Consider the following 115,343-nt stretch of genomic DNA (forward strand, 5'->3'; position numbering starts at 1 on the left):
TGAGTGCAGGTCTGCGTATTTCCTGCCGCATCTTTTGCTGTCCAAGTTACTGTCGTGTTTCCGATTGGGAAACTTGGCGGAGCATCATTCGTCACCGTTACAGTTCCCGTGCAGTTGTCCGATACCGTTGGAGTCCCCAAAGCAACTCCGGTAGCAGTACATGAATTCGCGTCTGCAGAAACTGAAACTGCCGATGGGCATGTGATTGAAGGTTTTTGGGTGTCACTAACTTTTACTGTTGAAACAGCCGAAGTCTGTTCGCAACCTGTTGATGTATTTGTAATTTTTACCTTATATCCGCCATCTTGAGTAACAGTCAATGTTTTATTCACTTGGCCAGATATTATAACGTCATCTCTATACCAAACGTAAGTTGCAGAGCTTGCGTTTGAATTTGCTGTTAATGTTGTTGTTAAACATGCTGTTAAATTTCCTGATATAGTTGCTGTTGGTAATGCTTTTACAGTAACTGTATGCGTTGTAGTGGCAGGGCCATTACATCCTGCAGCACTCGCTGTAATTATAGTTGTTCCAGACCATTCAGCAGCATAAGTTACCGCGCCAGTAGTCGAATTTATTGTATTACCACCCGCAATACTTGCAGAATCAAGATTATACGTGATCCCTGTAGAATTAGTTGCTGTTGTAGTTCTTGTTATTGTTTCAACTCCTTGGCAACGAGAAGACGATGCAGGTGAAAATGGTGCAATTGTTACATTTGGAGTTAAAGTAACCTTTCCTTGAATTGTAGCTTCTAGACAAGGCGAAGTATGACCAACTGTAGTAATGATATAAGTACCTGCTGTTGTAGGGTTTCCAGAAATTGTAACTGTTTTTGCATTAGTGTCAACCGCAGCAGATAATCCTGTAGGCAAGCTAGATACTGTAGCATTTGTAGCACTTCCACCAAAAGTATATACTGCACTAGGAACTGATGCTCCAGAACAAACTGTTGGATTTTGAGTACCACTTGTAAATACAATAGTAGAAGCATTATTTACAACAGCTGCAACAGCAATTCTAGACGTTGACGTACAACCTAACGATGTTACTGCTCCAACATAGTAAGTTGTAGTAGCTGTTAAATTTGGAGTATTAAAAGTGGTTCCTGTTTCTAATACTTTCGAACTTGTAGGATCTGCATACCAATTAATAGTCGCTCCATTTGACGCAGCTGCAGTTAATTTCACTGATCCAGAGCCACATATTGAACCTTCTGTTGTTGAATTTATTGTTGGTACTGTATTTATTGTTGCAACAACTTCTGTTCTTGTTGGTGTAGAACAACCATTTTCTGTTGCTTCAACATAATAAGACGTTGATGTTGATAAACTTGGCGTCGTAAAACTTTCTCCTGTTCCCAATGATGAACCTCCTGTAGAAGCTGCATACCAGTTAATAGTTCCTGCTGATGCTGTAGCGCCTAAAGTTACTTCTCCTGTACCACATCGTGAAGCTGGAGTGCTTCCCGTTATTGTTGGTTTTGCATTAATAACAAAATTAACTGCAGCTCTACAGTTTGAATTACCAGAACAAGCGGCATAATACGTTTTCGATCCTGCTGTGGCAGTATTTGTCAATCCAGAATCTGTAACTCCCACCGGATTAAAAGAAGATCCCGTATAAATGGATGTTCCTCCAGTTGCTGTAGTATACCATTCTATTCCTCCGATAGTATAGGTTACCGTAATTTGAATGTAGTCAACAGAGGCTGTTATATCATTGCCCTTTGTTCTTGTAATATTTGCAGATAAAACCACTCCAAAATTTGATGCAATAATATCTGCAGGAGTCCAAGAGGTTCCCCACAAATCTGCTGTTCCACCATAATTGGTCAATGCAGTAGCGCTAGTATTCCAATTAGCTGTTTTACTTTTATTTACGTCTGTAATTACTCCTCCTTTTACTAAACTAACAACATTATCCTTCACATACACAGAGCTACTGTTTCCAACACTGCTAAAACTATTAATTCCTACTTGAATTCCTGTAATTGTAGCGTTTGAAGGAATATCAAATTTAAAATTTGTTCCTTGAAGATATTTAGTTGCGACTGTAGTATCTCCTCCACTATTTACCGTTACAGTCGCATTGACAGAATTATTAGAAATAATATTGCCTGGATTTGTCCAATCAATACCCGAACCTGCATTAACACCTGTACTTGCAATTTTTGCCCCTGTACTGCTTATAGATCCACATGGAGAAGTAGCTGTTAAAAACCCTGAGCCATTTTGACAAATTGCTACTCCAGTAACTGTTGGTGCACCAGCAACTGCATTAATGACAATACCTGCATTTGCAGCAGAAGTACATCCCTGTGCATTTGTTGTGGTTATAGAATAAGTGCCTGGTACTAATCCGGAAAAAATACCAGTTGTGCTACTAACTGAAGCAGAAACAGGATTTGTTCCCGTTAAAGTATAACTTATCCCAGAGCCATTTGCAGGCGTATTAACTGTTATTTTACCGGTTGGAGATTCGCAAGTTGTTTGAGTTACACTCACCGTTGGAGCTGCAGGCAAAGCTAAAATTGAAATATCATCAACGTCAGTGCTTGTTCCATTAAAATTTACACCTGGAACATTTGATTGGCCTGTACCTTCATACGTTTTATTTGCACTACCATAAGCATTTGCAAATGCCGTTATTCTTCTATTGGAATTGGCTGTTGTACGTGTTGGGTCAAGATATAATGCTTGTGCATTTGCACTATAAATTCCTTCCGCTATAGAAGCTGCCACTTTTCCAACTAAAGTTATGGTAACAATACCATTTTGTGCAATGTTAAATCCTCCAAAAACAGGATTATTAGCCGTAGCTGTAGCCGAATTAGCTAAAGTTCCAGCTGGACCCGAAGTTCCAGTAGAATAAATTGCCGTAGCTGAATCAAATTCGATACCTGGTGGAAAACTAAAATCCAACATCACCCCAGCAGCATTTCCTGCTCCAGTATTTTTTATTTCAATTTCATAAGAAACTTTTTCATCAATAGCATTACAAACGGCAATAGTAGATAATGTTTTTGCTTTTGTCTCAAGAACTGGGAAACAATTTGCATTAACTTGAAGATTTGGCGGTACATCTGCAACTGTGAAAGTTGATACATAGCCAACTGTTCCAGCTACAGCACCATGATTGATTCCTTTTCCCGCATTAGATTTACCTGCCGCGCCACCAAGTACACTAGTCGTAATGGTTACTGTACTTGAAACATTATGGCAGATAATTCCACCACCTCCACCTCCACCTGGTCCATGTTCATTGTTATCGTCATTTTCAGTATTTCCTCCAGCACCACCATTTGCTTCTATTTTTATATTCGCTGTACTATTATTAGATACATTCAATAAAACTGTTCCACCAGCTCCTCCTCCTCCTGCACCATCTGGTGAATTAGCATAAGTTCCTGGTGCTCCTTTTCCTCCATTGGCATAAATAGTACCGTTTCCTAAAACGTTCCCGGCATTAATAAGAATAATTGCCCCTCCAACACCACCTTTTACTCCAGTAGAGGCATCATTAGCATCTCCTGCACCTCCACCTCCGCCCATAATAAGCCTAGGAAATTTTTCAATTGTAGAATACGATTTTGATCCTGGTCTTCCTGCTCCTGTAAGATTATTAGAAATGAGATCTCCTCCTCCTCCTTGCCAGCCAGCTCCTCCCAGACCACCAAATCCGCCATTACCACCGCCACCGCCACCAGTGTTGTGATCATTACCTCCTCCTCCTGCATTGGCAGGAGCACCCCTTCCCGAAGAACCTCCTGGCATTCCTTCCACTGTATTTGCTACCTGATTAAAGCCATCCCACATATATTTAGGAGTACCAGCTATTCCTTCTCCTTTTCCAGAAACATTACTTTTTGAAGAATCATCAACATAAGTTTTAGAATCGTTAATACCCGAATTTGCTTTTGGACTATATCCTCCTCGAAACCCTCTAGCACTACCATCAATACTAAAACCATTAAAATTGAATGTTCCAGAAACATTAAAAGCAATAATACCACCGGCAACTCCATTAAACGGTGGTGTAGTAATATTGGCTGTAAGGGTTAAATTAGAGTATTGAGGTACTCTCACTACTTGAAATGTTCTCTTTCCTCGTGTTGTCGTAGCATTGGCATTATAAAAACTATTCAAAACACCATTATTGCTACCAGTACCTTTAAACGTTAAATTTCCTCCCGTCAAGGGTACATTATTTGTTGCAATTACATATTCAAAAACCCCAGTGTTGCCAAGAGATGTAAATCCAGTTCCTCCAATATAATCTGGGCCACTATTTGTCGCACCAGAACCATAACTAGTTGTATTTGTATAATTTATCGTTGCATCTTGCATTTGAATAATTAAAATCAAGTCTCCAGCAGAAATTGGAGTTATACCAAAATTATTCGAATATTGATCTGTTGCAGGCACTCCTGCCAACAGAATAGATTGTGCTCCTGCATTTAAAGTAATATTCCCTGTAATCGGATAGTAAGTATTCACAGAACTTGATACTGCAACGGGGCCATCAACTCCAGGAGTTCCACATACTTGTGCAAATGAAACTATTGGTAATGTGGCAAATAAAATAAAAAGAATTAGCCTGAAAAATCCAGACTTACAAAAAGTAAAGTTACGCATAGACGACTTGTGTTTGTGGAACAGAAATTTTGGATGCTAAAAAACGGATGATCATTTTTAGCATATTGGTGAGATACGTGAAAAAATATAAAATGGATTTAAAAAAACTTAAAACAGTTTTTTCAAGACTAAGACATAAAAAAGACATTATGCAGACCATTGCCATATAGTAAAATAAAGACTATAAAAGTCTCTCTGGTTTTAAATTAAGTAGATTTGGAAAGCGCGAAAGTATATCGCGGAATGAAATCGAGCATCATTATACCGACAAAATGCATATAAAGTCGTTAAACAACAATTTTTAACAAATGTTCAACTCGCTAAATATGCTAAAATTGTAACAATTTGATTATGAAGTAGTAAAAAAATCTTAAAATTTTACGAATAAATCTAATTCTTACAAAAAATACTGATAAAATTGTAAGAAACCATAACTATTAAAAATAAGTTTTTATTTACATACAAAATTATAACCATCTAAAAACAAGATAATTACATTAAATACTCCAGACACAATATTTCTATTTTAAAAAATTAATATTACGTTTTAAGCCGTCGAATTTTGTTCTTTTGATTGGGGAATTTTTAAAAACTGTACGGAAAGTTTCCTCTGTAATCTCTAACCAGTCTTTTTTGGTAAAGGAAAGTAAGTTTGGATTAGGATTAAACAAAGGCTCTGAGTGTGGTTTAGAAAATCGATTCCATGGACAAACATCTTGGCAGGTATCACAGCCAAACATCCATTCATCAAATTTTCCTTTCATTTCTTCTGGAAGATTTTCTTTTAGTTCGATAGTGTAATAAGAAATGCATTTACTCCCATCAACAATATAGGGAGCTACAATTGCCTGTGTGGGACAGGCATCAATACAGGCAGTACAAGAACCGCAATGATCTGTAACAGCATGATCATATTCTAGTTCTAAATCAATGATAAGTTCGGCAATAAAGTAAAAAGAGCCAACTTTTTGAGTAATCAAATTACTATTTTTTCCAATCCAGCCCAACCCGCTTTTCGCTGCCCAGGCTTTATCTAAAACAGGCGCTGAATCGACAAAAGCACGTCCAGAAACTTCACCGATATTTTCTTGAATAGAATGGAGAAACTCTTTTAATTTATCTTTAATTACAAAATGATAATCTTGCCCATATGCGTATTTAGAAATTTTAAAACTTTCGCTGTTTTGCGTAGAATCTGGATAATAATTTAATAAAAGCGATACAACACTTTTACCATCATCTACTAATAAAGTTGGATCTAGTCGTTTATCAAAATGGTTTTCCATATAAGCCATCTGACCATTATGATTGTTCTTTAACCAATTTTCAAGACGAGGTGCTTCTTGTTCTAAAAAACCTGCTTTAGAAATACCGCAAGAAAGAAAACCAAGTCTTTTGGCTTCCTCTTTTATAAATTTCGAATATTTTTCTTTAGCATTAATCATCATCTTTCAGAAAAAACAATTTCAATACCAACAGGTTTCAAAGTAATTAACGGATTAAAATTGACCGTATTTCCTACTGAAACAACTTTAAATTTTTTAACAATATAAGAAATCGCCAAACACATTTCATATATGGCAAAACCAGCACCAATACACATTCTTGGTCCTGCTCCAAATGGGTAAAAATATTGCATGGAATGCTTTTTTTGCTCTCCTAAAAAACGATCTGGATTGAACTGATCAGGCTCTTCCCAATATTTCGGATTTCGATGCAACTCATAAAAAGAAACACCAATTAAAGTATCTTTTTTTATATTAAACCTGCCTAAAGAATCGTCTTCTACATTTTGCCTATCTGTAATCCAAGCCGGCGGATATAAACGCATCGATTCGTTCAAAACCGCATTTATATAAGTCATCTTCTGAAGCTGTTCTACGACATCATCGCTTTCTGATTCAACTTTAAGAATTTCTTCAAAAACTTTTTGCTGTACATCGGCATGATTCCCTAATAATTGTAATGTAAAAGTCAAAGCATTGGCGGTTGTCTCATGTCCCGCAATAAATAGAATTTTTATTTCGTCGATTAACTGCTCGATTGACATTCCTTCGCCAGTATCTTCGTAACGAGTTTCTAATAGCATGTTAAGCAAATCGTTTACTTCATTCTTCGAAGCAACTCTTTCTTCAATAATTCCTCTAATGATTCTATTATTTTCTTCAGCCAATTGAAGATGTTTTTTTACTTGGCCACTAATAGAAAACCACCATCCTTTATGTGGCAATCTAATTTCTTTAATTAGAAAATTCTGAACTGCTTCAATAATATATTTTATCCTATCTAACTTTTCCTCTTCAATAGAAAATTGAAATAATGATTTTGCGACAACATTAAAAGCTAATTCGCTCATTACTGGAAAAAGATCGACTTTCTTATTCAGTACTATACCTTCCAGCTCAGAAACAATCGTAATCTTCATATTTTCAACTAGCTGATTCATTTTTTGCTTATGAAATGCGGGCTGAATAAGTCTTCTTTGTTTTAGCCAAAATTCGCCATCAACAGTTAGCAGGCCTTTGCCCAAATATTTAGATAAATAAACAGACTGAAACTTCGATTTATGATAGTTCTTATGGTTCTTCTGTAGTATATATTGAGCAACATCATTATCTCTAGATAAAATAATGTGTCTACTTTTTCCAATTCTTATAGAAAAAGAATCTCCTAACCTTTCAAAATACTTTCTATGATACGGAATCGGGTTTCTACGAACACCTTCGGCATCAACAAAAAATCTAAAAATAGAGAGTTTTAGCGGATAATTATATTTTTTACCTATAGACATTTCTATCAGTATTAAAACAACTCTCCTTGATTATTTATGTTTACTTTGCCAAGATGTTTATAAGCCTTATCGGTAACTTCTCTACCTCGAGGTGTTCTCATAATAAATCCTTCCTGAATCAAAAATGGTTCATATACTTCTTCTATAGTTTCACTACTTTCACTTACAGCTGTCGCCAAAGTTGAAAGTCCAACTGGACCTCCCTTAAATTTATTGATAATGGTCAGTAATATTTTATTATCCATTTCATCCAAACCATGAGCATCTACATTAAGTGCTTTTAAGGCATATTTTGAAATTTCTATATCAATTCTTCCATTACCTTTAATTTGGGCAAAATCACGAACACGTCTTAATAATGCATTTGCAATACGAGGAGTTCCACGGCTTCTGCCAGCAATTTCAATCGCTGCTTCCAGATCAATTGGTGTTTTTAATATGGAAGCACTTCTCTCAACAATTGTAGTTAAAAGTTCAGTGGTATAATATTGTAAACGCGAAGATATTCCGAAACGGGCACGCATTGGGGCGGTCAGTAATCCTGATCGTGTTGTTGCTCCGATCAAAGTAAAAGGATTTAAATTGATTTGAACTGTTCTAGCATTTGGCCCCGATTCAATCATAATATCAATCTTGAAATCTTCCATCGCTGAATACAAATACTCTTCAACAACTGGACTCAAACGATGAATCTCATCAATAAACAAAACATCTCTCTCGTCTAAGTTTGTTAGCAAACCAGCCAAATCACCCGGCTTATCTAATACTGGACCAGAAGTAATTTTAATACCTACCTCCAATTCATTTGCTAAGATATTTGCTAAAGTAGTTTTCCCTAGACCTGGAGGACCATGGAAAAGTGCATGATCAAGTGCTTCGCCACGCTGATTGGCTGCGGCAACAAAGACTTTTAAATTTTCCAAAACTTGATCTTGCCCAGCAAAATCATCAAATGACAGCGGACGCAATCTTTTCTCAAGATCTAACTCTTCTGAGTTATATCCTTTAGTAGTAGGATCTAGATTTTCATTCATCCTACAAAGATATGGAAACTAATCAGTTTGTAAAATAGCAAAACTGAACGATTAAAACTTTAACTATACAAAAAAGGCTGTCATTTCTGACAGCCTTTGATTATTTTTTAGTGGTGTAAAACTTCTTCACCTTCTTTCATTGGTACATTTTGAGGAACAAAATCTACATCGTGATTTGGGTTACTATAGTCATACGGCCAACGATATACGTGAGGAATTTCTCCTGGCCAGTTTCCGTGGATATGCTCAACTGGAGTTGTCCACTCTAAAGTTGTAGATTTCCAAGGATTTTGAACTGCTTTTTTACCGTAGAAAATACTGCTAAAGAAGTTATATAAGAATACTAACTGGAATGCACCTCCTACAAGAGCAAATGTTGTAATTAAAACATTCACATTTTGCAAATCATCAAATAATGGGAAGTTAGTATTTGTATAGTAACGTCTTGGTAAACCAGCTAATCCGATAAAGTGCATTGGGAAGAAAACCCCATAAGCACAAACCGCAGTTACCCAGAAGTGGATATAACCTAAGTTTTTATTTAACATTCTTCCGTACATTTTAGGGAACCAGTGGTAAATACCAGCAAACATTCCGTAAAGTGCAGAGATACCCATTACTAAGTGAAAGTGAGCAATTACAAAGTATGTATCGTGAACGTTAATATCTAGAGTACTATCTCCTAAAATGATCCCTGTTAAACCTCCAGTGATGAAAGTAGAAACCATTCCGATAGAGAATAACATTGCAGGGTTAAATTGTAAGTTACCTTTCCATAAAGTTGTAATCCAGTTGAATGCTTTTACAGCAGACGGAATTGCAATCAATAAAGTTGTAAAAGTAAATACAGATCCTAAGAAAGGATTCATACCTGAAATAAACATGTGGTGACCCCAAACAATTGTAGATAAAAATGCAATTGCAAGAACTGACATAATCATCGCTCTATAACCAAAAATTGGTTTACGAGCATTTGTAGCCATAATTTCTGAAACAAGACCCATCGCTGGTAAGATTACGATGTAAACCTCAGGGTGACCTAAGAACCAGAATAAGTGCTCAAACAATACTGGAGAACCTCCTTGGTAGTGTAAAACCTCTCCTGCAATATAGATATCAGATAAGAAGAATGAAGTACCAAAACTTCTATCAAAAATCAATAGTAACGCTGCAGATAATAAAACTGGAAACGAAATAACACCAATGATAGCTGTTACAAAAAATGTCCAGATTGTAAGAGGAAGTCTAGTCATAGACATTCCTTTAGTTCTTAAGTTAAGTACAGTAACAATGTAATTTAAAGATCCCATCAAAGAAGATGCGATAAAAATCGCCATAGACACTAACCATAATGTCATACCTGTTCCTGATCCTGGAATTGCTTGCGGCAATGCACTTAAAGGAGGGTAAATCGTCCATCCTGCAGATGCTGGTCCAGCCTCAACAAATAATGAACATAACATTACAACTGCAGATAAGAAAAACAACCAGTATGAAATCATATTCATAAATCCAGATGCCATATCTCGTGCTCCAATTTGAAGCGGAATCAATAAGTTACTAAACGTTCCACTTAAACCTGCCGTCAGTACAAAGAATACCATGATGGTACCGTGAATTGTAACTAAAGCCAGATAAATATCATTTGCCATTACACCATCAGGTGCAAATTTATCTCCTAATAAAACATTAAATATTTTGAAAGACTCTTCTGGCCACGCTAATTGCATTCTAAAAAGCAAGGACATTGCAATCCCAATTACTCCCATAACAATACCAGTAATCAAGTATTGTTTAGCAATCATTTTGTGATCAATACTAAAAATATATTTAGTAATGAACGTGTCTTTATGATGATGTTCGTGCTCGTGATCGTGTCCGTGATCGTGACCGTGCGCTTCTGCTGACATATATTTGTACTTTAAATTTTCTTAATAATATTATTTCATCGCAACTTTAGCTACAGCCGCTTTAACAGTATCAACAACAGTTTTAACAGTGTCAATTACTTTTGCAGCAGTATCTGTAGTTGGTGCAGCTCCTTCAGCTGGTTTTTCAGCAGCTTTTGCAGCTTTAATATCCTGAGCTAAAGTAGTTTTTTCACTTAACCATTTTTTGTAATCCTCTGGTGTATCAACTACAACTTTCATCTGCATGTTATAGTGAGAAGCTCCACAGATTTTATTACATAATAATAAATAATCAAATGTATAAGGATCTAAAGCTGTACCTCCTTTTGCAACTAACTCAGCACTTTTTTCAGCTCTAAGTTTATTGATGTGCGCTACTTTCTCTACCATAAATGGTAACTCTCTGTACTCTGAAGTTGTATAAGTTGGAACGAAAGCAAATTCAGTAACCATACCAGGAACACAGTTCATTTGTGCTCTAAAGTGAGGAAAGTAAGCAGAGTGCAATACATCCTGAGAACGCATTTTAAAGTGAACTTTTTTACCTTTAGGAATATGCAATTCTGAAACAACGATATCATCTTGAGCATTTGGATCTGACATATCAACTCCTAATGTATTTACTCCTTCAATTAAACGTACGTTTGCTTTTCCTAATACATTATCTTGCCCAGCGTATCTTGCTGTCCATTTAAACTGTTGAGCATATAATTCAATTTCGATTACATCTTCATCTTTATCAACGAACATAATGTTATTCCAAGCATATAATCCATAAAGAATTAAACAAGCTAAAACAACAGACGGAATGATACTCCAGATTGCTTCTAATTTATTACTATCTGCAAAAAACAATGCTTTTTTATCTTTATTCCCTCTATTTTTAAAAGAAAACCAATAAAGCAAACCTTGTGTAATAACTTGAACTATAAAGATTAAAACCCAAGTAATATTCATTAAATTATCTACTAAAAGTCCGTGCTCAGAAGCAGGAGTATGAAGTGCCAAATTACCCCATTTTAGTAAACCATAAATAGTAAATATATAAATGAAAGCCAAAAAGCCAAACATAATATATCCCTGAATATTATTATCATTATCAGATGCAACTTGTGAATCATCCGAAGAAGTTCCTACCTGAGTAAGATCAAATATCTTCGTCAATTGCCATAGTGCAACTGCTAATAAAACTAAAACTATAATTACCAACAAACTTGTCATCTGTTTACTTCTTTAAATATTAATAATGAAAATGTTTACTTTCTTCAATGAAAGGATTTCTTTTTGCAAGCAAAGGAGATTTAGTTAATGCAGTAAATACAACAAATATAAATAGACCTAAGAAGAAAAGAATCGATGCAATTTCAGGAACTCCAATAAACCATTTGTCTCCTACAGTACCAGGCATAATCATATTAAAGAAATCAACATAATGACCTAATAATATTACAATACCAGCCATAACAACAACCCAGTTAAGACGTTTGAAGTCAGTATTGATTAATATTAATAATGGGAAAACAAAGTTCATAACAACCGCTCCAAAGAAAGGAAGGTTATATAATTGAATTCTTGTCACAAAATAAGTTACCTCTTCTGGAATGTTAGCGTACCAAATCAACATAAATTGAGAGAACCATAAATAAGTCCAGAATACACTAATACCAAACATGAACTTAGCCAAATCATGGATATGACTTGTATTTACATACTCTAAATATCCTTTTGATTTTAAATAAATTGTTACTAATGCAATAGATGTAATACCGCTTACAAAGAAAGAAGCAAATACATACCATCCAAATAAAGTACTGAACCAGTGTGGATCAAAAGACATAATCCAATCCCAAGACATAATAGACTCAGAAACGATAAAGAATACTAAGAATCCTGCAGATGCTTTGAAGTTCTTTTTGTAGTAAAGATCGTCATTAGCTTCATCTTGTGCCAAACAGTTTTTTCTAGAAAAATGACGGTAGATATTCCATCCTAATAAAAAGATAAAAGCTCTAGCAATCCAGAAAGGAAAGTTTAAATATCCAGATTTCCCAGCAATGATGGCATCATAATTCGGGCTTTTAGGATCAGTTACGCCTTCTCCTAACCATACGAAGATGTGATTAAAATGTAATCCACATAATACTAAAAGTATAAAGAAGATTACAGAACCAGCTGGTAAATAAGCAGTTATACCTTGCATAACTCTAAACAAAACTGGAGACCAACCTGCTTGCGCAACTTGTTGAATAGCATAGAAAGCTAAAACTCCCATTGAAAGCAGTAAAAAGAAAATACAAGCTACATATACAGCAGACCAAGGCTTATTTTGCAATTGGTGCAATACGTGTTCTAAATGTTTTTCGTGCTCATTTGCACCAGAAACTTCTGCATGCTCAGCTCCTTTGTGAGAGTCATGTGCAACTTCAGCAGCCTCATGATGACCAGCCTCTTTATGAGATGCCTCCGCTTTTTCTTCATGCGCAGCGCCATGAGAACCATGTTCATCTGCCGCAAGTATTTTTTCAACTTCTTGAATATCTTTTGGTGCACTTAAAAAACCATACCCAATTCCTAATAGACCAACAGCCATTAAGATGATAGAAAAAGTTTTTAATTTACTTGAAAATGTATACATATCTATTACGATCAGTTTGTTCAACAATTATAATTGGCTTTTTAGTTTCAGAACATAGTCAGCAACTAACCAACGTTCGTGAGCACTTAATTGATTTGCATGTGAACCCATTGCATTTAAACCATAAGTCTCAACATGAAAGATACTTCCTTCAGTGATCTCTCTGTCTTTATAGCTAGGTACTCCAAGAAATTTCTCTCTTTCAACCAATTTACCTTTACCGTTACCAGCAGCACCATGGCAGCTAATACAATAAATTTCGAAAAGTTCTTTCCCTTTTCCAGAGTTTCTCTCTTCTTCTGTCAAAGGTGATTTTAAATTAGCTTTTGCTAATTCATAACCAGCAGTTGAATTTTCATATTCATAAGGTTCAAAACCTCTATTGATAGTTCCTGCAACAGGAAGCTGTCCTTCTTTTCCTCCCTTAAATATTTTTGCTTCTGAATATGGCTCGTAAGCAACAGACTCATACATATTTGGGAAATACTGATAGTTCGGTGCCGAATTATTGTGGCAAGATGAAACTAAAATAGTTATACCAACTAAAAGTGTTATTTTATATATCCTTTTCATAGCTACAATTAATTCTTTTCTATTACTTTAACTTCCACAGCTCCAGTTCCTTCAAAGAAAGAAACCAATTCAGCTTCGTTATCATTTACAGCAACCTCCATTAAAAAGTGGTCATCAGTTGTTCTTACATCTGGATTTTCAGCTTCTTTAAAAGGCCATAATCTACTTCTCATATAAAAAGTAATTACCATTAAGTGAGCTGCAAAGAACACAGTCATCTCAAACATAATTGGCACAAAAGAAGGCATATTTTGGATGAAGCTAAAACTTGGCTTACCTCCAATATCCTGTGGCCAGTCATGAATCATGATGTACCCCATCATAGTTGTTGCAACAGAAATACCAACACATCCATATAAAAAAGCACATATTGCTAATCTTGTTGGTGCTAATCCCATGGCTTTATCCAATCCGTGAACCGGGAATGGAGTAAAAACCTCTTCAATATGATGATGAGCAGCTCTAGTTTTCTTTACTGCACTCATCAAAACGTCATCGTCATTATAAATGGCGTATATAACTTTATTACTCATGATGTGAATCTTTACTGTTTGCTCTTTCTCTAATGTAATTATCTCCTGTTCCTTTCAAAATTGTTTTAACCTCTGCCTGAGCAATTACAGGGAATGTTCTAGAGTATAATAAAAACAATACGAAGAAGAAACCAATTGTTCCAATGAAAATTCCAATATCAACAAATGTTGGTGAAAACATTGTCCAAGAAGATGGAAGGTAATCTCTATGTAAAGAAGTAACAATAATTACGAATCTTTCAAACCACATACCAATGTTTACTACAATCGAAATAATGAATGAGAACATGATACTAGTTCTTAATTTTTTGAACCACATAAACTGAGGAGAGAACACGTTACATGTCATCATTGACCAATATGCCCACCAGTAAGGTCCAGTAGCTCTGTTTAAGAATGCATATTGTTCATATTCTACACCTGAATACCAAGCTACGAATAACTCAGTGATGTAAGCTACACCTACAATAGATCCAGTAATCATGATAATGATGTTCATTAACTCGATATGCTGTAATGTGATGTATGCCTCAAGGTTAGATACTTTTCTCATAACAATCAACAATGTGTTTACCATCGCGAATCCAGAGAAAACCGCTCCAGCAACGAAGTATGGAGGGAAAATTGTTGTATGCCATCCAGGAATTACAGAAGTAGCAAAGTCCATAGATACAATCGTGTGTACAGAAAGTACAAGTGGAGTAGCTAAACCAGCTAATACTAAAGATACTTCTTCAAAACGCTGCCAGTCTTTTGCTCTACCGCTCCATCCAAAACTTAAGATAGAATAAACTCTTTTGTTAAAAGGAGTAATAGCTCTATCACGAAGCATTGCAAAGTCAGGTAACAAACCAGTCCACCAGAAAACTAATGATACTGAAAGATACGTTGAAATCGCGAATACGTCCCAAAGTAAAGGTGAGTTAAAGTTTACCCATAAAGATCCAAATTGGTTTGGAATAGGTAATACCCAGTATGCTAACCATGGACGTCCCATGTGAATAATTGGGAAAAGACCCGCTTGTACTACTGAGAAAATAGTCATTGCTTCAGCAGAACGGTTGATGGCCATTCTCCAACGTTGACGGAAAAGTAATAATACCGCAGAAATTAATGTTCCGGCGTGACCAATACCAACCCACCAAACGAAGTTAGTAATATCCCAAGCCCAGCCAACTGTTTTATTTAATCCCCATGTTCCGATACCGGTAGATACGGTGTAAATTATACAACCTAACCCCCAAAGGAAGGCTATTAATGCGATTGAAAATACAATCCACCATTGCTTGTTTGCAGGTCCCTCAACAGGTGCTGCTACATCTACAGTTACATCGTGATAAGATTTATCACCTATAACTAAAGGTTTTCTAATGGGTGCTTCGTAGTGAGACGACATAATCCTTTATATTGTTTCTTAATTAATAATTTTACTAAGTATTTCTAACTTTAACATGGTAAACCACATTAGGTTTTGTACCTACATGCTCTAATAAGTGGTATGATCTTTCGTCAGCCGCTAATTTAGCAACTTTACTTTCTTTATCATTTACATCACCAAATATCATCGCTCCTGAAGAACAAGCACTAGAACAAGCTGTTTGGAATTCACCATCTCTAACTGGACGGCCTTCGTTTTTAGCTTTCAATTTAGTTGCTTGTGTCATTTGGATACACATAGAACATTTCTCCATAACACCACGAGAACGTACGTTAACGTCAGGATTTAACACCATACGGCCTAAATCATCGTTCATATGATAATCGAACTCGCTGTTTTTGTTGTATAAGAACCAGTTAAAACGACGTACTTTATATGGACAGTTGTTTGCACAGTAACGAGTACCAACACATCTGTTGTAAGCCATATGGTTTTGACCTTCACGACCGTGAGAAGTTGCAGCAACAGGACAAACTGTTTCACAAGGTGCGTGGTTACAGTGTTGACACATTACAGGTTGGAATGCAACTTGTGGATTATCTCCAGCTTTTTCCATTTCATTAAATGTAGATAATGAACTAGATAAACCAGCGATTCCCTCTTTTCTTTCGTTATCACCTTCAAAAGTGCTTTCAGAAGAATAATATCTATCGATACGCAACCAGTGCATATCACGGCTTCTTCTTACCTCTGCTTTACCAACAACTGGAACGTTGTTTTCTGCGTGACAAGCAATAACACAAGCCCCACATCCAGTACAAGCATTTAAGTCAATTGAAAGATTGAAGTGGTGCCCTGTTGTACGATCGAATGATTCCCAAAGATCTACAGTAGTAGCCTCAACTTCTTGGTGATCTAAAGATACCATTGGTTTTTCATTCCAATGTTCAGCATCTTTAGTATTGAATATTTCTAAAGTAGTTTCTTTAATAATATCTCCTCTACCCATTAAAGTTTTCTGACCTTGAACACAAGCAAACTCATGAACACCACCAGCTTTAGCAATAGATACTGATTGAACATTATTGAAACCTTTATATAAAGCGTAAGCATTTAAACCTACTTGCATTTCTTCTTTTAGAGCCGCTTTACGTCCATAACCAAGAGCAAGACCGATAGTTCCAACTGCTTGACCTGGCTGAACGATAACTGGAACATTCTCCAATTTAGCTCCATCAACAGTAATTGTAGCATAACTACCGTTCAAACCTCCATTTGCAACAATTTCGTTTGATAAACCAAGTTTTTTAGCATCTGCATTAGAAACTGTAACGTAGTTATCCCATGAAACTCTTGTAATTGGATCTGGAAACTCTTGTAACCAAGGGTTGTTAGCGTGTTGTCCATCTCCTAGTCCTGTTTTAGTATATAATACCAATTCAAACTCACCAGCAGATTTAGATTTTGCAACAGCATTTGCAGCTGTAGCAGCATCAATAGCGCCTCCAGATAATGCTGTAGATCCAAGAACAGCTACACCATCATGTAATACTTTATTCCAAGAAGCACCTGCAGTATAAGCTCCAGAATTTGCTTTTAAGTAGTCATAATAAGTACCAGCAGCACCGTTTACTGACAATAAAACATCTTGAAATTGTTTTGTATTGAAAATAGGACGGATTGTAGGCTGAGTTAAGCTATATGTTCCGCTTGTAAGTTCAAGATCTCCCCATGATTCTAAGTAGTGAGGAGCTGGCGCAGCAATTGAAACAATTGATGCAGTTTCGTCTTCTTTTAATGAAAAAGCAACAGACGTTTTAACTTTTTTCAATCCAGATACAAAAGAAGCTGAATCAGCTAAAGTGTAAACAGGATTAACTCCACTCATAATTAAAGTATGAACACTGCCTGCATTCAAATCTTTAATTAACTGTGCAACTACAGCATTAGAACCTTTTCTAATTTGTCTAGCTCCAGCAGTACTAAAAGCTTCACTAGCCAATACTTGATTGATAGCCAAAACTAATAATTGAGCATTTTTATCTTCAATTCCAGATACTAAAACTCCTTTTGAACCAGCAGCTTTAAGCTGTTGTGCAGCTTTTACTACTTCAGCTTTAAAGTTTCCTTCTAAAGCTACAGGAACAGAAGCACCTACAACAATATTATAAATTTGAACTAAAGCTTGCTTTTGAGCAGCTACAGTCATTGGAACACGCTTATCAGCAGCAGCTCCAGATAATGTCATGTTTGACTCAAACTGAAAGTGACGAGACATTTTTCCGTTTTGAGGAATACGTCCTTGTGCATATCCAGTATCATATCCTCCACCTTGCCAATCTCCTAAGAAATCAGCTCCAACAGATACAATTAAAGAAGCTTTTGAAAAATCGTAATCAACTAAAGCTCTTTGACCATAAACAGATTCAAAAGCATCTAAAGCCTCAGATGATGAAACTGCATCATATACAACGTGCTTAGCGTTTGGATTTTTTGCAATAAACTCAGCAATTAATTTTTCTGTAGATGGACTTGCTAAAGTATTAGTTAATAACACTACTTGTCCGCCTTTAGCTTTTGCATCTGCTAAACTAGATTTGATTTTCAAATCAACAGCTGTCCAAGAAGAATTTTGACCATCTACTTTTGGCTCTTTTAAACGAGTACTATCATACAAACCTAAGATAGAGGCATGAATTCTAGCATTTGCAGAAAACTTAGCTCCTGCAATTGTATTGTTTTCAATTTTAATTGGACGACCCTCACGAGTTTTCACCAAAAGATTAGCAAAATCAAATCCATCAAAAACTGTAGTTGCATAATAATCTGCAACACCAGGAATGATTTGTTCTGGTTGTAATACATAAGGGATAGACTTGTGAACAGGACCTTCGCAAGCAGCTAATGTTACAGCCGCTGTACTAAACCCTACGTACTTTAAAAAGTCACGACGTGAAGTTCCTGATGTAGCTAAAGCTTCTGCATTACCTAAAAACTCATCAGTAGGAATCTCTTCAACAAATTCGTTATTTCTAAGCGCCTCAACAATAGAGCTATTTTCTAGCTCTTCAACACTTTTCCAGTATTTTTTGTTTGATGACATTGTATATATATATTAAAATCTTAATAAATCGATTAATAGTGGCATTTACCACACTCTAAACCTCCCATTTGCGCTGCAGTTAATTTTTCTACACCGTATTTTTTAGAAAGTTCAGCATGAATTTTGTCATAGTAAGCGTTACCTTCCATCTTAACATCAGTTTTTCTATGGCAATCAACACACCATCCCATTGTTAATTTAGAGTACTGCTTCATGATTTCAAATTCTTGCACTGGTCCGTGACAAGTTTGACATTCAATACCTGCAACAGAAACGTGTTGAGAGTGGTTGAAGTAAACAAAGTCAGGCAAGTTGTGAATACGAACCCATTTTACAGGCTGTGTTTTTCCAGTATAAGCTTGTTTCGTCTTATCCCATCCAACAGCATCATATAATTTTTGAATCTGAGCATCGTAGAAAGCTTTGCTGTACTCTGGAGTAGCAGTTGATTCTGCAACCTCTGAAATGTTTTTATGACAGTTCATACAAACATTTAAAGAAGGAATACCAGCTGTTTTACTTACACGAGCAGCAGAATGGCAATACTTACAATTGATTTCATTATCACCAGCGTGAATTTTGTGAGAGTAGTGAATTGGCTGAATTGGCTCATAATTTTGATCTACACCTACTTGCATTAAGTACCCATAAACAAAATAACCACTAGCTAAAAGCAAGAAAATTGCAGTTACTAAAACCAAGAATTGATTTTTAGCGAAAACTTTCCAGATTGGAAGTCTTGCTTCTTTTGGAGCAACCTCAATACCATTTTTATTTGCAACTTTAGTTAAAACCTTGTTTACCATAAACAACATCACAACTAAAATAGCCATTACAAGAGCAAGAGCTCCTAAAATAATGTTATTTGAAATAGCACCGTCCTGAACACTTGTACCAGGAGGAGTTGCAGCACCTCCCGCAGCCGCAGCTGGTTCAGCCTTAGGCTCAGAAGTGTAAGCTATAATATTATCAATATCTCCTTCAGACAATTGAGGAAACGAAGTCATAACAGCTTTGTTATTTTCCTCAAAAAGTTTAACAGCAACAGCATCACCTGACTTAATCATGTCAGAACTGTTATGCACCCACTTGTAAATCCAAGCCATATCATGCTTAGAAGCAACTCCCCTTAAAGCAGGACCAGTTGATTTAGCATCTAATTTGTGACATGCAGCGCAATTTGCATTAAAAAGTTCCTTCCCTTTTACTGGATCACCTCCTCCTGCAGCTGGAGCAGCCGCAGCAGCCTCAGGCGCCGCCGGAGCAGCAGCATCTTGAGCAAATGAAGTTAGGGAGAAAATTAACGTTAGCGATAAGCCAAACAGCAATTTTCTTGAGATCGAATTATGGTTACCCACCTTTTTCATATAGTATAAATAATTGTCTACTAATTTTTGGTATGATTTTTTCTGTACTAAATCCAGTAAAAACCTATACCCTCTTTTAAAACTTGCACAAAAATACGACTTATGAACTATTCTCAAAACCTTAAAATAGTCTTAATTATCAATTTATATCAATTCTAAATAATATTAAAATTTCACACTCAAACTTTAAATAGTATTTTTGCATAAAAACCATCACATTATGAGAATTTTAAGTCCTTCAAAAAACCTTTTATTAACAATTACAACGATTGCTTTCGCACACAATATTAATGCTCAAGACCAAAATTTAACATTGAACCAAGACCCTAAATTTGAGCAGTTACTTAATGAGAAACGCAAAATTAACACGTCAATAAATACAAACGACACTTATAGGATTCAAATATTTAGCGGTAAAAGCGACGAGGCAAAAAAAACGTTATCTGATTTTAAAAGAGAAAATTCAAATATTGACGGAACGATTATTTTCAGCACACCTAATTACAAAGTAATTGTTGGAAATTTTAAAACCAGAATAGAAGCCGAGAGAAATTTGGCAGAAATTAAAAAAAGATACAAAAGCGTTTTCCTACTTAAGCCCGGAAAGTAAAACGTAGAAAAACAAAAAAAGCGAGATTTACTTCTCGCTTTTTTATTGCCTTTAAAATACCACATCTCCACATATCAAACAAAGATCAATCTGCTATAGATTTCAAGAATTCCAAAAACTTTACACTACAACCTCCTAACCTAATCTATAACTTTAATTCCGCTTGCCAAAAAACGATTTTCTTCTCTAGGGGTTTTAACAGCATTTATTCCTGCTTTATTTTTTAGCATCTTTTGCATAACGCTTCAACTCTTCAACAGATGTTATTTTTCGTTCTGTACCAGCCCCTAAAACAAAATTTCTAACCTTTAATGCTATAGGAACAAAAAACGAATAACCCTTCATTTAACAAAGAAAGACGCTCCGTCTGCCGCCTTTATATTTACCCAGTATCCTTTTTTAGGACAAACACCTATTACCTCTCCCCTAACAACAACTTTTTCCATTTTATTTGTAGCTTTTAAATCTTTTCTGATCCGTTACAGCAATCACACCATTAATAAAAGCACCTAAAACCTCTTCTCCGCAATAATCCTTTGTTAAGGTATTACCAGCAGGCGAAACTGCTTTTTTCTATAACTTCTTGAGCAAAAAACAAAGCAGAAAAGCAAATAAACACAATTATCCAGTAGAGTCTATTTTTCATATTACGTTAATTTTTATTCAACTTACCAAAATTCATACAAACTAAAAATACACACTTGCCTCAAAACATTCTAAAGCATCACAACTCAAATTTATAAACACAAAAAAAAGTCCCAATTCACATTGAGACTTTTAAATATATTAATTGAATCTTATTTCAATTTCTTTTTGATTGCTACTTCATGGTAAGACTCAATAACATCATTAATTTCAATATCATTAAATCCTTTTATCTGTATACCACAATCATAACCTTTAGTTACTTCTTTCACGTCGTCTTTAAAACGTTTTAAAGCAACTAGCTCACCTGTATGAACTACAACTCCATCTCTAATAACTCTAATTTTAGCAGCTCTCAAGATTTTACCATCAGTCACCATACAGCCGGCAATTGATCCAACTTTAGAAATTTTGAAAATCTCACGAATTTCAGCTGTTCCTAAAACTTCTTCTTTCATTTCTGGTGCCAACATTCCTTCCATCGCATCTTTCAAGTCATCGATAGCAGCATAAATGATAGAATAGTAACGAATGTCGATTTCTTCTTTATCAGCAAGCTGTCTAGCATTTCCAGCAGGACGAACATTAAATCCGATAATGATTGCATCTGATGCAGAAGCCAAGTTAACATCGGTTTCTGTAATTGCTCCAACACCTTTATGAATGATATTGATTTGAACTTCTTCTGTTGAAAGTTTAGAGAACGAATCTGATAATGCTTCAACAGATCCATCAACGTCTCCTTTAAGAATAACATTCAATTCTTTAAACTGGCCAAGAGCGATACGACGTCCAATTTCATCAAGCGTAATATGTCTTTGAGTACGTACAGATTGTTCGCGCATTAATTGAGAACGTTTAGATGCAATTTGTTTTGCTTCTTTCTCATCTTCAAAAACGTTAAACTTATCACCTGCAGTTGCTGCTCCATCCAAACCTAAAACAGACACAGGAGTTGAAGGACCAGCACTTAATACCGTATGCCCTCTTTCATCATGCATTGCTTTAACTTTACCATGATGCTTACCAGCAAGCATATAATCTCCAATTTTCAAAGTACCTTGTTGTACTAAGATAGTAGACACATATCCTTTTCCTTTATCTAAATAAGCCTCAACAACAGTTCCTTGAGCCGCTTTATTTGGATTTGCTTTTAGATCTAAAATTTCAGCTTCCAATAAAACTTTCTCCAATAATTCTTTTACTCCTGTTCCAACTTTTGCAGAAATATCATGTGACTGAATTTTTCCACCCCAATCTTCAACAAGTAAATTCATACCAGCCAAACGCTCTTTAATTTTATCAACATTCGCGTTTGGTTTATCAATTTTATTGATTGCAAATATAATTGGCACTCCCGCAGCTTGTGCATGAGAAATCGCCTCCTTTGTTTGTGGCATGATATCATCATCTGCCGCCACTACGATGATAGCTATATCGGTAACCTGAGCTCCACGTGCACGCATCGCAGTAAACGCCTCGTGACCTGGAGTATCTAAGAATGCGATTTTTTGACCATTATCTAAAGTAACTCCATACGCTCCAATGTGCTGTGTAATACCTCCTGACTCACCAGCAATTACATTTTCTTTACGGATATAATCCAGTAAAGATGTTTTACCGTGGTCAACGTGACCCATTACTGTCACAATCGGCGCTCTTGTTACTAAATCTTCTTCTCTATCTTCTACAACTTCTATTGCTTCTTCAATATCAACTGTAATAAATTCAACATCGTAACCAAATTCATCTGCTACAATAGTTAATGTTTCAGCATCTAGACGCTGGTTCATGGTAACCATGATTCCAAGAGACATACAAGTTCCAATTACTTTAGTAATCGGCACATCCATCATAATTGCAATTTCACCTACAGTAACAAACTCAGTAACTTTGATTGTTTTACTTCCTTCATCAAGCGCTCTTTGCTCATCATCAGATTTCTGACGGTGCGTTTCTCTTTTATCTCTTCTATATTTTGCCGCTTTAGATTTTCCTCCTTTACCTTGAAGTTTTTCAAGAGTTTCTCTAATTTGGTTTTTTACTTCTTCTTCTGTAGGCTCAACTTTAGCTACAATTGCAGGACGGTTTCCTTTTACAAAACCTGGTCTTTGGCTTCTATTAGCATTAAAACCTCCACCATTGTTATTTTGACCCGGCTTATTTTGATTTGGAGTACCAGGCGCATTACCTGTAGCAGGCTTTGGCGCACCAGATGTACCCGGCTTTGGACCAATTCTTTTACGCTTATTTTTATTTGCGTTGTTATTATTCCCAACTCCAGGAGTCCCAGGTTTATTCTGAGCCGCTTTAGGATCTTCTTTCTTTTTCTTAGGCTTATTAAATTGAGATAAATCAATTGTCTGCCCTGTAAGAGTTGTTCCTGTAAGCTTTTGATATTGAGTAGTAATAGTTTCCTCTGAAGTTGTCGGATCAGTAGACACGATTGGCTCCTGAGCAACTTTAGATTCTGCTTTAACTTCTTTTTTCTCAGTAATAATAGGTTCTTCTTTTTTTGTTTCAGAAACAGGAGTTGAAACAACTGGTTCAGATTTCACTGTTTCATTCTGAACAAGTTTTTCTGGCTGCACAGGCGCAGCAACAACTTTTGGCTCTTCAACCTTAGCTGTTTCCTCAGAAGGAGTAATCGCAGGTTTTTTTGGATTCAAGTCAATTTTACCAACTTGTACAGGACCAGAAACAACTGCTCTTGCTTTAATTATTTCTTGCTGTTTTTGACGCTCTTCTTCTTGTCTGCGTTTGTCTTCAATTTCTTTTTCACGCTCTACACGCAATGCTTCTTTTTCCTTTCTTTTTTCTTCTCCAACCTCTTTAGAAGCCTCCTTGTTCCCCTTATCGCCCGCAAATTGGCTTTGAAGGATATTAAATTCACTGTCAGAAATTTTTGCATTTGGATTTGCATCAATAGCAATTCCCTTATCTTTCAGATAATCTACAGCTCTTTCTAACGAAATATTTAATTCCCTTAAAACCTTGTTTATTCTTATTACTCTCTCTTCAGACATATAACCTTTTTATTATTACCTTTTTCGTTGTGTTGTTAGAGCAGATGTAAGCTATTGCTTAATTATCAAACTCTTCTTTTAGTATCTTCATAACATCTAGAATAGTTTCCTCTTCTAAGTCTGTTCTTCTTACTAAATCTTCTACGTCGTGTTTCAAGATACTTTTTGCAGTATCCAAACCTATTTTTGAAAACTCTTCAATTACCCACTCTTCGATCTCATCAGAGAACTCTGTTAATTCAACATCGTCTTCATCTGCAACAGTACCGGCAACATCTCCTTCACGAATAACATCTAGCTCATAACCTGTCAATTGACCTGCTAATTTGATATTGTGACCACCTCTACCAATTGCTTTAGAAACCTCTTCTAATTTCAAGAACACTTCAGCTCTTTTGTTATCTTCATCAATTTTGATAGACGAAACTTTAGCAGGGCTTAAAGCTCTTGTTATAAATAATTGAATATTGTTTGTATAATTGATTACATCAATATTTTCATTTCCTAATTCGCGAACAATTCCGTGAATACGAGAACCTTTCATTCCCACACAAGCTCCAACTGGATCAATTCTATCATCATAAGAATCAACAGCTACTTTTGCTTTTTCACCTGGAATACGAACTACGTTTTTCACAGTAATTAATCCGTCAAAAACTTCTGGAATTTCTTGCTCAAATAATTTCTCTAAGAACTTTTCTGAAGTTCTAGACATAATAATTTGAGGTTTATTTCCTTTTAATTCAACGCTTTCAATGATTCCACGAACATTATCCCCTTTACGGAAAAAGTCAGATGGAATTTGTTTTTCTTTTGGAAGCACAATTTCATTTCCTTCATCATCAACCAAGATAACTACTCTTGGACGCACATGATGTACTTCTGCTGTATAAATATCCCCGATAATATCTTTAAACTGTTTGTATAAATTTGTATTATCGTGTTCGTGAATTTTAGATATAAGATTCTGACGAAGCGCTAAGATAGCTCTTCTTCCTAAATCAATCAACTTTACTTCTTCAGAAACCTCTTCACCAATTTCAAAATCCGCTTCAATCTTTCTTGCTTCAGTCAATGTAATTTCCTCATTTTCAAAATCAAGATCCTCATCGGCAACAATTACTCTTCTTCTCCAAATTTCCATATCCCCTTTATCAGGATTAATAATGATATCGAAATTTTCATCTGAACCGTATTTTTTCTTTAATGCATTTCTAAATACGTCCTCTAAAATTGCCATAAGCGTTACACGATCAATAAGTTTATTATCTTTAAACTCTGAGAATGAATCGATTAATGCTAAATTTTCCATGCGAATTTTTTAATTAAAATTAAAATGTTACCGTAACAACTGCCTCTTTAATTTCTGTATAAGGTATTTGTTGCTCTTTTTGAACTGTTTCTTTTCCTTTTCCTACTTTTTTCGGTTCTCTTGCTTTCCAAGACAAAATTATAAAAACATCATTAGCTTCTACTAATTCTGCTTCAATTTTTTCTGTATTTGTGGTAACAATCAACGTTCTACCAACATTTTTTTTGTATTGTCTTATCATTTTCAAAGGAGTTCCTACTCCAACCGATGCTACTTCAAGCGAAAAATCCTGCTCTTCACGATCCAGATTATTCTCGATTGCACGACTAACGTCAATACAGTCTTGTAGCGCCACTCCATTATCTCCGTCTAAACCAACACTAATTTTAAAAGAATCCGAAACTGCCAAATCAACCAAAAAGACTGATGGTTTTTCCAGAAGAGCTTCTGTAATTAATCCGTTTACTTTTTCTTTAAATGTCATAATTTTATAAAAAGAGGGGACACTTAGTCCCCTCATTATTTAGATTTTAATAAATAACAGTGCAAATATAGTGTTTTTTTTATAAATCAAATAAATTGATTGCTCTAAAATAATTCCATATCTTTATAAGAGTATTAAAAACACAGAATTATTCCCATTTTAACCCTCAAAATCATGAAACGAATTTTAGTACCTACCGACTTCTCCGAACACGCAGAAGACGCCTTAAGAGTTGCCTCTCAAATCGCAAAAAAGAACAATTCCGAAATCATTCTTCTTCACATGCTTGAATTGCCACAGCAATCAAACGATGCGATAGTAGGCGGAGCAAGCATTCCCGAAACGATGCTTTTTATGAAGAAAGCCAACGAAACTCTCGATGAAGTTGCCTCTAGAGAATACCTAAAAGGAATCCCTGTAACCGAGATTGTAAAAATGGACAAACCAATACACGGCATTACACAAATAAGCAAAGATTACAATATTGATCTAATTATCATGGGATCTCATGGCTCTTCTGGAGTCGAAGAATTATTAATAGGTTCTAATACCGAAAAAGTAGTAAGAAATTCCGAAATACCCGTTTTAGTCATCAAGAAAAATATTCCAAATTTTAATGCTTCTAATATTGTTTTTGCCTCTGATTTCTCTGAAGAAGCAAAAAAACCATTTGAAAAACTTTTAAATTTTACCAAGCTATTTGATTCAAAATTACACTTAGTTACCATTTGCACACCCAACAGCTTCAAGCCAACTCACGTAAGCGAAAAAGCAATGAGTGATTTTGTCGCAGAATTTGACATCACTAATTACACCACTCAAATCTACAACGACACCAATATTGAAAAAGGAATTATAAATTTCTCCAATAGAATAAATGCCGATGTTATCGGAATGTGCACACATGGAAGAACTGGTTTCGCACACTTCTTCAACGGAAGCATAAGCGAAGGCTTAGTTAATCATGCCATCAAACCTGTTATAACATTAAAAATCTAATCTAACATAATTCACCTTACTTTTCAAAGCTTCTCAAACGGGAAGCTTTTTTTTTATAAAAATGCAAAAAAATGAGCTTTTCAACAAAGCTCATCTGAGCCTCACAACAAAACCATAAGTACATTTAATACAGAACTTTGTCAAATAAAAATTCATTAAAAAAAGAACAAAATGAAAACAATAGACAAAATTTACATTAATGGCGAATTTGTTACTCCAAAAGGAACAGAATATTTTGACCTTATCAGCCCGACAACAAACGAAAAATTAGGAAAGGTCCTTTTAGGCAACATAGAAGACACCCAAAAAGCAATCGAAGCAGCAAAAAACACCTTCAAAACTTTCTCAAAAACAACAGTTTCAGAAAGAATTCAATACCTCAAAAACATTAAATCTTCTATCGAAAAAAGAAAAGACGATTTTATTAATGTAATGGTAGAGGAATACGGAGGCACATTTCAATTTGCAAGTACAAGCTACGACTACATGTTAAAAGGTTTTGACTCATCAATAAATCTCCTTAATTCATACGATTTTATTAAAACAATGGGAGAATCTGAAGTTCAAATGGCACCTATCGGCGTTGTGGGAATTATTATTCCATGGAACTCAAGCAATGGCTTTATCAGCAGCAAATTATCTACAGCAATTGTAGCGGGATGCACAACCGTAATTAAACCAAGCGAAATGAGCGCACAACAAACGCAATTAATTACTGAATGTCTTCATGAAGCAAATCTTCCGAAAGGTGTATTTAATATCGTAAATGGATTGGGCGAAGTTGTTGGTGCCGAAATAAGCAGAAATCCAGACATTGCTAAAATATCTTTTACAGGATCAACCAATATTGGAAAAACAATTGCAAAAGAAGCTGTCAACACCATGAAAAGAGTCACTCTTGAACTTGGCGGAAAATCTCCAAACATTATTCTAGACGATGCCGATTTCTCAAAAGCCATTCCGCTTGCACTTGGAGCAGCATTTATGAATAGCGGACAGGCCTGTATTGCTGGAACTAGATTATTAATTCCAGAAGACAAATTAGACGAAGTAAAATCTCTTATAAAAGAAACAATCCCAAACTTCATTGTTGGCAATCCTAAAAATCCAAATACCGCAGTCGGACCAATGGTTAGCGAAAAACAGTTTAACCGCGTTCAAGACTATATTCAAATTGGAATCAACGAAGGCGCAGAAATACTAATTGGTGGATTAGGAAAACCAGAAGGGTTAGAAAACGGAAATTTCGTAAAACCAACTATTTTTACCAACGTAAACAACCAGATGCGTATTGCAAAAGAAGAAATATTTGGTCCTGTTTTATCCATCATCACTTACAAAACAGAAGAAGAAGCAATTGAAATCGCCAATGACACTACTTACGGATTACAAGCATACGTAAGTTCATCAGATCTAAAAAGAGCTTACAACGTCGCCTCACAAATTAATGCTGGTCGTGTACAAGTTAATGGAATCGGTCACGATCCAATGGCTCCTTTTGGCGGATTTAAGCAATCAGGAATCGGACGTGAATTTGGAACACTTGGCCTAGATGCCTACTTAGAACCAAGAGCACTAATTCAGCCAAAATAACCCTCATCAATCTGGAAGTCTTTACATCTAAAGATTTCCAGATTTTAGTATTTTTACAATATGAGCACAAAACAATATACAAAGCCAAAAATACTCTACTCCTGCTATTACTCTCGCAGTCGAGAGGGCGAACATTTTATACCCGAACATGTTTTTAGCTATCAGATTTCTGGCGAAATGATTGTTATAGACAATCAAAACACTTTTCATTCAAAACCTGGAGACTTCCGTTTCAGCAGACGAAACCATTTAGCTAAGTTTACTAAAATTCCACCAGCAGGAGGAGAATTCAAAACGATTTCCCTTTTTCTCGATCAAGAAATTTTAAGAGAAATCAGCAAAGAATACAATTTAAAATCAGATAAAAAATCCGATTCAGAAGCTATGTTTTCATTAGCTCCTCACCCACTTTACAAATCTTTCATGGAATCGTTGATTTCTTACCTTGAAGTAGAACAAGAAAACAACGAGGCTTTATTCAATTTAAAAATTAAAGAAGCCATTCATCTTTTACTAAAAATAAATCCAGAACTAAAAGACCTATTATTTGATTTTAACGAGCCAGGAAAAATTGACCTAGAAGCCTTTATGAATAAAAACTTCCACTTTAATGTTCAAATGCAGCGGTTTGCTTATCTCACAGGAAGAAGTTTAGCCACATTTAAAAGAGATTTCGAAAAAGTATTTCAGCAAACGCCTGGAAAATGGCTTTTAAACAAAAGACTTCAAGAAGCTTATTATTTAATTAGCCAAGGAAATCCGCCATCTGAAGTATATATTGGAGTTGGCTTTGAAGATCTTTCACATTTTTCATTTTCATTTAAAAAGAAATTCGGAATCGTTCCTTCTTCTTTAAATCATAAATAGAACCTTCCACAATAGACCTCCCAGAATACATTTTTCGCAATAAATCTCCCGTGGTTAAAACCACGGACTATATTTAAAACAAAAGAAGGCTTTACAAATTATAACACTTTACGGATTTTACATACCCTAAAAACATCTTTGCGTACTTTGTGTATATCTTAGCGCACTTTGCGGTTAAAAAACAGCCAGAATTTAAAGCATAAAAAAAGCCTCTCATTTCTGAGAGGCTTTTCTGTTGGTCTACTAGGACTCGAACCTAGAAAGACGGCACCAAAAACCGTAGTGTTACCATTACACCATAGACCAGCAGTGCGGTTAAGCGGGTGCAAAATTAAAACTTTATTTAATTTATGCAAATTTTAAACGAAACTTTTTTAAATAAAAAAAAGTCTCTCATTTCTGAGAGACTTTTCTGTTGGTCTACTAGGACTCGAACCTAGAAAGACGGCACCAAAAACCGTAGTGTTACCATTACACCATAGACCAGCAGTGCGGTTAAGCGAGTGCAAATTTAAGTCTTTATTTAGTTTGTGCAAACTTTTTGAACAAAAAAAATCATTTTTTTTGATTTTTTTCACATTAAAAAACGCTTCAACTTCAAAAACACCTCACTGCCAACATATTACTTTACACTTATAGAATTATAGAATTTTTTGTTAATGCTCGTTTCTTTAAGTAAAAAAACATTTTCTTTGTAGGATAGAAAAACATTCAAATTTTTAACACCTAAATATGGCACAATTCAATTTCAATAAATGGAATACAATTATTGGTTGGTTTGCATTTGCAATCGCTTTAATAACTTATACATTAACAGTAGAACCTACAATGAGCTTTTGGGATTGCGGAGAATATATTGCTACCGCAGCTAAACTTGAAGTAGGTCACCCGCCGGGAGCTCCGCTTTTCCAGATGATGGGTGCATTTTTTGCCATGTTTGCAATAGATGCTCAGCATGTGGCTCTAATGGTTAACATGATGTCTGTTTTCTCTAGTGCATTTACCATATTATTTATGTTCTGGTCATCGTCTATGATCTTGAAAAAGATTGTAGCTCGTTTTGCTGAGATTGACCAAAACAATTCGATTGTTATTTTAGGAAGTTCTTTTGTAGGCGCCTTAGCATATACCTTTTCTGATAGTTTTTGGTTTAATGCTGTAGAAGCCGAAGTTTACGCAATGGCTTCTTTATTAATTGCATTGCTTTTCTGGCTTGGTTTACGTTGGGAGCAAGACATGGACAAACCAAAAGGAAACAAATGGCTTTTAATTATTTCGTTGGTTATTGGTCTTTCATTTGGAGTTCACTTTATGGCTCTTTTAACTATTCCTTCTATTGGATTCTTATACTATTTCAAACACTACGAAAAAGTTACGATCAAAAACTTTCTAATTGCCAATGTAGTCGTTATTGGAATTTTATTATTCATCTTCAAGTTATTGCTTCCTCTTACTATGGCGTTTTTCGGAAAAACCGAAATTTTCATGGTAAACAGCATGGGACTCCCATTTAATTCAGGAACTATTTTTGTAGCATTATTATTTATTGCTTTCTTCTATTTTGGATTAAAATATACAAGACAAAAAGGCTTAATATTCTACAACACTATTATATTGTGTATTTTATTCATCCTAATTGGTTTCTCAACTTGGTTAATGCTACCTGTTCGTGCAAACGCTAACACAGTTATTAACGAAAACAAACCATCTGATGCTACTGAGGTTTTAGCTTATTATAATCGTGAGCAATATGGAGTAAATCCTTTGTTTTATGGCCCTCAATACACTGAACTTTTCGCTGGTCTTGATGCTAAAACACCTTATTTAGACAAAAAACCAAACTACGAAAGAGATTATAAAACAGGTAAATACATTATTACCAATAATTATAAAAATGCAGAACAAAATTCTGACGACAATCAGAAAGCAATTCTGCCAAGAATGTGGAGTACAGAAACAGGTCACATTCAAAACTATATCAACTTTACAAATCCTCCGAAATTCAGAATCGATCCAAATCATAATTATGATGAAGATTTGGCAAAATACGGAATCGATGCTAGCCAATTAAGCGAAGATGAGTACAACAAAGCTACTGCTCAATTGCGTAATGAGGTTGAAAAAACAGTTTCTGAGTTTAGAAAAGCTTACGCTCAAAAACAAATTGATAACGAAGGTTACGTAAAATTCTTAAGAAGCTACGGCGAATATTTACTTATCGAAAAACCATCTACAGCAGACAACTTCAGTTTTATGTTTGAGTATCAATTTGGATACATGTATTGGAGGTATTTAATGTGGAATTTCGTTGGACGCCAAAATGATCAGCAAGGTAAATATGATAATTTGGATGGAAACTGGATCAGCGGAATCAAAGCTTTAGACTCTGTTCATTTAGGTTCTCAAGACAATCTGCCAACAGATGTTTTAAACAACAAAGGACGTAATGCTTATTATTTCCTTCCTTTTATCTTAGGTTTAATTGGTATCATGTACCATGCGAACAAAGATTTAAAGAGCTTCTATGTTCTTTTGGCTTTGTTTTTATTCACAGGAATTGCACTAAAAATATATTTAAATGAAAGACCTTTTGAGCCTCGAGAAAGAGATTATGCTTTAGTAGGCTCCTTCTATGTCTTTGCCATCTGGATCGGATTTGGTGTTTACTCGCTTTATGAAAGCTTATACAAATATCTGGCTCCAAAAATTGCTGGACCAGTAGTTATTGCTGGAAGTTTATTGGCTGCACCAATTTTGATGGCTTCTCAAAACTGGGATGATCACGATAGATCTGGAAGATATACAGCAGTTGCAATGGCAAAAGCATATTTAAGTTCTTGCGATAAAGATGCTATTTTATTCACGATTGGAGATAACGACACTTTCCCTCTTTGGTATGCTCAAGAAATCGAGCATTTTAGAACAGATGTTAAGATTGTAAATACGAGTTTATTTATGACAGACTGGTACATTGATCAAATGAAAGCGAAGTCTTACGAATCAAATCCGTTGCCAATTTCTTTCGTACATAGTCAATATGTCGGGGATAATTTAGATTACACGGCGTACATTCAGAAAATTGATACACGTTGGAACATTAAAGATTTTATTGATTTCATCAAAAACCCTAAATCGACTGTTGGCTTACAAAATGGACAAACCATCCATTTCTATCCAACAAATAAGATTAGAGTTAATGTGGATAAAAACACTATTATTCAGAACAAGGTAGTTAATCCTAAATATTACGATTCTATTGTTCCTTACTTAGATATTGACATCAAAGGAAGCGCATTATACAAAAACCGTTTAATGATGCTTGATATTTTAGCAAATAACAACTGGAAGAGACCAATTTACTTTAGCGGTGGTGCTTTTGATGATGAAGATTATTTATGGTTAAAAGATTATCTGCAATTGGATGGAATGGTATACAAATTAGTTCCAGTAAAAAACACTCCTTCTAAAGATGGCGGACCATTAGACATGGGACAAATTGATGCAGATAAAATGTACGACATTGTAATGAAATGGGATTGGGGAAATAGCAATGGAAATATTTATCATGATCCTGAAACTAGAAGAAACAGTATTACTTACCGTACTAATCTTTCTAGATTAATGAATCAGCTTATTGAAGAAGGCAAAATTGACAAGGCTAAAAACGTAATCAATTTAGCAATGACCAAAATGCCTTTGGACAAATATGGGTATTATTCATTAGTTGAAGCTTTTGCTGATGGCTATTACAAAGTTGGAGAGAAAGCCAAAGCGCAAGATCTTTTAAATAAACTAGTTCAGAAATACAAAGAGAATCTAAACTATTACAGCACATTGACTCCTTCTGACCAAACTGATTTAGCTGTAGATATTATTACAGATATTGAGCGTTACAGAAGCTTGCTACATGTAATGGATGATAATAAAGACACTGCTTTTTACAACCAACACAAAACTACATTTAACACTTACGTAAATGTTTTTGAGCGTTTTGGACGTGAAAAAGAATAAATAATATACGAAAATCTTACTTATTAAAAAAATGCAGCGCTGTTTGATAAATAGCGCTGCATTTTTTAATTTTATACGTATTAATACAATTTTAATTCAAAATGAGCTTCTATTGGGTAAAAACTAACGCATTTATTAAAAAGGTGTTTTCTAAATATTGCTGGGACATTCCTAACAATGAAAAGAAAATATACCTCACTTTTGATGATGGCCCAACTCCAGAAATTACAGACTGGGTTTTATCTGAATTAAAAAAATTTGATGCAAAAGCTACTTTTTTCTGCATCGGAAAAAATATTAAAGCGAATCTGGCTTTATTTGAAAAGTTAATTACTGACGGACATTCTATTGGCAATCATACCATGAATCATGTGAATGGATGGAAAATCCACACAAATGATTATATTGAAAATGTAAAAAACTGTGCTGCTGTTTTAGATGAGCAAGAAAAAGCTCCTCATCGCTTATTATTCCGTCCTCCTTATGGAAAAATCAAAAAAGCACAATCTAAAATCCTAAGAAGTTTAGGCTACAAAATAGTTATGTGGGATGTTTTAAGCGCAGATTTTGATCAAAGCATTACTCCAGAAAAATGCCTTGAAAATGTAACCAAAAATGTAAAATCTGGCAGCGTAATTGTTTTTCATGACAGTATTAAAGCTTCTCCAAATCTAAGATTTGCTTTGCCTCGAACACTTCATTTTTTAAAAGAAAATGGATATAAGTTTGACATTATTCACTAAATAACATCAAAAAGAGAAGTTATTTAGACGTTAAATTGTTCCTGAACAATTCCAATTATAGTATTGGCATCAAGTTCTCCAGATTGCCTCCAGATCATTTGCCCTTCTTTGTAAATCATTAAAGTTGGAAGCCCTTTAATACGAAGTGCTTCTGCTAGTTCCTGATTTTTATCTACATCAATTTTGATTACTTTGGCCTTATCGCCAAGCGCAGCGGCTACGTCCTTAATAACAGGATGCATAGAAACTGAAGATTCATTCCAATCTGTGTAAAAATCAATTAACACTGGAACTTGAGCATTTATTAGTTCTCCAAATTTTGACATAAAACCAAAAAATTAAGTTTTTTAAATCTCTTAAAAGAAATAAATATTATACAAATGTAGCATTTTTAACGAATTAACCGACATTACGGCCTTTTTTTAGTTCAATTACTGTTATTTCAGGCATAATTCCAACTCGTCCTGGATAGGCATGAAAACCAAATCCACGGTTAACATAAACGTATCTTCCGACGTTTTCGTACAATCCCGCCCATTGTTTATAAATGTATTGCGCTAGACTCCATTTAAAATAGCCTGGAATCTCAATTCCAAATTGCATACCGTGCGTGTGGCCTGCGAAAGTCAGATGAAAGTTCTTTGGGTGATCTTTAATTTCGGCATCCCAATGGCTTGGATCATGGCTCATTAAAACTTTAAAATCGTCCTGATCCACATCTTTTGAAGCTTTATTCAAATCACCTGCTTTCTTAAAATTCACTCCCCAATTCTCTACTCCAATCAAAGCGATTTTATCATCACCTTTTTGAATATAAGTATGTTCGTTCAGCATTAATTTAAAACCAATTTGGCCATATAAATTTTTAATTGCCTTAAAATTTTCGTCTTTTTCTTTTTCAGAAGGCCAAGTCACATATTCGCCGTAATCGTGATTTCCTAAAACCGCAAATTTTCCATATTTATAATCTTTAATACGGCTAAAAGTTTCCAGCCAAGGATGCATTTCTTTAGCATGCGTATTTACAATGTCTCCCGTAAACAAAATCAAATCTGCTTCTTGTGCATTGATCAAATCAATTGCATAATTTATTTTCTCTGGATTATCAAAACTTCCGCTGTGAACATCAGAAATCTGTGTGATTTTAAAACCGTCAAAAGCATCTGGAAGATCAGGAAAAAATACAGTTTGTTTGATTACTTTGAAATTATACTTCCCTTCAAAAATTCCGTAAATAATAGAAAGGAACGGAATTGCAGCCAACCCTAAAGCAATCTGGCTAACAAACTTTCGCCTGTCAGGCATCATTTCTTTTCGAGGAGTATTATAAACAAAATAATTTAAGATGCTTGCTCCTATCCTAAAAATATCCTCACCAAACATTATTAATGTAAGCAAAATTTTAGGCACATATACCGTTAGCATCAAACCTGTGGTAAACATAAATTGCCTAGTCTGACCAACAGAGCGATCAACTTGTGAAAAAGAATAGATAATAAAGACTAAGACCAGTAAACTTATAACTTGATAGCTTATCAAAACCCAGCGTGTTTTGATTAAAGTTCGAAAAGCCTGATATGAATAGAACTCAATAAATAATAAAAGAGCGCATAGAATTATAAAACGAAAGATCATTTAATATATAGTTTTAAACAAAGTAACAAAGAATGAAAATTCTATTTCTTTTTATTATAAAAAATTTAACGCTGTAAAACATAAAAAAGCCGAAAGATGTCTCTTCCAGCTTTAACCTACCAACCTTTAAAACTATTTAATCTTAAGACTTAAAAATCTTATATTATTTTGCTTTTGGAGTTTCTGTTTTTGCAGCTTCTGCTTTTTTCTCTCCTTTAGCTTTTTTGTTTGCTTTTTTATCTTGTTTTTCAGTTTTCACCTCTTTTGTTTTTGCTGGTGCTGGAGTTGTTTGTGCACTTGCCATTGCAACTGTTCCTAAAACTGCTACTGCTAAAATTGCTAATTTTTTCATGACTTTAAATTTTTTGATTGTTATTTTCATTATTTATAAGTCAAAGGTATAACCACAAAATGAAGACAAAATGAAGAATAAGTCTTATAGAGAATTTTAACTTTTAATTGTGTTTTTGAAACCATAATTTAAAAGAAGTACCTTGCTCCAATTGAGATTCTACAGTAACTTCTATATGATGAAAAGAGGCAATACTCTTAGCAATTGCAAGACCTAAGCCCTGCCCTTCCTGATCATAACTTATTCTGGTAAAACGGCTGAATATTTTTTCTAGTTGCGATTCATCCATTCCAATGCCAGAATCTTTTACCAAAATAAAATAATGATTATCATCATAACCGTCTTCAATGACAATCTTTCCTTGTGGTTTATTATATTTTATGGCATTGGTTACTAAATTATAAATCAGAATATGAATTAAAGTTTTGTTTCCAATGAAAACAAAAGCGTTTTGCATCCTATTTTGAAACTGAATTTCTTTATCATCAATACGATCTTGAAGGTCTTCCTGTAAATCAGAAACGATTTCGCGAAGATTAATCTCTTCATTCAACTCATATTGATTATTATCTATTCTGGAAATCAGCAATAAATTATTGATAATTTTTTTCAGCATATCCAGCGTCTTTAGAGATCCTGCAATTTTATCAACTGCATTATCATCTAAAGATTCGTTCTGTAGCAAGTTTTCAAGTTTATTTTTAAGCAATGCGATCGGAGTTAAAAGCTCGTGCGAAACATTCGAAATAAACTGCTTTTCTTTTTTAAAAACTTCGGCAATACGATCCATCATTTGATTCAAAACAAAATCCAATTCCCTAAAGTCTCTAGAAGCCGCTTTTATCGGAGTATGATCAAACATTTCAGGTTCGTTTACCCGCCTAATCTTCGTATCAATAATTTTATAAAATGGTTTTAAAAGATATTCAATGTAAAAAGTATCAGCCAAAAAAGTAATAAATAGAATGATAACAAAAACAATGATAATAAAAAGCTTTATTACAAAAGTCAAATCGTTTACCTCGCTTAAACTGCTTCCGATTTCAAGCTGATAATCTTGCCCTTCGTAAGTAAAATGATGCTGCAATATTCTGTATTCACTTTCTTCATTTTCAATCTTGCGATATTCATTTGTAAAAGTTGTTTTCTTCTGATGCTGTTTTATCGGCATTCTGGAAAGCACTAAAAACTCGCTGTGAAGTGTCGAAAACTCAGAAAACGTCTCTGTTGTATCATCTGGATTCTCTATAAAATCATTGATTTCCTCTTGATTAAGATGCTCAATAAACTTTTTCTTTTTCTCCAGCAGACTATTATTAATATGATGATACACCACATTTTCTACCAAAATAGGAAGCATCAGCCATAAAATCAAAATGACCAGCAGTCTGGTCATGGCATTAAAAATGGCTAATTGATGTTTTATTTTCACAAGAATAATTTTATTCGTTTATACGATAACCCACATTACGAACGGTCTCAAACCAATCTATAGTCGTATGTTTATCTAATTTCTTTCTCAGATTTCGAACATGAACATCTATAAAATTAGAATCTGAATTCACTTCCAGAATATCGCCCCAAATATGTTCGGTCAATTGTAACCTTGTAATCACTCGATTTTTATTGAGAACTAGATACTGAAAAATATCAAATTCTTTTTTGGTAAGACTTAACGGAGTTTCATTAAAGCTCACTTTATAATCCTGAAGCTGCAGCAGAAAACCATGAATGCTTAAATTGTTTAAAGTAAAACCATGAATCCTACGAATTACAGCAAACAGCCTTGCTGCCAATTCTGTCAAAGCAAAAGGTTTTGTCAAATAATCGTCGGCTCCAAGATGAAGTCCGTTAATCCTGTCATCCAATTCTCCGCGCGCTGTAAGTACAATTACAGCAATCTTTGATTTTGTTTTTCGAATCGTCTGCAAAACTTCAAAACCGTCTCCATCAGGCAAACCTAAATCCAATAGCATGGCATCGTAATCATTGCTTCCAAACTCTTCCAAAGCTTCAGCACAGTTATTTGCAATTTTACAGATATAACCTGCATTGCACAAAAAATCGTAAACTTCTACAGCAAGTTCTTTATTATCTTCAACAATTAAAATATTCATACACATGGCATTTAAGCATTACTAAAATTAATCAATTCTCAAAAGTTCAGCTACACATTATTAAAAAATTAACTAATGAAAAAAGCTGATAAATTTCTTCATCAGCTTCTTCAATCGCATTCTCATAATCATTATTCCTGTTTTGCCTTCGTTCATTACAATGCTTCGAAAACAAAACGAGAGCAATTCTTATTTTGCAGGCGTTACTTCTTCTTTTGGAGCTTCAGCTTTTGCTTTTTTATTTCCTTTGTGATGATGTTTTGTAGCTTTTACCTCTTTCGTTGGTGCTGCTTGAGCTGGAGTTGTTTGAGCGCTTACCATTACACTTGTTCCTAAAACTGCTGCCAATACAATAAATAAATTTTTCATGATTTCTATTTTTTTAATTATTTGTTATTTTTTCATTTTTGCAGTTTCTGGTTTAGCTGCCTCTGTTTTTGGCGCTTCACTTTTCACTGATTTTGTTTTTTGATCTGATTTGCTTTTTTTAGGATGTTTTGTTGCTTTTACTTCTTTCGCCGGAGCTTCTTTTCCATCTTTTGCAGGAAATGCGTGAACCATTGCACTTGTTCCTAAAACTGCTACTAGTAACATTAATAAATTTCTCATGATTTCTAAGATTTAAGAATTAATAACCTTTTATTTTACAGATCAAAATTACTTTCGGAACATGAAGAGAAAATGAAGAAATCACTGAATAAAAAAATTTAACTTGATATTAACGCTTGGACTTTTTTTTATTCCATGAGCCATATGAGGTCATTTAAATAATCGTTTTTCAGCTTTATTCAAGTCACCGAGGAGACGCACTGCGGTGCGTCTCTACTAAAATAGACTTATATTACTTATATGGTGAAACAAAATTAATTTTCAAGAACTGAATCGTTTTTTAAAACCCAATTGTTTATTTTTACAGACTAATATTTTTAATATGTCAACTCAAAAACGCCTTTTTCTTCTAGATGCTTATGCACTAATTTTTCGTGGTTATTATGCTTTTATCAAAAACCCGAGAATCAACTCAAAAGGAATGGATACATCTGCAATTATGGGTTTTATGAACTCACTTTTGGATGTTATTAAAAGAGAAAAACCAGATCACTTGGCTGTTGCCTTTGATAAAGGCGGAAGTCATGTAAGAACTGAAATGTTTGTTGATTACAAAGCCAATCGAGATGCAACTCCAGAAGCAATTAAAATTGCTGTTCCATATATTCAGGAATTATTAAAAGCGATGCACATTCCAATTATCGAACTTGAAGGTTGTGAAGCCGATGATTTAATTGGAACAATTGCGAAACAGGCAGAAAAACAAAACTACAAAGTCTACATGGTGACTCCAGATAAGGATTTTGCCCAATTAGTTTCTGAAAACATTTTTATGTATAAACCTGCCCGTATGGGTAACGGAATCGAAATTTGGGGAGTTCCTGAAGTTTTGGCAAAATTTGAAATCGAAAGACCTGAACAGGTAATCGATTTTCTTGGAATGATGGGTGATGCAATTGATAATATTCCAGGATTACCAGGTGTTGGAGAAGTGACCGCTAAAAAGTTCCTAAAAGAATTTGGAACAATGGAAAACCTTTTAGAAAATACGCATTTACTAAAAGGTAAAATGAAAGAAAATATTGAAGCGAATAAAGAAAAAGGTATTCTTTCTAAAAAACTGGCCGCAATTATCACAGATTGCGATGTGGCTTTTAATGAAGAAGATTACGAACTTTCTCGCCCAGATATCGAAAAAACAGATGCTATTTTTCAAGAATTAGAGTTTAGAAGAATGGCAGAGCAGTTTGATAATTTGTTTAAAACTGATGGCGCTCAAACTGCTGCTCCAGATCCTGATGCCAAATTGTATAAAAAAGCACAACCTAAAAACGAAGACCAATTTGATCTTTTTGGAGGTGGAAATACGAATGGAGAAAATGCTGAAATCGAAAGAACTTCGTTTTATAACACTTTAGAAAACACAGAGCATTTTTACCAAACCATTCAAGGCGATTTAGGCATTAAAATGCTTTTACAGAATTTACAAAAACAGACTTCAGTTTGTTTTGATACTGAAACCACAGGAATCGATGCTTTACATGCAGAATTGGTTGGAATGTCTTTCTCTTACGAAAAAGGAAAAGCATTTTATGTTCCGTTTCCAGAAAGTCAGGAAGAAGCAAAAGCTTTAGTAGACAAATTTGTTCCGTTTTTTGAAAATGAAAACATTGAGAAAATCGGACAGAATTTAAAATACGATTTAAAAATCCTCTCTAATTATGGTGTTACTGTAAAAGGAAAACTTTTTGATACCATGATTGCGCATTATTTGATTAATCCAGATATGCGTCATAATATGGATATTTTAGCAGAAACGTATTTGAAATATTCTCCAAAATCTATTGAAACTTTAATTGGTAAAAAAGGGAAAAATCAGCTTAACATGCGTGATGTTCCTTTAGAAGACATTAAAGAATATGCTGCAGAAGATGCCGATATTACATTACAATTAAAAGAAATCTTTACAACAGAATTAGATAAAACAGAAACTAAAAAATTATTTGACGAAATCGAAATTCCATTAGTAAGCGTATTGGCCGATATGGAAACGGAAGGAATTCGTTTGGATGTAGATTTCTTAAAAGCAATGTCTTCTGAAATGGAAGTTGAAATCAAAGCTTTAGAAGAAAAAATATATGAAACCGCTGGTGAAAAATTCAACTTGGCTTCTCCAAAACAATTAGGAGATATTTTGTTTGACAAACTAAAAATTGGCGGCGCTAAGCAAAAGAAAACCAAAACGGGACAGTATGCAACTGGCGAAGAAGTTTTGACTTATTTGGCCAATGACAACCCAATTGTAAAACAAATTTTGGATTGGCGTCAAATGGTAAAATTACAGAGTACATACATTCTAGCTTTACCAGAACAGGTAGACAAAAAAACTTTACGCGTTCATACCGATTATATGCAGACGGTTGCCGCAACCGGACGTTTAAGTTCTAACAATCCGAACTTGCAGAACATCCCGATTCGTACCGAAAGAGGGCGCCAGATTCGTAAAGCTTTTGTTGCTCGAGATGAAAACCATACTTTAATCTCTGCCGATTACTCGCAGATCGAATTGAGAATTATTGCTGCTTTGAGTGGTGAAGAAAATATGATTGCAGCTTTCCAAAACGGAGAAGACATTCACAGAGCTACCGCTGCAAAAGTTTTTGATGTTGCCTTAGAAGAGGTTTCTCGCGAACAAAGAAGCAACGCTAAAACAGTAAACTTCGGAATTATTTATGGTGTTTCTGCTTTTGGTTTGAGTAATCAAACTTCGCTATCAAGAAGTGAAAGTGCCGCATTGATTGATGCTTATTATAAAACATATCCTCGTCTTAAATCTTATATCTCAGAACAAGTCGAATTTGCACGTGAAAAAGGTTATGTACAAACCATTTTAGGTCGTCGCCGTTATTTAAAAGATATTAATTCTGCCAACGCCGTTGTAAGAAGCGCTGCAGAACGAAATGCTGTAAATGCACCAATTCAAGGAAGCGCAGCCGATGTGATTAAAATTGCAATGATTAATATTCACAAAAAACTTCGTGACGAAAACTGGAAATCAAAAATGTTGCTACAAGTACATGATGAGCTTGTGTTCGATGTTCACAACGATGAACTCGAAAAAATCCAGCCTATGATTAAACACGAAATGGAAAATGCTTTCAAATTGTCAGTTCCTTTAGAAGTTGAACTCGGAATGGGTAAAGATTGGTTAGAAGCGCACTAAAAAATTATTCTTCATACTTAAAAAAACCGTTCAAAATTGAACGGTTTTTTTATTCATCAAAAACAACATTGTAAGAATTTTACTTTTACTACATTTACAACTTTTATAACAACCTTTAAAGATTTAAAAGAAAGTAAAATGAAGAAATATTTCTTATACCTATTTCTGCTTTATTCAACAATTGCAATTTGTCAGAGCAAAATTTATTATCTAGAAGGAACTTTAGGCAAAAGCACTATTTTCATGACTGTTCAAGTCTACAACTCAGATAACGAGAATAATCTCAATGCTGTATATTTCTATAAAAGTTCATTAAAAGATATTAAGCTGGAAGGAAAATTAAAGGACAATAATAATTTTACGTTCTATTTTAAGCCTGGTGATAATATTACTGAAAAGTTCTATCTGAAAAAATCGGGCAATAATTTTGATGGATTATGGTATGATGCTAAAGAAAAACAATTGGCTGTTCATCTTGAACCAGTAAATTTTGATAATTACAAATCAAATCTCAAAATTAGGTTTGACGACGAACGTCTTAATCTCGTAAAATACAAATTCCTTGAATTCAAAAAACAGAAAACCACACTTTACAACAATAAAGAATTTGTTTGGTATTCTGAAAAACATTGCGATTCTGATTTTTTTAGATTAGGAAACGATTTTACAGCAAAAAACAAGGCTTTGATTAATCCGATCTTAGAAAGCATACATATTGAAAATACATTATCTCAGCTTAATTGCGCTTCTAGTTTTGAATACAGCCAAGGAAAAGGCATTGAAGGAAATACGACAATCAACTTTCTGAATAATGATTTATTAGGTTTCCAAGTTTCGATGTTTTGGGACTGCGGAGGCGCTCATCCCGATTTTGGAAGTAGCGGTTATCTTATTGATTTAAACAACGGAAAACAATATGGAATTGATGATATTCTAGCTTTTGACAAAAGTGTAACTGGCGACAAAGAGAATAATTTTGATGCTTTTTCAAAATACAGAAGCACTTATTTTGCACCAAAATTACTGGCTGTACTTAACTCTCAGGAACATTTTGAAAAACCAAAAAATGAAGATGATTATTGTGATTACACCAATGAAGAATATTGGGATTTTCCGTCTTGGAGTTATACCGAAAAGGGAATCGAATTTACTCCTATTTTTTATAGAGCAGCAAGATCTTGCGAAGAACCTTTTTTAGTTCCTTTTGAGAAATTAAGAAAGTACAAAAATCCTAAATTCCCGTATTCATTATAACAAAGAAGCCATCCGTTACAGATGGCTTCTTTTATTTTATACTTTTCTAGTAGATTCTCTTTCTTTCAATTTTGTCTTGATGACAATCGTTTCATATTCAGAAACCGTTCCTTCCGGCTCTTCCAATCTTTCAATTAATCTTTTTGCGGCAACTTCTCCAATTTCAACACCATGCTGACTTACCGTAGTCAAACTTGGCGATAAACGTCTTGAAGCCAAAATACCATCTGCAAAACCAATAATCGAAATATCTTCCGGAACTCTATATCCTTTTTTCAAACTTACTCGCAAAGCTGCAACCGAATCATTTTCATCCAAGGCAAAAATTCCGTCAATTTTATTGTCAAAAATTGCATCAATTTTACTTTTCATATCATCTTCAGAATCGGTACGAAGAATGATTTTTTCATTAACCGGAATATTATTGTCTTTTAAAGCTTTCAAATATCCGTCCGCTCTTAATTTTCCAACACTCAAATTATCTACAGAAGATATTAAAGCGATATTTTTACATCCAAGATTAATTAAATGCTGTGTTGAATTTAATGCTGAATCGAAATCATCTACAACAACCTTATCACAGTCTACTTCATCAGCAATACGGTCAAACATCACAATTGGCGTTCCGTCATTAATAATTTCCGAAAAGTGATTGTAATCTTGAAGCTTTTGAGCTTCTTCAGAAACCGAAAGAATAAATCCGTCAATAGTTCCGTTGCTCAACATTTCAAGCGTGTGAATTTCTTTTTCTAAAGATTCGTTAGAGATACAGGTAATTACATTATATCCTTTTTTATCGGCAACTTTCTCAATACCGCTAAAAACTTTCGCAAAGAAAGAATTTAGAATATTTGGAATAATTACTCCAATCGTTTTTGTTTTACGATTCTTTAGATTCAAACCAATGACATTCGGCTTATAGTTTTTGAGTTTGGCATACTCCTTAATCTTCACCTTCGTTTGTTCACTAATTTCTGGACTGTCATTCAACGCTTTAGATACAGTCGAAACAGAAACACCAAGTTCTTTCGCAATTTGTTTTAGAGTTGCTTTAGCTTTCATCCAATTGAATTTTATGTAATTAATACAAATATAGTAGAATTACCTAAAATAAAACAAAAACAAGCTATTAGTATTTAAAAATATAAGTCATTTCGAAATAATATTTAATTAAACAGAGATTTTAAAACCGCTCTTACTAAAATTTCGTTAATAACTAAATACCAGTTAACTAAAAAACCAATGTTGTTAACCTAATAAAAAACTTGATTATGAAAAACGAAGTTAAAATTCATGAAGTTAACCCTTCACTGGATAGCAGAAGGAGCTTTCTTAAGCTCAGCGGATTAACATTAATGACCACAGGTCTGGTTTTGGCTGGCTGTAGCGATAATGATAACGACAATGATATGCCAGACACTTCTTTGCCAGGAGTAAGAAATGGTGTTTTTGATTTAGGCTCCGGAGATTTTGGAGTATTAACCTATGCTTATGCTCTAGAACAATTAGAAGCCGACTTTTATACTAAAGTAGTAAATTCTAGCAGTTTCAACACTGTCTTTAGTAGTCTTGAACGCGAAGTTTTGACTGATTTATACCATCACGAAGTTGTTCACAGAGATTTCTTCAAAGCTGCATTAAATGGAGCACTTCCCGATCCAAGTTCGCAATTACTTCCTTCTTTAGCCTTTAATTATGGTTCTTTAAATTTTAACAGCCGCACCGAAGTTCTAGCTACTGCAAAAGCACTAGAAGATACTGGCGTTGCCGCTTATAACGGAGCAGGAAGATTAATTAAAACAGCAGACTACTTATTATTAGCCGGAAAAATTGTTTCAGTTGAAGCCAGACATGCGGCCGCAATAAGAAGTTTAATCAATCCGAATTCGAAAGATTTTGCCGGAGACGATATTGTAAATATGTCAACAGGTTTAGATGACGCAAAAGATCCATCTAAAATCCTACCGATTGCTGCTGGTTTTATTACCACAAAATTTACAGCTAAATACTTGCCTTAATCTTAACCGCTAAAACTTAGAAATTATGAACATTTTAAAATTTATAGAATCCTTTACTGATGATAATTTAATGAATAGCATTGGTTCTCGAAGAGACAGTTTTTCACAGTTTGGGAATATTGGAAAAAATTTAGCTTTAGCATCAATTCCGTTCGGATTGTCAGCTCTCACCAATAAAGCTTTCGCAAAAGACATTACAGCAACACCGGCAACACCTATTGGAGCTTTGCAATTTGCGCTGACCTTAGAATATCTTGAAAACGAATTTTACGCCATGGCTTTAGATTCTGGCGTAATTCCGGCTTCTGAAAATGGCGGGCGTGATTTAAAAGTATTTCAGCAAATAGCGGCGCACGAATCTGATCATGTTAAATTTTTAATTGCAGGTTTAGGCGGTACAGCAAGTGCCAATTTCGTTCCTAAACCAACTTTTGACTTTACTGTTGGAGGCGCTTTTGATCCTTTTCATGATTATCCGACATTTTTAGCTTTGGCACAAGCTTTTGAAGATACCGGAGTTCGAGCATATAAAGGACAAGCTGCAAACTTAATAACCGCACCCGATTTATTGACTGCAGCACTTCAGATTCATTCTGTTGAAGCACGCCATGCCTCTGAAGTTAGACGACTAAGAGGTTTAAAAGGATGGATTTCTAATGCCGAACGAGGCGCTGGCATGCCTGCAGCTACACAAGCAGTTTATGATGGCGAAGGGGTAACCATGCAGGCTGGATTTAATACAGCAACTGCTTTTGGGCCTGCAGCAGGCTCAGAAGCTTATGATGAGCCACTTACGACTCAGCAGGTTGTAGACATCGCCAATATCTTTATTGTATAATTACTTTTTTCTTTAAATATTTAACCGTCTTGACATTATTGTGGAGGCGGTTTTTTATTCATTAATTAATTAAAAAACTGAACCCCTGATTTTCAGGATATAAAATATTCTTTTCAGGTATTTGGTTTTAAAATAATTAATTGTACTTTTGCATCCCCTTTATTGGGGATGGAATGTTTAATTAAAATAATATTATGGACGCATTAAGCTACAAAACAGTTTCAGCTAGCAAAGCCACTGTAACTAAAGAGTGGATTGTTGTTGACGCTGAAGGTCATAACTTAGGACGTCTTGCTTCTAAAGTTGCAATGATCTTAAGAGGTAAGTACAAGCCTAGTTACACACCGCACGTTGACTGTGGAGATAACGTAATTGTTATCAACTCAGAAAAAATTAACCTTACAGGTACAAAAATGAATGACAAAATTTACATGCGTCATACAGGTTACCCAGGAGGACAAAGAACTTTAACCGCTAAAGTATTGCAAGCTAAAAATCCAGCTGCATTAGTAGAAAAAGCTGTAAAAGGTATGTTACCTAAGAACAAATTAGGAGCAGAACTTTTTAGAAATCTAAATGTTGTTGTAGGAGCTGAGCACAAACACGGAGCTCAAAAACCTAGAACTGTTAACCTAAATGATCTTAAGTAATGGGAGTTATTCACAAAATCGGTAGAAGAAAAACCGCTGTTGCACGTGTATACGTTTCTGAAGGAACTGGAAACATCACTGTAAACAAAAAAGAATTCGCAACTTACTTTCCAACTGCAACTTTACAATACAAAGTTTTACAACCACTTTCTATGACAGAAAACGCTGGTAACTTTGATGTAAAAGTAAATGTTTACGGAGGTGGTACAACTGGTCAAGCAGAAGCTGTAAGAATGGCATTAGCACGCGTAATGTGTGAAGTTAACGCTGAAAACAGAGGAATCCTTAAACCAGAAGGTTTATTAACAAGAGACCCAAGAATGGTTGAACGTAAGAAATTCGGTCAGAAGAAAGCTCGTAAGAGATTCCAATTCTCTAAACGTTAATATTACCTGTCTTGTTCAGATGGGACAAGACATTATCAATTATTTATTGAAATTAAAAAACACAGTTATTGTTGCTCTCCTATCGAGGTAGGATATAGTTTAGCATCTAAATGAAACTGGGATTGAAAGATTAAAAGATTGAATAATTAAAAGATTACAACTGAAATTTTTTAAATCTTTAAATTTTTAAATCATTAAATCCATAACGGGACATTGCTAATCAACAGAACGTAAACTAGTACAAAAATGGCAAACAAAATAGAAGTAAAAGAATTACTAGAAGCAGGTGTTCACTTCGGACACATGACTAGAAAATGGGATCCAAATATGGCTCCTTACATTTATATGGAGCGTAATGGTATTCACATTATCAATCTATATAAAACTGCAGCTAAAATTGAAGAGGCTAACGAAGCTTTGAAAAAAATCGCTGCATCAGGTAGAAAAATCTTATTCGTAGCTACCAAAAAACAAGCAAAAGACATCGTTGCTGATAAAGCAAAAGCTGCAAACATGCCTTACATCACTGAAAGATGGCCAGGTGGAATGTTGACTAACTTCGTAACTATCAGAAAGGCAGTTAAAAAAATGTCTTCTATTGATAAAATGAAGAAAGATGGTACTTTCAACACTTTATCTAAAAAAGAGCGTTTACAAGTTGATCGTCTACGTGCTAAATTAGAGAAAAACTTAGGTTCAATTGCTGATATGTCTAGATTACCTGCAGCATTGTTCGTAGTAGATATCAAAGCTGAACACATCGCAATAAAAGAAGCTCAAAAATTAAACATTCCAGTTTTCGCAATGGTTGATACGAATTCTGACCCAAGAGAGGTTGATTACGTGATTCCTGCAAATGATGATGCTTCTAAATCAATTGACAAAATTTTATCTTTAGTGACTACTGCAGTAATCGAAGGTCTTTCTGACAGAGGTGCTGAAAAAGAAGTTGAAGCTGCTGAAGAAGCTCCTGCTGTTGAGGCTGAAGCTGCTGCTCCTGCAACTGAAGAATAAATCAAAATTTAAATTCCAAATTTTAAATTCCAAAATCCAACCAGAATTAAAAACATTATGTTGATAATTTATTAAAATTGGAGTTTGGGATTTAAAAGCTGGAATTTTTTACTTTTAAAAACATATTAAAACTTAAAATATTATGGCAACAATTACTGCTGCAGACGTAAATAAATTAAGACAATCTACAGGTGCCGGAATGATGGACTGTAAAAAGGCTTTAGTTGAAGCTGAAGGAGATTTCGATAAAGCTATCCAAATCCTTAGAGAAAAAGGACAAAAAGTTGCTGCTAACCGTTCTGACCGTGAGTCTTCTGAAGGAGCTGCTGTTTCTTTTATCAATGCTGACCATACTAAAGGAGCTATCATCACTTTAAACTGCGAAACTGACTTCGTAGGTAAAAATGAAGCTTTTGTAACTTTAGCTAAAGATTTAGTTGAAAGAGCTATCAACTTCTCTAATAAAGAAGAATTTTTAGCTTCTGATTTCAACGGAATCACTGTTGCTGAAAAATTAATCGAGCAAACTGGTGTTATCGGTGAGAAAATCGAAATTGGTGGTTTTGAAATTTTAGAAGGTGCTTACGTTGGATCTTATGTTCACGTTAATAAAATTGCTGCTTTAACTGCAATTTCTGCTCCAGTTGCTAACGCTGAAGCTTTAACAAAAGACGTTTCTATGCAAGTTGCTTCTATGGGAGCTGATACATTATCTTACAAAGATTTTGATCCTGCTTTCGTTGAATCTGAACTTGCTGCTCGTATTGCTGTAATCGAAAAGGACAATGAAGAAGCTGCACGTTTAGGAAAAACTTTAAAAAATGTTCCTAAATACATCTCTTTCTCTCAATTAACTCCTGAGGTTATCAAACAAGCTGAAGAAGATGCTAAAGCTGAATTAAAAGCTGAAGGTAAACCAGAGCAAATCTGGGATAAAATTCTTCCAGGTAAAGTTCAACGTTTTATCTCTGACAACACTACTTTAGATCAAGAGAAAGCTCTTTTAGATCAAAACTTCATCAAAGATGACAGTAAAAAAGTTGGTGATTACGTAAAAGGATTCAATGTTGAAATTACAGGTTTCAAAAGAGTTACTTTAGGTTAATATATTATTTTCAATATTAAAAAGCCCGAATATTTATTTATTCGGGCTTTTTTATTTTTAGCTTTCAATTGGAAAATTTCTTGCTCTCATCAATGCGTCAGATTTTGGTGCATGACCTCTAAAATTCTCATACATTTCTTCGTTATCAATTGTGTTTCCAACGCTTAAAACAGTTTCATAAAGACGTTTAGAAATCACTTTATCAAAAGGACCGTTTCCTTCCAAAAATGCCTCATATGCATCTGCATTAATCACATCTGCCCATAAGTAACTGTAATATCCTGCCGCATATCCATCGCTTGAAAATATGTGTGCAAACTGCGGAATCCTGTGTCGCATTACGATTTCAGACGGCATATTAATTTCACTTAAGATTTTCTTCTCAAATGCATGCGGATCGACTGTTTCGGTCGTTAAATGTAGCTCCATGTCTACAAACGAACTTGAAATTGTCTCAACTGTTGCAAAACCTTCGTTAAAATTGGCTGCTTTTCCTATTCTTTCTACCAATGATCGCGATAAAGGCTCTTTAGTTTTATAATGAAGCGCAAATTTATTCAACACTTCTGGAGTCGCTAACCAATGCTCCAGTAACTGAGAAGGAAACTCTACATAATCTCTCGCAACTGAAGTCCCAGAAAGGCTAGGATAAGTTACATTCGAACATAATCCATGAAGTGCATGACCAAATTCATGAAATAGAGTCGTTGCATCATCCCACGAAATTAAAACCGGTTCATTGCTATTCCCTTTAATGAAATTGCAATTGTTTGACACAATTGGCAGCACCTTTTCTCTAATTTTTTGCTGATCTCTATGCGAGTTCATCCAAGCTCCCGAACGCTTTCCTACACGTGCATAAGGATCAAAATACCATAAGCCAATTGGCTCTCCTGTATTTTTATTATTCACTTCCCAAACACGAACATCTGGATGATAAACAGGAAGGTCAAATAATTGTTTAAAACCTAAATCAAACAATTCGCCAGCTGTCCAGAACATTCCTTCGCGTAAATTTTCCAGCTGTAAATATTGCTTGATTTCATTTTGGTCTAAATCGTATTTTGCTTTTCGTACTTTTTCTGCATAATAGCGGTAATCCCAAGGCTGAATTTTAAAATTCTCCCCTTCTCTATTCACCATTTCCTGCATATCCAAAACATCGTTTTTTACTTTCTCTACTGCAGGCTTCCATACCGAATGCATCAGATCTAATGTTTTCTGAGGATTTTTAGCCATTTTGTTTGACAAACTCCACTCAGCAAAATTTGCGAAACCTAATATCTTCGCTTTCTCTGCCCTTAATCCTAAAATAGATATAAGGGTTCCATTGGTGTCATTTTCATTCTTATTATCGCCACGTTTTACGAAAATATCAAAAGCTTTTTCTCTTAAATTCCTTTTGTTTGAAAAAGTTAAAAAAGGTTCAATTGAAGATCTTGTATTGCCAATGCATCCTAAAACTTTTAAATTTCTTTCTTTCGCTTCTGCAATTGCCGCATTCTTAAATTCCTCAGGCAAACCGTCAAAATCAGCTTCTGTCTCTAACTCTATATATTGATCGTTTTCTTCTGCCAATAACTTTTGACTAAAAGCGGTAAAAAGCGTTGCCAGTTCCTGATTGATCTTAGCTACTTTATCTTTATCCTTTTCTTCTAATTCCGCTCCTTCTCTAACAAAGTCAGTGTAATAAAGCCAAAGCACGCGTTGCTGTTCCTTAGACAAATCCTTCTTTTCATCCGATTTATACAAGGCTTCAATTCTAGAAAACAGTTTGTTATTTTGATACAGTTTATCATTGATCTCTGCCAATTTTGGCGACATTTCGGTATCAACAACATTAAATTCCGGAGTACTTAGATTAGATCTGTAAATACCATAAACCGCATGAATTCGATCTAATTTTGTACCCGAAAGCTCCAAAGCTTCAATGGTATTTTCAAATGTAGGTTTTTGTGAATTATTCGCGATTGCATCGATTTCTTCTAATTTTTCTTTGATCGCAAATTCTATTGCGGGTTTAAAATCTGAAATTTTATATGCCGTAAAATCTGGAATACCTCCATAAGGACCAGACCAATCTTTTAGCAATGAATTATCTAACTCTATTGGTGTCTTCATAACAAATACATTAATTAATTCTGTGCAAAATTTCAAACAGAAAAAAGAGCAACAGAATCTCAAAATTAACCAATCGGAAGCAAACTTCATACGCCAACAGATTATAAAAATTAATCTGCTTCTAAGATTTAAAAAGAAATAGTTTATTTTTGAAATACCAATTTAAAAATAACATGTTTAAAACCAGAAAAGAAATTGTTTTTGTAATTTTAGCAGGAATATTTATTACCAATGCCGTTGTGGCTGAGTTAATTGGAGGAAAGCTAATTCAAATTGGTCCTTTTGTAATGAGTATCGGAATTTTGCCTTGGCCAGTTGTATTTCTAACTACCGATTTGATTAATGAATATTTTGGCGAAAAAGGCGTAAAAAAACTTTCTTTCATTACAGCCTGTTTGATTGCTTATGCTTTTCTGATACTTTTTATGGCAATTGTTATTCCCGCCGCAAAAGGAATCAGCCCAGTAAATGACAGTCAATTTGAAGCTGTTTTTGGCCAAAGTATGTGGATTATCATTGGAAGTTTAATTGCTTTCATGGCTTCTCAGCTGATTGATGTATGGATTTTTTGGTTTTTTAAAAACAGAACTGGCGAAAAGAAAATATGGTTAAGAACTACTGGTTCTACTGTTATTTCGCAATTGTTTGATTCGTTTATTGTTCTCGGAATTGCTTTTTGGCTTCCAGGAAAAATTGATTTTGACACATTTATATCTTCGGGATTAATAGGATATACATTTAAATTAGCAATTGCTATTTTATTAACTCCAGCAATTTATTTAGGACATCATCTGATTAAAAAATATTTGGACGAAGATCCTACACACAAAGGATAAAAAACAATAACATATTTAGGTCATGAAAAAAAATTACTTGCTTATTTTATTCTCTGTTACCTATTTCTTTTTAAGCTGTGGCAATGACGAAAAAAAACAGCCAAAAAAAGTCATTCAATCTGTTAATAGGTTAACGCCAGTACCTATAAAAAAGAATCCTAAAATTTCATCCAAAAGCATTACTGCTTCAAGAGAGATTGAATCTCAAAAAAACAGTTTACAAAATACTTTTGCTGTGAAAAACAAAATTGAAATTAAAACTACGTCGCCAGAATTATTAAACAAAACAGAAAAACCTGTTGATATAAAAAAAGAGGCAAATGATAAACTAGTTAATTTTGTTAACCTTCGCAAGATATTCGACAAATGCAAAATGGGACAGACTTTAAGTCAAAAACAATTAACCGAAAATTTTGAAATACCAAAAGAAGCTGTTAAACTGGTAAAAAGTGTTACCAGAACTGCAGAAAATGAACTGGCCGTAAAATGGCAATCTACATGGTTTGTCGAAAAAGTATCTGATGCCGAACTTGAAGACGGTAAAATGAGAGTGGTTTTTAAGGCCAATAAAATGTACACTTCTGGAAATGCGATTGGTATTAAATACAACAGAAAAGTGTACAACAACCTTGTTATAATTGGACGTTCGGCTTACATTCCGAGTGTAAAAGGATATAGCTGGCAAATTGGAAGATAAATTAGAATTACAAAAAATGGAACCAATAAGATGCGGCTGGTGTTCTGCCAGCGATTTATATAAAAAATATCATGACGAAGAATGGGGAACTCCTGTTTATGACGATCCAACTATTTTTGAGTTTTTAATTCTAGAAACTTTTCAAGCTGGATTAAGCTGGATTACCATTTTAAACAAAAGAGAAAACTTTAAAACAGCTTTTGATAATTTTGATTATAAAAAGATTGCCAATTATTCTGAGGATAAAATCGAAGAATTAATGCAGGATACAGGAATTATTCGCAATAAACTTAAAATCAACTCTGCTGTCACAAACGCTCAGGCTTTTATGAAAATCCAAGAAGAATTTGGAACATTTTCTGATTATATCTGGAAATTTACCGACGGAAAACCAATTGATAATAAGCCGAAAACTTTGAAAGATGTTCCAGCAACCACTCCAATTTCTGACGCAATCAGCAAAGATTTAAAAAAACGCGGATTCAAATTTGTTGGTTCAACCGTCATTTATGCTCACATGCAAGCAACCGGAATGGTCAATGATCATGTAAAAGATTGCTTTACTCGAAAAGGCAAATAACAGCAGTTTTCAGTCACAGTTTTCAGTTTTTTTTGAACTTGAAACCTGAAACTTGGAACTTTCAAACAAAATTTTATTACATTTGCTTCACACTTTAGGGGTGTCTGCATCGCGCAGGCTGAGATTTTACCCTCTGAACCTGATCTAGTTCATACTAGCGTAGGGAAAAGTAAGATGACTTCTTGAACGCATTTCTATGCGTCATTGTAGCCATTCCTAAGGTGTATCTATACACTAAACTCAAAAGGAATGGAACTAAAAATCAATCAACAAACCAAACAATTCAATGCTGAATCGCTTAGCGTTCAATCATTGCTCGATCTCGAAATTCCGCACAAACAAAACGGAATTGCTGTTGCTGTTAACAATACCGTTGTTCCAAAACTCAAATGGAACGAATTCTTCGTACAAGAAACTGACGAAATTCTGATTATTTCTGCTACGCAGGGAGGATAGAATAAAATTCCAATTATATACCGGACGTAGACGCACTGCAGTGCACCTCTACAATTCACATCTTACATCTTACATCTTACATCTTACATCTTACAATATACAAGCTATGACAAACGAAGAACAAATATCAAGAACCCCATTTCCGAATTCTAAAAAAGTTTATATCGATGGAGAAATTCATCCGATAAAAGTAGCAATGCGCGAGATAACTTTAAGCGACACTAAACTTTCGAACGGCGGAATAGAAAAAAATCCTCCTGTAACGGTTTATGACACTTCTGGAGCTTATACAGATCCAAATATCGAAATTGATATTAGAAAAGGATTACCACGCTTACGCGAAAGTTGGATCCTTGACCGAAATGATGTCGAAGTTTTAAATGAAATCACCTCAGATTATGGCTTAAGCCGATTAAAAGATGAAAGTCTGAATCACCTTCGTTTTGAATATTTGCATCAGCCAAAACGTGCTAAACAAGGCGCAAATGTAACACAGTTATACTACGCTAAACAAGGCATTATTACTCCAGAAATGGAATATATCGCTATTCGTGAAAATCAACGTATTGAACTTTTAAACGAACAAACTAAAGCCATGCAATGCCAACACAGTGGTCATAGTTTTGGCGCCAATACTCCAAAAAATAAAATCACTCCAGAATTTGTGCGCTCTGAAGTTGCTTGCGGAAGAGCTATTATTCCAAACAATATCAATCATCCAGAAAGCGAACCTATGATTGTAGGTCGTAATTTCTTGGTGAAAATTAATGCTAATATTGGAAACAGCGCTGTGACTTCAAGCATTGAAGAAGAAGTTGAAAAAGCCGTTTGGGCTTGCCGTTGGGGAGCTGATACGATTATGGATTTATCAACAGGAAAAAATATTCATGAAACCAGAGAATGGATTATTCGTAATTCTCCTGTTCCAATCGGAACCGTGCCAATTTATCAGGCACTGGAAAAAGTAAAGGGAATTGCAGAAGATTTGACTTGGGAAATTTTCCGCGACACTTTAATTGAACAAGCAGAACAAGGTGTTTCATACTTCACAATTCATGCTGGAGTTTTGCTTCGCTATATTCATTTAACAGCCAATCGCGTTACAGGAATTGTATCTCGAGGGGGATCAATTATGGCAAAATGGTGCTTATTTCATCATAAAGAAAACTTCTTGTACACGCATTTTGAAGAAATCTGCGAAATCATGAAACAATACGACGTAGCTTTTTCTCTTGGAGATGGCTTGCGTCCAGGTTCTATCGCCGACGCAAATGATGCTGCACAATTTGCCGAATTAGAAACTTTAGGCGAACTGACAAAAATTGCTTGGAAACACGATGTTCAGGTTTTTATTGAAGGGCCAGGACACGTACCAATGCACATGATCAAAGAAAACATGGACAAGCAATTGGAGCACTGTCATGAAGCGCCATTTTACACTTTAGGCCCTTTAACTACAGATATTGCACCGGGTTACGATCATATCACGTCGGCAATTGGAGCGGCTATGATTGGCTGGTATGGCTGTGCGATGTTGTGTTATGTAACGCCAAAAGAGCATTTAGGTTTACCAAACAAAAAGGATGTAAAAGATGGTGTGATCACCTATAAAATTTCTGCGCATGCTGCCGATTTAGCAAAAGGTCATCCGGGAGCGCAATACCGCGACAACGCTTTGAGCAAAGCTCGTTTTGAATTCCGTTGGGAAGATCAGTTTAATTTGGCACTTGATCCAGATACAGCACGAGAATTTCACGATGAAACACTTCCTGCCGATGGAGCAAAAGTTGCGCACTTCTGTTCGATGTGCGGACCGAAATTCTGCTCTATGAAAATATCTCAAGAAATTAGGGATGTCGCTGCAGCAGAAAAAGGAATGCAAGAGAAATCAGAGGAATTTATTGAGCAAGGGAAAGAGATTTACATATAGTGAGATGAAATTTGTAAAATGTGAAATGCATTGATTTTCACATTTTACATCTCACAAAAAGCATTTTACAAATTATGATTGTTATTACAAATCCTTTTTTTATTGAAGATGAAATTCAAATGCTGAATTCTTTATTGGAAGAAGGATTGTCTTTGCTTCATATTCGAAAACCTGATTTTTCAGAATTAGAAATGGCTAAGTTTATTGATCAGATAAAATTAGAATTTCGTACTAATCTGGTTTTGCACAGTCATCATCAGTTAGCCAAAAATCTTGGTATTGACCGATTTCATTTTTCCGAGAAAGAGAGAAAAAAATTTCCTGCAAGGTTTACAAAACCTTGTAGGCTTAAATCAGAATCAATTTCAACATCAACACATTCTATCGAAGATTTTAATTCGTTAGAAAATGAATTTGATTATGCATTCTTAAGTCCTGTTTTTAAAAGTATATCGAAGGAAAATTATCATTCTGAAGTGGATCTTTTTGAAGCATTAAAGTCAAGAACAAATCAACATACAAAAATCATTGCTTTAGGCGGAATTGATGCAGAAAACATTCAAAAAACCCTAGAAAATGGTTTTGACGATGTGGCACTTTTAGGAAGCATTTGGAATAACAAAAATCCGTTAAAACAATTTAAATTATGTCAGCAGATCGCCCTTTCGTACTCACAATCGCAGGTTTAGATCCATCTGGAGGTGCTGGAATTTTGGCTGATATCAAGACATTTGAACAGCATAAAGTGACTGGCTTCGCTATTTCGACAGCCAATACAATTCAGACTGAAAATCAGTTTTATGAGATTCAGTGGACTGATTTGAGTTTTATACTTCGCTCGATCGAAACTTTATTTTTAAACTATAAAATCAGCGTTGTGAAAATTGGAATTATTTCTTCTTTACCTGATTTAAACCGAATTGTTTCAACCATAAAACAACTTTCTTCTTCAACAAAAATAGTGTGGGATCCAGTTTTAAAATCGACTACTAAATTTGAATTTATGAATATCGAAAGCCATATGAATTTACATAACATACTTTCAAAAATCGATTTGATCACACCAAATTATGATGAAATGACAATATTATTCCCTGATACTGATTTGAAAAGTTATTGGAAAGAAAACCACATCCCAACTCGTATTCTACTTAAAGGAGGTCACAACAAAACAGCATTGGGAACTGATCTTTTATTTCTAGAAAATGAAATCTTAGAATTAACTCCGTCAAATAAAAATTGCTTCGAAAAACATGGTTCAGGCTGTATTCTTTCATCTGCAATTGCATCAAACTTAGCTCTAAATCAACCCTTATTTGAAGCCTGCAAAAATGCTAAAATCTATATTGAAAACTACCTAAGCTCAACTACAACTTTAATTGGATATCATTATGTATAACAAATTACAATATATCTCTCAAGGCGAAACAGTCGAAAAACAATTGTACAACATTCAGCAAGCACTTGACACTGGTTGCAGATGGGTACAAATGCGATTTAAAAACCAAAACCAAAAAGACGTTTTCACTTTAGCGGAAGCGGTAAAACCTTTGTGCGAAGAATATCTCGCGAATTTTATTGTAAACGACGATTTACATCTCGCAGAACAAATTGCTGCTGATGGCGTTCATTTAGGACTGACTGACACAAAAATCGATGAAGCAAGAGCAATTTTAGGCTCAACAAAAATTATCGGAGGAACTGCCAATACTTTTGAAGATATTGAAAACCATGTAAAAAACGGTTGTGATTACATTGGCTTGGGGCCTATTAGATTTACCGCAACAAAAGAAAAACTGAGTCCAATTTTGGGTTTATCAGGTTACTATGAGATTCTTCAAAAACTAAAAAAAAATAAAATCGATATTCCTGTTTATGCCATTGGGGGCATTACACTAAGCGATGTAAGTCCGTTAATGGAAACTGGAATTTTCGGAATTGCCGTGTCTGGAATCATTACTGAAAGTGATGAAAAAGAAAAATTAATTCAACAATTAAACGAAAAATTATATGCAGACATCATTGTTTAATATAGGAGATAAAACCTTTAAATCCCGCTTGTTCCTCGGAACTGGGAAATTTGGTTCTAATGAGGAAATGGAAGATGCTGTTTTAGCTTCAGAAAGCGAATTGGTTACTGTAGCATTAAAACGTATCGATCTTGAAACCGACACAGATGCTATTTTATCACATTTAAATCATTCAAATATCAATTTGTTACCCAATACTTCGGGAGCAAGAAATGCCAAAGAAGCTGTTTTCGCTGCACAGCTGGCACGTGAAGCTCTAGAAACCAATTGGGTAAAACTAGAAATTCATCCTGATCCGAAATATTTAATGCCAGATCCGATTGAAACTTTAAAAGCAACAGAAGAATTGGCTAAACTCGGTTTTATTGTACTTCCGTACATTCACGCCGATCCTGTTTTGTGCAAACATTTAGAAAGCGTGGGAACTGCTGCAGTAATGCCTTTGGGTTCACCAATTGGAAGCAATAAAGGTCTTAAAACAATAGATTTCCTAGAAATTATCATTGAACAAAGTACTGTTCCTGTTATTGTAGATGCTGGAATTGGAGCACCTTCTGATGCCGCAAAAGCAATGGAAATTGGTGCCGATGCAGTTTTGGTGAATACCGCAATTGCTGTCGCTGGAAATCCGAAATTAATGGCTGAGGCTTTTAGAGAAGCTGTCATTGCAGGAAGAAAAGCTTTTGAAGCTAAAGTTGCCAATCAGCAGAATTATGCTTCAGCTTCTAGCCCATTGACTTCTTTTCTTTATGAATAAAAATTTAACCGCAAAGTTCGCAAAGAAAAGCGCTAAGAACGCAAAGCTTTGCGAACCTTGCGTAAATCTCCGCGCACTTTGCGGTTAATAACCATGAAAACATTTAAATCTATTTTTGAACAATATAATTGGGATGAAATCCAATCCAAAATATATAAAACCACATCAAAAGATGTTGAGCGTACTTTGGCTAAAACCAAATACAACCTCGATGATTTTTTGATTCTAATTTCTCCTATTGCTCAAAATTATTTAGAGCAAATGGCTCAAAAATGCCATGAAATTACCAAGAAACGTTTCGGAAAAACCATTCAAATGTACGCTCCATTATATCTAAGCAACGAATGCCAAAATATTTGCACCTATTGCGGATTTAGCTTAGACAATAAAATCAAAAGAAAAACCCTTTCTGATGCTGAAATAAAACTAGAAGTTGAAGCCTTAAAAAAAACTGGTTTTGATCATGTTTTATTGGTTACAGGCGAAGCAAATTATACTGTAAATATCAATTATTTTCTAAATGCAATCGATTTAATTAGAAAAGATTTCTCTATTATTTCTGTCGAAGTACAGCCACTTTCTACAGAAGACTATCAGCGTTTGCATGATGCAGGAGTCTATTCAGTTTTAGTTTATCAGGAAACGTACCATCAAGAAGTTTACAAAAAGTATCATACCAAAGGAAAAAAATCAAACTTTGATTATCGACTGGAAACTCCTGACAGAATTGGAACTGCGGGTATTCATAAAATTGGTTTAGGCGTTTTATTAGGTTTGGAAGACTGGCGAACTGATAGCTTCTTCAATGCTTTACATTTAGATTATCTTCAAAAGAAATATTGGCAGACAAAATATTCGGTTTCTTTTCCGCGTCTTCGTCCTGCTGAAGGTATTATCGAACCAAATTTTATTATGGATGATAAGGATTTGACACAATTAATCTGCGCTTATCGTTTATGGAATGAAGATTTAGAAATTTCGATTTCTACTCGCGAAAATGAAAAATTTAGAAACCATATTATTCCGATTGGCGTTACAAGTATGAGTGCTGGTTCTAAAACAAATCCGGGCGGTTATGTTGTCGATCCGCAATCTTTGGAACAATTCGAAATCAGCGATGAACGTTCTGCAGAAGAAATTTCAAAAATTATAAAAAATGCAGGTTATGAACCAGTTTGGAAAGACTGGGACAAAGCATATGGTCGAAAGTTTAAAAATCTAAAGTCATAAAGTCCAAAACTTTATCTTATAATTTAGCTTTAATCATATTCAAACACTTTCGACCTTCGACTTTTCAACTTTAAGACTAAAATTAAAATGAGTGTTATACAAGAATTTTTACGTTACAACAGACAAACTATTCTTCCTGAAATTGGCGATGAAGGTCAGGAAAAATTAAAAAAAGCTAGAGTTTTAGTAATTGGCGCAGGCGGTTTGGGCTGTCCAATTTTACAATATATTGCAACTGCAGGAGTTGGTTTTATCGGCATTATGGACTTTGATACAATTGAAATTCATAATCTTCACAGGCAGATTTTATATACCGAAAATGAAATTGGTAATCATAAATCAATTGTCGCAAAAGATGTTGTTTCAAAACTAAATCCGCTGATTGAAACTGTTGCGATTAATGAAAAATTAACCGCTGAAAATGCTTCGAAAATCATTCAGCAATATGATATTGTTGTCGATGGTTCCGATAATTTTTCTACTCGTTATTTAGTCAATGATACTTGTGTTCAGCTTAATAAACCTTTAGTTTACGGAAGTATTTTAAAATTTGAAGGGCAGGTTGCTGTTTTTAATCATGACGGAAGTAAAAATCTTAGAGATTTATTTCCTGAAATGCCCAATCCAAAAGACGTTCCGAATTGCAATTTGAATGGCGTTTTAGGCACACTGCCAGGAATTATTGGCAATATGATGGCGCACGAAACCTTAAAATTGATCTTAGAATTACCAACTTTAAAAAATGAATTGGTAATTTTTAATACTTTAAATTGGAATTTTATAAAACTGAATTTCTAGAAAACAACCTCATCGCCAACGCTGATAATTCCAGAATTCAGACTCACAATATTGGTTCCAAATAATACAGAATTATCTACATTTCTGTATTTGCTTAAAGTTTTTAAAGGTTCTTTTTTCAAACGTCCATTCTCCGGATCATTGTTTACCATAACACATCTTCCGCAAGGTTTTATGTTTTTAAATTGAACATCTCCTATCGCAAAAGTCTTAAAATCATCTTCTTCATGAGGATTTTCAGTGCTTACTACAATGTTGGGACGAAATCTTTTTATAGTAATTTTTTCATCCAATTTGTCATTCAAAAAATCTAAGCTTTTAGATCCAATCATTAAATATGGATAACCATCTGCCAAACTCACATTGAATGTTTCTTTTAATTTAGAACTTTCATGTTTGCGAGCTCCATTTTTGAGTATTTTAACCAATTTACAATCAAAACCCAAATGCTGGCTGAACCATTTTGAAGTTTCAAGATTTACCTCAACTACTTCACTTTTATCATCCCAAACATTAACTTCTATTACATTTTCTAAATGCTCATCAACAAAAAATTCATGCTTTTGATCTTGAAAAGTAATGCTGATTTTTCCATTTGAGATCTGCGGATAAAACTGACTCATAATACGATGTTCTCTTTGTGTCAGCATTTGATTTTCTGAATCAATGAGCATCCAGCGGCGATCGTTTTCAAATCCCATTTCTTCAGCTTTTGCAGATTCAAGACTGATTCCTGCCAAACTTTTTATCGGATAAATATAAATTTCTTTTACACTATAAATTGCACTCATTTTCTATTTACTTTTTAAAATGGACATAAACTCTTCTCGATCAATTTCTCTGCAGCCTAAACTCTCCAAATGCGGATTATAAACCTGGCAATCCAATAATTTATAATTTTCTTTCTTCAAATACAACGCTAGAGCAATAAAAGCTGTTTTTGAAGCATTTGAGACTTTAGAAAACATGCTTTCTCCACAAAAAATATCTCCTAAATCAATTCCATACAAACCGCCAACCAAAACATCATCTTGCCAAACCTCAACAGATTTAGCAACTCCTTCTTCATTCAATTTGCAGTACGCATTTATCATTTCATCAGAAATCCAAGTCCCATTTTGGCCTTCACGTTTTATCTGCTGGCAATTTGAAATTACTTCTCTGAAATTTTTGTTGTAAGTGACCTTAAACATTTTCTTGTTGAGAATCTTTTTCATGCTTTTGGATATCACCAATTCATCAAAAAACAATACCATTCTAGGATCTGGCGCCCACCACAGAATCGGTTCTCCTTCATTAAACCAAGGAAAAATACCGCTTTTGTAAGCTAATAGCAAACGTTCTGAACTTAAATCGCCTCCAATTGCTAGAACACCTTCTTCATCAGCTTCTGTAACTGGCGGAAAAAATAAATCGTTGAATAAATAGTACATTTTTAAAAATAATCAATTTTTGAATTCCAATAATAAAATTCCAAATACCAATGTTTCATAATCTTATTATTTCCGAATGAAAAACAAATCTTTGTGGAGTTACTTGCGAAGATTTCTCCTTCGTCGAAATGACAAAACTATGAGTAAGATTTTTGCTTTTTTAATCAAAAATAAAATTCCAAACCCCAAAATCACGTAAATGAATTGGAATTTGGAATTTATAATTTTAGAATTTGAACTTTTTTAGAACGGTAAATCGTCTGGTTCGTCTTCGTTTAAGTTTGTTGCTGGAGCAAAAGTTTCTGCTGCTGGCATTGGAGCTCCTTGTGCAGGTCCTTCTGCTGCTAATCTTTCGATTCTCCAACCTTGAATACTATTGAAATATCTAGTTTCTCCTTGCGGATTAACCCATTCTCTTCCTCTTAAATTGATAGAAACTTTTACTGCATCTCCTTGTTTATAGCTACTCAACAAATCGCATTTATCTTGTGTAAATTCGATTAAAATATGTTGTGGATACTGCTCCTCAGTAGTAACAACTAACTCTCTTTTTTTGAATGAGGCACTAACTTGCTGCTCTGGGTTAACCACTTTTACTTTTCCTGTAACTTCCATCTTCGTCTATATTAATTATTGTTTCTATTTTTTTATTTTTTAGCTAAAAGCACTTTCCATGCCGATTCTACATCGCCATTATCCAAGTATTTTTTGGCTTCTAAATGTACTTTTTTCTGGTCATCTGAGCTTAAAACTCCTTTGACTGCAAAATTTTCTTTCACAAATATACTAACTTCTTCTTTTGTAGGCAAGGTTTCAACATTTCCTAATTTTCCTAAATCATTCCCATCAAAAACAGGGCTTTCTTTTACAAAATCTGGTATCGCATCTACGCCTACTCCCAATGTTGTTAGTGGTTTTGCTACTTCAAAAAGCCCTTGATTAGATCTTGAATACCAATTATTTCCAAGTCTTGAAACCAAGTCAATTTTATGCTGATCAATCGCTCCGTTTTCATCTAAAATCGATTCGTCAATATGAATTTTAACAACTTCGCATAAAATCAAATTTCCTGCTCCTCCTTCTGTTCCTAACGGAATAATCTGCGTAATCTTGCATTCAAACTGAACTGGAGATTCTTTTACGCGATATGGTTTTACTAAATCAGAAGGAATTTGAGTTAATCCAGCTTTAATAAATTCATTTACTCCGTCCCCATATTCTGTACTTGCTAAAGAAGTTTGCTGCACAATATCGTAGTTAACGACATTTATTACCACTTCTCGTGTTGCTTCAGCGTTGATTAAAGTGTGTTTGATGGTATTATCACGAACACGTCTTGATGGCGAAAAAACCAAAATTGGCGGATTGGCACTAAACACATTAAAGAAACTAAACGGAGATAAATTTGGAACTCCAGTTTCGCTAATTGTGCTTGCAAAAGCAATAGGTCTCGGTCCGATTGAACTCTGTAGATAGCCTTGCAATTTGGCCGTTGGAATCTCTTTTGGGTTAACGCTGATCATACTTTAAAATTTAGACAGAATCTCATTTTAGCAGCTACAAAAGTATTGAAATGGTTTAATTAGAAGAAATAGTTTTGCAGATAAAAACGAAAAATCTTTCCACATTGGCAAAATATAAAATGTGTATATTTCGTTATATTTATACCTCAAAAAAACTGATATGTCTTTTTCTGAAAGAACAAATACAACCCGCTGGATTATTATTTCGGTATGTTTTATAATCATTTCTCTAATTCTTTGGAACACTTACACTTTCTTCCAAATTTTTAAAAACGAGGAACGTTTGAAAATGAACCTTTTTGTGAAGGCGCAAATTACAATTGTTAACGCCGATGAGAATACTGATGTCGAACTTCCTCTTCAGATTTTCAACAATAATACTTCTATTCCAGGTATAATAATGTTGTATGATAAAGTAGTAAGTGCAGTAAATGTTCCTGATGAAATTCTTAATGATAAGAAAAAAAGAACTGCTTTCTTAAATAAGCTGAAAAATGAAAATGAGCCCATCACTTTTGAATATGCTCCAGGGAAGTACCAAACGTTGTACTACGGAAACTCTTCATTATTAAACAAACTCAAATACTATCCAATTGCGTTACTGCTGATTATATTTTTATGCATTGCTTTAATTTACAACTTCTATAAAAGTACCAAAATGGCAACCCAAAACAAACTTTGGGCAGGAATGGCAAAAGAAACAGCACATCAGATTGGAACACCGCTATCTTCATTAATTGGCTGGGTCGAAATATTAAAAACCGAAGATATTGATCCATCAATTAGCACTGAAATCGAAAAAGATATTGAACGTTTGCAAACTATTACTGATCGTTTTTCTAAAATTGGTTCTGTACCCGTTTTAGAACTTCACGATATTGTACAAGAAACAAAAACGGCTTATGAGTATTTGCAATCTCGTTTTTCCAAGCAGGTCGCGTTTTCGTTTCAAGCTCCAAACGAACCAATTTTGACCATGATAAATCCAACGTTGCACAGTTGGACCATCGAAAATTTAGTTAAAAATGCCATTGATGCCATGAAAGGAAAAGGAACCTTAGATCTTTATATCGAACAGGATGCAAATCATGTAAAGATTAACATTAAAGATTCTGGAACCGGAATTCCTAAAAAACAATTTAAAACCATTTTTGAAACTGGTTTTACAACTAAAAAACGTGGTTGGGGACTTGGACTTTCTTTAACTAAAAGAATTGTCGAGGAATATCACAATGGAAAAATAAAAGTACTGAATTCTGAAATTGGGAAAGGAACTACTTTTCAGATTTCATTAAATAAAAAAGTGCAGTAATAATTTTTACTGCACTTTAGTTATCTTTTTTGTCAGACTTAGCGAAGTCGAAGTCTTATAAATTTGATTGAATATCTTTTGCTAAAGCTTCAAATTCTTCTTTTGAAAGTGAAACTTTATCAATAAAACGCATTTCGTCCATGTGGTTTAACGGAATCAAATGTACGTGTGCATGAGGCACTTCAAGTCCAACAACTGCTATTCCGATTCTTTTGCATGGAACTGTTTTTTCTAAAGCTGCTGCCACTTTTTTAGAAAATTTCATTAAACCTAAATACAGTTCTTCGTCCATATCAAAAATCTTATCGATTTCTTGTTTCGGAATACAAAGCGTGTGTCCTTTAGCATTAGGATTTACATCCAAAAATGCTAAATAGTTTTCATCTTCAGCGATTTTGTAAGCTGGAATTTCTCCGTTTACTATTTTAGTGAATATTGTACTCATTGTTTATTCGTTTATTTGGTTAATCGTTTAACCGATTTAACGATTAAACGGTTAAACTAAATTTAGTCTCTTGAGATTTCAAGAATTTCAAATTTCAAAACTCCATTAGGAACTGTAATTTCAGCTACTTCTCCAACAGATTTTCCTAGCAAACCTTTTCCGATAGGAGAAGTTACAGAGATTTTTCCTGTTTTTAAATCTGCTTCACTTTCTGCAACAAGAGTATATTTCATCTCCATTCCGTTACTTTGGTTTTTGATTTTTACATTCGATAAAACCAAAACTTTAGAAACATCTAATTGAGATTCGTCTATTAATCTTGCGTTTGCATATACTTCTTCTAGTTTAGAAATTCTCATTTCTAATAAACCTTGCGCTTCTTTTGCTGCATCATATTCTGCATTTTCAGACAAGTCACCTTTATCTCTTGCATCTGCAATATCTTGAGATGCTTTTGGACGCATTACACTTTTTAAGTGCTCCAATTCATCTTTTAATTTTTTTAATCCTTCTGCTGTATAATAAGATACTTTACTCATAACTTCATCGTTTATATAAATACAAAAAATCCCATCGCGACGGGATTTTCTTACCACAAATATACTATAATTTTTAATAGTACATAATTATATGTTAATCATATAGATTTCAAATCTAAATAAATTATTTTTGTTTTAACTAATTCTTATTCAAATAATGAAAAAAATCTGGTTCTTTATAGCATTTACAGCTGTTTTATTCTCTTGCAGTGACAATAATAGAAGTAATAACAATCCGTACATTCCTAATTATTCGATAAACGCGTATCTGGACACTAATCTTCCAACTTATAATAAATTAATATATCCGAGTAATCCAGTTTACGTTGCCAATTTTGGTGCAAAAGGTATCATTGTAATGAAAACTGGAGAAGGAACTTACACCGCTTTTGATGCAGCTTGTCCGAATCAAGCCTTAACTTCGTGCACTGCAATGACAATTGACGGAATTTATGCTGTATGTTCTTGCGATAAAACGCAATATAATTTATTTACAGGACTTGGCGGAAAAGAGTATCCGATGAAACAATATCGTGTCGAATCTTCTGGGACCGTGGTTCATGTATATAATTAAAATCATAACTTATAAGAAACTGAAAACATAATAGCTCTTGGCAAAATATAAGTTGACTGCTCTCTAATCATATAATCAGAAAACTTGTTGCTGTATTTCTTTTTTATATCAAGTAAGTTATTTACAGCGAGCTGAAAACCAAATGGATTATTTTTTTTCTGATAGAATACTGAGGTATCTAACATATCATAAAAGTTAGATTGATTTTTACTATATGTATTTTTTAGATAATCATAATTGATTTTATAAGTCCAAAACTTAAGAACTGTAATTTCAAATGCGGATGCTATGGCGTCTGTTTGGAAATGTGATTTGGTTAAACCTGAGAAACTACTAAATCCTTTATTGTAGCCAACACTAAAAACCGGCCACTTTTTATGAGCTGTTTTAAAAACTAAACCAATATCCTGGCTGTTTCTATCATTTACTGTTACAATGTCATTTATCATTTGTGAATATTCAAACCAAGATAATCTTGTATTCAATTTAAGATTAAATCGGTAAATACGTTTAGAAAAAGAACCATTAAAACCAATATTCGTTTCAGGATTGCCAGTCAAAATTGGGGTATTAAATTGGTTTATCCCATCCAATTCTACTTCATCACGAATTACTTTTACTTTTTTAGTATAATTCAACATTGCATTCCAAGTAATTCCACGATATGAATTCATTTTTGAATAGCGCAGATTTGCAGAGTGGCATTTCTCGTTTTCAAGTAGTGCATTTCCTTTGTAAACAGAATTATAATATTGTAAGGTATATTTATTGGCTAATTGGTTAGTATCTGGAAATTGATTCTCTAATTTATACATAAAACTTAAAGATTCCGATTTATTAAATTCATAATCACTATTCCATTGTGGTTGAAAAAGTCTTTTTGAAAGCGTATAGTCTATATTATTCTGAATGGTATTTAAATAATACCAATGCAAGTACAGTCCTGCTTTATTAATCCATTTTCCTATTCTGAATTTATATTCCAAACCAACATACGCATCATTTAACTTATATTTTATATCATTACCAAAATCTGCATCTGCAAAATCATTAATGGAGCCATTTGTCAGAATTTGTTTTTCTGATGTTTGAAAAGCGGAGGATTCATAATTATTACCAATATTGGTGTATAAATGATTGGCGTCATTTATAATCCAGTAATGCTTAAAAAGTACGTCAATACTATTAATCGCAGTATTTTTTATTTGATTAAGAGTATAAGTATCATCTTTTTCTAAAGGTATTAATCCCTCTAAAAAAGGCTGATCTGTAAACCAATTATTAATTGGTGTAATTTTATTATAAGCCTGATTAACAACAAAAGTCGTAGTATGATTTTGATTATAACTTTTATGCCATTCAATATACTGTTTTACAGAAATATTGTCAGCTTTGTTTATGGTTTCAAAAATAGAAGATCCTAAATTTGTAACTGAATTTAAGGTACTTATTAAATCGTTTGTACTTGATTGATATTGTCCGTTATAATACCATTTTTCTTTATTAGATGGCGAATAATCTAGTTTTACATTTCCAATTCCTAATACTGCTTTGTTTTTTGCATTTCTGTCTTTATTCTCAAATGCAACAGCAGTGTTGTTTAAATATTCAATATTATTTTCAATTCTGGAAACCATTAAAACTTTAGAAAATATTCCAAAACCTGAAACAGAAAGCTTATCAGAAATATCATGACTCATATTAAATGCACCAAATTGAGATTTGTTTTTCAAAACATCGGTATTGTCATTAGAAAAAGAAGCCAGATTAGACAAAGATTTTCTACTTGACAGAAAACTGCTTACTCCACCATCGAACCTCATTAAATCATCAAATGTGAAAGTGCTTTTACCAATAGTATTGGCATCGCCTATAAAACTCACATTTGTTTTTGGACTGTAATAAAACAAAGCTGTATGTGCCAGATAAAAACCGTTGTCGCCTGCTCCAATCTCCACACCAGCTTCTACATCTCCAAAAATAAATTTCTTTTTTTCTTCTTTAAGTTTAACATTCATAGCCAGATCATCACTATCTGAAACCTGCTTCATAAAACCTACTTCATTAAAATGATCTATAACTTCAATTTTGTCCAAAGCATCTGCAGGAATATTTTCTACAGCCAGTTTAGAACCTCCTCCAAAAAAAGATTTTCCTTCTACCAACATTTTGGTTACTTTTTTGCCTTGTACTGTAACCCCTCCGTTCTTATCTACCTCAACTCCTGGCAGCTTTTCAAGGATTTCTTTCATTTTACGTTCGTTTCCATTCGCAAAACTATTAACATCAAAAACTAAGGTATCTTTTTTAACTACAATAGGTTTAAACTCATGTTTAATCACAATTTCTTTCAAGTTTTCGCCTGTTGCTTTAAGATGGAAATCGTGTGCTATTATATCAGAGAACGGCTCCAAAATAAAAGTTTCTTCAACATGCCCAATATACGAAACCGTAATTTCATATTTCACTTCTTTTTCAAGCTCTAATCTGTAACGTCCTTTGTTATCTGCAATAGCAAATTTTAAACTTGCTTTTTCTTGCAAAGGTTTAGCAATTACATTTGCAGATTCTAAAGATTTGTTTAATTCATCTGAAACTATCCCTTCAATTTTTTTTGTTTGGGAGAATGAAAATGTCGATATAAAAAGAAACAGAATAATTGATTTTCTCATTATCTACCCATCTTTTCATATTCTTTTATTAATCTATTTTGATGTTCCTCTTCAGTAATATACTTAACAGATGGTGGATTAAATTTTATTTTAGGATTTTCAACATTGAACTCTATTTTCGCAACATAAAAATGAATGCCTCCAGCTCCATAATTAGCTTCTAAAACTAAACCAGGCAAACCATCTAACCCCATTGGCCCAAAAGATGAAGGAATCTCCGGTGTAAACCAAACTTCAGAATTATACACAGAGATAGAATTCCCTCTTATATTAAAATCATTCCATGAGCAAGTTGCTTTATAACAAGTATAATTGTTTATTTTTTTTGTTTCAGTTGAAATTTCCCATTTATATTGCTTGAAAGGAAGAATTACATTCAATTTCTCCCCTCCTAATTCTTCGAAGCATGTTTTTTCTTGCTTATCTAGATCTAGATAATATCTATTACTAACAAGTGATGCAATGAAAGCATAATAATCAACATTTTCATATGAAAGTGGTTGTTCAACAATAGAAAAAACACTTTTATTTTTTGAATAGTAAAGTTCACATTCAACTTTTTCATGTGCCTGTTCAAATTTTAACATATCTTCAATGTCTTCCTTACTAAACTCCTTATCTTTTAGTCTTTCTGGGGGCATAAGTTTATAAGTAACTTTATTTACATTTGAAATTGACTGACAATATATTTTTTGACTTTCTGGAATAAGCATTAAAGATAATGCTCCAAAAAATAAACCAATCTTTATTCTATCGATTTTCATATTATCTATATTTAGAAAAGGAATCAAGCTGAAACTTAATCATAAAGTTCAGCTTGATTCTAAAATTATTTTAAAAAAGGCTTACGGCTGAATTTCACTGAAAACTTGTTCATCAATATAAAACGCTTCTTTTGGATCCTCGATATCGACTGGTGTAGCATACGTCTTACACATTGCCCTATACTGATTTCTAATGCTATTATATTGTGAAGATGTAAAACAGAGACCGTAACTCTGATGGAATGCTGCTTCTTTTTGATTGGTGATCGTTGTTGCAATTTCATCACAATTTGATCCATCTTCAATACTATTCGCTTTAGATACTGTACTAATCGCCAATACTGCAAATGCAGTAAAAACTAATTTTTTCATAATTAAAAAGGGTTTTAAAAATTTGATAAATATTTTTGGTTAACCATTTCAAACATAGAGAGATAAATCTAAAAAGAAAGAAAAAACTTAAATATTAACTTATTTTTAACAAGTTTTTACTTTTAATTATGAGTTTTTAAAATTTTATTCTTTTTATAAAAAGGCCATTAAACCAGCTTTTTAAGATGTCTAGAAACAAAAAAGCCTGAAAATTTAAAACTTTCAGGCTTTTACTTTTTTTTGAAATGTTTTTAGATTTTCAAACTCAAACCAATTAAGAAGTTTGTTCCTGCTTGCGGATAATAGTATGGATATACATCCCACATTGCTCCGTTTGAAACATATTTCTTGTCGAAAATATTATTTATCAAAGCTGTAATCGTTATCGATTGGAAAATCGTTTTTGGCTTTATTTCGTAAGATGCATTAAAATCGTTTACGAAGTAATCTGCCAATTTAGCTGCTGGAAGTTCAATATTGTTCATGTATTGTTCTCCAACATATTTTTGCAGTAACGAAAGATACAATCTCTCCATAGGTTTATACACAATAACGTTTCCAGCAATTACTTCTGGAGAATAGGCAATTTTTGTAGTTCCGTAAAATTCTCCATCAACAGCCAAATCTACGTTTTTATTGCTGCTCAACGTAAAGTTTGGTCTTAAAGTAACTTTCTCAGAAAGTGCAATTGTGGCATCGAACTCAAATCCTAAACGATAGCTTTTCTCTGTATTGGCACGAATCGGGTTTCCAACATCGTCTAATCTTCCCGTTAAAATCAATTGATCTCTATATCCCATATAATACAGATTCGAATTCAATTGAAATTTCTCTGAATTGAATCTCCAGCCTAGTTCAAAATCATTTAGTTTTTCCGGTTTTACATTTCCACCTTCGTAATCTGTTCTATTTGGCTCACGATTCGCTCGTGCGTAAGAGAAATACAAAGTGTTTTTTTCATTGAAAGCATAATTCAAACCAGCTTTCGGATTAAAGAAATTAAAATTATCATCTACCAAACCAGTTTCTTTACTATTTGCTTTATATTTCACATTTCTGTATTGCAAATCTCCGTAGAAACTTAATTTTTCTGTGAATTGATAATTTGCTTTCGCGAAAACATTACCATCCGTTTTTGACGAATAATCATCGTAATAATGGGCTCCTAACGCTGACTGATCTGAATATTGAGACCAGATTACTTTTCCGAAATGGTCCCCTTCGTATTTATTCCAACCTCCTCCTAAAATAACATTTAGTTTTTCTGTTACATATTTAGCAGAAAAAGTAGTTCCGTAGAAATCATTATCCAACCATTTTTGACGAATCAAATCGGTTACTGGAACTAAATTTCCATTGTCGTCTTCAACTGTTTTTGTTGGCTTAATTGGTCCATAGCCTTCAACGGGTTCATCTTCTTTATAATTTTCGTAATACCCCTTACCTTTTGTATAATGAAATGCCAGGTTTGTGCTCCATTTATCAGAAATCGATTCACTCCAATGTAATTGATAATGATCCTGATTGTAATTATCGGTTTCGTTATCATAGAAGTGTACATTTCCAGCATCGTCTGTATACATTCCGGCAGAATTAAAAGTACGATCTGTATTAAGAGTTTCTGCATCGATTCCGTTCCAAGATTGATATGTTTTTTGAGTTCCTCCAAAAACCAATGCTTTAATCAAAGTTGTTTTACCAACATAAGTCCCTTGCAAGAAATATGATTTTAAATCGGCGCTTCCGCGATCAATATATCCGTGTGTTTTTATTGTAGACAAACGTCCAGCAATTTCAAAATGATCATTTAATAAACCTGTACTAAACTTAACAGTATTTTTAATTGTATTGAATGATCCTGCAGAGCTTGAAATCTCACCTGTCGCTTTTCTTGCATAACTATCTGTAAGCATATTTAAACTGGCACCAAAAGCACCTGCTCCATTTGTAGAAGTTCCAACTCCACGCTGCAATTGAAGACTTTCTACAGAAGAAGCAAAATCAGGCATATTTACCCAAAACGTTCCTTGACTTTCAGCATCATTGTACGGAATTCCGTTTATGGTTACGTTTACACGTGTTGCGTCGCTTCCACGAACTCGAATCCCAGTGTAACCAACACCATTTCCTGCATCTGAAGTTGTTACGACTGAGGGAAGATAATTCATCAAAACAGGAATGTCCTGACCTAAATTTCTATACTTAATTTCCTTTTTATCCATATTACTGAAACTCACGGGAGTTTTTGAAGTAACACGAACCGCTGAAACCAATACATCATCAAGCTGATTCACTTTGGTAGAATCTTGCTGTTGTGCAAAAGAGAAAAGAGAAAAGAAAATAGAAAATAGAGAAAAGAAAATAGATTTGGTTCTGCTCATTTTTTGAACCTCATAACCTTTGTATCTTAGTACCTTAGTACCTTCAAAAATAGTTTTCATTCGTAAAGAATTACGAATAAAAGGGGGAATTATTCTTTTGTTAAATTAATAAATGTGTTTCACGACAAAATAAAGTGTGCACGCTCGATCGTGTCGTTTTTTCCCTTAGCAACATTACTCGCTCAGGTTCTTTGGGTATGATCTCAGCTCGTTATTTGGAGCACCCCTTTGAGACAGTGCAAATGTAATGTTAAAAAGTTAAATTCCAATATTGAAAATTCCAAATTCCAAAAATTCAACTAGATTGAAATCAAAATTCCAAATTCCAACATTAACCTTAGTTGTTGGAATTTGGAATTTTACTCGATGTTCGGTTTTCTTCTAGATTGTTTTAGATCAGAAATGTTCTTTTTGTCTTTGATTCTTTTTTTAATTACTGCTTTTGGAACTTTCGTAGCTTTTCTAATTTTAGGAACATAAAGTCCTTTTTTAATAATTTCGAGAAATCGTTTAGTTACAATTTCTTTGTTTTTAAGCTGACTTCGGTCTTCATCGCAATTTAAAATTAGGATATTTTCAGAAGTTAATCTTGCTGCTATATTTTCCTGTAAAAGTAATTTTTCGTCTTCAGATAAAGCTTGCGAAGTATTCAGATAAAAACTCAAAACTACTTTAGATGAAACTTTATTCACGTTTTGTCCGCCCGATCCACTACTGCGGACGGCTTTAAAGTTTAACTCTGATATTATTTTGTCTGTATCCATATTATTGTGGCTGATGAGCCGCTTTTAACAAATCGTTTACTGTTTTTACTGGATTAAAAGTAATCAAAGGAACAGCAACAAAAACAGTTAGCCAATTGGCCATTGATCCATTCCATAAACCTGGCAATTCGTAGCTTCTTACTGTTTTGCCATCAACACTTTTTTCAACAATAAAACCTGCTTTTTGATCTACAAATTGCAATAAATCGAATTTCTCTTTTTTATAATTTTTAATACCGCAAACTAAATCTACAGGGTTAAAATGTGTTGCCTCCGCTAAAATTGCCTGTTGCTTCTTACTTGTCAAATCTACTTGAGAGGTTTCAACAATTTGAAGAGAATTCACTCCTTTATCATTCATTACCCAAAACGGTCCGCCTCCAGGTTCTCCTTCATTTTTCACCATTCCACAAACACGAATTGGTCTATCTAATAGTTCTTTGATTTTGTTTATTTTATTTTCAAAAGTAAATTTACTGAAGTCATTACTCATCTCGACATTTAGCTCTTCTTTTAAAAACAAAACAATATCTTCTAAATGATTTTCTTTGATATCATCTTGATCAATTGCATTTAAATAAGAAAAAACTTTCTGCTGTATTTCTATTAAAACACCTGCCAATGCTTTTTTGTATAGTGTAATTTTATCAATATGATTCTGAATGACATTATCTATATTTTTAATGAAGATTACATCTGCATCAAGATCATTTAAATTTTCAATCAAAGCACCATGTCCCCCAGGTCTAAAAATTAAATCATGATACTTATCTTTTACTAATTTATTTTCTTCATCAATAGTAATGGAGTCTGTGCTTTTATTTTGATATGAATAACCAATATTAATTTTAACTCCTGATGGCTCTTCAATCTTCCCTATAACCTCATCAACACCTTTATAAAACAAATTCTGATGAATTTCTGATACAGTAAAATGCAAATTAGAGACTTTATTTGAAGTAGCATAATGTATACATTCATTTAAATGTTCTTCAATTGGAGTTGCAATATGCGTTTCATACCAATGAAATGGCAATACTGCTTTTGGCTTATTTGCAAAATTAAAATAGTCAGGAGACAACAATGATTTTATAAAATAATAATTCTTGTAATCTCGTTCAAGAGATTCAAAATCAGGATAAATTTCTCTTAACTTTTGATCTATACATTTGAAGAAAGGAAACTTATCCATTCCGATAATAAAAATGGCAAGTTCCTTGTCTTTTTTTCTATTTATATAAGCATTAATAGTTTCTTTCTGAATATCAAAATCATTTAAAAATGCATTCAAAAATTTAAACATTCTTGTTGCCGCACCAGAAGCGGGAACAAATTTTTTAATTTTTAAATTTTCTTTCTGTTTATCAAAAAAAACAGCTTTATCTTCAAAATCTTTTTCAGATAAACTTAAAATTCCATTTTCAATCGTTGCAGGACTTACTAAGTTACTTTTAGCAATTCCGTTATCAAGCATTTCAAGCTGTTTTAGAATTTTTTCAAAAGGGATTCCTCTATTATATATCTGCACAAAATCATTAGACGAAAAATCATTTTCTTTAGCCAAAGTCAAATCATGAATAATACCTGTTGCTTTTGCCAAACGTGTTTCTTTGTCTCCTGATAATGTTATAAAAGGCTTTTTTGTATCTATTAATGTCTGTTTAAAAACAGAAAACACCGTTTCTCTTCCTTCTGGAGTATCACGAATATCATCTTTTTCCCAAGGAACATCAATATCGGTCAGGAAAAACAAATCGTATTCATGTTTTAGCGCCGCTTCGTTTAAAAGCGGATCACAAAAACCATAATACATTTCAGAAAACACTTTGGTTACCATCAAATTAGTATCGCAAAACAAGTATTTATTTGCATTGGCCAGTTTTTCATTTTCCAATGCAGTCTGACCATAAGCAATTGGCATCATATCATCAGCTACACAAATATGCTTATTCTCTTCCCATTTTTCTTGCAAATAATCGCGTGCAAATTCAGGAACCCATTCGGTTTCATAATAATCTGCAAGCTGTTTTGCTAAGGTTGTTTTTCCTGTACTTTCAGGTCCAAACAAAGCAATTTTTATGATATTTGTTTTTTGCTGTTTAAGATCTTTCTCCATTCTAAATAAGCTGAAATAGCCAAAATTGTAAAAATTATGTATTGAAGCGACAACATTCCTAAGCCACGATAAGCATAGAGAGGCACAACAATAATATCACCAATAATCCAAAGTGTCCAGTTTTCTATTTTTTTTCTGGCCATATACCACATTCCTGCGAAAAATATTCCAGATGAAATCATATCAACATAATTGTCTTTATGAATTTCGTATCCAAAATATTTATAAATCCCGAAAACTACAAAAACAGTCACAATAAACAGTAAGATTCCGATTATTTTTTCATTAAAACTTGTACGGGTAATTGGTAGATTATCCTCTGCAGTTCCTCCTTTTGCCCAGACATACCATCCATAAATACTCATTATAGAAAAATAAGCATTAATAATCATGTCTCCCATATAACCGGCAATATAAAGCAGATAGACCGATATTGCCGTTGCAATTAATCCTGTAGGATATACCCAGATATTTTCTTTTTTAGCAAACCATACACTTAAAATTCCGCAGACAAATACCAGAAACTCCAAAGCAATGTGCCAAAGCGGTGCATTTTTATAACTTTCTAAAAAAAAATCTATCATGAAATGTGGTATTTGACATTTATAATTCAAAAAAACGACTGTTATTTTCAAAGGCAGTTCCAATAACAACCAAATCTGCACCAGCTTGATAGGCTTTTTGAATTCCGTGCAAATCTACAATTCCTCCGCCAACAATAACAGGAATTTCAATATTTTGAGAAATCAGTTCAATCATTTCTGCTGGAACAGGTTGTTTAGCACCACTTCCCGCTTCTAAATAAATAAGTTGATTTCCTAACATTTCACCTGCTTGAGCCGTCGCCAAAACCAAATCAAGATTTTCCCGACTTAGAGGTTTTGTTTTACTTACACGAGCAACGGCAGTTTCATTACCGCTTTCAATTAAAATATATCCCGTAGAAATAACTTCTAAATTTGTTTTTTTAAGAATTGGAGCAGCCTGAACTTGATATTCTATCAAATAATCGGGATTTCGGCCAGACAATAAGGATAGGAACAAAATACCATCTGCCTTTGGCGAAATCTGCGAAGGATCGCCAGGAAACAAAATAACAGGTAAATTCGTTTTTTGCTTTAACTCAGAAATCAATTCTTCTAAAATGTTATTCTGAACAATACTTCCTCCTACAAAAATGTGAGTTGCAGGCGAACCATTAATTTTTTCAATTAAATGATTGACATTTTCCAATACAATTTTATCAGGATCCAAAAGCACTGCCAGTAATTTTTGGCCATTGCTTTTAGCTTCTAAAATCTGTTGTTTAATAGTAAGTATTTGTTCTTGCATACGGGGTGTAAAAGTAAAAGATTTTTAATGCAGAAGAACTATTTTGAATAAATTATATTTGTTCAATGTCTTTTGGTAACGTAAACAATACATTATGATTACAGTCGAATCATTTGATAAAAATGATATTATTTTTGAAGAAGGAAATCTGCCATCACACTATTATCAGATTATTTCTGGTGAAGCAAAGATGAGCAATTATAATGATGATGGCCGTGAATTTATTCAAGGTATTTTTTATAACGGACAATCTTTTGGCGAACCACCACTATTTTTAAACCAAAAATATCCAGCAAATGCTATTGCTGTAGAAAATACCGAGCTTTTTATTCTTTCTAAAGAAAACTTCATGAGGCTTTTAGAAGAAAATCCAAAAGTGAGTATTCAAATAATCGAAAATCTAGCGCAGAGATTGTATTACAAATCGGTTATGGCTGCCGAAATTTCTACCCATGAACCAGAACATCGTGTATTGAAATTAATAGATCACGGAATTGCTTACTTCAATTTTCAAAAAGATAAAAATGGTTATCTTATCAACTTTACCAGACAGCAGATTGGAGATTTAACCGGTTTACGGGTTGAAACCGTTATTCGAACGATAAAAGCATTGGAAAAAAAAGGTGAATTGAAGATTATTAATCGAAAAGTATACAGATAAAAAAATTCTCGTTTTATGATTTTAATCATAAAATGAAACGCCATTGTGTATGTAATTTTGTTGATATAAAAAACTGAATACCATGACACTATACCAAACAACATTCGACATTTTCAATAGAAACTATATGGGTTCTGCTGCAATGGCAGTAATTGGACAAAGCTGTTTAGGAGGCGCTGCAGCCATGTACGTTTTATCAAACGGAACTTCAATTCCACAGATGATTCAGCTAGGAATTATTGTTTTAGCTTGTGTTTTCGCAAATACATCTATCTTAGCACAAATGAAACACAAAGTAGTTTTCAACCTGATTATGGTAAGCACACTTTTAAGCGTATTTTTTATATTCTTGAATAGTTTTATTCTATGAAAAAACAAATAGAAAATAGAGCTGATGTATCTTTTTTAGTACATCAATTTTATGCTAAAATAAGAGCCGATCGAGAAATCGGCTTTTATTTTAATGAAATGATTTCTGATTGGGATGCACACCTCGAGAAGCTGACTGATTTTTGGGAAACTAACCTATTTGGCGTTCGCAAATACAAAGGAAATCCTCACGCTGTACACAATGAAGTTGATGCTCATTTTGATGAAAAAATCACTATAAACGAATTCGGAATCTGGCTCAATCATTGGTCTCAAACCATTGATAAACATTTTGAAGGCGAAAACGCCGAAACATTAAAAAGACGCGCCCGAAAAATGAGTACTTTTTTATACATGAGTATATTTCAGCATAGACAAAAAGAAAGCGAAGTTTAAATATCTAAATCTTAGAATTTTTAAATTGAAATTTTATTTTTCAAAAGCATAAACCAAAGTAAAGGTTCCCTCAAAATTATCTGATTTGATTTCTTCGTAGTGCACATCAAAATCCTTTATGAGATCATCAAAATGAAGACTTGCCTGCGTTTGGTTTTCTCCTAAAGAGAAGTTGTTTACATTAATATGATCTTTAAAACTTATCCCTTTTTCATTTCTTATTTTAAAGATCGCCTCTTTGGCTCCCCAAATAACGGTAAGTTTTTTTATGTATTCTTCTGTAGAATTCGGCTCTAAATACCTGCATTCGTAATCAGTGAATTTATCAGCGATTCTTTGAATTTTCTCGCGCTGTAATTCCATATCAATTCCAACCTTTTCTTTGCTTATAATGATGGCCGCAAAATGGTAAGAATGTGTAATTGAGATATGATGATCACAATCAAAATATGGTTTTCCAAATTCATCATAATGCAAATCTTTATCAGTAAACCCCATTTCCTGAATCAGCATTCTAACACTCAAGAAAGCACGCTGATGCATTTGTGATTTCATTCCGTCAAGTCTGCGCTGTGTTTTTTCTTTCAACGTTACTCTGCTGTACAATTCATCAAAAGATTCGGTTATTTCCCAAATTAAAATTTTAGTCGTTTCATTGAATTGTATGGTCTGAAATAAAGGCATTACTTTTTAATTATAAATTGTAAATGATTAATTATAAATTTTTGGTGGTAAATTTTAAACCATATAAGTCATTTAAGAAAATATAACTGTTGGTTTAAAGAATGCATTAGTAAATATAAGCAATTCGCGACAAAGGTAATAGTTTCAGAATCTTTTTTAAATGAACTTATATCACTTATATGGTTTAAATCGTTTTATAAACTAATGTTCTAAAGATTAAGAAATTAAAGATTTCACAAATCTGACAGAAATTAGTAAAATTCAAAAGCTATTCCTTAAATTTGCAAAAATTTTACAATTATACAAATATAATATAAATGAGTACATCGACTACGCCTTATGTGGCTTTCAAAGTAAAAGACATTTCTCTAGCGGCTTGGGGAAGAAAAGAAATTGAACTAGCTGAAGCTGAAATGCCAGGTTTAATGGCACTTCGCGCTGAATATAAAGACGAACAACCATTAAAAGGAGCTCGTATTGCTGGATGTTTACACATGACGATTCAAACTGCTGTTTTAATCGAAACTTTAATTGCTCTTGGTGCAGAAGTTACTTGGTCTTCTTGTAACATTTTCTCTACTCAGGATCAGGCTGCTGCTGCTATTGCTGCTGCTGGAATTTCAGTTTACGCTTGGAAAGGTCTTGACGAAGAATCTTTTGACTGGTGTATTGAGCAGACTTTATTCTTTGGTGAAGACAGAAAACCATTGAACATGATTCTTGATGATGGTGGAGATTTAACTAACATGGTTATTGATCGTTACCCAGAATTAGTTGCTGGAATTAAAGGTCTTTCTGAAGAAACTACAACTGGTGTTCACAGACTTTATGAAAGAGTAAAAGCTGGAACTCTTCCAATGCCTGCAATCAACATTAACGATTCTGTTACTAAATCTAAATTTGATAACAAATACGGATGTAAAGAATCTGCTGTAGATGCTGTACGTCGTGCAACTGACTTAATGTTGGCTGGAAAAAGAGTTGTTGTTTGTGGATATGGTGACGTTGGAAAAGGAACTGCTGCTTCTTTCAGAGGTGCTGGTTCTATTGTAACAGTTACTGAAATCGATCCAATTTGTGCTTTACAAGCTGCAATGGACGGTTATGAAGTTAAAAAATTAAACACTGTAATTGCTAATGCTGACATCATCATTACAACTACAGGAAATAAAGATATCGTTCTTGGAGAGCACTTCGAGCAAATGAAAGACAAAACTGTTGTTTGTAACATTGGTCACTTCGATAACGAAATTGATATGGCTTGGTTAAACAAAAACCACGGTGCATCTAAAATCGAAATCAAACCTCAGGTTGACAAATACAACATCAACGGTAAAGATATCATTATCTTGGCTGAAGGACGTTTAGTAAACCTTGGTTGTGCTACAGGTCACCCAAGTTTTGTAATGAGTAACTCATTTACAAACCAAACTTTAGCTCAAATCGAATTATGGAACAACAGCACAGCTTACAAAAATGAAGTTTACATGTTACCAAAACATTTAGATGAAAAAGTTGCTGCTTTACACTTAGCAAAATTAGGCGTTGAACTTGAAGTTTTAAGAGAAGATCAAGCTGCTTATATTGGTGTTGAAGTTCAAGGTCCATTCAAACCAGAGTACTACAGATACTAAATCTATTTTAGATTGAAGATTTCTGATTTTAGATTTCTTCGATTACATATTCAAACCCGACAGGTTTTAAAAATCTGTCGGGTTTCTTTTTTTGTTTCTATCCAGAGCTTAAATTTCAATAAAGCTTTAAAATTAATCAGATAATTTTGAATAATTTTTAAATATATTTGGGTTCCAAAACCAACCAAAACCCAAATCATGAAAATATATTTTTTTACAATCCTGATAATAATATTGCCGTTTTTTGCTTCAGCACAAATTGACCAGCGAATGCAAATGCATCAACAAATAAATGCACAAAATCAAAAATGGGCAAGTGAGCGATTAAGAGACGAAAATAACTGGTCTCAGCAAGCAATGTCCAATCAATTGCACAATCATAGCTCAAAAGCCCAAAAAACATTATACAATGAAGAAAAGAAAAAACAAAAGCTAGAAGAAAAAAATGCTAAATTAAATGCTGATTTGAAAAAGAAACAAGACGAATTAGCTGCACTTGAAAATTCTCCTAATAATACAAATAGTGATGTTCAAAAAAACATTCAGAAAACCAAAGAACAAATAGCAAAATCGGAAGAAAAGCTAAACAAATCCAAAACTGATCTAGAAGCAAGCTCTAAAAAAGTGACGGATTTAAAAAAGGAAATGGAAATTTCGCTAACAAAAAAAGCAGATCTCGAGAAAAAGGAAAAAGAAGATCAAGAAAGAAAGCAAAAACAAGAAGAGATAAACAAAGCTCTTTTAAAGAATATAAAATCAAACTAATAATATCAACAGAACCTCACATAAATGTGAGGTTTATTTATTTTTGCACTTCCATAAAAAAACATTTCTCTCAAAAAATTGCACGTTTCTAAATATCTGCTTACTTTTAATAGCCAGAATAAGAATCTATTTATCAAATACTTAAATAGTTAAAACTTGAAAAAAACATCTTATTTACTTGTCCTCTTCTTTTTATTTAGCCTTCCACACATTATTTTTTCTCAAGAAAAAAAGCCTAAAGTTGTATTGGTGTTAAGTGGCGGCGGAGCAAAAGGAATTGCACATATTCCTCTTTTGCAAAAATTAGATTCACTTCACATCGTTCCAGATCTTATTGTTGGAAATAGTATGGGAAGTATCATAGGTGGTTTATATGCAATGGGATATTCGGGTGATAGCATAGAAAAAATCACCAAAGATATTTATTGGGATAAATTGCTAGGTGGAGGTCAGTCATTACGAGCTGTAAGTGCCGAAGAAAAAAGAGAATTTCAACGCTATTTAGTCGGAATAGGTGTTAAAGACGGAAAACTTAACAGCATTGGTTCTCTGTTAAATGATCAAAATCTAAGAGAATACCTTTCTGAATTAACTTTTCCTGTATACAATGTCAAAGATTTTGACAGTCTCCCGATTCCTTTCAGAGCTATGGCTACAGACCTGGTCGAAGGAAAAGAAGTTATTTTAAGTAAAGGAAGTTTATCCTATGCCATGCGCGCCAGTATGTCGCTGCCTGCCATCTTCAAACCAATGCCTTACGGAAAAACAGTTTTGGTAGACGGTGGAGTATTAAATAATTTTCCGACTGATGTTGCCAAACAAATGGGCGCCGATATTATTATTGGAAGTGATGTCGGAGGCGGAATGGAACCTGTAGATAAGCTAAACAATCTTATGACTATATTAATGCAGACCAGTATGTTTCCGAGTAACATCAAGAATCCTGCAAACCGCGATCTATGTACAATATTGGTCGATCATTTACCTAATCTGCGCTTCTCTACTGCCGATTTTGCCAATAGCAACGAAATCTACAAAGACGGTAAAATTGCCACAAATCAAAATCTTCCGGCTTTAATTGCGCTTTCAGAAAAGCTAAAAGGATTTCAGCAGCGAACTCATAAATTGCCCGATATGCCAAATGAGTTTGTTCTAGATACAATTGTTTACAAAAAAATAAGTCCTGAAAATATGCCATTGGTTGTCGGAAGGGCAAATCTAAAAACCCATGTAAAATATACCACTAAGGACTTAATTGCAGGAATTAATAGAGCAATGGGAACCAATCTTTTTGACGAGATTACGTATAGTTATTTCATTAAAGACGAAGATAAACTAGGCATTACATTGTTCGGATTTGAACGTGCCAAAAACCAGCTAAACACATCAGTTCATTATGACACTTACCGAGGTGTCGGAATCATTTTTAACTACACAGGAAGAAATGTTCTTGCCGACGCCTCTCGTCTTCTTTTAACGGTAGATATTGCCGAACAGCCAAAAGCAAGAATCAATTATCAGAAAAATTTTGGAAAGCATAGAGAATGGTGGTGGATATCTGAAGCTTATGGAGCCTTTCTGCGCCAAGAAATCTACATAAATGGGAAAGCATCAGACAATATACTTTATAATTCTTTTGAACTCAACAATGAGGTAAACAGAAATATAAATTCTTTAAAAAGCTATTTAGGCTTTGGTTTAAATTATAGCTACACCAATCTAAAACCTAAATATGATCGAGAATACAATCCAAACTCTGTAAGCATCAACAATTACAACTTCAATAATATAGAATTCAACCTGCATTATTCTTATAATGACATGGATCGAGTTTTCTTTGCCACAGAAGGGACAATTATAAAATCGAATATAGCACGATCATTTCTTACCGATATCGACGCTGCTTTTTCTGATCCAGACCAAACACGAGTTTCTGGCTCAACAAATGGCTACACCAAATTTGGTTTAACTTACGAGAAGAGATTAGCTATAAAAAAGAAAATTACAGGAATCATTGGGTTTGACTCTTATTTTATTTTTCAAGATAAACTTAAACATGATGATATTCCGTTTTCAGGATTTGGTTACGCGGCAAAATATTTCATAGGCGGTATTATTCCAAGTTCTGGAAGCAATCGCTTCTCGTTTGCAGGACTTCATGAAGACGAACTTAATGTTACACAATATATGGGCCTCAAACTTGGATCTCAAATAAACTTAATCGGAAAAATTTACCTGACTCCCCACTTCAATATCGCTTCTGTTGGTTTTGACACCTTCAACGATTACATAAAGCATGCCTTTAATCCAAAAGGAAATTGGGATAACAACATCGATACCAGCTTAGTAATATCAGGAGGCGCAGCGATTTCCTATCAGTCCATTTTAGGGCCAATTCATTTTGATACGTCATGGATAAACAATATCGACAAGGTAAGATTATTTTTTAGCGTAGGATTATCATTCAATCCTTAAAAGAGATATCTAAAATTAATCAGGGCGTGCCATAATTTTAAAAAAAGGCCCAATATGCTTTGCGTACATTGGGCCTTTTCTTAAATTATGTCGGGCTATCCGCGCTACTTTGGTAGCTAGCTCCTATCCCTCACGCAAACGTAAACCAAGAACCTTAAATATTACCATACTATTCACGACTCTAAAATTTAAAGTTTAAATTTGAAACTCCAGAACTCATAATAAAGCAAAAAAGAATTATGATCGAAAAAGTTTTATGCGAAATACACGGCACAAAAGAAATGACTTTTGGCTGCATTCATATTGCAATGGCAACAGACTCTAAAGAAAAAGTAGGTTTTTATTATTCAGAAGCCGAGGAAGATCTTCCTCAAATTGCTTGGTGCGGAGATTGTGAACAATGGCTTCTTGATAATGGAGAAGAATGGACTGATACTTTTCAAGCCAGAGCAGATTTTAAAATGCTATGCATTGATTGTTTTGATGAAGTAAAAAATAATGAAACAGAAATTCATATTCGATAAATAAATTCCCGTCCGTTTCAAACAAAGCTTAACTTTGTAAAAAACGACAATCATGAAGAATTTTTTATTTTTATTTATCGCTATAGTTTTTGAAATCATTGCAACATCGGCATTAAAAAAGTCTGAAGAATTTACCAAACTTATTCCGAGTATCATAACCATTATTGGCTATTGTGGTGCCTTTTATTGTTTGAGTTTTGCCATCAGAACCATTCCTGTCGGATTTGCTTATGCCATCTGGTCTGGAGTCGGAATTGTATTAATTACCGCAATTGGCGCTATTTTCTTCAAAGAAATTCCAGATTTACCTGCTATTATTGGGTTAAGTTTAATCATTATTGGTGTGATTGTAATTAATGTTTTTTCTAAAACTACAGCGCATTAAATCAAAAAATATTATTTTTGATAGTATCAAATGATACTATCATGAAACCACCTTATGACATTACTCCAATCATATTAAAATTAATAAGTTCTATATCTGAAAAGATCGGAGCGTTGAACACTTTATACCTTGACAAGCAGTCTCCAAAACTTAGAAAACAGAATAGAATTAAAACAATACATTCTTCATTACAAATTGAAGGAAACACTTTAACAGAAGAACAAATTACTGCATTAATTGAAAACAAGAGAGTAATTGGCCCACAAAAAGATGTCTTAGAAGTTCTAAATGCAATCGAGGTTTACGATCAATTAGGTAAATATAAATCAACTTCTTCTAAAAGTTTTTTAAGTGCTCATCAGTTATTAATGAAAGACCTCGTTCTTGATGCTGGAAAATATCGAAAACAAGGAGTTGGAATTGTAAAAGGCACAAAAGTTGCACATATTGCTCCACCCTACGAGAATGTTCCTTTTTTAATGAATGATTTATTTGACTATTTAAAAAACAAAGATGAACTAACTTTAATAAAAAGTTGTGTCTTCCATTATGAAATGGAATTTATTCATCCATTTTTAGACGGAAACGGCAGAATGGGAAGATTATGGCAGACTGTTATTCTAATGGAACAATACCCTGTTTTCGAATTTTTGCCTTTTGAGACATTGATAAGTAAAACACAAGACAGCTATTACAAATCTCTGGCTATGAGTGATAGAAGTGGTAAATCAACTTATTTTATTGAGTATATGCTGGATGTAATAAATAAATCATTGGAAAATCTCCTTAATTACGATAACAGAACAATAAAAGACATTGACCGGTTAGAGTATTTTTATTCTCTTGGAATTAAGGAATTTACCCGAAAAGATTATATGCATGTTTTTAAGGATATTTCTGCAGCTACCGCAAGCCGAGATTTAAAAAAAGGATTATCATTAAAACTTTTTGATATTACCGGAAATCAGAGTACTGCTAAGTATACCTTAATCGGCTCTTAGCCTTCTTTTAGCAAAAAAATAAAAAACATGGACATTCGAAAAGCTACAATCTCAGACCTTACCGAAATGCAGCAATTGTATATCGAAACCATACAATCTGTCTGCAAAAACGATTATAATACAGCTCAAATAGAAGCCTGGATTTCTGGTGTAAAAAATACAGAACGCTGGACTGCTGTTATAGAAACACAATTTGTTTTATTAGCTATCATTAAAAATAAAATTGCGGGTTTTGGAACCTTAAAAGATGGAAATTATATTGATTTCTTCTACATTCATAAAGATTTTCAGCGACAAGGAATTGCTGATAAAATGCTAAACGAATTAGAAACCGAAGCTAGAAAACATCATTCAAAAACCATAACTTCAGATATTAGTATTACTGCAAAACCATTTTTTGAAAAGAAAGGATTTGTTGCAAAAGCAGCACAGAAAAATATTCGCTTGGGCGTTGAATTAATTAACTTTAAAATGGAAAAAGAATTGTAAAATTTTATTTCAAGTTCCAGGTTCCAACTTAACTTGGAACCTGAAACTTGAAACCCGAAACAAAAAAACAAAGCAAGTTTCAGATTTTATACGTGCCAAAACCAATCGATCTTTGCCTTATAAAAATGGAAGAAAAATGAACACGCAAGAAACCATTAATTATAACCGTATTGCAGAAGCAATCGATTATATCAAAGCAAATTTTAAAGATCAACCCAATCTTGATGAAGTTGCAGAAAAAGTACATTTAAGTCCGTTTCACTTTCAGAGACTTTTTAGTGAATGGGCAGGAACGAGTCCGAAGAAATTTTTGCAATTTACAAGTATCGAACACGCCAAAAAATTACTCAAAGAAAATCAGGCAACAATTTCTGAAACAGCTTACGAAACTGGGCTTTCAGGAACTAGTCGACTGCATGATCTATTTGTTAATATTGAAGGAATGACGCCTGCAGAATATAAAAATGGCGGAAAAAATCTAGCTATCAATTATAGTTTTGCCGAAAGTCCGTTTGGGAATATTATTGTTGCATCGACCTCAAAAGGCGTTTGTTTTATGGCTTTCGCAGAAGATGAAATCACCGGACTTATTGCATTGAAAGATAAATTTCCAAATGCCTCTTTTACCCAAAAACTAGACTTAGCACAGCAAAATGCGCTATTTATTTTTCAGAACGATTGGAGTAAATTATCTGAAATTAAGTTGCATTTAAAAGGAACCGATTTTCAGTTGAAAGTTTGGGAAGCTTTATTAAAAATTCCAATGGGACAACTTTCTACTTATGGAACAATTGCACAACAAATTGAAAAGCCAAATGCATCTAGAGCGGTTGGAACTGCAATTGGCAGTAATCCCGTTGCATTTCTTATTCCGTGTCATCGTGTTATCCAATCTTCGGGAACTTTTGGCGGTTACATGTGGGGAAATACCAGAAAAACAGCCATTATTGGTTGGGAAGGTGCGCAAATAAATCTATAAGTTTTTCTGCTACGACTCGGGCGATAGCGAACAGGCGAAGCAATTCACGAATTATTCTTAAAATCTATGCGTATAGAATTATTTTAATTCGTGAATTCGTGGCGAAAAAAAATCTCTATCTAAATTACTATGCAAAATATACAATCCAAAATTGCTTCTCAAGACTGGGAAAGCATCACTGAATCTATGCACGAAAATGGATTTGCAATTATTCCAAAAGTGCTTAATAACGAACAATGCGAAGATCTAAAATTCGATTATGGCAATCCATCCATATACCGAAAAACAGTTGTAATGGAACGCTATCGATTTGGTTTGGGCGAATACAAATATTTCAATTATCCGCTTCCAGATTTAATTCAAAATATACGTTCTTCGATTTATCCAAAATTGGCTCCAATTGCAAATGCTTGGATGAAAGTTTTAAATATTGATACTGTTTTTCCAGCAAAACATGAAGATTTACTAAAACAGTGTCATGATAATAATCAGCTGAAGGCTACAGTTTTAATTTTAAAATACGGCAAAAGCGGCTTTAATACTTTACATCAGGATTTGTATGGCGATGTTTATTTTCCTATTCAAATTGTGCTTTTTTTAAATGAACCTGATGAAGATTTTACTGGCGGTGAATTTGTTCTAACGCAGCAAACTCCTAGAGCACAATCTAAAGCGATTGTTTTAAAACCTAAAAAGGGAGACATTCTCGTTTTCACAACCAATTTCAGGCCTGTAAAAGGTACAAAAGGGTATTATCGTGTAAATATGAAACATGGTGTAAGCGAAGTTCTATCTGGTGAAAGATATACGTTAGGGATTATTTTTCATGATGCCCTTTCGTGATTTTTACTCGCGAAGTCGCGAAGTTTTTTGACAAAGTTCCTAAAGAGTTTGTCATTTCGACGAAGGAGAAATCTTCGCGAGAAGCTCTACAAAGATTGGACTATTGTTGCGGAGTTACTTGCGAAGATTTCTCCTTCGTCGAAATGACATAAAATGAGAAAAAATTTTGCGATTCTGCGACTTTGCGAGAAATAAATCTTTAACAATTTAATTATGATCAAGCATAGTAAAATTTCAGATTCAGAACTGCGAAATAAAATTAAAAAAGGCGAAATTTGTTTCGGTGGCAACCAGAAATTAAAGATCTACGGAACACTAAAATGTTCTTCGGGAAAAAGAATGAAACGGGAGAATCGGGTTTTCTTTTCTTCTGAAAAAGATGCCATACAAAATGGTTTCAGACCTTGCGGTCACTGCATGAAATCAGAATATCAAAAATGGAAAAATGGACTTATTTAATCCTCAAATAGACGAAACAACGAATCTGCTTCCAAAAGATGGAACGGTGAATTATTACGGAAAATTATTTTCGAGAACAGAAGCCGACTTCTACCGTGATATTTTACTAAATACAATCGAATGGAAAAATGATGAAGCGATAATCTTTGGAAAACTAATCCTTACGAAAAGAAAAGTAGCGTGGTACGGCGATCAGGAATTTGAATATACGTATTCGAATACAACCAAAAAAGCTTTGCCTTGGACGCCTGAACTTTTGAAACTAAAAAAAATCATTGAAGAAAAAACTGGTGAAACTTTCAATTCCTGCCTGCTTAATCTTTATCATACTGGAGAAGAAGGAATGGCTTGGCACAGCGATGCCGAAAAAGATTTAAAGAAAAACGGCGCAATTGGCTCTGTAAGTTTTGGTGCCGAACGCAAATTTGCTTTCAAACATAAAGAGTCAAAAGAAACGGTTTCTATGATTCTGGAACACGGAAGCTTATTGGTTATGAAAGATGAAACGCAAACGCATTGGCTTCACAGACTTCCTCCAACAAAAACTACACAAAAAGCGAGGGTTAATTTGACTTTTAGAACGATTGTGAGATAGCAATTTCATTTCTTTTGTGAAGCCACAGTTTCATAAGATCGTATCAAGGCATCTTCAAACATTTCGGGCCTTACTCTTGAAAGTTCGACGATTGTCCAACCTTGTTTTCCCCATTTATTTGGAATTGGATAGAAAATCTTTTCGCTTGACGCACAAAAAACCGACTGGTCAATTTCGGTTAATTTTAAAACGGCATGATTATTTTTTTCGTAAAAAGTGGCAAAAATCTTCTTTTTGATTCGAAAAGAAGTTTTCTCAAAATGAGGTTCCTCTGTTGCATTTGGAAATGATAACGCTAATTTTCTAAAGGTTTCAATTGAAATCATAACCATTCATTTTAAATTATTATTTCTTACCAGCCTTGATTCAGTCCGTTTTTAAGAACCTCATCGTATTTTTCTTTATCAAAGGAATATAGGTTTGGGGCTTTATGTGCTACATTGCTTTTCTTTTCATCAAGCTTTCTAAGGATTCCGATGTTGGTTATTTTTCTTAAAAAATTTCGGCGATCCAACTTTTTGTCCAAAATCGTTTCGTATAATTTTTGTAATTCTGGAATTGTAAATTTTTCTGGCAATAAATTATAACCTATTGGCATTAAATTCAATTCGATTCTTAGAGTATTTAGGGCTTTATCCAGAATTTCACGATGGTCTAAAATAAGTCCAGGAACTTCTTTATGGTCAATCCATTCTACTATTTCATGTCGGTTTGCTGGATTTGGAAGAATTTTCGAAAAATCGACCAAAGCATAATAGCCAATCGTAACAAAACGGCGCATAAGCCATTTCCCTTTTGCCTCTTCGATTTTAAGGTACTCCAATGTTTTTTTATCAAAATGCTGTTTGTTACGGTCTACTTTTCCAAAGGTTGCAAATTGTCTTAAAAAAACACCGTCAACACCGGTTCTGCTATTCAATACTGTGATAGCAGCAGTATCTATATCTTGATCAACGGGGATAAATCCGCCAGGTAAAGACCATTTATTGGCACGCTCTACTTTAATCAATAAAACTTTTAATTGATTATCATGAAAACCAAAAATGACACAATCGATGGAAAGTCCAGGCTGGTAATTTTCGTTATTATCTATAATGTCTTTTAACATCAAAAATCTTTATAAATTCTTTCTTTTAATAACGTTGCAATTTACTCCATTTTTATAAAACTCAAGTGTTTTTCTAAAGAGATGATTTTCAATTAAAATAGAAGTGTTTAAACCACAATTTTAACGAAAATTTAAAATCAAATTTAAAAAAAATAAGTACATTGCGTCATAATAACACATTAATGGTTTTAATTGTTATAATTGAAATCAAAAGACAAAGAAAAATAATACAAAGCTACCATTTATCTTCAAAGTGAGTGTAGAAATTAAATGTAGAACATCATGAATGCCAATACTTTAAAAAATTTTAATCAAAAGATTAGAAGTAAAATTCTAAATTCTTTTGGGTTTGTTTCTAAAACCTATCTCTTAGAAGCTTCCTTGAAATATAGTGAAGAGCAAGAAAGAATTTTCAACGAGATGATTGTTGAAACTGATGCAAAAAACAAAAAAGCAAAACAAGAAGCGTTTGACAAAGCTTTGTATGCTTCTTATAAAGGAATTGGCGCCATGGATTTTGTAAATACTGTTATAAAATAACCTTGTCCCTGTTTATAATTTATAATGTGGCCTCACTTTTAGTGAGGCTTTTTTTATTACAAATTTCACACGATTATAGAAAAAAATGAACTTTTATTAGTTATTTTAGCCGTTTTCAAAGTAAGAATATACACCTATAAAAAGAATCATGGAAAATATCATTGAATCAGAAAGTTATAAAATTCAAAAACCAGAAAATTGGGCTCCCTCAATTGACGATCATCAGCTTATTGAATATATAAAAGAATCCGATTTCTCTAATAAACAAGTTGACGAAGGACGTGATTTTTGCTATTTCTTAGATAAAGTTTATTACACAAGTGATACTGAAAACAGCGAATATGCGTGCGTAGCCTATACACTTAATGAACCAGGAAATCTTGAAAGTGCATCAGTAAGAGATGTTGTTGTTGAAGAAAACGAAACTTATGTTATACACAGAATCAGTGTTTTGAGAGATGGTGTTTTGATTGACAAAATTCCAGATACTAAAATTAAAGTTTTGGATAGCGAAAATCAGAGTGAAGGCGGTATTTTGAGCAGTAATAAAAAAGTAAATATTACGATTAAAGATTTACGCCTTTATGATGTTTTAATTACCGAAGATTCTCGCACAAAGGTTTTTACAGATCGCGATTTTATGAGAAAGGAGTTTCTTAAATATGTGTATGTAACGCCAAGTTCTTATTGGGCTTACGGAAAGTATAAGTTTTCTTTTATCAATGATAGAAAAGAAACAATCGCTTACAAACAGACATTCTATAGAGATGAAGAGGGAAATGTTATAGCACCCGAAATCAATCACCTGAAAAAAGGAGAGCGTTTTGTTATTGACAAAGAAAATTACATTAACTCTTTTGACGTTAATAGAGAAATTGCTCCTTTTATTGATTTTGCAACAGATCGTAATTGGATTGATTTATCTAATTATATTTCTCCGCTTTATGAAGAAATATACAATAAAGCTTCTCTAAAAGAATTTGCTCCAAATCTTGTTGAAAAGCTCGATGCCATTGCAGATCAAGATGAGAAGTTGCAATTTGCGATTGATTATGTACAGAATCATGTGTATTATGTTTTTAATGCTGACGAAATGAACGGGCACAAACCACAAGAGCCATCTGTAACTTATGAAAATAAACAAGGTGATTGTAAGGCAAAATCGGTTTTATTGAAAGTGGTTCTGGATTATATCAATGTTGATTCTTCTGTGGTATTGGTAAACTTTAATTCGGACCATTACATTAAATATTATCTTCCTTCGCTATTGACTTTTAATCATGTTATTGTAAAAATTAAACACAAAGGAGAAACGTATTTTGTTGATGCCACCTCAAGAGATGAATTTGGATTGCTTGAAAACCGTGGTTTTATCTACTTTAAGCACTATTTGGAGGTAAAACCAAATCAGGAATTAGCGATTAAAGAACCGTATAAATTTCCTTATTATGGAATAACTGAAAAAGCAGATTTCAGTGCTCAAAATAATATTGGTCAGTTAAAATTGGTTTCGACTTACAAAGGAAATCGTGCCAATTATATGCGTAAATATTTTAAAAACACGAATAAAAGAGAAATAATTGACAGCTGGAATAATTTCTTATTCTATGCCTTAAACTATTCTAACGACAGAAACGGAACTGATATTAGAACTATTTTTAAAGATGCTTCAATTGAGATTGTGAGTGATGATAAAAAGCTAAATGAATTTACGATTATGTACAACACGTCAATTGAAAATCCATATTTTACTGATGCTGAGAAGAACCGTTTTTTAATGTATTTTGATCGAAATGTAGTCAAAAATGGAGCACGCGATTTTATACACAGCGATGTTTCGTTCTGGCATAATTTTGACAACGAAAAATACGAAATCAACTTATCGACAGATCAGAAAATAGATACTCAAGAAAAATATACTATTCAAGAAAGCACTATTACAAATCCATATTTTGGTTTTACAAGCCGCAAAAAAGTAAACAAAAATGGCGCGTCTATTTATATCGATTTTAAACCATTGATCAATTTAGAAATTCCAAGTGAAGATTTTGAAGATTTTAGAAATGCACATCATGAAATCGCCGACAGCAATTATGGAATTGGAATCGATATTATAGAACAAGGCTTAATGAATATGCTGAAATACAGTTTTAAGAAACGACTAAAATAATTTTGATAAAAAAAACGGGGCTCAAAAAGAAGCCCCGTTTTTAATTTAATTTACTAATTCAAAATCTGATTTTAATTTAATATCTGCTGATGAAGCTCCAATCATAACTTCAAAATCTCCTGGTTCAGCAACCCATTCTACTTTATCATTATAGAAAGAAAGCTTCTCTTTGTCGATTGTAAATTCGATTGTTTTAGATTCTCCTGCATTTAATTTCACTTTTTGGAAATCTTTCAATTCTAAAACTGGTCTTACTACAGATCCAAATTTATCTTTCAGATACAATTGTACCACTTCTTCTCCAGCAACTTTTCCTGTATTTTTCAATTGGAAAGAAACTTTAATTGTTTCATTGCTTTTTATTTTAGTCGAAGATAATTTCAAACCAGAATAATCAAACGTTGTGTAGCTTAAACCATATCCAAAAGGATATTTTGGAGAGTTTTTCAAATCGATGTAAGCTGAAACATAGTTTGTTGAGTTTTCATCTTTAGCTGGTCTTCCTGTACTAAAATGATTGTAATAAATTGGCACCTGCCCAACTTCTCTAGGGAAAGTCATTGGCAGTTTTCCTGACGGATTATAATCTCCAAATAAAACATTTGCAATTGCATTTCCAGCTTCAGTTCCTAACCACCAAGTGTACATAATAGCAGGAACATTATCTGCTGTCCAGTTAAAAACTAAAGGTCTTCCAGCATTTATTAAAACTACAACTGGTTTTCCTGTTGCCTGAATTGCTTTTACTAAATCTTCTTGGACACCTGGCAAATGCAAGTCGCTTCTGCTTTTTGCTTCACCACTCATGTCGCGTCTTTCTCCAATACTCAAGATTACAACATCTGCTTGTTTCGCTGTTGCAACAGCTTCTGCAAAACCATCTTTGTTTGTTCCTTCGATCTCACAACCTTTTGCATACAATAATTTAGTGTTTTTACCCACTTTATTCTGTAAACCATCCCATTGCGAAACGATCCATTTATTGTAATCAACTTCAGGAAGTTCTACAGACCAGAAACCCATGTTCTCTTTATATTCTTTAACCATTGGTCCAATAAATGCAATTGTCTTTACATTTTTAGAAATTGGCAAAGTCTGATTTTCATTCTTTAATAATACAATACTTTTCTCCGCAACTTCAAGAGCCGCTTTTCTATGCTCTGGATTGTTTAATGCTTTTTCTGCACGTTTTTCATCAGAATATCTGTAAGGATCATCAAATAATCCTAATTCGAATTTCTTGCGAAGAATACGTCTTACTGCATCATCAACCAAATCAATAGAAACTCTGCCTTCTTTTACTAACTCTGCCAAATTCTTACGGTATGCATTACTTTCCATATCCATATCGCTTCCTGCAGTAATAGCTGAATAAGCTGCTTCTTTAAGATCTTTAGAGTAACCATGTGCTACCATTTCTCCAATTGATCCCCAGTCTGAAACTACGAAGCCTTGAAAGTTCCATTTCCCTTTTAAGATATCTCTCTGCAAATGCACATTTCCAGTTGCTGGAATTCCGTTAATATCATTAAATGAATTCATAAATGTTGCTGCACCAGCGTCTAAAGCCGCTTTAAATGGTGGCAAATAGGTTTCCCACAACATTCTTTCACTCATATCTACAGAGTTATAATCTCTTCCTCCAACTCCGGCTCCATAAGCAGCAAAGTGTTTTACGCAGGCCATAACTGAGTTTAAATCTCCCAATTTGTTTCCTTGAAAACCTTTTACTCTTGCGTAAGCAATTTTAGAACCTAGATAAGTATCTTCTCCTGCTCCTTCCATTACACGTCCCCAACGAGGATCACGGCTAATATCGACCATTGGAGCAAATGTCCAGTGAATTCCGCTTGCTGCTGCTTCAGTTGCTGCAACTCTTGCTGCTAATTCAATTGCTTGCAAATCCCAACTTGCCGCTTCGGCTAACGGAAGCGGAAAAGTAGTTTTGTAACCATGAATAACGTCTTGTCCAAATAACAACGGAATTTTAAGTCTTGACTGCATCGCCAATTCCTGGTATCCTCTGGTATATTTTGTTCCGATTACGTTCAGCATCGAACCAATTAAACCTGCTTTTATTTCAGCTTGTTTGTTTGGGTTTATTGTAATTGGACCCGTTGCCTGATTGTCGCCAGTATATTGATTTAACTGACCAATTTTTTCTTCGATTGTCATTTTCTTCAAAAGATCATTGACTTTCTGATCTATTGTCTGTTGTGCCGACGCAAAAAGCGAAAGCATAAACAGCATAATTGTTGTTGTTTTTTTCATGTTTTTAAGTTGTTTACCAAACGTAAGTTGCTACTGCACCTGCGTTTAAAGTGGCTGTAGTTTGTTTTTGGTTGTATTTAATATTAAATGTTGCAACTGAAGCTCCATCATTTTCTACAATTAAAACGGTTTGTCCTGATGGAGTTTTGAAAGCCACATTGTATAAGCTTCCCGCAATATTACTTCCAATTCTTACTGAACCTTCTGGAACAAATTTAGAAGCATGTCCGATAATATAATATCCTACTTCTCTTTTGATATTTTGATTTTGATCAATCATTAAAGCTCCTTTGCAAGTTGAGCATCCTCCTGGCGTAAAAGGCTTATAGAATTCATCATTTGCCAATCCCCACGAAAGTGCATTTTTACTCCAGTTTCTCATAGAACCAATTACTACATTTTTCACGCTCCATTTTAAGTCTGTTTCAAAATTGGTTCCCGATCCTGTATATTGTTCTGTAAAATACAAATCTTTATTTGGAAATTCGTTATGCACAGTAGTCAAAGCACTAATATCTCCTTCGTATAAGTGAAAAGCCGATCCTGTTACAAATGGATTTGCCTTTGGGTCTCTTAAAATCGTCAAAGGATATTCTGGTTTGTTGCAGTTGTGATCGTAAACAATAATTTTGGTTTTGATTCCTGCTTTCGCGAAAGCGGGACCTAAATGATTCCCAATAAAGTCAGCTTGCTGTTCTGCCAGCATTAACAAACTCGGATTGTTTCCTGGGTGCAATGGTTCGTTTTGAGGCGTAATTGCGTCAATAACAATTCCGTGAGATTTCATTGCTTGAATATATTTTACAAAATACTGAGCGTAAACTCCATAGTATTTTGGCTGTAAGCTTCCGCCTTTTGAGCTTCCGTTATCTTTCATCCAAACTGGAGGAGACCACGGAGAACCCATTATTTTAATTTTAGGATTTATGGCTAAAATCTCTTTTAAAACCGGAATTACATCATCTAAATCTGGACCAAGATTAAAGTGTTCCAAATTCATATCTGTTTGTCCTTCTGGCATATCATCATACGAAAAAACTTTTTCATTCAAATCTGATGCTCCAATACTGATTCTTAAATAACTTAAACCGATTGCGTCATTTTTTCTAGAAAACAATTCCTGAAGCAAGGCCTCTCTTTTTGATTTATCTAGTTTTTTAATGGCCTGAGCACTTCCGCCCGTTAATGAAAATCCGAAACCTTCGATGGTTTGAAATTTCTCAGCTGGATTAATCTCGATTGTCTGATTTGAATTTGTCTCTGAACTAAAAACTAAGTCAGTTTGTTTTTTAAGTTTTGAAGTTTCATCTGTAGTAGTAATCCAAGACTCTACTTTTCCAGAATTGGAAGTAACACTTTTTGAAGATCCGCAATTAAACTGCATCGCAATTAGCGGCAGTAAAATCAGGATTTGAAGTTTTTTGTTGATGTTTTTCATTTTTAATCTATTTCTATTAAGACAGGCAAATGATCTGATGGATATTTTAAATCTTTAGAATCACTTAACACTGCGTGTTTTTGAACAGTTAAACCACTATTTTTTGAGATAAAAATGTAGTCTAATAATGTTGTTACGGGTTCATTATGTTTGAAATCGTTGAAAGTTCCTGAAGGTCCAAAAGGTTTTTCTTTTGAAACATCTCTAGTATCATTCATTATTTTTTTGATTTCGGCAATCTGTTTTGTATCCGGTTCTGAGTTGAAATCACCCATTAAAAAAGCTGGATAATTTTTAGTGTTTAGTTCCTTAATTTTAGAAAGAACAAGCTGTACGCCTTTCACTCTTGCTTCTTCACCAATATGATCTAAGTGCAGATTGAAAACCCAGAATAATTTTTTAGTTTTTAAATCTTTAAAAAGTCCGTAAGTGCAAACCCTGTTATAGGCTGCATCCCATCCTTTTGAAACTACGTTTGGAGTTTCAGATAACCAGAACGTATTAGACTGTTCTACTTTAAAACGATCTTTTTTATAGTAAATCGTACAAGCCTCTCCTAGTCCTCCTGTGTCTCTTCCTACTCCAAATCTGCTATAATTTGGCAGAGCCGATGCAATATCTAAAACTTGGTTTGGTGTTGCTTCCTGAGCTCCAAAAATATCTGGACTATAAAACCCGATTTGAGATGTAAAATAGTCCTTTCGTTTTGGCCATGCATTTTCTCCATCTGAGGCAACATCCAGACGAATGTTATAGGTCATTATTTTTAAATTTTGACCAAAAAATGAGTTCACGGTTAAAAGCAGCATTACTGCAAAAACAAGTTTGTTTATCTTTTTCATGTTAAAAAATTTTAATCTTGTAAAGCTAGTGTTTACGTGACTTTAAAGAAAAAAATCTATTAAAAAGTTATGTTAATTGTATACTCTTACATAATCAATTTCATAGGTTGCATTTTTGAAATTTGGATCTACAGTTCCTCCAAAATTCCCTCCCATTGCTAAATTTAGAATCACAAAGAATTTGGCATTAAAAGGTGTTGTGCTTGAGTTTTTATAAGTGTAAAATAAATTATCGTCTACAAAAAATTTGATGTTTTCAGCATCCCATTCAGCGGCATAAATATGAAACTCGGTTGTTGAGTTTGGAGCTGTTGTTGTTTTGGTGTCTGGTGTATTTCCTGAACGTCCCGGAGAATGCAATGATGAATGAATTACATTTGGATTGTTCCCAACTGATTCTAAAATATCAATTTCTCCGCACAAAGGCCATCCTGCCGTTTCTATATTGTCTCCCAATAGCCAAAAAGCTGGCCATGTCCCGCCGCCAACTGGCAATTTCGCACGAACTTCTGCTCTTCCATACTTAAAAGAAAATTTTCCTTTTGTCAGCATTCTTGTCGAAGTATATTGGCTTCCTTGATAACTTTCTTTGATTGCTGTAATCTTTAAAAGTCCATTTTCGATTTTTACATTTTCAGAGCGGTTTGTGTAATATTGTAATTCGTTATTCCCAAAACCGTTTCCATTTCCTAAATCATAGCCCCATTTTGAAGTATCTGGCGCTCCATCTGTATTAAATTCGTCTGACCAGATTAATTTTCTGGCTACGAAAATATTTACGGTTGTAGAAGTATTAGTGTATTTTATTCCATTAAATGCCGTAACATCAATCGTATAGCTTTTTGTTCCTGGCTGCGTAAACTCATATGAAAAATTGCTAGTTGTAAGCTCTTTTGTTTCATTATTTACCACAACTTTATATGACTTTGCATTAGGAGCGTCAATCTTTAAATTAATTTTTCCGCTTCCGTCTCCATTTGTCATTTCGGCAGTTTTTCCAACTACATCAACTTGAACAGAAATTTTATCGGGAGCTACCTCTACAGGGGTTTCTCTTGTATCATTATTACTGCTGCAAGACTGAAATACAAATAATAGCAATAAAGTAAATACTCCTGCTCTATTTGCGAGATTGATTGTTTTCATCTTTTTATTATTTAAATGGTTTAGTTAATAAATTGAATATCAAGATAAATATTATTTTCTGCTATTTTTTTGTTTTGTTCATGACAAAGTCAAAATAATTCAGATTAAAACCTCCTTTTTCAAATACAGCTTTCACTTTATTTGAACCTGATTTCAATGCAACATTCGATAAAACAATTGTTTTCCACTTATCATTTCCTCCCGTAGCAGGAAGAGTAATTTCTTTTGATTTTACTCCATCTATTTCTAGATATAATTTTCCTTCTGCTTTTTCGCTAGAATAACGAATCGCAACATTGTAAGTTCCTTCTTTTGCATCAACAGTATATTGAGTCCATTCTCCATCTTCGATAAATGAAACTTGGTAACCATTTGAATCTTTGTCTTTGCATGGCAAAATATCAACTCCATCATTTCTCATGCTGTTGCCACGATTCCATTGATCGTCTTTTCCAGTTACCGATCTATAATTTACAAAATCAGTATCTGAATATGCTTTTCCGTTGGTTCCTAAATCGTAATGAGTTGCCGCAATTTTACCAGGAACTGCATTCTTCTTGTATGGTTTGGTATCATCTGTCTGTACTTGTCTGAACATGGCATCTACCACATCTGGCTTAACAGTTACGTTTTCCATTTTGTAATTGTCTGTCATTTTCATCAACGTCTTTTTTGCAAATTCTGGAGATGGTTTCTGTCCGCCATCTTTCCAATATTTCAGCAAAACATCATATTCAGGAATTTTGGCAACAGAAGCTACTCCTGCGATATTGTCTATTTTTTTCATTGGCCAAAATGCCCAACCAATATTATGGCTTTCAACCAAAGTTAAAACATCCTTAAACCAGACATTAGAATTCTCTCCGCTTTCTCCCATCCAGATTGGCACATTGTATTTTTCTCTGTACTCAAGCATCTTTTCGATAGAAGCCTTGTCATTATAGTTCCAATATTTATGAAAACTTAAAGCCAAATTATCATCCCATAAAGGAAAAATTCCGTTGTAGTTATTTCCCCAGCAGTTTCCTTCAATAAAAATTAAATGATTGGTATCTACTTCGCGAATGGCTTTTGTAACCGCAACCATTAAATCTCTTAAAGGTCCGTTTGAATTTTCATCACAGCCATTTTTGTTTGATCCTGTAAAATTCCAATTCGGTTCATTGATAATATCGTAAGCCCCAATCCATGGATTATCTCGATAACGAGAAGCCAATTTTTTCCAAAGCGCAATCATTTTTTTCTGATTGGCTTCGCTCTGCCAAAGTGCTGGTTTTGTTGTGTCAAAATCCGAAATTGCAGCATCATTTCCTTGTCCTCCAGGAGCGGCATGCAAATCTAAAATCAGATATATTTTATTTTCTGCACACCATTTCAGTAGATTATCGGTCATGGTAAACCCCTCTTCTATCCAAGTGATTTCACCATTTTTTTCTTGCTCAATAGGTGGTGTATACAGATTGTAATGCATCGGAAGACGAATAGAATTGAAACCCCATTTTGCCAACGAATCAATATCTCGTTTTGTAATTCCGTTTGCTTTATAGGCAGCATAGAATTCTTTTGTTCCTTCTTCGCCAATTACATCTTGAATTTTCTGTTTAATTTGATATTGCGGACTTGCAAATGGCTGTGTCTTTAACATATAACCTTCCTGCACCATCCATCCGCCAAGGCCTAAACCTCTTAAAAGAACATTTTTGCCATTACCGTCAACAATTTTTTGTCCGTCTCTATGCAAGAAACCTTGTCCAAAAGAAGCTATCGAAACTAGAAGCTGTAGTGTTAAAATTATTTTTTTCATATCGAATTTTGTCTAAATTTATTTCCAAGTATAAGTCCCAACTGATCCCGCTTCTAGCGAAGTTGTTACCCATTTCCCGTTAAATTTAATATTGAAAGTTTCTGTTGCAGAACCATCATTTTCAACAATCAATACTTTAGAACCCGAAGGCGTAATAAACGCTACGTTTTGTAAACTCCCACCAGAATTGCTTTCAATTCTAGTAGATCCCATTGGAACAAATTTTGAAGCATGTGCAATAATATAATATGCTACATTGCGCTCAAAACTATCACCTGACGTTATAGTTATAGCACCTTTACACATGTTGCAACCTCCATCTGTGTGAGGTCCAAAATTTGCATTGTTTGCGACATTCCATTCTAAGGCATTTTTGCTGTAATTTCTCATTGATCCAATAATTACATTGCGAAGATGCCATTTTAAATCACCATCAAATTTCCCATCAGAAGAAGTCCATTGCTCTGTAAAATATACATTTTTGGTTGGGTAAGAATTGAAAACGTTGGTTAGTGCACTAATATCTCCAGCATATAAATGGAACGCCGATCCGTCTACAAAAGGAAAAGCATCTGCATCTGCCAAGATTGCTTTTGGATAATTTGGATTATCGCAATTGTGATCGTAAGCAATAATTTTTACGCTTAAATTTGCAGTTTTAAATGCAGGTCCTAAACTATTTTTAATAAAACTTGCCTGATCTGTTGCAGACATGTACATACTTGGATTGTTTCCGTCATGCAAAGGCTCGTTTTGAGGAGTTACTGCATCGATTGTAATTCCTTCAGCTTTCATCTTCTGAATATATTTTACAAAATATTTAGCGTAAACATCGTAATATTCTGTTTTCAGTTTTCCTCCTTTAAAGCTAGCGACATCTTTCATCCAAATAGGTGCAGACCACGGAGTTGCTAAGATTAAAATTTTAGGATTAATTGCTATAATTTCTTTTAGCATAGCAATTAGATTTTTGTCTTTTTCTAAACTAAACTTATCTAGATTTAAATCTGTTTCTCCAGCCGCAAGATCATTATAAGTAAAAGGAGTTGCATTTAAATCTGAAGCTCCGATACTGATTCTAATATAACTTACTCCTATTGAGTTTTCTCCATTTCCGAATAATTCCTGTAAAAGAGCCGTTCTTTTTGTTGGGTTTAATTGGTTTATAACGTCGACACTTCCTCCAGTTAAAGTATAACCGAAACCATCAATGGTCTGATATTTTTGAGTAGCATTAACTTCAATATTAGCATAGGCATTTGCTGTTGTGCCAAATCCTAATGTTCCCGATTGTTTGGCCAATAAAACACTTTGATTTCCTTTGGTCAACCAAAAATCAACATCATTTGTAACCACAACTGGCGGATTTACCACTGGCGGATCTACAGGCGGGTTTTCTACCGGATCACTTGAAGAAGAGCATTTTACTTGAGCCATTACAGCTGCCAAAAAGAAAAATGCTTTTATGGTATTCTTTAGATTAAATTTCATTTTATGTGGTTTTTTAGTTAGTATGGCAATTAATATACAATGGTTTGTATAGCATGTGCCGGAATTGTAATGGTTGTTTTTTCTTTCTGATTTTCTAAAGAATAAACAACTGCATTTTCAGATTGATTCATTACGATTGTAATCAATTGTCCGTCAGAATTTTTAAAAGAAGTACTTAGTAAAGATTCTCCGTTTACGGTTTCTAATACTCTTTTTGCATTTGGTCTAATGAATTTTGAAAAATGTCCAATATAATAATACATTGGAGTATAGATTAATTCATCTTTTCTAGTATCGGCATGAATTGGAGCAAAACAGAAATTTCCAACATGGTTTGGGCCTCCATTTTGGTCTAAAAGAATATTCCAGTCTGTCCAACCAACTGTTCCGTTATTAAAATCATGAATCATGTTGATTCCGTAACGTTCTGCATTTCCCCAAAACTGATATTTTGAAGCATCAAATTTTTCGATACATCCTTCTGTAAAAAGCAGATTTTTATTTGGAAATGCTTCGTGCACTTTTGCCACAGACTCGAATTGAGGCGGGCCACCATTCCACGTTTCATACCAATGAAATCCGATTCCCCATGCGTACTTAGAAACTTCTGGATCTGAGAAAACGAGATTGGCTCTTTTAGTTAGCATATCTCCTCTGTTATGATCCCAAATAATAACATTTTTAGAACCCAGTCCTTCTTTTTCTAAAGTTGGTCCAAGATGATTTTTAACAAAATCTCTTTCTGCTTCTGGAGTATAAATACAAGATTCCCATTTCTGTTTTGCCATTGGCTCGTTCTGAACCGTTAATCCCCAGATTGGAATTCCTTCTTTTTCATATTCTTTTATGAATTTTGTATAATACAATGCCCAAGCAGGAGCAAACTCAGGCAACAAAACGCCGCCGTGCAAAATATCGTTATTGTCTTTCATGAAAGCTGGGGGACTCCAAGGGCTGACAAATAAAGTTAGTTTCCCGCCGGCTGTTTTAATTGCTTTTTTGATTAATGGAATTCTATATTTACGATCGTGGTCAATATTGAAAGTCTTTAGGTCTTTGTCTCCTTCAGAAACATAAGTATAGCTGTCACTGCTGAAATCACAGCTGTGAATGTTTGTTCTTGCCAAAGTATAACCAATACCTTTATTTTTATCGTAATAAGCAGTTAAGAATTCCTGCTGTTTTTTAGGCGATAATTTTGCAAAAACTTCTGCACTTGCATCGGTAATTGCGCCTCCCATTCCAAGGAAAGTTTGGTCTGTTTTTTCAGTATTTACTAAAATAGATACTGTTGATGTTTTTTGTTGTGTAGTGTTGTTTTTTGAAATTAAATCATTTGATAAAGACAATTTCAAATTGGTATTTTCGGCAGTAGTATAAACCTTTATTTTATTATTTTTTTGAGCTGTCATTTTTGAAGTAAAACAGCTTAATTGCATTAAGATAAAGGCTGATAAAAATATTTGAGAGGTAACTTTCATGTTGCTTAAATAATCGTTTTAAAATTAAAAGCAAGAGAAGACTAAGATGGATGATTCAAATTAGTCCTCTTCATTACTTTACTACAAAATATTAATAAACAAGTGTTTGTATAGCGTGTGGCGGAATTTTTACTTCTGCCTTTTGATCTCCAATAATCAAATTATAAGTAAGATCGTTTGCTGATTGGTTCATGACAATAGTTGCCATGGTTCCGTCAGCATTTAAAAAAGAGGTACTCAATAAAGCGCTTTTGCTTACAGCAGTACTTACTCGCACAGCATCTAAACGGATAAACTTTGAAAAGTGTCCGATGTAATAATAAGATGGTGTGTAGATTAATTCTCCTGTCGTCGTATCTGCATGAATTGGTGCAAAACAGAAATTTCCAACATGATTAGGCCCTCCGAACTGGTCTAAAAGAATATTCCAGTCTGTCCAAGCAACTGTTCCGTTATTAAAATCATGAATCATATTGATTCCGTAACGTTCTGCATTACCCCAAAATTGATATTTTGATGCGTCAAATTTTTCGATGCAGCCTTCGGTAAACATCAATTTTTTATCAGGATAAGCTTCATTTACTTTTCCAACATTATCAAACATTGGTGCTCCGCCTGACCAAGTTTCGTACCAGTGAAATCCCATTCCCCACACATATTTTGCTGCTTCAGGATCAGAATAAATTACGTTGGCACGATAATTCATCAAATCACGGTTATGATCCCAAACAATAATTTTTTTATTGCCAAGGTTTTCTTTTTTCAAAGTTGGTCCAAGATAATTTTTGATGAAATCTCTTTCAGCTTCAGCTGTGTAAATACAAGATTCCCAAGTCTGTACTGCCATTGGCTCATTTTGCGTAGAAGTTCCCCAGATTGGAATACCTTCTTTTTCATAAGCTTTAATAAACTTTACATAAAAATTTGCCCAAGTCTGATAGTATTCAGGAAGTAGAGTACCGCCTTTTAATACATTTTTATTGCTTTTCATAAAAGCATTTGGAGACCAAGGTGCAACATATGTTGTCAATTTCCCACCAGCTTTCTGAATGGCTTGTTTTATTAAAGGAATACGATATTGTCTATCATGATCAATAGAAAAAGTCTTCAGCTCTTTATCTCCTTCTTCGATATAAGAATAGCTTCCACTGCTAAAATCAGAACTTTGAATTGTTGTTCTTAGCAAAGAATAGCCAATTCCTTTTTGCTGATCGTAGTAGGCATCTAAGAATTCTGCTTGTTTTTCTTTTGAAAGCTTTGCAAATATTTCGGCACTCGCATCTGTAATAGCTCCACCGATTCCCATAAAAGTCTGAAATTTTTTAGCTGGCTGTACAAAAACAGAAGTTTCAGTTTCTAAAGGCTGTTTTGCGGCAGAAAAAGTCAAATTATCTGTGGTGGTTAATCGCAATTTAGAGTTTTCTGCGGTAGTGTAAACGGTTATTTTTTTGCCGTTGGTTGTAAACTCTTTTTTTGTTTTTGGCTGCTGTGCAAATGCCGCAGCAGAAAACAAAAGGCATAAAATTTTTAGGCTATTTTTTTTCATTCGCTTCCAATTATTATGATTTTAAATTGAAGTTTAGAAGAAATCAAAATCGAGTTCTACCATTGAAGGATTTAAAAAATAGCCCATACTCATAATGATTATGGGCTATTTACAACCAAACTTAAACTTAAACTTAACTTAACTTTTTATTTTCCTCTGAACTCAACTTTTTTGATTGTAATTGGCTCATTAGTACTTTTATTACTTCCTGATCTAATTAAAAGATATATTTTTCCGCTTTCAGAGAATTTGACAACATTGGTAACTGTTCCTGTTACTTTATTTTTCTTACAGCCGATTGCAGACAATCTTCCCGCAAATTTAGATGTCCCACAGCCATCCCAAGTACTTATTCCCATTACTACGTTATCATTGTATTCAACACCTGGTTTTGGCGCTGATGTACCAGCATATACTTCAAACCAAGTCTCATCTAAACCGCTAGGGCAAGAAATTGTCATATCAATAGTATACTCTCTGTCTTTTACAACGTCGATTGCTTGATAAATACCTTCTTGAGCTCCTCCGCCTGGTAAATGAATGGTAGCACCATTAGCACCATAAGACCAAAAAGCTGCGCCTGAAGGGCTTAATTGTGCGCTAGTCCACTTAGCTACATCGGCAGCTGTTGCAAAATTTCCACCTTGCACCAAGTTTCCTTTTGCTGGATCTGTTTGCGCTACTACAATCTGCTGAGAAGAAGATGCCATTGCAGCTCCTGCTCCTACGGCTATGTGCGTAATAGTATATGTTCCTGCATCTGGCAAAGAAATTACCTGATTCATTTTTCCATTACTCGCACCATCGCCTAAATCCCATTGCGAAAGAATTACTCCTTTAGGCTGTGCTGTAAGAAGATAAGTATTCATAGCACCTGCAACTGGTGTAATTGTAAACGAAGGATCTACATTTGTAGCTACAAGAGGGTTTTCATTAACTTCTTCGCTACAGCTGTTTAGTGTTCCTAATGCTAAAGCTAGCATTAGGTATACACTTTTTCTTAAATATATATTTAGGTTCATTTCTCTTTGTTTTGGTTAATTAGTAAGACTATTGATAGTTAGGATTTTGTTTCAATTTAGTACCATTAAGTTCTGTGTACGGAATTGGGAAAATCTCATCTGTTCCTGCATCAAAACCTCTATCAGATAATGCAGCTGCTGCATCTCCCCATCTTACTAAATCAAAGAATCTATGTCCTTCACCTGCTAATTCCATTCTTCTTTCATGCTTGATAGCAGCTAATGTTACAGGAACTGAAGGTAATCCAACTCTATCTCTAACTGCGTCAAGTAATGCTTGAGCTCTTGGGCCTGATCCTAAAGCTTCTGCTTCCATCAAATAAGTATCTGCAAGTCTGATTACATAAGAGTTTTGTTTGTAGTTCAACTCTGAGTTACCACCACCTGTACTAACATCTGATTGTCTTGGAAGGTATTTGTTCAAGAAATATCCTGTGTCTTGATAAGCCGGAATATAATCTGCTTTTCCTGCTGCTTTTAATGCTTTTAAGTCAAGAATTGTAGCATCCTTACGTGGATCGCCTTGCATTGCATCATATAATTTTTGAGTTGCAACGTTAAAAGCCCACCCTGCTGGAAGATCTGGTGCATCTGAGCCTTTTGGTCTAGAATATCCTCTAGGTCCAACCATGATGTTTAAAGAGTTACCTTCGTCTCTACCATTTCCCCAGAAAGTCCAATCAGAGTTTCCTGCACTACTGTGAGATACTTCGATTAATGACTCAGCATTAAATTTGTTTGATGTTACCCATAGATCGCTAAACTTATCTAGTAATTTATTACCATATTGGTTTGTCCCTCCTGGGGTACCATTTACTTCTGCTAAAATTGCCGCTGCTTGAGGTTTTTTACCTTCAAACAAAAGCACTTTTCCTAAAAGCGCCTGAGCTGCTCCTTTGTTAAATCTTCCTGATTCAGTATCTGCCACTACAGTATTTGGTAAATCTGCAATAGCTTCTGTTAAATCTTTTTCGATTTGAGCATAAATTACTTCTGGTGCAACTTGCTCTGGATTATAGATCGTTTCTGTAGTTAACGGCTCTAAAACTAAAGCAAGGTTTTTGAACATTCTTACTAAATTAAAATAGTAAAACGCACGTAATGTCTTAGCTTCTGCAGTAAATCTCTTTCTAACTCCATCATTCATATTAGCTGCTGGCAATTTAAATAACAAAAGATTTGCTCTAGAAATACCTTGGTAATGATCGTTCCAGTAACTTGCTGGAATAGTTATTGAAGAAAGTGAGTGTGTAGAGAAATTTTGAATCCCAGTTCCATCTGTAGAACTACCTCCACCAGCATAAAAATCATCAGAACCAGCATTTAGCATTGCTACTAAGTTTTCGAAACCACCTGTATTTTTTCTCAATGGATCGTAAACCCCCACTAAAGCAGCATAACATTGCTGCTCGTTAGAAAAATAAGTACTTGTATCAAATTTTCCTTCCGGATTAGTGGTCACAAAATCTTCAGAACAAGATCCTAGAACTGCCAGTGCCACAGCTATATAAATATATTTAAATTTTATCGTTTTCATGATTCTTTAATTTTTTTAAAATTGAACGTTAGCTCCAAACAGAATAGATCTTGCTTGCGGATAAACTCCTTTATCTATACCAAAAACTTGGCCTCCAATTTCTGGATCAAATCCAGTATATTTTGTAAAAGTGATTAAGTTCTCTCCTGTTAGGTAAAAACGTAATTTATCTGCTCCAATTTTAGATGATAAACTAACTGGCATTGTGTATCCAAGAGTTACCACTTTTAAACGTAAGTAGTTTCCATTTTCCAAGTAAAAATCAGACATGTTTGTGTAGTTTTTATTTGGGTCATTATTTGTCAATCTTGGGTAATCGTTAGAAGTTCCTTCTCCAACCCAACGCTCTAAAGCTTTAGTTTGGTAGTTTGCATTAAGTACATCTAATCTTCTTAAACCTTGGAAAATTTTGCTTCCCGCAGCTCCTTGAGTAAATGCCATAAAATCGAAGTTTTTGTAGTCTAAGTTTACTGTGAAACCAAAAGTATATTTAGGAATATTTGTTCCTAAGAATTGTTTATCATCTTCAGTAATAGCTCCATCTCCATTTGAATCTACCCAACGGAAATCTCCAGGTCTAGCATTTGGCTGAATTAAACCTCCACTTGCATTTTTGTATGCTGCAACTTCAGCTTCATTTTGGAAAATCCCAGCTGTTTTAAATCCGTAGAATTCGTTAAATGAATGTCCAACTTGTGTTCTTGTTACAGGTCCCATAGATTGGAATGTAGCATCTCCAACAATGAAATTAGTAGATGAACCCACGTAAGTAATTTCGTTTTTCAAGTAAGCAAAGTTTGCATTAACTCCTAAATTAAAGTCTCCAAGTCTTTTCTTGTACCCTAATTCAACCTCCAAACCGCTATTGTCCATATCTGCAATGTTAGCAGAAGGTGCATCAGTTGCTCCAACATATCCAGGAATTACAACGTTTCTTAAGATTCCTTTTGTTGATTTTTTGTAATAATCAAGTGTAAGAGAAAAATCATTGAATAATTTTGCGTCAAGACCTACAGTAGTTTGAGATGTTTCTTCCCATCCTAAGTTTGCATTTGGCAAAGTAGAGTTTCCGTATCCAGTTGTAATACTTCCTGAATTTCCAATAGTATAATTGTAACCTCCTACAACTGTAGCTCTATATTTAAATTCTTCAATGTTATCATTACCTACCACTCCGTAACCTCCACGGAATTTCAAAGTATTTACCACATTGTTTTCTTTCCAGAAACCTTCTTTAGAAACTACCCATCCTAAAGAGAATGAAGGGAAAACTCCAAATTTATTGTTTTCACCAAAACGAGTTGATCCATCACGACGAACGATACCTGTAAAAAGATATTTCTCCATGTAATCGTAGTTAGCACGTAAGAACAATGAAGCTAATTTGTGCTCTACTTTATCGCTTGTTCTTGTTGTTCTATCAGTTTGAGGAATATCAAAATTCCAAGAAGCATCTTTGTAGCTTGTAATTGGAAGACCAAACATTGTTGTTCCGATAGTACTACCAATATTTTCTACATAAGCACCTTGTCCAGCTAAAACACTTACATTATGATCTCCAAATTTGTTAGCATAAGACAATGTATTTTCCAAAGTCCAAGAAAGTGCTTTTTCGTTATTTTGGTTGTAGTTATTTCTGTCAGCTTTCATGTTTGGATTTAAGAAGTTAACTGGAGTAAACATTTCATTCCCCCAGTAAGCTAACTTACCACCAAGTGTTGTTCTAAATTTTAAATGACTAGTAATGTTAGCCTCTAAATAAGCATTACCAACAAAATCGTCTGACCAGTCAAATCCTCCTAATCTAGTTTGAGTATAAGCTAGAGGATTTGTCATCTCTTGTTGTACTAGAGAAGAGATTCCGTAAGGATTTCCATTTGCATCTCTAACAACATTTGGGTTTGTGTAATAACCTGAGTTTGCTACAGCAGGATCAGTAACTACAAGTGGAGTAAGCGGATCTAAGTTAATTGCAGAGCTTAAAGGTCCACCAAACTCGTTATTTACGTTACCAATTCCTTTTGTTTTTTGGTGTGTATATCCAAAAGTCTGTCCGAAAGTAAAGTAATCAGAAATTTTGTGTGTTGAGTTTAATCGGAAATTCTTCTTTGTATAGTTAGAAATATCTGTCACAACAATACCTTGCTGATCTTGAATTCCAAAAGAAGCATAGAAAGTAGATTTTTCGCCACCACCGCTAATGCTTAATTCATGAGTGTATCTGAATGCAGAATCGTTAAAAATTGCATCTTGCCAATTTGTTCCTTTACCGAAAGCAGCTGGATTTGGATATTTAATAGCACCACCATCATTCAAAGATTTTTCATTCATAAGAGTTGCATACTGAGTCGCATTCAACATATCTAATTTTTTAGCTGGAGCTGAAATACCTGCAAAACCATTATAGTTTACAGAAATTTTTCCTGATTTTCCTTTTTTAGTAGTTACTAAAATAACCCCAGTAGCAGCACGAGTACCATAGATTGCCGCAGAAGCAGCATCTTTAAGCACCTCGATAGACTCAATGTCAGATTGATTAATAAAGCCAACTGCACCAGCATCTACAGCAATTCCATCAACTACCCATAAAGGATCATTTCCTCCTTCTCTAAAGGTAGTTATACCTCTAATACGAACTTTAGACGCTGCACCAGGACTTCCAGAAGTTGCAGCAACAGAAACCCCTGCTACTCTACCCTGTAAAGCTTGCTCAACTCTTCCGTTTGGTACTTTTTCAAGATCAGCTGATTTTACACTTGAGATTGCACCTGTTACAACAGATTTCTTTTGAGTTCCATATCCAACAACTACAACCTCATTTAAAGATTGTGATTCTGGTTTTAATTGAATTGTAATTTTTGTTCTTCCGTTTACTGCTTCTGTTACTGTAGAGTAACCAATAAAAGTAATTGTTAATGATCCGTTTGAAGGTGCCTGAATCTGGAATTTTCCGTCAAAGTCTGACGCAGTAGATTTAGTAGTACCTTTTAATAAAACTGTTGCACCTGGAACAGGCAAACCATTTTCATCATTGATTATTCCATTTACTGTGACATCCTGAGCCACAGCTATAACCGAGAATAATAAAGATGAAATACAAAAAACAAGTAATTTTGTTAATTTCATTTTTCTAAAAATTTTGGTTAATTAATTAGTAATTTGATGCAATACTAAAACTAAATTTTTACTTTTCATATCTAAAAATCATTACAAAAACACATCAAATTGAAATTTATAATATTATAAAAACACATCAAAAAAAACATAAAAATCTAATTATCAGTATTTAAAGAAAATAAAAAATAGTACTAAAGAAAAGTTAATATTTAAAAATAACACTACACTATTGTTTTGCCTCGATATCTTGTGAAAAATTATTAAAACTACAACGTGGTAGTAGTAACCAACATCATATAAACAGCTATTTTACAAATAATTACAAGCTAAAAAACTCCTTTTTCCACAAAATCTAAAAAATAGAGAATATGATATTTTTAGCCTACTTTTTTTACATTATTAGCAATAATTTTTAACAGAAGAAAAATCTTATTTTTTATATTATTACAAGAAATAACTTATAAAATTATATATTATTAAGCATATTAAAGCCTACATTTCACCTTGTAAAATTGAAAAAAAGGCATCTTTTTATGAAAATTGCCAACTTAACCCATTTTAGAGTGAAACATTCAAAACTTGAAACTTGGTTATATCATAGGGGAGAACTTATAAAATTAGCAAAGGCAGTAAAAGACAGAAAGAAGAGAATCGCTAAAGCAATCCAAAGAATTTGTTTTAAAGTTGTAAAAAACTTGTAAAAAAGGCTATCGCAGAAAAAAAATTCACAAATGGAGCTGTGAAATTAAATCAAAAAATGGGTCGTCTAAACATCTGAGACAGGTAATCCAATTTCGTCAGTAATGATTCCATTTATCGTCACGTCCTAAGTAAAAAGCAGTAAAAACGAAACACAAAAAATAAATAATTTTGTTAATTTCATTTTTCTAAAAATTTTGGTTAATTAATTAGTAATTTGATGCAATTATAATGTTAAATTTTAATAAGTATTAGATTAAATTTATTTACAAAAACACTTCAAATTAAATTTTAATATTCTAAAAAAACACAACATTAATTTTTCAATCAATTAATTTACAATGATTTAGTTTTTTAAAAAAAATGTTATAAAAATGTTAATTAAAAAAAACGTATATTACATTAGTTTAACAGCAACTATTGTGTTATAAATTAGAATTAATTTAAAAAACTGGATTTATCCTGATTGATAAATCAACAATAAAAAATCAAAATAACCCATTTATATTAAAAATATATTTAAAATTTTATGAAATCCATAGTTAGACCTTTTGCACTAATTTTATTATTTTTCTTACAATTTAAAAGTTTTTCGCAGGTAAAAAATATTGGAATTCCAGATATAAAAAATTATAAAAGATCAGAGTATAAAGGTGGAACTCAAAACTGGAGTATTGATCAAGATAAAAATGGAAACATTTATTTTGCAAACAATAGCGGTTTAATTCAATTTGACGGTTCAAACTGGCATAAATATTCATTACCAAACAAATCTGAGATTAGAAGCCTAAAAATTGATGCTTTAGGAAGAATATTTGTAGGTGGAAATAATGAATTTGGGTATTTCAAAAATGATGAAAAGGGAATTTTAAAATATCATTCTCTCTACAATCTATTAAGCCCAATAGATAAAGAAAACATCAATCTTATTTGGAGAATCCATATTTTTAAAGGAGAGGTTATATTTCAATCTTTCAGCAAAGTATTTTTTCTAAAAAATGAAAAAGTTACGACTCTTACTGCTCCTCATAAATTTCAGTTTTCATTTTTAGTCAATAATCGTTTGTATTTTCAGGACAAAACTCTTGGTCTTCTTGAATACAAAAACAGAAAACTTACAGCAATAAAAGGCACTACTGTCTTTAATGACAAGGAAATCTGGTCCCTTTTTCCATTATCTAACAACAGATTATTGTATGCCACTTTAGAAAAGGGTCTTTTTGTCTCTGAAAATGATATTATCAAACCATGGGCAACGGAAGCAAACGAATTCATCAAGAAAAATACATCCTTAGGCGGATCAATCATCAAAAACAAGTTTATAATACTTAATTCTGTATTAGATGGAGCAATTATCTGCGATTTAAACGGGAAAATAATCCAACATCTAAACCGACAAAAAGGAATTCAGAACAATACAATCTTAGCTTCATTTGTTGACAAAAAAAGCAACATCTGGCTTGGACTGGATAATGGTATCACTTTTATTAATGAAAATTCGCCTTTTTCTTATTTTGACTACAGCTACAATATAGGGACGGTCTATGCTTCGACAACTCATAACGGAAATCTTTATGTGGCTACAAATCAGGGATTATTTTATCATCCGTGGGGAAGTTCGTTTAAAGACAGTCCGTTTACAAGAGTTGAAGGGACGATTTCACAAGTTTGGAATATTCAAGTTATAAATAACGTATTAATTTGTGCCAGTAACAGCGGCGCATTGATTATTGAAAACAATAGAGTATCAAAAATACTCGATAATAAAGGATATTTTGGATTCAAAAAAATACCTGACCACGAAAACTATATAATAGGCGAAAGCTATAACGGATTCTCAGTTTTTAAACGATCTGCCAGTGGATATGATTATCTGCATCAAGTAAAAGGATTTGATGAAACCACCAATAATTTTTCTATAGAAATAGATGCAAATTATTTATGGCTAAAGAAAAATCCTTTCTTATACCAAGTAAAGTTATCAGAAGATTTACAAAGGTTTGACTTCATTAAAAAACACGTAAACATTTCAGATAAATTCAAAGGAATAAATAGCCTTCAAAGCATAAATAACAAAGTCTATTTTCAAGTAAAAAATCATTTTTACAGATATTCTGTAGAACAGGAAACATTTTTTGAAGATAAAAAAATCACAAATCTATTCAACGGAATCCCAACTATCAATACCTTAATTGAAGATTCTACAGGAAACTTATGGTACGCATTCAACGAGTCCCTTGGTGTATTAGTTAAAAATAAAAACGGAACTTTCACTAAGAAACAAGCCATATTCTCCAATTTAACAGGGAATTTGGTAAACAATTACATTTCGGTGAACGCGATAGATCCTCAAAATATTTTTATCGGATTAACCGATCGTTTGGCACATTACAACTCGACCATTCCGAACACGTTTATGACAAAACCGAAAGCTTTTATTGAAAGTTTTACGAATCCTGGAGATACTATTTTAACTGGAAATCTGACTAGTAAGCTAGAATCATACAGCATACCTTATAAATACAATCGTGTCAAATTTACTTTTGCATCACCAACGTATGAAAATCAGGAAAACGTAATGTATTCCTATAAACTAGAACCTTTTGAAGAGAACTGGCGTGGCTGGTCATCAACTGCAATAAAAGAATACACCAACTTAAGAGAGGGCAATTATGTAATGAAATTAAAAGCCAGAAATAGTTATGGCATAGAGTCAAACATTACTGAAGTTGAATTTACAGTATCTCCACCTTGGTACAGACACTTTTTGGCTTATTTATTTTACCTGATACTCATTTTACTCGGCGCTTATCTAATCTCTGTTAGAATCAAACTTAAGATTAGAAAAAACAGGTATTATGAAACTATCGAACAAAGAAGATTGTATCTTGAAAAAGAATCCAAAATCAGACATGAACAGCATGATTTAGAAAAAGAAATTGAAAAGCTGAAAAATGATAAGCTTCAAATTAAAATCTTAGCAAAAGATAAAGAATTGGTAAACAACTCTTTACAAGTAGTAAAAAAGAACAAAGTCTTAAATGGAATTATTCACAAACTGAAGGATATAGATACCGCCATATTAGATGACACCACCAAAGCAGAATTTAGCAAACTGCATAAAAGCATTGTAAAAGAAGTAAATACAGATAAAAGCTGGAAAGACCTAGAAAAACACATTAAAAACGTCCATTTTGAGTTTTTAAAGCGATTAAAAGGGCAATATCCTACCATTTCTCCTAGAGAATTAGATTTGTCGACTTATCTGTTAATGAATATGTCAACGAAAGAAATAGCCGAAATTATGAACATTTCGACAGGCGGAGTTGAATTGGCACGTTATCGTCTAAGAAAGAAATTAGGCCTAAATAAGAAAGAAAATCTAATCGGGTTTTTAATGAGTATTTAATAAAAAAAAGGCCATTCAATTGAATGGCCTTTTTTTTAAATATAATCTAATGTTCGTTCTAAGGCCATACCTCGTGAACCTTTTATTAATATTGAATTAGAATCAAATGTAAAGGTTTTTAAAAATTCAGCAAAAGCATCAAATGTTTCAAAAAACTGAATATTTTCATTCGAAATCTTATTAGCATAAAAAGATTTTCCTAATAAGAAACATTGGGCCTGTTTCTGATCAGCTAAAGAGTCGATAATAACCTTATGCTCGTAAAGACTTTCATCTCCAAGTTCGAACATATCTCCCAAAATCATGATTTTATTTTTCTTATCTAATTGAAGAAAATTAGCAATCGCGACCGCCATACTACTAGGATTGGCATTGTAAGCATCTAGAATAATCTCATTTGAACCTTTTT

General features: G+C 33.9%; 99 protein-coding genes, 2 tRNA genes and 1 riboswitch (1 of these 102 running past the window's edge). Of the genes, 45 read left to right on the forward strand and 56 right to left on the reverse strand.

What is annotated here, in order from left to right; genetic code table 11:
• The 12 genes from AAYQ05_RS14965 to AAYQ05_RS15020 form a co-directional block, all read right to left on the reverse strand.
• A partial coding sequence (locus tag AAYQ05_RS14965) for a beta strand repeat-containing protein (RefSeq protein ID WP_343544253.1) occupies nt 1-4,637 on the reverse strand: 4,637 nt, incomplete at its 3' end.
• A gap of 521 nt (nt 4,638-5,158) precedes the next feature.
• The gene (queG, locus tag AAYQ05_RS14970; RefSeq protein ID WP_343544411.1) at nt 5,159-6,082 is read right to left on the reverse strand and encodes a tRNA epoxyqueuosine(34) reductase QueG; all 924 of its coding nucleotides are present in this window, start codon (nt 6,080-6,082) and stop codon (nt 5,159-5,161) included.
• Nucleotides 6,082-7,428: a cytochrome P450 gene (locus AAYQ05_RS14975; RefSeq protein ID WP_343544254.1), complete on the reverse strand. Its 1,347-nt coding sequence runs from the start codon at nt 7,426-7,428 to the stop codon at nt 6,082-6,084. Before AAYQ05_RS14975 ends, queG begins: the two co-directional genes overlap by 1 nt.
• Nucleotides 7,429-7,439: 11 nt before the next feature.
• Complete coding sequence (gene ruvB, locus AAYQ05_RS14980) at nt 7,440-8,462, reverse strand: Holliday junction branch migration DNA helicase RuvB (protein WP_343544255.1); 1,023 nt, start codon at nt 8,460-8,462, stop codon at nt 7,440-7,442.
• 107 nt (nt 8,463-8,569) lie between these two features.
• Complete coding sequence (locus AAYQ05_RS14985; RefSeq protein ID WP_111368034.1) at nt 8,570-10,372, reverse strand: cytochrome c oxidase subunit I; 1,803 nt, start codon at nt 10,370-10,372, stop codon at nt 8,570-8,572.
• A 30-nt stretch (nt 10,373-10,402) separates the two neighbouring features.
• Entirely contained in the window at nt 10,403-11,593 is a 1,191-nt protein-coding gene (locus AAYQ05_RS14990; protein WP_281631146.1) for a cytochrome c oxidase subunit II, read from the reverse strand.
• Nucleotides 11,594-11,612: 19 nt separating this feature from the next.
• Nucleotides 11,613-13,007 carry a quinol:cytochrome C oxidoreductase gene (locus AAYQ05_RS14995; RefSeq protein ID WP_343544256.1) on the reverse strand — a complete coding sequence of 465 codons (1,395 nt, stop codon included), beginning with the start codon at nt 13,005-13,007 and terminating at the stop codon, nt 11,613-11,615.
• A 27-nt stretch (nt 13,008-13,034) separates the two neighbouring features.
• Nucleotides 13,035-13,580 (reverse strand): c-type cytochrome, encoded by a 546-nt coding sequence (locus AAYQ05_RS15000; RefSeq protein ID WP_177210955.1) that lies wholly within the window; start codon nt 13,578-13,580, stop codon nt 13,035-13,037.
• Nucleotides 13,581-13,588: 8 nt separating this feature from the next.
• Nucleotides 13,589-14,113, reverse strand: coding sequence for a DUF3341 domain-containing protein (locus tag AAYQ05_RS15005; protein WP_111379238.1), 525 nt, complete (start codon nt 14,111-14,113; stop codon nt 13,589-13,591).
• The gene (gene nrfD / locus AAYQ05_RS15010; protein WP_008466839.1) at nt 14,106-15,509 is read right to left on the reverse strand and encodes an NrfD/PsrC family molybdoenzyme membrane anchor subunit; all 1,404 of its coding nucleotides are present in this window, start codon (nt 15,507-15,509) and stop codon (nt 14,106-14,108) included. The genes AAYQ05_RS15005 and nrfD overlap by 8 nt, the downstream gene beginning before the upstream one ends.
• Nucleotides 15,510-15,543: 34 nt before the next feature.
• Entirely contained in the window at nt 15,544-18,594 is a 3,051-nt protein-coding gene (locus AAYQ05_RS15015) for a TAT-variant-translocated molybdopterin oxidoreductase (protein WP_343544257.1), read from the reverse strand.
• A gap of 32 nt (nt 18,595-18,626) precedes the next feature.
• On the reverse strand, nt 18,627-19,961 hold the full coding sequence (locus AAYQ05_RS15020; protein ID WP_343544258.1) for a cytochrome c3 family protein: 1,335 nt from the start codon (nt 19,959-19,961) through the stop codon (nt 18,627-18,629).
• Nucleotides 19,962-20,181: 220 nt separating this feature from the next.
• Between AAYQ05_RS15020 and AAYQ05_RS15025 the strand changes: the two genes are divergently transcribed.
• Complete coding sequence (locus AAYQ05_RS15025; RefSeq protein ID WP_281631144.1) at nt 20,182-20,571, forward strand: SPOR domain-containing protein; 390 nt, start codon at nt 20,182-20,184, stop codon at nt 20,569-20,571.
• Nucleotides 20,572-20,787: 216 nt separating this feature from the next.
• Here the strand turns inward: AAYQ05_RS15025 and AAYQ05_RS21855 are convergent, their stop codons facing one another.
• From AAYQ05_RS21855 to rimP, 4 genes are all read right to left on the reverse strand, one after another.
• The gene (locus AAYQ05_RS21855) at nt 20,788-20,916 is read right to left on the reverse strand and encodes a DUF4920 domain-containing protein (protein WP_445709717.1); all 129 of its coding nucleotides are present in this window, start codon (nt 20,914-20,916) and stop codon (nt 20,788-20,790) included.
• Nucleotides 20,917-21,368: 452 nt separating this feature from the next.
• Nucleotides 21,369-24,242 carry a translation initiation factor IF-2 gene (infB, locus tag AAYQ05_RS15030; RefSeq protein ID WP_343544259.1) on the reverse strand — a complete coding sequence of 958 codons (2,874 nt, stop codon included), beginning with the start codon at nt 24,240-24,242 and terminating at the stop codon, nt 21,369-21,371.
• A gap of 58 nt (nt 24,243-24,300) precedes the next feature.
• A complete protein-coding gene (gene nusA / locus AAYQ05_RS15035) occupies nt 24,301-25,554 on the reverse strand; it encodes a transcription termination factor NusA (RefSeq protein WP_343544260.1) in 1,254 nt (417 codons plus the stop codon).
• 19 nt (nt 25,555-25,573) lie between these two features.
• On the reverse strand, nt 25,574-26,038 hold the full coding sequence (gene rimP, locus AAYQ05_RS15040) for a ribosome assembly cofactor RimP (protein ID WP_167365417.1): 465 nt from the start codon (nt 26,036-26,038) through the stop codon (nt 25,574-25,576).
• Between the two features lie 174 nt (nt 26,039-26,212).
• Here rimP and AAYQ05_RS15045 point away from each other — a divergent pair, with 174 nt between their 5' ends.
• The 3 genes from AAYQ05_RS15045 (at nt 26,213) to AAYQ05_RS15055 (ending at nt 29,497) form a co-directional block, all read left to right on the forward strand.
• Nucleotides 26,213-27,037: a universal stress protein gene (locus AAYQ05_RS15045; RefSeq protein ID WP_343544261.1), complete on the forward strand. Its 825-nt coding sequence runs from the start codon at nt 26,213-26,215 to the stop codon at nt 27,035-27,037.
• 171 nt (nt 27,038-27,208) lie between these two features.
• Entirely contained in the window at nt 27,209-28,630 is a 1,422-nt protein-coding gene (locus tag AAYQ05_RS15050) for an aldehyde dehydrogenase family protein (RefSeq protein ID WP_343544262.1), read from the forward strand.
• Between the two features lie 60 nt (nt 28,631-28,690).
• Nucleotides 28,691-29,497, forward strand: coding sequence for an AraC family transcriptional regulator (locus AAYQ05_RS15055; RefSeq protein WP_343544263.1), 807 nt, complete (start codon nt 28,691-28,693; stop codon nt 29,495-29,497).
• 235 nt (nt 29,498-29,732) lie between these two features.
• Here AAYQ05_RS15055 and AAYQ05_RS15060 read toward each other — a convergent pair.
• Nucleotides 29,733-29,803 (reverse strand) — tRNA-Gln (locus AAYQ05_RS15060).
• 109 nt (nt 29,804-29,912) lie between these two features.
• A tRNA-Gln gene (locus tag AAYQ05_RS15065) sits at nt 29,913-29,983 on the reverse strand.
• A gap of 246 nt (nt 29,984-30,229) precedes the next feature.
• On the opposite strand from AAYQ05_RS15065, the gene AAYQ05_RS15070 reads away from it, so the two are divergent.
• Nucleotides 30,230-33,508: a glycosyltransferase family 117 protein gene (locus AAYQ05_RS15070; RefSeq protein ID WP_343544264.1), complete on the forward strand. Its 3,279-nt coding sequence runs from the start codon at nt 30,230-30,232 to the stop codon at nt 33,506-33,508.
• Nucleotides 33,509-33,609: 101 nt separating this feature from the next.
• On the forward strand, nt 33,610-34,251 hold the full coding sequence (locus AAYQ05_RS15075; protein ID WP_111379249.1) for a polysaccharide deacetylase family protein: 642 nt from the start codon (nt 33,610-33,612) through the stop codon (nt 34,249-34,251).
• Between the two features lie 23 nt (nt 34,252-34,274).
• On the opposite strand, the gene AAYQ05_RS15080 is transcribed toward AAYQ05_RS15075, so the two are convergent.
• The 7 genes from AAYQ05_RS15080 to AAYQ05_RS15110 all read right to left on the reverse strand — a co-directional run bounded on the left by AAYQ05_RS15080 (nt 34,275) and on the right by AAYQ05_RS15110 (nt 38,964).
• Nucleotides 34,275-34,577, reverse strand: a complete 303-nt coding sequence (locus AAYQ05_RS15080; protein WP_008466807.1) for a thioredoxin family protein — start codon at nt 34,575-34,577, stop codon at nt 34,275-34,277.
• Nucleotides 34,578-34,650: 73 nt separating this feature from the next.
• The gene (locus AAYQ05_RS15085; protein WP_343544265.1) at nt 34,651-35,886 is read right to left on the reverse strand and encodes a metallophosphoesterase; all 1,236 of its coding nucleotides are present in this window, start codon (nt 35,884-35,886) and stop codon (nt 34,651-34,653) included.
• Between the two features lie 163 nt (nt 35,887-36,049).
• The gene (locus AAYQ05_RS15090) at nt 36,050-36,238 is read right to left on the reverse strand and encodes a hypothetical protein (protein ID WP_177210966.1); all 189 of its coding nucleotides are present in this window, start codon (nt 36,236-36,238) and stop codon (nt 36,050-36,052) included.
• A gap of 103 nt (nt 36,239-36,341) precedes the next feature.
• Nucleotides 36,342-37,670 (reverse strand): sensor histidine kinase, encoded by a 1,329-nt coding sequence (locus AAYQ05_RS15095; RefSeq protein ID WP_343544266.1) that lies wholly within the window; start codon nt 37,668-37,670, stop codon nt 36,342-36,344.
• A 10-nt stretch (nt 37,671-37,680) separates the two neighbouring features.
• Nucleotides 37,681-38,355: a response regulator transcription factor gene (locus tag AAYQ05_RS15100; protein WP_281631133.1), complete on the reverse strand. Its 675-nt coding sequence runs from the start codon at nt 38,353-38,355 to the stop codon at nt 37,681-37,683.
• A gap of 189 nt (nt 38,356-38,544) precedes the next feature.
• Nucleotides 38,545-38,724: a hypothetical protein gene (locus AAYQ05_RS15105; protein WP_343544267.1), complete on the reverse strand. Its 180-nt coding sequence runs from the start codon at nt 38,722-38,724 to the stop codon at nt 38,545-38,547.
• A 24-nt stretch (nt 38,725-38,748) separates the two neighbouring features.
• The gene (locus tag AAYQ05_RS15110) at nt 38,749-38,964 is read right to left on the reverse strand and encodes a hypothetical protein (protein ID WP_281631131.1); all 216 of its coding nucleotides are present in this window, start codon (nt 38,962-38,964) and stop codon (nt 38,749-38,751) included.
• Nucleotides 38,965-39,286: 322 nt separating this feature from the next.
• Here AAYQ05_RS15110 and polA point away from each other — a divergent pair, with 322 nt between their 5' ends.
• Together polA and AAYQ05_RS15120 are read left to right on the forward strand one after the other, a co-directional pair.
• Nucleotides 39,287-42,127, forward strand: a complete 2,841-nt coding sequence (polA, locus tag AAYQ05_RS15115; protein ID WP_343544268.1) for a DNA polymerase I — start codon at nt 39,287-39,289, stop codon at nt 42,125-42,127.
• A 138-nt stretch (nt 42,128-42,265) separates the two neighbouring features.
• Complete coding sequence (locus AAYQ05_RS15120; RefSeq protein WP_343544269.1) at nt 42,266-43,381, forward strand: hypothetical protein; 1,116 nt, start codon at nt 42,266-42,268, stop codon at nt 43,379-43,381.
• A gap of 36 nt (nt 43,382-43,417) precedes the next feature.
• On the opposite strand, the gene AAYQ05_RS15125 is transcribed toward AAYQ05_RS15120, so the two are convergent.
• Nucleotides 43,418-44,443, reverse strand: a complete 1,026-nt coding sequence (locus AAYQ05_RS15125; protein WP_177210972.1) for a LacI family DNA-binding transcriptional regulator — start codon at nt 44,441-44,443, stop codon at nt 43,418-43,420.
• Between the two features lie 209 nt (nt 44,444-44,652).
• On the opposite strand from AAYQ05_RS15125, the gene AAYQ05_RS15130 reads away from it, so the two are divergent.
• From AAYQ05_RS15130 to tsf, 6 genes are all read left to right on the forward strand, one after another.
• Complete coding sequence (locus AAYQ05_RS15130; RefSeq protein WP_343544270.1) at nt 44,653-45,399, forward strand: ferritin-like domain-containing protein; 747 nt, start codon at nt 44,653-44,655, stop codon at nt 45,397-45,399.
• A gap of 25 nt (nt 45,400-45,424) precedes the next feature.
• Nucleotides 45,425-46,237 carry a ferritin-like domain-containing protein gene (locus AAYQ05_RS15135; RefSeq protein WP_343544271.1) on the forward strand — a complete coding sequence of 271 codons (813 nt, stop codon included), beginning with the start codon at nt 45,425-45,427 and terminating at the stop codon, nt 46,235-46,237.
• Nucleotides 46,238-46,431: 194 nt separating this feature from the next.
• On the forward strand, nt 46,432-46,887 hold the full coding sequence (gene rplM, locus AAYQ05_RS15140) for a 50S ribosomal protein L13 (RefSeq protein WP_111379262.1): 456 nt from the start codon (nt 46,432-46,434) through the stop codon (nt 46,885-46,887).
• Complete coding sequence (gene rpsI, locus AAYQ05_RS15145) at nt 46,887-47,273, forward strand: 30S ribosomal protein S9 (RefSeq protein ID WP_035645327.1); 387 nt, start codon at nt 46,887-46,889, stop codon at nt 47,271-47,273. The genes rplM and rpsI overlap by 1 nt, the downstream gene beginning before the upstream one ends.
• A gap of 246 nt (nt 47,274-47,519) precedes the next feature.
• A complete protein-coding gene (gene rpsB / locus AAYQ05_RS15150; protein ID WP_177210975.1) occupies nt 47,520-48,287 on the forward strand; it encodes a 30S ribosomal protein S2 in 768 nt (255 codons plus the stop codon).
• Nucleotides 48,288-48,429: 142 nt separating this feature from the next.
• A complete protein-coding gene (tsf, locus tag AAYQ05_RS15155) occupies nt 48,430-49,392 on the forward strand; it encodes a translation elongation factor Ts (RefSeq protein WP_111426206.1) in 963 nt (320 codons plus the stop codon).
• Nucleotides 49,393-49,449: 57 nt separating this feature from the next.
• Here tsf and AAYQ05_RS15160 read toward each other — a convergent pair whose 3' ends face one another.
• Nucleotides 49,450-51,513 carry a M3 family metallopeptidase gene (locus AAYQ05_RS15160; protein ID WP_343544273.1) on the reverse strand — a complete coding sequence of 688 codons (2,064 nt, stop codon included), beginning with the start codon at nt 51,511-51,513 and terminating at the stop codon, nt 49,450-49,452.
• A 173-nt stretch (nt 51,514-51,686) separates the two neighbouring features.
• On the opposite strand from AAYQ05_RS15160, the gene AAYQ05_RS15165 reads away from it, so the two are divergent.
• From AAYQ05_RS15165 to AAYQ05_RS15215, 11 genes are all read left to right on the forward strand, one after another.
• Nucleotides 51,687-52,349, forward strand: a complete 663-nt coding sequence (locus AAYQ05_RS15165) for a queuosine precursor transporter (protein ID WP_343544274.1) — start codon at nt 51,687-51,689, stop codon at nt 52,347-52,349.
• 22 nt (nt 52,350-52,371) lie between these two features.
• Nucleotides 52,372-53,046, forward strand: coding sequence for a hypothetical protein (locus AAYQ05_RS15170; RefSeq protein ID WP_343544275.1), 675 nt, complete (start codon nt 52,372-52,374; stop codon nt 53,044-53,046).
• Between the two features lie 16 nt (nt 53,047-53,062).
• A complete protein-coding gene (locus AAYQ05_RS15175) occupies nt 53,063-53,626 on the forward strand; it encodes a DNA-3-methyladenine glycosylase I (RefSeq protein ID WP_343544276.1) in 564 nt (187 codons plus the stop codon).
• An 86-nt stretch (nt 53,627-53,712) separates the two neighbouring features.
• A riboswitch (TPP riboswitch) is annotated at nt 53,713-53,809 on the forward strand.
• A gap of 66 nt (nt 53,810-53,875) precedes the next feature.
• On the forward strand, nt 53,876-54,082 hold the full coding sequence (gene thiS, locus AAYQ05_RS15180) for a sulfur carrier protein ThiS (protein ID WP_111379268.1): 207 nt from the start codon (nt 53,876-53,878) through the stop codon (nt 54,080-54,082).
• A gap of 106 nt (nt 54,083-54,188) precedes the next feature.
• The gene (gene thiC / locus AAYQ05_RS15185; RefSeq protein ID WP_281631121.1) at nt 54,189-56,012 is read left to right on the forward strand and encodes a phosphomethylpyrimidine synthase ThiC; all 1,824 of its coding nucleotides are present in this window, start codon (nt 54,189-54,191) and stop codon (nt 56,010-56,012) included.
• Between the two features lie 74 nt (nt 56,013-56,086).
• Nucleotides 56,087-56,701: a thiamine phosphate synthase gene (locus tag AAYQ05_RS15190; protein ID WP_343544277.1), complete on the forward strand. Its 615-nt coding sequence runs from the start codon at nt 56,087-56,089 to the stop codon at nt 56,699-56,701.
• A complete protein-coding gene (locus tag AAYQ05_RS15195) occupies nt 56,659-57,411 on the forward strand; it encodes a hydroxymethylpyrimidine/phosphomethylpyrimidine kinase (protein ID WP_343544278.1) in 753 nt (250 codons plus the stop codon). Before AAYQ05_RS15190 ends, AAYQ05_RS15195 begins: the two co-directional genes overlap by 43 nt.
• Entirely contained in the window at nt 57,404-58,042 is a 639-nt protein-coding gene (locus tag AAYQ05_RS15200) for a thiamine phosphate synthase (protein ID WP_343544279.1), read from the forward strand. The genes AAYQ05_RS15195 and AAYQ05_RS15200 overlap by 8 nt, the downstream gene beginning before the upstream one ends.
• The gene (locus AAYQ05_RS15205; RefSeq protein WP_343544280.1) at nt 58,023-58,799 is read left to right on the forward strand and encodes a thiazole synthase; all 777 of its coding nucleotides are present in this window, start codon (nt 58,023-58,025) and stop codon (nt 58,797-58,799) included. Before AAYQ05_RS15200 ends, AAYQ05_RS15205 begins: the two co-directional genes overlap by 20 nt.
• Nucleotides 58,800-58,892: 93 nt before the next feature.
• Nucleotides 58,893-60,029 (forward strand): 2-iminoacetate synthase ThiH, encoded by a 1,137-nt coding sequence (gene thiH / locus AAYQ05_RS15210; RefSeq protein WP_343544281.1) that lies wholly within the window; start codon nt 58,893-58,895, stop codon nt 60,027-60,029.
• A gap of 87 nt (nt 60,030-60,116) precedes the next feature.
• On the forward strand, nt 60,117-60,827 hold the full coding sequence (locus tag AAYQ05_RS15215; protein WP_343544282.1) for a HesA/MoeB/ThiF family protein: 711 nt from the start codon (nt 60,117-60,119) through the stop codon (nt 60,825-60,827).
• Here AAYQ05_RS15215 and AAYQ05_RS15220 read toward each other — a convergent pair.
• From AAYQ05_RS15220 to AAYQ05_RS15235, 4 genes are all read right to left on the reverse strand, one after another.
• Nucleotides 60,824-61,618, reverse strand: coding sequence for an MOSC domain-containing protein (locus AAYQ05_RS15220; RefSeq protein ID WP_343544283.1), 795 nt, complete (start codon nt 61,616-61,618; stop codon nt 60,824-60,826). The genes AAYQ05_RS15215 and AAYQ05_RS15220 overlap by 4 nt on opposite strands.
• A gap of 3 nt (nt 61,619-61,621) precedes the next feature.
• Nucleotides 61,622-62,260, reverse strand: a complete 639-nt coding sequence (gene aat / locus AAYQ05_RS15225; RefSeq protein ID WP_343544284.1) for a leucyl/phenylalanyl-tRNA--protein transferase — start codon at nt 62,258-62,260, stop codon at nt 61,622-61,624.
• 243 nt (nt 62,261-62,503) lie between these two features.
• Nucleotides 62,504-62,875, reverse strand: coding sequence for a DUF3127 domain-containing protein (locus AAYQ05_RS15230; RefSeq protein ID WP_111367968.1), 372 nt, complete (start codon nt 62,873-62,875; stop codon nt 62,504-62,506).
• A gap of 32 nt (nt 62,876-62,907) precedes the next feature.
• Nucleotides 62,908-63,783: a flavin reductase family protein gene (locus tag AAYQ05_RS15235; protein WP_343544285.1), complete on the reverse strand. Its 876-nt coding sequence runs from the start codon at nt 63,781-63,783 to the stop codon at nt 62,908-62,910.
• A 160-nt stretch (nt 63,784-63,943) separates the two neighbouring features.
• Here AAYQ05_RS15235 and AAYQ05_RS15240 point away from each other — a divergent pair, with 160 nt between their 5' ends.
• Nucleotides 63,944-65,095 carry a sensor histidine kinase gene (locus AAYQ05_RS15240; protein ID WP_343544286.1) on the forward strand — a complete coding sequence of 384 codons (1,152 nt, stop codon included), beginning with the start codon at nt 63,944-63,946 and terminating at the stop codon, nt 65,093-65,095.
• A 55-nt stretch (nt 65,096-65,150) separates the two neighbouring features.
• Here AAYQ05_RS15240 and AAYQ05_RS15245 read toward each other — a convergent pair whose 3' ends face one another.
• Both AAYQ05_RS15245 and greA read right to left on the reverse strand, forming a co-directional pair.
• The gene (locus AAYQ05_RS15245; protein WP_198854543.1) at nt 65,151-65,540 is read right to left on the reverse strand and encodes an HIT family protein; all 390 of its coding nucleotides are present in this window, start codon (nt 65,538-65,540) and stop codon (nt 65,151-65,153) included.
• A gap of 62 nt (nt 65,541-65,602) precedes the next feature.
• On the reverse strand, nt 65,603-66,079 hold the full coding sequence (gene greA, locus AAYQ05_RS15250) for a transcription elongation factor GreA (RefSeq protein ID WP_111288069.1): 477 nt from the start codon (nt 66,077-66,079) through the stop codon (nt 65,603-65,605).
• Between the two features lie 157 nt (nt 66,080-66,236).
• Between greA and AAYQ05_RS15255 the strand changes: the two genes are divergently transcribed.
• Nucleotides 66,237-66,653 carry a Rieske (2Fe-2S) protein gene (locus AAYQ05_RS15255; protein WP_343544287.1) on the forward strand — a complete coding sequence of 139 codons (417 nt, stop codon included), beginning with the start codon at nt 66,237-66,239 and terminating at the stop codon, nt 66,651-66,653.
• A 2-nt stretch (nt 66,654-66,655) separates the two neighbouring features.
• On the opposite strand, the gene AAYQ05_RS15260 is transcribed toward AAYQ05_RS15255, so the two are convergent.
• The 8 genes from AAYQ05_RS15260 to AAYQ05_RS15295 form a co-directional block, all read right to left on the reverse strand.
• Entirely contained in the window at nt 66,656-69,325 is a 2,670-nt protein-coding gene (locus AAYQ05_RS15260; RefSeq protein WP_343544288.1) for a hypothetical protein, read from the reverse strand.
• The gene (locus AAYQ05_RS15265) at nt 69,325-70,089 is read right to left on the reverse strand and encodes a GLPGLI family protein (RefSeq protein WP_343544289.1); all 765 of its coding nucleotides are present in this window, start codon (nt 70,087-70,089) and stop codon (nt 69,325-69,327) included. Before AAYQ05_RS15265 ends, AAYQ05_RS15260 begins: the two co-directional genes overlap by 1 nt.
• 81 nt (nt 70,090-70,170) lie before the next feature.
• Nucleotides 70,171-70,461 carry a hypothetical protein gene (locus AAYQ05_RS15270; RefSeq protein WP_343544290.1) on the reverse strand — a complete coding sequence of 97 codons (291 nt, stop codon included), beginning with the start codon at nt 70,459-70,461 and terminating at the stop codon, nt 70,171-70,173.
• Between the two features lie 251 nt (nt 70,462-70,712).
• Nucleotides 70,713-72,902 (reverse strand): TonB-dependent receptor, encoded by a 2,190-nt coding sequence (locus AAYQ05_RS15275; RefSeq protein WP_343544291.1) that lies wholly within the window; start codon nt 72,900-72,902, stop codon nt 70,713-70,715.
• A 299-nt stretch (nt 72,903-73,201) separates the two neighbouring features.
• A complete protein-coding gene (gene arfB, locus AAYQ05_RS15280) occupies nt 73,202-73,606 on the reverse strand; it encodes an alternative ribosome rescue aminoacyl-tRNA hydrolase ArfB (protein WP_343544292.1) in 405 nt (134 codons plus the stop codon).
• Between the two features lies 1 nt (nt 73,607).
• Nucleotides 73,608-75,722 carry a DUF4301 family protein gene (locus tag AAYQ05_RS15285; RefSeq protein WP_343544293.1) on the reverse strand — a complete coding sequence of 705 codons (2,115 nt, stop codon included), beginning with the start codon at nt 75,720-75,722 and terminating at the stop codon, nt 73,608-73,610.
• Nucleotides 75,683-76,306 (reverse strand): nicotinamide riboside transporter PnuC, encoded by a 624-nt coding sequence (pnuC, locus tag AAYQ05_RS15290; RefSeq protein ID WP_343544294.1) that lies wholly within the window; start codon nt 76,304-76,306, stop codon nt 75,683-75,685. Before pnuC ends, AAYQ05_RS15285 begins: the two co-directional genes overlap by 40 nt.
• A gap of 19 nt (nt 76,307-76,325) precedes the next feature.
• A complete protein-coding gene (locus AAYQ05_RS15295) occupies nt 76,326-77,054 on the reverse strand; it encodes a phosphoglycerol geranylgeranyltransferase (protein ID WP_343544295.1) in 729 nt (242 codons plus the stop codon).
• Nucleotides 77,055-77,148: 94 nt separating this feature from the next.
• Between AAYQ05_RS15295 and AAYQ05_RS15300 the strand changes: the two genes are divergently transcribed.
• From AAYQ05_RS15300 to AAYQ05_RS15310, 3 genes are all read left to right on the forward strand, one after another.
• Nucleotides 77,149-77,715 carry a Crp/Fnr family transcriptional regulator gene (locus AAYQ05_RS15300; RefSeq protein WP_343544296.1) on the forward strand — a complete coding sequence of 189 codons (567 nt, stop codon included), beginning with the start codon at nt 77,149-77,151 and terminating at the stop codon, nt 77,713-77,715.
• Nucleotides 77,716-77,797: 82 nt separating this feature from the next.
• Nucleotides 77,798-78,085, forward strand: a complete 288-nt coding sequence (locus AAYQ05_RS15305) for a hypothetical protein (RefSeq protein ID WP_281631104.1) — start codon at nt 77,798-77,800, stop codon at nt 78,083-78,085.
• Nucleotides 78,082-78,480, forward strand: coding sequence for a group III truncated hemoglobin (locus AAYQ05_RS15310; protein WP_343544297.1), 399 nt, complete (start codon nt 78,082-78,084; stop codon nt 78,478-78,480). The genes AAYQ05_RS15305 and AAYQ05_RS15310 overlap by 4 nt, the downstream gene beginning before the upstream one ends.
• A gap of 33 nt (nt 78,481-78,513) precedes the next feature.
• On the opposite strand, the gene AAYQ05_RS15315 is transcribed toward AAYQ05_RS15310, so the two are convergent.
• Entirely contained in the window at nt 78,514-79,164 is a 651-nt protein-coding gene (locus AAYQ05_RS15315; protein WP_343544298.1) for a 4'-phosphopantetheinyl transferase family protein, read from the reverse strand.
• Nucleotides 79,165-79,481: 317 nt separating this feature from the next.
• On the opposite strand from AAYQ05_RS15315, the gene ahcY reads away from it, so the two are divergent.
• The 11 genes from ahcY (at nt 79,482) to AAYQ05_RS15370 (ending at nt 89,313) form a co-directional block, all read left to right on the forward strand.
• Nucleotides 79,482-80,798, forward strand: a complete 1,317-nt coding sequence (gene ahcY / locus AAYQ05_RS15320; RefSeq protein ID WP_343544299.1) for an adenosylhomocysteinase — start codon at nt 79,482-79,484, stop codon at nt 80,796-80,798.
• A 198-nt stretch (nt 80,799-80,996) separates the two neighbouring features.
• The gene (locus tag AAYQ05_RS15325; protein ID WP_343544300.1) at nt 80,997-81,563 is read left to right on the forward strand and encodes a hypothetical protein; all 567 of its coding nucleotides are present in this window, start codon (nt 80,997-80,999) and stop codon (nt 81,561-81,563) included.
• A 156-nt stretch (nt 81,564-81,719) separates the two neighbouring features.
• Nucleotides 81,720-84,038: a patatin-like phospholipase family protein gene (locus tag AAYQ05_RS15330; protein ID WP_343544301.1), complete on the forward strand. Its 2,319-nt coding sequence runs from the start codon at nt 81,720-81,722 to the stop codon at nt 84,036-84,038.
• Between the two features lie 239 nt (nt 84,039-84,277).
• Entirely contained in the window at nt 84,278-84,562 is a 285-nt protein-coding gene (locus AAYQ05_RS15335; RefSeq protein WP_343544302.1) for a hypothetical protein, read from the forward strand.
• Nucleotides 84,563-84,614: 52 nt separating this feature from the next.
• Entirely contained in the window at nt 84,615-84,947 is a 333-nt protein-coding gene (locus AAYQ05_RS15340; protein ID WP_111426179.1) for a DMT family transporter, read from the forward strand.
• Between the two features lie 41 nt (nt 84,948-84,988).
• On the forward strand, nt 84,989-85,948 hold the full coding sequence (locus tag AAYQ05_RS15345; protein WP_343544303.1) for a Fic family protein: 960 nt from the start codon (nt 84,989-84,991) through the stop codon (nt 85,946-85,948).
• 27 nt (nt 85,949-85,975) lie between these two features.
• On the forward strand, nt 85,976-86,437 hold the full coding sequence (locus AAYQ05_RS15350; protein ID WP_343544304.1) for a GNAT family N-acetyltransferase: 462 nt from the start codon (nt 85,976-85,978) through the stop codon (nt 86,435-86,437).
• A 136-nt stretch (nt 86,438-86,573) separates the two neighbouring features.
• Nucleotides 86,574-87,416, forward strand: coding sequence for a bifunctional helix-turn-helix domain-containing protein/methylated-DNA--[protein]-cysteine S-methyltransferase (locus AAYQ05_RS15355; protein WP_343544305.1), 843 nt, complete (start codon nt 86,574-86,576; stop codon nt 87,414-87,416).
• A gap of 129 nt (nt 87,417-87,545) precedes the next feature.
• Nucleotides 87,546-88,259, forward strand: coding sequence for a 2OG-Fe(II) oxygenase (locus AAYQ05_RS15360; protein ID WP_343544306.1), 714 nt, complete (start codon nt 87,546-87,548; stop codon nt 88,257-88,259).
• Between the two features lie 213 nt (nt 88,260-88,472).
• On the forward strand, nt 88,473-88,718 hold the full coding sequence (locus AAYQ05_RS15365) for an Ada metal-binding domain-containing protein (protein ID WP_343544307.1): 246 nt from the start codon (nt 88,473-88,475) through the stop codon (nt 88,716-88,718).
• A complete protein-coding gene (locus tag AAYQ05_RS15370) occupies nt 88,705-89,313 on the forward strand; it encodes an alpha-ketoglutarate-dependent dioxygenase AlkB family protein (protein WP_343544308.1) in 609 nt (202 codons plus the stop codon). The genes AAYQ05_RS15365 and AAYQ05_RS15370 overlap by 14 nt, the downstream gene beginning before the upstream one ends.
• A 5-nt stretch (nt 89,314-89,318) precedes the next feature.
• On the opposite strand, the gene AAYQ05_RS15375 is transcribed toward AAYQ05_RS15370, so the two are convergent.
• Both AAYQ05_RS15375 and AAYQ05_RS15380 read right to left on the reverse strand, forming a co-directional pair.
• Nucleotides 89,319-89,639 (reverse strand): MmcQ/YjbR family DNA-binding protein, encoded by a 321-nt coding sequence (locus tag AAYQ05_RS15375; protein ID WP_343544309.1) that lies wholly within the window; start codon nt 89,637-89,639, stop codon nt 89,319-89,321.
• 26 nt (nt 89,640-89,665) lie between these two features.
• The gene (locus AAYQ05_RS15380) at nt 89,666-90,421 is read right to left on the reverse strand and encodes an NUDIX hydrolase (RefSeq protein WP_343544310.1); all 756 of its coding nucleotides are present in this window, start codon (nt 90,419-90,421) and stop codon (nt 89,666-89,668) included.
• Between the two features lie 282 nt (nt 90,422-90,703).
• Here AAYQ05_RS15380 and AAYQ05_RS15385 point away from each other — a divergent pair, with 282 nt between their 5' ends.
• Both AAYQ05_RS15385 and AAYQ05_RS15390 read left to right on the forward strand, forming a co-directional pair.
• Entirely contained in the window at nt 90,704-90,961 is a 258-nt protein-coding gene (locus AAYQ05_RS15385; protein WP_343544311.1) for a hypothetical protein, read from the forward strand.
• A gap of 148 nt (nt 90,962-91,109) precedes the next feature.
• Nucleotides 91,110-93,131 carry a hypothetical protein gene (locus AAYQ05_RS15390; RefSeq protein ID WP_343544312.1) on the forward strand — a complete coding sequence of 674 codons (2,022 nt, stop codon included), beginning with the start codon at nt 91,110-91,112 and terminating at the stop codon, nt 93,129-93,131.
• Between the two features lie 45 nt (nt 93,132-93,176).
• Here AAYQ05_RS15390 and bglX read toward each other — a convergent pair whose 3' ends face one another.
• The 11 genes from bglX to AAYQ05_RS15445 form a co-directional block, all read right to left on the reverse strand.
• The gene (gene bglX, locus AAYQ05_RS15395; RefSeq protein ID WP_343544313.1) at nt 93,177-95,402 is read right to left on the reverse strand and encodes a beta-glucosidase BglX; all 2,226 of its coding nucleotides are present in this window, start codon (nt 95,400-95,402) and stop codon (nt 93,177-93,179) included.
• 13 nt (nt 95,403-95,415) lie between these two features.
• Nucleotides 95,416-96,840, reverse strand: a complete 1,425-nt coding sequence (locus AAYQ05_RS15400) for a glycoside hydrolase family 30 protein (RefSeq protein WP_343544314.1) — start codon at nt 96,838-96,840, stop codon at nt 95,416-95,418.
• Nucleotides 96,841-96,842: 2 nt separating this feature from the next.
• Entirely contained in the window at nt 96,843-97,682 is an 840-nt protein-coding gene (locus AAYQ05_RS15405; RefSeq protein WP_343544315.1) for an endonuclease/exonuclease/phosphatase family protein, read from the reverse strand.
• Between the two features lie 72 nt (nt 97,683-97,754).
• Nucleotides 97,755-98,828, reverse strand: a complete 1,074-nt coding sequence (locus AAYQ05_RS15410) for a glycoside hydrolase family 16 protein (RefSeq protein ID WP_343544316.1) — start codon at nt 98,826-98,828, stop codon at nt 97,755-97,757.
• Nucleotides 98,829-98,889: 61 nt separating this feature from the next.
• Nucleotides 98,890-100,632, reverse strand: coding sequence for a cellulase family glycosylhydrolase (locus AAYQ05_RS15415; protein WP_343544317.1), 1,743 nt, complete (start codon nt 100,630-100,632; stop codon nt 98,890-98,892).
• Between the two features lie 18 nt (nt 100,633-100,650).
• A complete protein-coding gene (locus AAYQ05_RS15420) occupies nt 100,651-102,123 on the reverse strand; it encodes a glycoside hydrolase family 30 protein (protein ID WP_343544318.1) in 1,473 nt (490 codons plus the stop codon).
• Nucleotides 102,124-102,152: 29 nt separating this feature from the next.
• A complete protein-coding gene (locus tag AAYQ05_RS15425) occupies nt 102,153-103,535 on the reverse strand; it encodes a glycoside hydrolase family 30 protein (protein ID WP_445709718.1) in 1,383 nt (460 codons plus the stop codon).
• 160 nt (nt 103,536-103,695) lie between these two features.
• A complete protein-coding gene (locus AAYQ05_RS15430) occupies nt 103,696-105,150 on the reverse strand; it encodes a glycoside hydrolase family 30 protein (RefSeq protein WP_343544320.1) in 1,455 nt (484 codons plus the stop codon).
• Nucleotides 105,151-105,296: 146 nt separating this feature from the next.
• Nucleotides 105,297-106,172 (reverse strand): hypothetical protein, encoded by an 876-nt coding sequence (locus AAYQ05_RS15435; RefSeq protein ID WP_343544321.1) that lies wholly within the window; start codon nt 106,170-106,172, stop codon nt 105,297-105,299.
• A gap of 28 nt (nt 106,173-106,200) precedes the next feature.
• A complete protein-coding gene (locus AAYQ05_RS15440) occupies nt 106,201-107,709 on the reverse strand; it encodes a RagB/SusD family nutrient uptake outer membrane protein (protein ID WP_343544322.1) in 1,509 nt (502 codons plus the stop codon).
• Nucleotides 107,710-107,724: 15 nt separating this feature from the next.
• Nucleotides 107,725-110,835 (reverse strand): SusC/RagA family TonB-linked outer membrane protein, encoded by a 3,111-nt coding sequence (locus AAYQ05_RS15445; protein ID WP_343544323.1) that lies wholly within the window; start codon nt 110,833-110,835, stop codon nt 107,725-107,727.
• 524 nt (nt 110,836-111,359) lie between these two features.
• On the opposite strand from AAYQ05_RS15445, the gene AAYQ05_RS15450 reads away from it, so the two are divergent.
• Nucleotides 111,360-111,527, forward strand: a complete 168-nt coding sequence (locus AAYQ05_RS15450; RefSeq protein ID WP_343544324.1) for a hypothetical protein — start codon at nt 111,360-111,362, stop codon at nt 111,525-111,527.
• 527 nt (nt 111,528-112,054) lie between these two features.
• Entirely contained in the window at nt 112,055-114,934 is a 2,880-nt protein-coding gene (locus AAYQ05_RS15455; RefSeq protein ID WP_343544325.1) for a helix-turn-helix and ligand-binding sensor domain-containing protein, read from the forward strand.
• 35 nt (nt 114,935-114,969) lie between these two features.
• Here AAYQ05_RS15455 and AAYQ05_RS15460 read toward each other — a convergent pair whose 3' ends face one another.
• A protein-coding gene (locus AAYQ05_RS15460; RefSeq protein ID WP_343544326.1) for a UDP-N-acetylmuramoyl-tripeptide--D-alanyl-D-alanine ligase crosses the window boundary here: on the reverse strand, nt 114,970-115,343 show its 3' portion. Its footprint extends 910 nt past the window's final position; 374 of the gene's 1,284 nt are visible here — the last part of the coding sequence; its start codon lies beyond the right edge, outside the window; its stop codon occupies nt 114,970-114,972.

Origin of the sequence: Flavobacterium movens, from assembly GCF_039581425.1 — a bacterium.
In the GTDB taxonomy this organism is placed as follows: Bacteria; Bacteroidota; Bacteroidia; order Flavobacteriales; family Flavobacteriaceae; genus Flavobacterium; species Flavobacterium luteolum.

Bases quoted from the DNA above. Each gene is read 5' to 3' on its own strand.
- AAYQ05_RS15215 (WP_343544282.1), top strand. From the start codon at position 60,117: ATGAGTGTTATACAAGAATTTTTACGTTACAACAGACAAACTATTCTT.
- AAYQ05_RS15020 (WP_343544258.1), bottom strand. From the start codon at position 19,961: ATGAAAAAGGTGGGTAACCATAATTCGATCTCAAGAAAATTGCTGTTT.
- rimP (WP_167365417.1), bottom strand. From the start codon at position 26,038: ATGACATTTAAAGAAAAAGTAAACGGATTAATTACAGAAGCTCTTCTG.
- AAYQ05_RS15420 (WP_343544318.1), bottom strand. From the start codon at position 102,123: ATGAAATTTAATCTAAAGAATACCATAAAAGCATTTTTCTTTTTGGCA.
- AAYQ05_RS15255 (WP_343544287.1), top strand. From the start codon at position 66,237: ATGAAAAAAATCTGGTTCTTTATAGCATTTACAGCTGTTTTATTCTCT.
- AAYQ05_RS15365 (WP_343544307.1), top strand. From the start codon at position 88,473: ATGATCAAGCATAGTAAAATTTCAGATTCAGAACTGCGAAATAAAATT.
- thiH (WP_343544281.1), top strand. From the start codon at position 58,893: ATGAAAACATTTAAATCTATTTTTGAACAATATAATTGGGATGAAATC.
- AAYQ05_RS15220 (WP_343544283.1), bottom strand. From the start codon at position 61,618: ATGAGTGCAATTTATAGTGTAAAAGAAATTTATATTTATCCGATAAAA.
- AAYQ05_RS15120 (WP_343544269.1), top strand. From the start codon at position 42,266: ATGAAGAAATATTTCTTATACCTATTTCTGCTTTATTCAACAATTGCA.
- aat (WP_343544284.1), bottom strand. From the start codon at position 62,260: ATGTACTATTTATTCAACGATTTATTTTTTCCGCCAGTTACAGAAGCT.
- AAYQ05_RS15340 (WP_111426179.1), top strand. From the start codon at position 84,615: ATGAAGAATTTTTTATTTTTATTTATCGCTATAGTTTTTGAAATCATT.
- AAYQ05_RS15085 (WP_343544265.1), bottom strand. From the start codon at position 35,886: ATGATCTTTCGTTTTATAATTCTATGCGCTCTTTTATTATTTATTGAG.
- AAYQ05_RS15170 (WP_343544275.1), top strand. From the start codon at position 52,372: ATGAAAAAAAATTACTTGCTTATTTTATTCTCTGTTACCTATTTCTTT.
- AAYQ05_RS15430 (WP_343544320.1), bottom strand. From the start codon at position 105,150: ATGAAAAAAAATAGCCTAAAAATTTTATGCCTTTTGTTTTCTGCTGCG.
- AAYQ05_RS15195 (WP_343544278.1), top strand. From the start codon at position 56,659: ATGTCAGCAGATCGCCCTTTCGTACTCACAATCGCAGGTTTAGATCCA.
- AAYQ05_RS15325 (WP_343544300.1), top strand. From the start codon at position 80,997: ATGAAAATATATTTTTTTACAATCCTGATAATAATATTGCCGTTTTTT.
- AAYQ05_RS15000 (WP_177210955.1), bottom strand. From the start codon at position 13,580: ATGAAAAGGATATATAAAATAACACTTTTAGTTGGTATAACTATTTTA.
- AAYQ05_RS15265 (WP_343544289.1), bottom strand. From the start codon at position 70,089: ATGAAAATCGATAGAATAAAGATTGGTTTATTTTTTGGAGCATTATCT.
- AAYQ05_RS15350 (WP_343544304.1), top strand. From the start codon at position 85,976: ATGGACATTCGAAAAGCTACAATCTCAGACCTTACCGAAATGCAGCAA.
- AAYQ05_RS15445 (WP_343544323.1), bottom strand. From the start codon at position 110,835: ATGAAATTAACAAAATTACTTGTTTTTTGTATTTCATCTTTATTATTC.
- AAYQ05_RS15275 (WP_343544291.1), bottom strand. From the start codon at position 72,902: ATGAAAACTATTTTTGAAGGTACTAAGGTACTAAGATACAAAGGTTAT.
- AAYQ05_RS15240 (WP_343544286.1), top strand. From the start codon at position 63,944: ATGTCTTTTTCTGAAAGAACAAATACAACCCGCTGGATTATTATTTCG.
- AAYQ05_RS14990 (WP_281631146.1), bottom strand. From the start codon at position 11,593: ATGACAAGTTTGTTGGTAATTATAGTTTTAGTTTTATTAGCAGTTGCA.
- ruvB (WP_343544255.1), bottom strand. From the start codon at position 8,462: ATGAATGAAAATCTAGATCCTACTACTAAAGGATATAACTCAGAAGAG.
- AAYQ05_RS15440 (WP_343544322.1), bottom strand. From the start codon at position 107,709: ATGAAAACGATAAAATTTAAATATATTTATATAGCTGTGGCACTGGCA.
- queG (WP_343544411.1), bottom strand. From the start codon at position 6,082: ATGATTAATGCTAAAGAAAAATATTCGAAATTTATAAAAGAGGAAGCC.
- AAYQ05_RS15335 (WP_343544302.1), top strand. From the start codon at position 84,278: ATGATCGAAAAAGTTTTATGCGAAATACACGGCACAAAAGAAATGACT.
- thiC (WP_281631121.1), top strand. From the start codon at position 54,189: ATGACAAACGAAGAACAAATATCAAGAACCCCATTTCCGAATTCTAAA.
- AAYQ05_RS15110 (WP_281631131.1), bottom strand. From the start codon at position 38,964: ATGAGAAATTTATTAATGTTACTAGTAGCAGTTTTAGGAACAAGTGCA.
- AAYQ05_RS15160 (WP_343544273.1), bottom strand. From the start codon at position 51,513: ATGAAGACACCAATAGAGTTAGATAATTCATTGCTAAAAGATTGGTCT.
- AAYQ05_RS15285 (WP_343544293.1), bottom strand. From the start codon at position 75,722: ATGGAGAAAGATCTTAAACAGCAAAAAACAAATATCATAAAAATTGCT.
- AAYQ05_RS15345 (WP_343544303.1), top strand. From the start codon at position 84,989: ATGAAACCACCTTATGACATTACTCCAATCATATTAAAATTAATAAGT.
- rpsB (WP_177210975.1), top strand. From the start codon at position 47,520: ATGGCAAACAAAATAGAAGTAAAAGAATTACTAGAAGCAGGTGTTCAC.
- greA (WP_111288069.1), bottom strand. From the start codon at position 66,079: ATGAGTAAAGTATCTTATTATACAGCAGAAGGATTAAAAAAATTAAAA.
- thiS (WP_111379268.1), top strand. From the start codon at position 53,876: ATGGAACTAAAAATCAATCAACAAACCAAACAATTCAATGCTGAATCG.
- AAYQ05_RS15165 (WP_343544274.1), top strand. From the start codon at position 51,687: ATGTTTAAAACCAGAAAAGAAATTGTTTTTGTAATTTTAGCAGGAATA.
- AAYQ05_RS15005 (WP_111379238.1), bottom strand. From the start codon at position 14,113: ATGAGTAATAAAGTTATATACGCCATTTATAATGACGATGACGTTTTG.
- rpsI (WP_035645327.1), top strand. From the start codon at position 46,887: ATGGGAGTTATTCACAAAATCGGTAGAAGAAAAACCGCTGTTGCACGT.
- AAYQ05_RS15425 (WP_445709718.1), bottom strand. From the start codon at position 103,535: ATGACAGCTCAAAAAAATAATAAAATAAAGGTTTATACTACTGCCGAA.
- AAYQ05_RS15315 (WP_343544298.1), bottom strand. From the start codon at position 79,164: ATGCCTTTATTTCAGACCATACAATTCAATGAAACGACTAAAATTTTA.
- nusA (WP_343544260.1), bottom strand. From the start codon at position 25,554: ATGGAAAATTTAGCATTAATCGATTCATTCTCAGAGTTTAAAGATAAT.
- AAYQ05_RS15230 (WP_111367968.1), bottom strand. From the start codon at position 62,875: ATGGAAGTTACAGGAAAAGTAAAAGTGGTTAACCCAGAGCAGCAAGTT.
- AAYQ05_RS15175 (WP_343544276.1), top strand. From the start codon at position 53,063: ATGGAACCAATAAGATGCGGCTGGTGTTCTGCCAGCGATTTATATAAA.
- polA (WP_343544268.1), top strand. From the start codon at position 39,287: ATGTCAACTCAAAAACGCCTTTTTCTTCTAGATGCTTATGCACTAATT.
- AAYQ05_RS15055 (WP_343544263.1), top strand. From the start codon at position 28,691: ATGAGCACAAAACAATATACAAAGCCAAAAATACTCTACTCCTGCTAT.
- nrfD (WP_008466839.1), bottom strand. From the start codon at position 15,509: ATGTCGTCTCACTACGAAGCACCCATTAGAAAACCTTTAGTTATAGGT.
- AAYQ05_RS15015 (WP_343544257.1), bottom strand. From the start codon at position 18,594: ATGTCATCAAACAAAAAATACTGGAAAAGTGTTGAAGAGCTAGAAAAT.
- pnuC (WP_343544294.1), bottom strand. From the start codon at position 76,306: ATGATAGATTTTTTTTTAGAAAGTTATAAAAATGCACCGCTTTGGCAC.
- arfB (WP_343544292.1), bottom strand. From the start codon at position 73,606: ATGGATACAGACAAAATAATATCAGAGTTAAACTTTAAAGCCGTCCGC.
- AAYQ05_RS15105 (WP_343544267.1), bottom strand. From the start codon at position 38,724: ATGAAAAATTTATTTATTGTATTGGCAGCAGTTTTAGGAACAAGTGTA.
- AAYQ05_RS15205 (WP_343544280.1), top strand. From the start codon at position 58,023: ATGCAGACATCATTGTTTAATATAGGAGATAAAACCTTTAAATCCCGC.
- AAYQ05_RS15075 (WP_111379249.1), top strand. From the start codon at position 33,610: ATGAGCTTCTATTGGGTAAAAACTAACGCATTTATTAAAAAGGTGTTT.
- tsf (WP_111426206.1), top strand. From the start codon at position 48,430: ATGGCAACAATTACTGCTGCAGACGTAAATAAATTAAGACAATCTACA.
- AAYQ05_RS15070 (WP_343544264.1), top strand. From the start codon at position 30,230: ATGGCACAATTCAATTTCAATAAATGGAATACAATTATTGGTTGGTTT.
- AAYQ05_RS15390 (WP_343544312.1), top strand. From the start codon at position 91,110: ATGGAAAATATCATTGAATCAGAAAGTTATAAAATTCAAAAACCAGAA.
- AAYQ05_RS15400 (WP_343544314.1), bottom strand. From the start codon at position 96,840: ATGAAAAACATCAACAAAAAACTTCAAATCCTGATTTTACTGCCGCTA.
- AAYQ05_RS14995 (WP_343544256.1), bottom strand. From the start codon at position 13,007: ATGTATACATTTTCAAGTAAATTAAAAACTTTTTCTATCATCTTAATG.
- AAYQ05_RS15125 (WP_177210972.1), bottom strand. From the start codon at position 44,443: ATGAAAGCTAAAGCAACTCTAAAACAAATTGCGAAAGAACTTGGTGTT.
- AAYQ05_RS15090 (WP_177210966.1), bottom strand. From the start codon at position 36,238: ATGAAAAAATTAGCAATTTTAGCAGTAGCAGTTTTAGGAACAGTTGCA.
- AAYQ05_RS15270 (WP_343544290.1), bottom strand. From the start codon at position 70,461: ATGAAAAAATTAGTTTTTACTGCATTTGCAGTATTGGCGATTAGTACA.
- AAYQ05_RS14985 (WP_111368034.1), bottom strand. From the start codon at position 10,372: ATGTCAGCAGAAGCGCACGGTCACGATCACGGACACGATCACGAGCAC.
- AAYQ05_RS15135 (WP_343544271.1), top strand. From the start codon at position 45,425: ATGAACATTTTAAAATTTATAGAATCCTTTACTGATGATAATTTAATG.
- AAYQ05_RS15410 (WP_343544316.1), bottom strand. From the start codon at position 98,828: ATGAAAACAATCAATCTCGCAAATAGAGCAGGAGTATTTACTTTATTG.
- AAYQ05_RS15455 (WP_343544325.1), top strand. From the start codon at position 112,055: ATGAAATCCATAGTTAGACCTTTTGCACTAATTTTATTATTTTTCTTA.
- AAYQ05_RS15295 (WP_343544295.1), bottom strand. From the start codon at position 77,054: ATGCAAGAACAAATACTTACTATTAAACAACAGATTTTAGAAGCTAAA.
- ahcY (WP_343544299.1), top strand. From the start codon at position 79,482: ATGAGTACATCGACTACGCCTTATGTGGCTTTCAAAGTAAAAGACATT.
- AAYQ05_RS15190 (WP_343544277.1), top strand. From the start codon at position 56,087: ATGATTGTTATTACAAATCCTTTTTTTATTGAAGATGAAATTCAAATG.
- AAYQ05_RS15355 (WP_343544305.1), top strand. From the start codon at position 86,574: ATGAACACGCAAGAAACCATTAATTATAACCGTATTGCAGAAGCAATC.
- AAYQ05_RS15025 (WP_281631144.1), top strand. From the start codon at position 20,182: ATGAGAATTTTAAGTCCTTCAAAAAACCTTTTATTAACAATTACAACG.
- AAYQ05_RS15200 (WP_343544279.1), top strand. From the start codon at position 57,404: ATGTATAACAAATTACAATATATCTCTCAAGGCGAAACAGTCGAAAAA.
- AAYQ05_RS15235 (WP_343544285.1), bottom strand. From the start codon at position 63,783: ATGATCAGCGTTAACCCAAAAGAGATTCCAACGGCCAAATTGCAAGGC.
- AAYQ05_RS15300 (WP_343544296.1), top strand. From the start codon at position 77,149: ATGATTACAGTCGAATCATTTGATAAAAATGATATTATTTTTGAAGAA.
- AAYQ05_RS15045 (WP_343544261.1), top strand. From the start codon at position 26,213: ATGAAACGAATTTTAGTACCTACCGACTTCTCCGAACACGCAGAAGAC.
- AAYQ05_RS15435 (WP_343544321.1), bottom strand. From the start codon at position 106,172: ATGAACCTAAATATATATTTAAGAAAAAGTGTATACCTAATGCTAGCT.
- AAYQ05_RS15385 (WP_343544311.1), top strand. From the start codon at position 90,704: ATGAATGCCAATACTTTAAAAAATTTTAATCAAAAGATTAGAAGTAAA.
- AAYQ05_RS15080 (WP_008466807.1), bottom strand. From the start codon at position 34,577: ATGTCAAAATTTGGAGAACTAATAAATGCTCAAGTTCCAGTGTTAATT.
- AAYQ05_RS15450 (WP_343544324.1), top strand. From the start codon at position 111,360: ATGAAAATTGCCAACTTAACCCATTTTAGAGTGAAACATTCAAAACTT.
- AAYQ05_RS14975 (WP_343544254.1), bottom strand. From the start codon at position 7,428: ATGTCTATAGGTAAAAAATATAATTATCCGCTAAAACTCTCTATTTTT.
- AAYQ05_RS15360 (WP_343544306.1), top strand. From the start codon at position 87,546: ATGCAAAATATACAATCCAAAATTGCTTCTCAAGACTGGGAAAGCATC.
- AAYQ05_RS15380 (WP_343544310.1), bottom strand. From the start codon at position 90,421: ATGTTAAAAGACATTATAGATAATAACGAAAATTACCAGCCTGGACTT.
- infB (WP_343544259.1), bottom strand. From the start codon at position 24,242: ATGTCTGAAGAGAGAGTAATAAGAATAAACAAGGTTTTAAGGGAATTA.
- AAYQ05_RS15305 (WP_281631104.1), top strand. From the start codon at position 77,798: ATGACACTATACCAAACAACATTCGACATTTTCAATAGAAACTATATG.
- AAYQ05_RS15260 (WP_343544288.1), bottom strand. From the start codon at position 69,325: ATGAGAAAATCAATTATTCTGTTTCTTTTTATATCGACATTTTCATTC.
- AAYQ05_RS15415 (WP_343544317.1), bottom strand. From the start codon at position 100,632: ATGAAAAAAATAATTTTAACACTACAGCTTCTAGTTTCGATAGCTTCT.
- AAYQ05_RS15375 (WP_343544309.1), bottom strand. From the start codon at position 89,639: ATGATTTCAATTGAAACCTTTAGAAAATTAGCGTTATCATTTCCAAAT.
- AAYQ05_RS15310 (WP_343544297.1), top strand. From the start codon at position 78,082: ATGAAAAAACAAATAGAAAATAGAGCTGATGTATCTTTTTTAGTACAT.
- AAYQ05_RS15100 (WP_281631133.1), bottom strand. From the start codon at position 38,355: ATGAATATTTTAATTGTTGAAGATAATAAAGAACTTGCTGTAGAAGTT.
- AAYQ05_RS21855 (WP_445709717.1), bottom strand. From the start codon at position 20,916: ATGAAGGGTTATTCGTTTTTTGTTCCTATAGCATTAAAGGTTAGAAAT.
- bglX (WP_343544313.1), bottom strand. From the start codon at position 95,402: ATGAAAAAAACAACAACAATTATGCTGTTTATGCTTTCGCTTTTTGCG.
- AAYQ05_RS15245 (WP_198854543.1), bottom strand. From the start codon at position 65,540: ATGAGTACAATATTCACTAAAATAGTAAACGGAGAAATTCCAGCTTAC.
- AAYQ05_RS15405 (WP_343544315.1), bottom strand. From the start codon at position 97,682: ATGAAAAAGATAAACAAACTTGTTTTTGCAGTAATGCTGCTTTTAACC.
- AAYQ05_RS15370 (WP_343544308.1), top strand. From the start codon at position 88,705: ATGGACTTATTTAATCCTCAAATAGACGAAACAACGAATCTGCTTCCA.
- AAYQ05_RS15050 (WP_343544262.1), top strand. From the start codon at position 27,209: ATGAAAACAATAGACAAAATTTACATTAATGGCGAATTTGTTACTCCA.
- AAYQ05_RS15130 (WP_343544270.1), top strand. From the start codon at position 44,653: ATGAAAAACGAAGTTAAAATTCATGAAGTTAACCCTTCACTGGATAGC.
- rplM (WP_111379262.1), top strand. From the start codon at position 46,432: ATGGACGCATTAAGCTACAAAACAGTTTCAGCTAGCAAAGCCACTGTA.